Raw genomic sequence first — 115,343 nt, 5'->3', positions numbered from 1 at the left:
ACGAGCTCAATCAAAGGCGTGCCGCAGCGGTTGTAGTCGACGAGTGACTCGGCCGCGGCGGTAATGCGGCCCTCGGCGCCGCCCACGTGGACCATCTTGGCGGCGTCCTCCTCCATGTGGATGCGCAGGATGCGGATGGGCACCGTGTAGGAACCGTCCTCGCGACGCTCGGGCATCTGCAGGTTGGACGCGTCATAGCTGGCCAGGTGGCCGGCGCGTTGGTTGCCCTCGCGCATGGTCGACGTCATGGACGTAGACAGGCCCTCGGCGTTGGCCGAGGCGCTCGCCAGACTCTGAGCCTCGGCCTCACCAAACGCGCAGTCGGGGCGCTCGGCGGCACCGCGACCGGTCACGTCCAGGTCAAGGTGGCCGTACATGGCAAAGGCAACCGGACCCTGCGTGGTCTGGAAGTTCTTGGCCATATCGGGATAGAAGTAGTGCTTGCGGTAGAACATCGAGTGGCGCTGGATCTCGCAGTTGGTGGCGAGACCGGCCTTGACGATGCTCTCGATGGCGCGCTTGTTGGGCACCGGCAGGGCGCCGGGCAGGCCCAGGCACACCGGGCACACGTTGGCGTTGGGCTCGTCATCGTGGCTGAGCTTGCAGTTGCAGAACATCTTGGTATCGAGTGCGGTGAGCTCGGTGTGGATCTCCAGGCCAATCACGGCCTCCCAATCCTGCAGGACCTCGGAAAGCTCCTTCATTACAGCTCGCCTCCCTTCCCGGCAAAATCGGGCGCGACGGAAAGCGCGGGCGCACCCGTGGCGGCATCGGCAAAGCCGCGCTCCAGGGCGCGGGCAAACGTGAGCAGCTGACGGTCCTTAAAGGCAGGCCCCACAAGCTGGGCAGAAACGGGCAGCTGAGTGTCCTCGCCCAGGCCCAGCGGCACCGAGATACCGCCGTTGCCGCAGATGTTGAGCGAGATGGTGTACAGGTCGGAGAGGTACATCTGCGTGGGGTCGCTGAGCTCGCCAAACTTAAAGGCCGTGCGCGGCGAGGCGGGCATGAGGATGGTGTCCACCTTGGCATACGCGGCGTCGTAGTCCTGCGTGATGAGCGTGCGGGCCTTTTGCGCAGCGTAGTAGTACTTGTCGTACACACCCGAGCTCAGCAGGTAGGCGCCGAGCATCTGACGGCGCTTGGCCTCGGCGCCAAAGCCGTGGGCGCGCGACAGCGAGCTCTGGTCGGACAGGTTGGCGCAGCCCTCCTCCTGGTAGCCGTAGCGAATGCCGTCGAAACGGGCCAGGTTGGAGAACGCCTCGGCCGGGCCGATGACGTAGTAGGCGGCGATGGCGGCGTCCAGGTGCGGCAGGTCGACCTCGACCAGCTCGGCGCCCTGGTTCTGCAACTCCTGGGCGGCGCGCTGAACAGCGGCCTTGACCTCGGGCGTCAGGCCCTCGGCCTCCATAAACGCGGGGATGATGCCCACGCGCTTGCCCTCGATGCTGTCATTGAGATGCTCGGTAAAGTCGACGGCACAATCCTGGCTGGTGCAGTCGTACGGATCGTGGCCCGCGCCGGTAAGCGCGTTCATGGCCAGCGCGACATCCTCGACCGTGCGGCCAAAGGGGCCCACCTGGTCGAGCGACGAGCCAAAGGCAACCACGCCGTAACGGCTCACGGCGCCATACGTGGGCTTAAAGCCCACCACGCCGCACAGGCTCGCCGGCTGGCGAATGGAGCCGCCGGTATCCGAGCCCAGCGAGAGCGCTACCTCGCCGGCAGCAACGGCGGCAGCGGAGCCGCCCGAAGAGCCGCCGGGCACGCGCTCGGTATCCCAGGGGTTGTTGGTGCGGTGGAACGCGGAGGACTCGGTGGAGCTGCCAAAGGCAAACTCGTCCATGTTGACCTTGCCCATGGGCAGGCAGCCGGCGTCGAGCATGCGCTGGACGCAGGTGGCGGTGTAGACGCTCTGGTAGTCCTCGAGCATGCGGGAAGCGCAGGTGGTGCGCGTGCCCACAAGGTTCATGTTGTCCTTGATGGCCAGCGGCACGCCCGCGAGCGGGGGCAGGACCTCGCCGGCGGCGCGGCGGGCGTCGATTTTGGCGGCGGCCTCAAGTGCGAGCTCGGGCGCTATCTGCAAAAATGCCTGGACCCCGCCCTCGCGTGTCTCGATGGCGGCAAGGGATGCCTGGGCAACCTCGGTAGCGGTAAAGTCGCCGGCGGCAACGCCCGCAGCGATCTGGGCGGCGGTAAGGGAATCGAAACTCTGCGCCATTACTCGCTCTCCCCCTCTCCCAAAATGGACGGCACGCGGAAGTAACGCTCGCGCGCGCTGCCGGCGTTTTCGAGCGCGACGTCGAGCGGCAGGTCGCGCTTGGGCTCGCGCAGGTCGTCGCCCATCACGTTGGACAGGCTTCCGATGGGATGGAACGTGGGCTCCACGTCGGGCAAGTCATATTGCAAGACGGGCTCGAGCATCTGGACGGCATCGTTCAGGTAGGACGTCATCTGGGTGAGCTCGTCATCGGTCAGTGCGATCTTTGCGTACTCGGCGATGCCGCGCACGTCTTTCTCGCTGAGTGCCATAGGTGCTCCCTTCCGCATAACAGATAAACCGCTCTAGTATACAGGGCAGCGCCGGCTTGGAGCAGGCGCTTTACCCAAATGCAGCGAAAACGTAACGAGGGCGGCGGTTGACAGGCAGCGGGCTGACGGTTCTGCAGCGAAACCGCACCGTCCATAGCGAAAACCGTACCGTCCATAGCGAAAGCCATCCCGACCGCAACGAAAACCATCACAACATTCGACGCTTTTCGCCAAAATCGAGATTTTCATCGAATGTTGTGATGGTTTGGAAGCCCCGACCACCACAAAGGTGCCTGTCCCCATTGTGGTGGTTCTGGAGAATGTCTTATGCCGAGGCCTTGGCCTTGCGGCGCTTGCGGACCGCGTGGATCACGATATCCAGCAGCAACAGCACAATGGCTACGACCACGATGAGCACGGCAAACTCGCGCTTGCCCCAGTGACGGCCGGCCAGCGACTTTTGCTTGTCGACGTCCTTCTTGTTGTACTTGGTGCGCACGCAATGCACCAGCAGGCGATGGTCGTTCACGCCGTAGGGCGTGCAGGTGACGAGCGTCACCTTGTCGGCGCCGGGCTCGATAGTCAGCGACTCCATCTCCTCGGGCAGCACCACCTCGGAGTCCACCATCTTGTAGGCAAGCGTCTTGTTCATGGTGTGCAGCAGCACCAGGTCGCCGGGCTCCAGCGAGTGGATGTCGTCGAACATGCTCAGGTTGCGCATACCCGAGTGCGCGGTGAGCACGCAATGCGTCGAGGTGCCGCCCACCGGCAGGCTCGTGCCCTCCAAGTGGCCGACACCCGCCATGAGGACCTCCTCGCTCGTGCCATGGTAGATGGGCATGCTCACGTCGATGGAGGGGATCTCGACCCAGCTCATCATGGGGTCGCGGTCAAAGATGAGCTGCTGGGCGTAGGGCTCGATCTGGTCGGCGGGAAGCTCGGTGGCCTCGCCGGCAAGTTGCTCGTTATAGGAGCGCGCCTGGAGCAGGATGCGCTCGCGCTCCTCGGCAGACAGCGCGTCCACGGTGCTGGACACGGTGCTGATCTGGTTGAACACGCCCGAGGCCTCGAGCCGGTCCAAGATCCACGGCCAGGTCATAAGGCCCACGCCAATAAGAATGATGACGATGGTGATGAGCCGATCGGCCCAGCGCGGCAGCCGCTTGCGACGGCGCTTGGGCTTTGGTTGAGGTTTGGGCTGAGGGCTTGAGCCGCCGTTGTCCGCGGCGTTATTGCCCTTCATATGTTTGGCGCCCTGCACCATCGCCGGTCACTCCTCTACAACTCAAGTTGTCTAAACAAATAATAGCCGATTAGCGAGCTTCCGCGCCGAACAACGCAGCTAGACTGCACCGTCCAGTCGAGGATAAGCCAGCATTTGAGTTTTCAAAATGTCCCAGATCGGCTGGGCGATTCGGGATACAATGTCAATAGAAAACGACGCATCCCGCGTAAATGTTTGGGAGCGCGGGCGGCCTAGTTTTCTGGTTTTGTTAAATGCCCGGGATCCGACCTCCGGGCATTCTTATTTGCGCTTGCGGCGCAAATGCCGTCCACCGTCCGCACCGCGCGTGCGCCTACGGACCTTAAACCGAACCTCATACGAGTCAAGAAACGCGATGACGAACGTACCCGCATCGGACGGTGGAGGCTGGCTGCGTTATCCCAAAAAACGGGGCAGAATCCAGTGCGGAGTCTGCCCCGAAAAGAAAATGACAAAGCAAGAACGTGGATGGACGAGAAAAGTGTCCGCAAGTCTCATGGCCATCACATCCCACCTGCCAAAGGGATGGGTGAGCGAGCGTTACTCCTGCTCGGACTCCTCAGCCTGCTTACGGCTGCGGATGAGATGAGCCACGCCGATGCACAGCACCGCGCCACCAGCGATCCAAGTGAACGTCACGCCGTTAAGGCCGGTGAGCGGGAGGCCGGAACCCTGCTTGTTTTTGACGATCAAGGCAGCAGTACCGTTGTCCGTGTTAGTCGTGTCAACCTCGACCAAATTGGAACCCCTGGTGCTCGTCTTGACCGTAATCTTGTTTTCTCCCTCTCCCTCTGCTTGGTTGAATCCAATGGCTTTGATGGTGAAGGTGAACTCGGGGATGGTGTTATAGCCGGCGAGCGTATGGGTCTCCTTGACGGTGTAGGTGCCGGCATCGAGGCCCTTGACGTTAATCTCGCCGGAGTCGGTGGTCGTGAACTCAGAAGCCTCAGTACCGAGGGAGCCATTCTCCTGGACATACATGTCCTTGGATGCAATATCGTCGGGATCAGTGGCACGGATGGTGAACTTTACGCCCTTAAGTATCTTATTCTCATCCGTCGCGTCCTTCTTGACGAGCTTGAGCGCATAGGTGTAGTCGCGCACGGTGTCGGGCACAGACTCACCCCGGGAATCGTGGCCAGGGTTGTTGGAGTAGATGAGCTTGACGGTGTTGGAGTTGCCCGTGCCACCGACAACGACATGCTGGGACTTATTCGGGTCGAGCTTGGCGCTGTACGTGACAACGACCCTTGTATGCTCGCCGACAGTGACGCCGGCCGCCGTGGCGGCAGCCTTAAGATCGTCAAACTTTACGCTCAAGACCGTTCTGCCATTTGAATCGGGATCAGACATGGTCACAGAAGTAGGCGTGATCTGAGTCTCACCAATCACGGCCTTGACAGTGGACTTATCAACAGTCAAACCGGCAGACAGCTCATCGTGGAACTCATAATAGTAGGTGTTGAACGTGTCGACATTGCTTGCAACCGTGCCGGTCAGCTTGTACTGAACGGTCTGACCCATCTGGGAGTCCGCCTTGTACTTCCAGTCGTTGTCCGCACCATCGTCCTTGACCTGCTTCGTCACGGTCGGGATGCTCGTCTTCTCGGTAACGACCACTGCGTTGCCGCCCACGACTGCAAAGATCGGCGAGGTACCGGTCTGCTTCTCATTCGCACTGAGCGAGTCGGTATCGGTCATGAACAGGTAGTAGCCAGCGCTCGTAGTGGTGAAAGCGCGACCGGCGGCAAAGGAATCGCCCGTAGCGGTAACACTCTTCTCTACAGCCAAGGCAATCTTGTTAAGGATGCTGCTCTGCGGCAGACTCGTGGTATCAGTGGTATCAGTGATCTTGGAAAGGTAGTCGGCAACGTCAGAAGCGGTCGAGTCTAAGGTAATCCCTGGGACATTATTATCAACAAGCACCTTCAGGACCGCAGTCTCTGCGTCATCACTCGGCCACTCAATGTTGGACGCAACCTTACCGGACTTTCCGTCAATAACGTCAGCCTTAAAAATCTGATACGCCTTGAACGAAGTGGAGTCATTGTCCACGGACTTGTTAATCGTGAGCGAATAGCTGGGGGCAGCACCCTCCGCAGCAAACGCCATCGTGACTGTCGCCATAACGCCGCCGAAGCTCAGGGCTGCGGTGAGGCCGGCGGTTACTGCCAGGCGTGCGATGTTCTTGGTTGTTTTCATGTTGGGACCTCTTTCTTGGAGGTTGCTTTAATTCTCGTCATCACCAAAAGTCAGCAGGCTCATTTCCCTGCGCTCTAATCGCTACGGAGGCAGTACGCCATTGAGCAGGGGGGGGGGACAATTATTTATCATGGCGACCTCCTCCCCGCTTGATGACGAGCGCGACGACAATAGCCACTACTCCGATGACGGCCAAAGCCGTTACCAACACCAACGTTCTATCTCCCGTCGAGGGCATAAAGCCTCGACTCACTTCGTTACTTGGGGTGTTAAGCACCGACAACTCGACTAAACCCTTCCCGGCATCGGCGGCATCAACTCGCAGAGGGCTTTCGGCCGATACGGTCACCTTAGGCTTGGCGGCCGCCACCTGGTCGACGTCCAGGCCCTCGGCCTTGACCGTCACGGAGCGCGTGCCCTCAAAGGCGGTGTAGCCCTTGGGTGCCTTGAGCTCGCGGACCTCCAGTTTGCCCGAGCCCACGCCCGAGACGGTCACGCGGCCGTCCTCGCCCGTGGTGACGGTGGCCTTGCCTTGCGCATCCCACGTGCCGTCGGCCGCCAGTGTGCGACCGCGGTCGTCGGCGATGCTCAGGACCGCCCCGGCAAGCGGCTTGTCACCGTCGCTGCCGCGCTTGGTGAGCGCGAGATCCCAGGTGTAGGCACACGCATCGTCGCTCGGCGTGCGGGTGAAGCCGGCGTCGCCGGACTGGTCGGCAAAGGGAGAGCGCGGGTAGCGCAGGTAGACCTCGTTGGGGTTGCCCTTCGCGATGCCGTGGTTGCAAGCGCTGCTGAGCGGCGCATTGTACACGGCGACCACGCGGGCACCCGCGGTAAAGGCGTCGGCCCCGCCGAGCGCGGCGACCAGGTCGCCGGTGCGCACGGTGAAGGTCTTGCCGTCGGCCGCTACCTTGGTGGCGCACCGGGCCGTGATGTCGGTCCAGCCCTTCGCGGGGTCGGTGCCGGCGCGCCCGTCCTTGCCGGTCTGGACCGCGTCAAAGCCGCCGTCCGCGCCCGCCGCCACGTACACATGCATGCTCGCAGCGACTTTGGAGGAGTCGAGCCCCGCGCTCATGGTGTCGACGAACTGCACCACGTAGGTGTCGTAGGCGGTAAGACCCGCCGGGACCGTGGCCGAGAGGCGCCAGTACAGGTCGTCGGCGACCGTGGCGTCGGCGGCCTTCTGCCAGGCGGCGGCGCTGTCCTCCAGCACGTGCTTGGACACCTTGGGGGTCGCCGCCTTGGGCTTGACGGTGACGGCGCTGCCGCCCACCAGGGTCATGATCGGCGCGGTGCCGGCCTCGCCCTGGGCGATGGCATCGTCGTCGGCGACGATGAGCCAGTAGCCACAGGGCAGCTCAGCCGTCGTGCCCGCGTTAAGGGCCACAGACACGGCGCCAGAGCTCTGGAGGGAACGAGCGAGCTGTGCGCTCAGCGCGCTCGTAAGGTGAGAATCATTGTTGAGCCACTCGGCAGCTTCCTGCGCGGTGGTCTGGGAATTGGGCATGCCGGCGCTGTGCAGCACAGGCAGCGCGGCGTCGCGCACGGCGTCGCTTGCCCAGGCGAGGTCGGTGGCGATCTTAGCGTCGCTGTCGCCGTCGACGACGTTGGCGCTAAAGATCTGGTAGGCGTCGTAGCTGCTCGCCACGGTGCCGCTCACCGTGATGGAACCGGTCGAGGTCGGCGCGGCCTGCGCGGAAGCGGGGAACACAACCGCGCAGGTGCCGATCAGGAGGGCAAGCAGCGCAAACAAGATCGGGAAGGAGCAAACTTTCTTATTCACGACGCTTACCTCCCTTCGCATTCGCCTTGCGACGAATGTGCATCCAGGCCGCAGCAGCGCAAAGCACCGCCGCGCCGGCAAGGTACGTCAGAGTGACGCCCGACATACCAGAAAGGGGCAGAGTGGTGGAGTAGGTGTTGGTGAAGGTGGAGGCGGGAATGGCGTTGGGCGCGGCGTCCTTGCCGATGGTGTTACTCACGGTGTTGCCCATGTCGTCCTTCACCTGCGTGACCGTGGTGGAGGTGGTGAGGCCGGAGTACTTGCCAGTGGTCTCATCCATGACGGCCTTCACCGTGACGGCCACCTGGTACTCGGCCTTGGAGTAGCGAAGCTTGTCGATGGCACCGGTGGTAGGCGCGACCTCCTTCACCGTGTAGGTGTAGGTCTTGGCGCCAGTCGGGTTCGAATCGTCGATCTTGGCGAGGTACTTTTTGGAGAACGAGATACCGCCAAAGGATGCCACGATGTCGTTGACCTTGGTGGAGCCCGCTGCGGGAGCGACGGAAATAGTCGTCGGATCAAGCTTAGGTGCGCTATCCTTATTTGCCCCCGTAGCCTCGATGCTGAACTCGAACGGCACATATTTGTCTTTATCGCCCTTCGGCCAGTCCGTATTGCGAACAGATTTGGTCACCGGGATCTTCACGGACGTAGTGGTAAGGGCGTCGGAAATGTAGACGTTGTTCCCGTCAATCGTCGGGCTCTTTCCCTCGGTCCACGTGACGGAACCGTCCTCGTTGGACACCGTGAACTCATAAACCGTGGTGTTCAAGTTGTAGCCAAACGGAGCCTGGGTCTCAACAAGCGTGTACGTACCCGGCAGCAGACCCTCGAGCGTGAACTTGCCAGGCGCGGTGTCGATGTCTGCCCACGTGGTATCGCTCGAAGTCGACTGGTCGCTCTCCCGGTCGATCACGGTCCAGGACTGGTCGGCCGTACCATCGGCGTCCTTTTTCTTGGTGAGCTTCCACTCAGAACCAGGCAAAGGAGTGTGTTTTGTGTCGTCCTCCGCCACCTTGGTCCAAGACACCGTACCGGTGATCCTGGCGTTGGGAATGGCACCCGTGGGGTTATTCTCGAACGGAACATTTTTGCCGTTCTCATCCACGTAACCCTGAACGTAGTTCGGCTTCTCGCCAGTATTGTTCATAGTGGCATAGTAGATGGTGTCTGACTTCTGGTAGCCAGCCGGCGCCGTCTCCTCTTTGATGTAATACGTGAAGTAGTTGGTATCGTTGGAATTGCCGATGTTTGCCTTCTGGTTCAGATAGTTGAACTGAAGCTTGCCATCACCCGAAGCGTAATCATTTGCGCCACCGTCAGTCACCGTCACGATAGCGTCCTTGCCCGCGACAGCATTCTCGACAGAACCATAGATAGCCCACGAGGAACCAGGAAGCGACGTGTTGCCGTTCGCCGCATCGACCTTGCTCCACGCAACGGCGGAGCCGTCGGGCGTATACGACCCAGACCACGGGAAGTTGTGACGCTCCTGATCCATATCGATGACGGAAGCCGAGTTACCCTCACCAAATGCTGCGGCAACCTTCGGGCTGTTCATTGAGAAATCGACGCCCACATAAACGCGGCCGTTGGTAGTCACATGGTCGTCGAAACTTCCGTTGGGAACGAGAATCGATCCGATCATAGCCGCCGCAGGATCGTCGTCAGTCCACTTGGCACCGGTGGCTGTGCCGCCGTATCCCCAGTCCGCGCGGTTTTCTCCCGCGATGCCGCCTCGAATGGTAAGGCTTTGCGTATCGACAAAGTTCCACATGATGGACTGGGAAGCCGTCGCGTATGCCTCGCCCAGCTCCTTGCCGGAATATTGAGTTTCGTAACCACGCGAAATCTCGGTACCGTTCCACCAAAAGCGCCAGCCATTGTGAAACTCAATATTCGAAGATCCGGTAACGTTCACAACAACCGAGGCGCCCTTGGGAATGCCCTCGAATGCGAAATCAACGCCACGATAATACTCGTTGTTGTATGTATTGCTCAGCTGAGAAGCATCGATGGTGAACACCTGCTGCATAGAGGTGTTGTCGCCCTTAAACGTGATAAGACGCTCGCTATTCTTGAATTTCTTACCATTGAGCGACGTATCGGCGCAGTCCGAATATATGGTCTTATACGACTCATCAAACACCAGGCCATAATTACAATCCGTCTTGTCGTACTTGTTGATTACGTAGTTGTTGTGATTGCTCGCGAAACCAACCTCGAGCGTGCCGGTATTTGCAAACGAGTTGAGCTGTTTCGATAGCTTCGAGAGGTACCCATCTTCACCGTTGTAGCTCGAATAATCGTTATTGTTGACATTAGTCAAATCAACAGTTTGATTGAACAGGTTGCTTTCCTGAGAGTTCATGCCCTCGTACCAATTACCCTGCGTTGTCACCACGGATTGGCGTTCATTGTTATCGCGCCAGTATGTGATGGGGCCTGCGATCTGCGCAGTGTAGGCAAAGCCGGAAGGAGTCGCGCCCTCAGAAGATTTCTGCCGTCCGACCCAAGCGCCTTTCTTCCAAGCGCCAACGGTAGTCGTCTCCGGCGAGTCGCCGCTATAACCAACGCTCATCTTGGTGATCGCACTTTTAATTCCGGCCACCGCAAGCACGGTGCTGCCGGCGACAGGACGGAACTGGGAACCAAAACCAACGGTGCCAAAGCGGAAACCAGCACCAATTGATTGATAGGGCCAGCTCTCTTTGACTGGATTCATGGCAAGCTTGCCACGGACCAAGGTAAGGCCCTCCGCCTCAGCGGCATATGAGCCGGTGGGGGCGTTCTCCGCATCAAGATTACTAGTGTCGCTCGGCTTACCACCGATGTACATGTCGCGGCCGACGTAGGTGGCCACGCCGGGATCGGGGGTGGAGACATCGATATTCGTACCGATACCGATAGACGTGGGAACATAAATTCCCTTCTCCACGGTGGCCGTCGCTCTCGCTGAAGCCGCATTCGCACTCTGAGCCTGCTCAGCACTATTTGAAGAGCCAGCCTCGCCGCCATTGGTCTCGTCGCTATTCTGGTTTTCGGCATCCTCGCTGGTGTTATCTACAGCAGCGGACTCACTTGAGGAACCCCCCCCCATTACAGTTTCCTCGGTAGAAACCGTCTGGGCATCGTTGGCAATGGCCTGCGAGATCGGGGGCATGACGAGCGACAGTACCAGGCTCAAAACGGAGGCTCCGCACAAAACGCCTGCCAGTACACGGCGCGTCGCTTTATTACTCTGCTTAGATTTGTCCGAATTCGCTTTCATCGATGTCTCCTCCCCAAGAGACCGCGATCTTGCTCTTTCACCATCAAACGTATCTGCGCAATCTGTAATTGCGCTCGTTTAGTAATGCAATTATAACGATTGTTTAAACATCTGAGCAACAAAACCGACATTTTTGTAGCAAGTTCTCAATTCTCTTGACATTTGCTCGGATTTGCCTTCGTTTATTCGCTATCTTTTTTTATTTCTGCTGGTAATTTAGTTGCGTATTATTTTTTAATGGCATTAGATTTATTTGCACAACATTTTGCTCAAGAGCGAGCATCCTGTGAACGGTCGAAAATCGACCGTGAGTGGTAGGTCATTAACCGGGATGAATATCCTACCAAATTGATGAGAATATCTTTAACCCATCGGTGGTTAGAAGCATGATGTTCAGACAACTATATTTGAATTTTCGCGCAGATTTTAGGCATCATTTCGCCCAAATCGCCTGAGGCCGCCACAAAGGTGCCTATTGCCTTTGTGGTGGCTCTCCCCAGGCGCTACAGAAGATGTTCCTCGATAAAGATCGCAATGCCGTCTTTGTCGTTGCTGGCGGTTACAAAATCGGCGGCGGCACGAGTGGCGTCGCTGCCATTTGCCATGGCCACGCCCACGCCGGCGTCAGCCACCATGCAGGTGTCGTTATCGGCATCGCCAAACACGCAGATGTTCTGGAGCTCCATGTCGTTGAGCTCCGCCACGCGCACAAGGCCGCGCGTCTTGGACACGCGCGGATCCATGAACTCGTAGAGCCGCTGCGTGGTTTGCAGAGCCGCCGCCTTAACGGTGTTATCGGCAAACGTCGACGCCCGCTCAATCACCCGCGGCATTACCTCGGGCGCCATGGTAAACATCACCTTGGGCTGCGGCTCGCGCAAAAACTCGGCGAAATCGACCACCTGGTAGGGCACGCCGTCGACGCGTGACAGGTGCTCGACGCACGCGTTGCTCTCGGGCACGTAGAACACGCCGTCTCGGGGGCAGACGGGCGTTGCCGGAAGGTCCGCCATGTGCTTGCAGATGCGCGCGATAGTCTCGCCCGGCAGCGGATAGCTCAGCTCGTTGATGTCGTGCGCGCGGTCGATGACCTCGGCGCCACCGCAGCCCACGAGCACGTCCACCAGGCCTTCGATGCCCCAGAGCTCGTACATGGCCTCGGTCGCGTGGGCGTCGCGCCCGGTGCACAGGCCAAAGAGCACGCCACGCTCGCGCAGGGCGCGGATCGCCGCCACGGTGTGCGGGGACACCGTGTGCTGGCTCGTGAGCAGCGTACCGTCGATATCGCAGAACACGGCTTTGATGTGGCTGAAGGTGGTGTCCATGGGGGCCTTTCTGGGTTGTGCGGCGGTGTGGGGTGTATTCGTGAACGGCGTACATGGTATACCTAGGCGCAAGCGCGGCCCGTCAAAGCAAAAACCACCACAAAGGTGCCTGGCTCCTTTGTGGTGGCAGGATCCGGGGGTGGCCTGGCCCGGGGCGCAAACCATCACAACATTCGACGTTTTTCGGCAAAATCGCAATTTTCATCGAATGTTGTGATGGTTTCTTACCGCTTTACGGCACGTTCTAAATGCCTGCGACCAAACAGCAGCAACGCCGCGGGGACCGCCGTCACGACCATGCCTGCCCCCACGAGTGTCCGTTGTACGCCAAATGTTGCCGCCAGCCACGGGGCAATTGCCAGAGGGGCCACGCCAGCGAACATATTGCCAAAGCCCATGACCGAATTGACGCGACCAAGCTGCTCGAGCGGAGCCGTCGTTTGCACAATGGTGTTGTGGAGCGGGTTGACGACACCCCAAGCAATGCCCAGGGCGATCTGGCCGACGAGGGCCACGCCCACGTACGGCGTCCCCACATAGAGCAGACTTCCCAGGCCCACGGACATGAGCGCCACGAGCAGCGTTTTAAGGTTGACCAGGTGCGGCGGCAAGCGGAGCGCGAGCACGGCACCCAGCACCGCGCCCACGCCCGAGGCCGACGAGAGCCAGCCCATCCACTCAACGCCGACGCGTAGGACATCGCGATAGAAAAACGACTCGAGCGGATCGAAGGCTCCGTAGCCAAAGTTCGAAAGAAAAATGATGCAGAAAAGTAGCGCGAGGACGCTGTTGGTGAAGACTGTCTTGATGCTGGCTGCGAAGGTGGCGCGGGCGGACGTGCTGGGGTTGGAGCTTTGTCCCGCACGCTCCCCTTCCTCTGTCGAATCGGCATCCGCATGCCCGGCGACATGGCTGGTCTGCGGCCTAAAGCCCCAACCGGCGACGAACGCCAGCACGGTAAAGAGCATCATAAGCACGAACACCGCACGCGACGACGCAGCCGCCGCGACAAAGCCGCCCAGCGTGGGACCAACGATGATACTCACGTTTGAAAACATGGCGATGGCGGAGTTGATGTCTTTGAGCTCGACAGGATCGTCGGTGAGGTAAGCCGGATAGGATGTGGCGATGGGCTGGGCGAATCCCATCGTAAAGCCCAGAAACACCGCGCCGAGCAGGACGACGCCGGTCGCGCTACCAAAGGCGATGATTGCCGTGCCAGTTGCGAGCGTGCCGACGATGCTCAGCAAGAAATGGCGGCGCGGACCCCATGCGTCGAGCGCAGCGCCGCCCGCAAAGGATCCCAGGATCACGAAAACGTTCATGAACAGGACGGCCAGCGATGTCGCGACGACTGAGGCATCGTCTGCATAGGTGAGCGTTCCGATGACGCCGATAAAGTAGCTGGTCTGAAACCCGGTGTAGATGAGAAAGCGCATCGCTACCAGGCGCTTGGCCTGCATGGACAGCGAAGGTTGAGGTTTTGAGAGAAGAGATGCGAGCATGGAGACTCCTTGTTTCATACGAATACGGGCGGTGGGTATTCGCCACCGTCTGTCAAATCAATCTATCCGCATGATACATTAAGGACGCATCAGGACCCTTCTCTCCGTTTTTCGCTCAGTATGAACTACTTGGTAGATTGTAAGGCATGTCCCACACATCTACCAAAGTAAAAACCACCACAAAGGTGCCTGGCCCCTTTGTGGTGGAAATGACGTTTGCCCAGATAAAACCTGCCAAAACAAACCTGTCCCTTTTTGGCATGTTATGGCAACGCAGCGAGCCGGTTCCAAGTGCCCCAGGTCGCCCCGAAAGAGGAGCGACGCGTACTTTGGTACGCGAGCGACGGCTTGAGGGACGAGATGGGGTGCTTGGGGCCGGCGCAGCGTCGAGCCTTAAAGATGATCTTGGATAAGATCGCAGATGGCTCGGGCGTCGTTGATATTGATGGCTCGGGTCGCTAAGCCGGCGTCGAATGCCTGGCGTGCCAGGGCCTCGTTGCAGGCAAGGGCCAGCGTGTGACCGTCGACCAGGTCGAGCGAGCTCTTGCCGCGTAGACGGTCGACACCGGAGCGCGCGACGACGATGTTGTCGAAGCCCTCGGTCTTGTAGCCCTCGATGATCACCACGTCGACATCGTTGTAACGCGACAGCAGCTCGCGCGCGGGCATCTCGTCCTCCTCGCGCGTGTCGGCGTACTCCGCCCAGCGCGTGGCGCAGATGAGGCCCACGTGCTTGGATCCGGCCTGGTGATGGCGCCAGGTGTCCTTAGCGGGCACGTCGATATCAAAGCCGTGGTGCCCGTGATGCTTGAGCGAACCCACGCGCAGGCCGCGGCGGGTGAGCTCGGCAATGACCTTCTCGACGAGCGTGGTCTTGCCCGAGTTTTGGTAGCCGATAAACGCGATCGCGGGGACGGCCGGGGTCAGGGCCGCAGGCGCGACGGCGACGGGTGCGCTCGCGATCGCGGCACCGTCAGCGGCCACGGCCTCAGCAGCAGCGGCCTGACGCTCTGAACGATCCCACACGCCCGAGCGGCCACCTTCCTTGTGCAACAGGCGCACGTCGACAATCTCCATGCCGCGATCGACGGCCTTGCACATGTCATAGATGGTCAGGCACGCGGCGCTCGCGCCGGTCAGGGCCTCCATCTCAATACCGGTCTTGCCCGTCACGCCGGCTGTGACCAGCACATGAAAGCCGACCTGCCCGTCCGCGCGCGACGGCGCCCAGCCCTCGGGCACGTCCTCGACGGGCGTCCCCGCCGGCGCGATGGGCGCAATGTCGCACTTACTCTTGGTAATGAGCAACGGATGGCACATGGGGATGATGTCGCTCGTGCGCTTGATGGCCATGATGCCCGCCACGCGCGCGCAGGCAAGCACGTCGCCCTTTTTGGCGCGGTCCTGCAGCACCATGGCTTGCGTCTCGGGATGCATGAGGATGGTGCCCTCGGCGATGGCGATACGATGGGTCTCGGCCTTGTCGGACACGTCGACCATGCGTACCTCGCCCTTGGCGTCCACGTGCGTCAGCTCGTCGCGACGGGCATCACGGGTGGGCTCGGCTGCAGCGCTGGAAGTCGGCTGTGCGGCAGTGACAGCATCGCCAGCCGCAGCCGTGACTTTGCGGGCAGACATCGCGGCCCTGCGAGCGGCCTTGGTGGCATCGGCGTACCTGCTCTTGGCCATATGATCATCCTCCGATTTGGGACATAAATCGTTGCGTGCCCTCAATTATCGCGTGTTCCTGCGGTTTGTGGGCGACGGCATCGCGCCAAATCGAAAGTACCTGCATATCATCACCACGGCGCAGGGCGTCGCGCACCGAATACTCGGCATCGCTGAACAGGCACGGACGCACGTTGCCATCGGCCGTCAGGCGCAGACGGTTGCAATTCGCACAAAAATGGTTAGACATGGCGCTAATAAAGCCGACCGTTCCCACCGCGCCCGGAAAGTGCCAATAGCGCGCAGGGCCCGCACCGGCAGGAGCGTCGTTGATGTCGAGCGGCTCGAGCTCGCCCAGACCCACCGCGGCGGCCCCGGCATTGATGCGCGCCCGCAGCTCGTCGCTCGGCACGGTATCGCTCGCATCCCACAGCGCCGGATTGAGCGCGGGCGCATGCGGGTCCACAGCGCAATGCGAGCTCGTGTGCTCGTCGCCAATAGGCATGTATTCGATAAAGCGCAGGTGAATGGGACGGTCGATAGTCAGACGCGCGAGAGCCGCCACATCCTGGTTGAGTCGGCGCACCACAACGCAGTTGACCTTAACGGGCTCAAAGCCCCAAGCCAGCGCCGCGTCGATGCCAGCCACGGTCTGCTCGAGTCGACCCAGGCGCGTGATCTTTCCAAAAAGCGTAGGGTCGAGCGTGTCGAGCGAGATGTTGACGCGGTTAAGCCCCGCGTCTTTGAGCTGCGGCGCCAGCTTGGGCAGCAAGGCGCCGTTGGTGGTAAGCGAGATGTCCTCGATCTGCGGGATCGCGCGGATGTCGCGAATAAGCGGGATGATACGGCGGCTGACCAGCGGCTCGCCGCCCGTCAGGCGCACGCGGCGAATGCCCTCCCCCGCCACCAAGCGCACAAAGCGGGCAATCTCCTCGGCGCTGAGAAGCTCATCGTGTGCGCGGGGTGCCACGCCATCGGCCGGCATGCAGTAAATGCAACGGAAATTGCACTTGTCGGTAACGGCAATGCGCAGGTAGTTGATATCGCGGCCAAAGCCGTCATGTTGCACGTGCCCGTCCACGCAGCCCTCCCCTCACGCGGCGTTTTATTCTTCGGAAAACATAATACCCCACGGGAGAATCCTGCCGACACCCGTACGACAGGACAGGTCGCTTCGAGCAAGACCGGCTTCCCAAGCCCATCCTCAGCACGCAAACCATCACAACATTCGATGCTTTTCCCGATTTTGGCAAAAAACGTCGAATGTTGTGATGGTACGCCTACCCGCAGCGCCCCGCAGAAGGACCAAAGCGCCCCTAAAGACCGCTGTCCCAGTGCCGAATCACGAATTCTCGCAGGTCGTTCTGCCGCTTTTGGAACGCTTCGCTTCGGTCGCACTTAAGGCCTATCGCGAGTGCGATGGCGTTCATCGCCCGGTGCAATTGCAGCTGATGGGCAAACTGAGTCCCGGTGAGAACGATCATCCTAAAGCCCAGCGCGCTCAGCACGGTCATGCGCTCCGCATCCGACGCGCTGCGCTGTTTATCAAGATGGTCCGAACCGTTGTATTCAATCCCCGTACCGCTCGCAGGCGCATATACGTCGATCTCGAAAAACCCGGCCTTTGCGAGATACTTGAACTCGTTGGGAACATCGACCCGATGGTTGAGCTCAACCTTGACGTATCCTAGCCCGCCCTGGGAACGTTTTGCTACGACCATGATTGTGGTAGCCGTCTCCATGGGCGATCGCGCGCCATCGTGCACGCGCTTGAGCACGGCGGCCGCGCGTATGGCCCCCTGACGAGATCGGTTCTCATTGCAATAGGCAATCAAGTCGGCAACGGTATACCTCTGCCCCATCTCGATATAATCGCCTGTCGACAGATGATTCAGATGGTATCGGGCACAGATTTCGTAGCCATATTCCAACTGCTCGGGCTCGCTCATCCACGAACCCGCCTGGACAAAGCACATGACCTCATCAACCACCAGAAGGCCCTCTGCCACCTCGATAAGATGCCCTGGAGGTACCGGCGCCCCAAACACATGGCACCTAAATCCAGCCGGCGTCGAGCGCTCAAAATCGAAGTTGACGAGCGTATCGATATGATTGAGCTCTTCTCGTGGAATACCAAGCGAAACCAGATAGTCAGTAGCGATCCCAACTGCCGTCGAAGCCCTCAGCCCCTTGGCATCGAGTCCCAATTTGGGCAGGCTCGCGGTCGGCTCCGCCTCGTTAGCAAGCGAGTCCTCATCGTATAGACTGCTTGCTCGCGAGAGCGGCTCGGACGGGCGCGCCACGTTGTGGTACAGCCAGGCAGTCTTATGGGACAGGACGATCGGCAGGTCCATGAGCCCTCCAATGGAGTCGGATAACCAACCTTATTCCCCTGCCCACGGGTCCGCACACCTTCGTGCGCAAGAAAGCGATTCCACCCGGTCGAGTGGTAGAAAAACCATCACAACATTCGATGCTTTTCCCGTTTTTGGCAAAAAACGTCGAATGTTGTGATGGTTTGAGGCGAGGTGAGGGGCACGAAGAGGTCAAAGCATTGTGCTCGGAGCGTGACTTTTTCACCCCGATGCCAGCACAAACCTTGACTCTACAATCGTTGTAGGGTTTTCACTACACTGGTACGTAAACAAACCCAGCCAGAAAGCCCCGCCCATGGAACACGACCTCACACGCGGCAATGTCCTCAAGACCATCGCGGTCTTTGCCCTGCCCTATATGCTCTCGTACTTTTTGCAGATGCTCTACGGCATGGCCGATCTGTACATGATGGGGCAGTTTAGCGGCGCTGCCGGCATCACCGCCGTGGGCAATGGCGCGCAGACGCTCTATATCATTACCGTGGCGCTTGTGGGCCTGGCCATGGGAACGACGGTCATCGTCGGCCACGCCGTGGGTTCGCGCCGCTTTGACCGCGCCGAGGCTGCCATCGGCAACACCATCACGCTCTTTATGGGCGTCTCGGTGGTGCTGGCCGCTGTCCTGCTCGCACTGTGCCCGCAGATCGTGGCACTCATTGGCACGCCAGTCGAAGCGGTCGAAGGCACTGCCGCCTACCTGCGCATCTGCTTTGTCGGCATTCCGTTTATCGCCGCATACAACATCCTCTCGGCCATCTTTCGCGGCCTGGGCGATTCGCGCTCGCCCATGTACGTGATCGGCGTGGCATGCATCATCAACATCGCACTCGATTTTCTGTTTATCGGCCACATGGGACTCGGTCCCGTAGGCGCGGCACTCGGCACGGTAACCGCCCAGACGGCAAGCGTTGCCCTTGCGCTCGTGTGGCTCAAGAGCCGCCGCACGAACATTCACGTTAAGCGCAGCGACCTGCGTCCCCAGCCCGAGGTGCTCGGCAGCATTCTTAAGATCGGCGTGCCCGTGGCCGTACAGGACGGCTGCATCCAGGTGGCGTTTATGTTTATCACCGTCATCGCCAACCACCGAGGGCTCGTCGACGCCGCCGCCGTGGGCCTGGTCGAGAAGATGATCAGCTTTTTATTCATTGTGCCGAGTTCCATGGGCGCCACCGTCAGCGCACTCACGGCGCAAAACGCCGGCGCGGGCAAGGGCGACCGCGCGCGTCAGGTGCTCAAGGACGCCATGACGATCTCGGTAGTGTACGGCTGCCTGATCACGGTGCTGATGTGGCTGGTGGCGCCGGCGTTTATCGGCTTTTTTGCCAAGGACGCTGCAGTAGTCGCCGCCGGCACCGGCTATATGCGCAGCTACATTTTCGACGCGATTTTTGCCGGCATCCACATTTGCTTTAGCGGCTTTTTCGCTGCATACGGCAAGAGCTACATCGGCTTTGCGCACAACGTGCTGGCGGTGGCGCTCATTCGCGTGCCGGGCGCGTGGCTGCTGTCGAACGCCTATTCCGATACGTTGTTTCCCATGGGCATCGCTTCGCCGTGCGGGTCCATTCTGTCGGCGGTCATTTGCGTGATTGCATTTACCGTACTCAACCGCCGCGGGGCTTTTGACAAGTTGGTGGCGTAGCGGGGCAACGCGAGATTGCCCTGATCGATGACATCATCAGCGACGACCCGGCAACCTACGTGACGCAGATCACGGTGCCGGTTGCCCCAGCAAAGTAAGAACCGCCCGGAAGGCATCGTGCTTCCGGGCGGTTCTTCAATTTGGTTATCGACGCCTTAAGCCTCCGGCACCTGACCAGTCGCCAGGATCTGCTCGAGGGCGTCCTCGTCCAGCACGGGTACGCCCAGCTGCTCGGCTTTGGTGAGCTTGGAGCCCGCTTTGGGGCCGGCAACCAGATAGCTCGTCTTCTTGGACACGCTGCCCGAGACCTTGGCGCCGAGCACCTTGAGCGCCGCGCCTGCCTCGTCGCGGGTGCGGTTGACGAGCGTGCCGGTGAGCACGAAGGTCAGACCCGCGAGCGGTTGTGCATCGGCGAGCTCGCCCGCCACGCCCGCGTCGGCTGCGGCTTGTGCATGCGCGGCGCCCAAGTCGACCTCGAGCGACAGACCCGCCTGGCGCAAACGCTCCAGCACGGCAAGGTTTTCGGGCACGGCCAGGAACTGCTTGACGCTCGCCGCAATCTTGGGACCGATGCCCTCGCACTCGGCGATGTCCTCTTCACTCGCCAAGATGAGCTTATCAATCGACAGGAATCGCTCGGCGATGACCTCGCCCACGCTCTTGCCCACGTGGCGGATGCCCAGGGCAAACAGCACGCGACCGAGCGGCTGGCTCTTGGACTTGTTGAGCTCGGCGATGATTTTCTCGGCCGTCTTGAGGCCCACCGGGATGGGGTCGCCCTTCTTGACGCCCTTTTTGCTGTTGGAGCTAGCGTACACGCGCCCTGTGTCCAGGCCTGCGATGTCGTCGACCGTGAGCTGGTAGAAGTCCGCGACATCGTGGATCAGGCCGGCAGCGATCATCTTGTCGACGATCTCGTCGCCCAGGCCGTCGACGTCCATGCAGCCGCGGCTTACCCAGTGAAGCAGGCGCTCCTTGAGCTGTGCGGGACAGTCGATGGACACGCAGCGGTAGGCAACCTCGCCATCCTCGTGGACCACGGGGCTACCGCACACGGGGCAGACCTCGGGCATGTGCCAGTCGACCGAATCGGCCGGGCGTTTATCGAGCACCGGACCTACGACCTCGGGAATCACGTCGCCCGCCTTGTGCACGATGATAGTGTCGCCCTCGCGCACGTTTTTGCGACGGATCTCGTCGATGTTGTGCAGCGTGGCGCGCGCGATGGTGGAGCCGGCAACCGTCACCGGGTCGAACTCGGCGACCGGTGTGAGCACACCGGTGCGGCCCACCTGGATGCGAATCTCGCGCAGGACGGTCTGCTTTTCCTCGGGCGGGAACTTAAAGGCGATGGCCCAGCGCGGTGCGCGGGCGGTAAAGCCCAGGTCGAGCTGCTGCTGGAAGCTGTCGACCTTTACGACCACGCCGTCGATGTCGTAGTCCAGGTCACCGCGGTGTTCGAGCGCCTGGGCACAGAACTCGTGGACCTCGGCGGGTGTGGCACAGCGAGCCACGTTAGGGTTGACGCTAAAGCCGGCGCTACGCAGCCAATCGAGGAACTCGCGCTGGCTGTGGACGTGCAGCGGATCGGTATCGGCGATGGCATAGATAAAGGTAGCGAGATCGCGGCGCGCCGTGACCTTGGGGTCCTTTTGGCGCAGGCTGCCGGCGGCAGCGTTGCGCGGGTTGGCGAAGGGGTCGCGCCCCTCGGCATCGGCCTCGTCGTTCAGGCGCACAAAGCTGCCCTTGGGCATATAGACCTCGCCACGGACCTCGATGGTGCGCTCGCGGTCGGCGCCCATGTGGGCGAGCGCCGGCTCGGACAGGTGCATGGGCACATCCTTGATGGTACGGACGTTGAGCGACACGTCCTCGCCCGTGGTGCCATCGCCGCGTGTGGCTGCGCGTACGAAGGTGCCGTTTTGGTAGGTAAGCGCCACGCCCAGGCCGTCGATCTTAAGCTCGCAGGTATAGGTGACGCTGCCGGCACCGAGCGCATCCTCGGTGCGCTGGAGCCACGCGTCGAGTTCGTCCAGATCCATGGCATCGTCCATGGAATACATGCGCGCCATATGCGTGACCGGCGTAAACTGCTCGCTCACGTACCCGCCCACGCGCTGGGTATAGCTGTCGGGCGTCACCAGGTCGGGGTAGGTGGCCTCAATTTCCTGCAGCTCAACGAGCATCTTGTCAAAGGCGGCGTCCGTGATCTCGGGCGCATCGAGCATGTAGTAGCGATAGGCGTGGTAATCGAGCTCGTGGCGCAGCTCGGCCGCACGCGCTGCCGCCTGGGCACGGGCATCGGCCGGTACGGCGGTATCCGTGCTCGCGGGCGTTTCGGTATCGATGTCCACGCCGTCACCAAACAGGCTCGATTGCTCCATAGCGGCACTCCTTCGCTCGATTTCAAACGGATACTAGAGTACCACCGGTCGCAATGAGGCCGAATAGCGGTCTCGAACCGCACCGAATCGGCAGCCGCCAGACTGGGGTGGATCGCGCGATCAAACCATGCCCCTGTCAGTTCCAAATGATCCGTTTTCCTCCGTCCCCAACGGATCAATAAGAAAAAAGGGCTGTCCCACGTTGATGGGACAGCCCCCCCTGGCCTCGATATGTGCGAAACGGCTCGCTAGTAACCCTGACCGTAGCCTTGACCCTGGCCCTGCTGGCCCAGCAGCTCCTCCAGGTACTGGCGCAGCTGTTCGTCGGTAATACCGCCGTTGCCGGTGTCGGTCGCGCTGTCGTCCTGCTGCTGGTTCTGCAGCTCCTCGTCGGAGCCCAGCTCGACGGTAACCTTCTTCTCTTCCTTGCCGCGCATGAGCGTGATCTCGACCTTCTCGCCCACCTCGTGGCTGCGCAGCGCGATGATCAGGCCATCGGCGCTCGAAATCTCATCGTCGCCCAGCTTGGTAATGACATCGCCCTCTTGGATGCCGGCCTTGGCGGCAGGACCGTCCTCGACGACGCTTGCCACGTACGCGCCGCTATCGGTGCTCAGCTTGTTAGTGCGAGCATTGAGCGCGTTGACGCTCGAAAGCGTGGCGCCCAGGTACGGATGAACCGGCGTCTTGCCGTCGATGATCTGGTCGGCAATGTTCTTGGCATAGTTAACGGGAATGGCAAAGCCCACGCCCGAGCTGGAGCCCGAGTAGCTCTCGATGAGCGAGTTGATACCCACCAGCTCACCGTTGTCGTTAACGAGCGCGCCGCCGGAGTTGCCCGGGTTGATGGCGGCATCGGTCTGGATCATGTTGGCATAGATGGTGTTACCGTTGGTAGAGCTCATGGCCGTGGAGCGATACAGCGCCGACACGATACCCGTGGAGACAGACTGCTCGTTGCCGAACGGCGAGCCGATCGCCATGACCCACTCGCCCACGTTGAGCTTGGAAGAGTCGCCGATCTCGATCGGCGTGAGCTTAGAGGCGTCAGCATCCTTGAGCTTGATGACGGCTAGGTCGCTCGAAGCATCGTTGCCCACGAACTCGGCCTCGTAGGTGGTGCCGTCGTCCATGGTCACCACGTACTGGTCATAGCCATCGACCACGTGGTTGTTGGTGAGGATGTGGCCCTCGGTATCGAGCACAACGCCCGAACCGACGCTGCCCGAGCCGTCCGACTCGTCGGCAGACTGCGAAAGCGAGCCATTCTGGCCGCCGCTCGAAGTGGCGGTAATGGAAACCACGGAGGGCAGCGCCTTGGCAGAGACGGCCTCGGCCAGCGTGGTGTCCTCGGAGTCGATCGTAATCTTTTGCGTCGATGAACCCGAAGCACCCGCCGTCACGGCATTCTTTCCGCTGCCAATGTTGAGCGTGCCACTCATAATGAGCGCAATGACCAGCAGGGCGCCGCATGCACAGCCGGCGAGCGCCGTAATAAAGATCGGCAGCTTTTTGGTCTTAGTCTTGACCACGGTGTGCTTGTTTACAACCTGCTGGCTGCCCAGCGGCTTTCCGGTCTGCGTGTCGTAGGCCTGCACGTAAGGAATGTTACTGCCATCGGCAGGCGTCGACTCCACCTGCACGCGCGGCTGCTGCTGGGTCTCGCCGGCGTTGCCCGCATCCTGGGGACGCTGGGAATCGTACTCGCTCATAGCTGCGATCCTTTCGTCAAATAACCAAAGGCCCGCCAAACATGTGGCGGGCCATCATTGTTCACGTTGAGTTGTACCCCAAGCTGGGCAGTCCCGAGCACTAGATGCCAAGATTTCAGCTTTGCTTAAGTAATGACATGCTTATAGGCCAATTCGTTTTATGCCGTCATGTCTATTCGATATAACAGTCGATAGCAAAGCTATATGTTGAATCGTTAATGAAGTCCGTAATCGTCGCGCCCATGCCTGATCCGCACGTCCACTTATCCTTCTCCGCGTCGTATGGCGTTGGCCCCCACCCCGTTTCATATGATGCTTCGCCTTCTGCGAAGTAGTTCATCACATATTTATCTTTCTGCATGAGCGCATACCAAGCGTTTGCATACATCACAAGCGGATCGATTTGGACTATCGAGTACTTTCCGGAACGAATCTCAATTTCTGTTTTATCGTTATAATAAGCGACTGTGAGCTCAATCTTGGCAAGCAGCGGCAACGTTTCATCTGATTCCCTCTGGATTGTTATGACATCACCGGCCATAGCGTCGGCAGACACAGTTTTGCTCTCTGGCGTGAAAATAGTCTCTCTGCTTCTTGTTCGCGTTTTTTCATTGCCATTTTCATCTCTGACCACCGTGTCGACCACGAGCGTCAATCGCTTCTGAGCGTCCGGCAACTCCACGGCTTCTGCCATCCCGGCTCGCATCAAAATAGGAGCCCCCGCCATCAGACCTAAGAACTGCTTTCTATCAATCATTCTTCATTCCCCTTGTCTACTTGATTTGACTTTCTCAGCTGAATGGGGATACAGAACAGTCCCGTCAAGTTCCTTATCTTCCACAAAAACTAGAATCCATTTATCACCTGCTTTCAACCCTGAGACATATCCGGAACTTGACTTACGGCGCATATCGATTCTCTTACGGCAACCACTTGGCATAAGCGCCTCAAATTGCCCGTTATGAACATCCGATAGAGCGCGCACCTCGACTGCAACAACCGTGTCGTTTTCTCCCCCATTAGTCGCCCTTAACAGAAAGAAGCTCGCTGCGGTGAGCAAAGCAAAGGAAAGCACCAATAGGAGCATTGCCCTTCGAATGAACTTGTCGCCGTTCACGAGTACAATCAACCCTTGCAATATGTGCCATCGTGAGACGTGTAAATTGATACGTCATATGGAAGAAACTGTAGCTGGTTTGTCCATCCATTCCAAACAACAAGCAGGTACTTCTTGGCATTCGAGTATGTGTTATGCATTGCCACGTAGCCCACAACTGCCATTACGTGCCCGCTGCCATTTGACCGGAGCCTTCCAGAGAAAATACTCAGATTCCCCGAGTCGGTATTCACCCTAAAGGAATCCCATGACGGATACCAAACGAATGACGTCTCAAGCTCCTTGCCTCGTCTTGCACAAAACTCCTTTAAGGCCGGAGCGGGTTTGTCAGGAGAAGTCTTGCCTTGAGTAAAGTACAGACCAGTCGCTTGATCATATTTCTTTTCTTCTTCTTCCCATGTCCCCGACAGCCTCCAAAGCTCCGAGTATAAATCGGACAATTTAAGGCGGTTCAAAGTCACATAGTGACTGCTAACTGCAAACATTGCCGAAACAGCGCAAGCATAAGTCCCCGTTTCTTTGATAACTTCTGTTTGCGTTGGCGTTATTATTCCCGAAACCGTTTTGCTCGCATCAACAACATATCCCTGTTTATACAAATCCTTGGCAGATACAAAAACGTCATCGAAATGTTCCGGCGATCCGCTGCGATTGCCTCCCGAGGACAATTTATTTGGTACTTTTTTTCCACTTGCGTCTAAAACAATGTTTTTATCTAAGTCGGCAACGCCAACAGTTAGCTCGTCAATCTTTAACGCAACGACGTTATCCGAGGATGCGAGGAGTGCAATTTCTTCGCTTGCACTCTCGATAGGTAAAAGAGCGTTCGGAGCCAAGCAGTATTCGCTGATCCACCAAGATCGCTCTGAATCAAATACGACGTAGCCATAGTTAACGTCATCCCGCTTCGCACGAACGATATACCCGATTGATTCCCCATCGGAATTCACCATTTTTACTGGGTCACAAGCGGTCACCGGCTCATCCGATACATCATCAAAGAAAGCCTGCGCTTGCTCCACAGCTATTTGCGGTGTGACACGGACCAAGTCGTCGTCTCCAAAAACCAACCTTGGAGACATCAGGGCGGCAAGCAACACTATGAATCCGACAATCACCTTTCTCGAATAACGCATTTCTTCCTCCATCCGTGTAGTAGGGAGATACGGTAACTAGATGATATTTGCTAGATAGTGTTATACGTTTGATATTGTTTTTACTGACACACTTTTAATCGGTGAAAGGTCTTCTTTTCGCCCTAAACGAGAAAAGGGTACTGGTGAAATCTCCGGTACCCTCACATTGCCCTCTATTTACTTGCTAGTCCTTAAACAGATAACCCACGCCACGGACGGTGGTGATGTGTGCCGCAATCTGCGGGCCCACCTTGGAGCGGATGCGTCGAATGTGCACGTCGACGGTGCGCGTGCCGCCGCAGTACTCAAAGCCCCACACGCGGTGCAGCAGCACCTCGCGGCTGTAGGCACGGTTGGGGTGCGTGGCCAAAAAGCTCAGCAGCGAGTACTCCATCAGCGTCAGGTCGATGGGCTCGTTATCGAGCGTCACCTGGTAGGTAGCCAGGTTGATCTCGAGGTTATCGATGTTGAGTACATCGTCGGCGGTGACGGTCTCCTCCTCGCCCATCAGGCGCTGCGCACGAGCCTTGAGCTCGTTGGGCGTCGCCGTGGGGCATACAAAGTCGGCATGCGCGTGATTGGGCAGGCGCAGGGTGCCGAGCGCCTCGTCGTCGACGATCACCAGCATGGGAACGCCGCCGCGATCGTCAAGCCACTTGGCGATCTGATCGATGCGGTCGCTACGGATGCCATCGGAATCGAGAATCAGCAGGTCAAAGTCGTGCGCCGCAGTTGGCGAATCGGGGGTGGCCAGACTCACCTCGACACCCAGGGTGGTCGTCAAGCTGCGGGCAAACTCGTGGAAGCGCGTCGTGCGCGCCATGAACAGGGCACTCTTTTCGGACATATCGGCCTCCAAAGAAATGAGCTCAATCGTACTGGGACAAGCCAGCGCGATTAGGAGTTCGCCAGGTAGTGCTTGATCTCCCATTCGGTGATCGTGGACTCAAACTTATGCCACTCGTCGCGCTTCTTTTTGAGGAAGAAGCTATGGATGTGCTCGCCGAGGGCATCCTTCATAAACTGCGAGTCCTCAAACACGTCGAGCGCCTCTTTGAGCGAGCGCGGCAGCGGCGCGTAACCGGCCTCGAGCATCTGACGGCCGGTGAGCTTGAGCGTCTCGGCCGTTGCCTCGGGCGGGAGCTCCAGCTTGCGCTCGATGCCGTCGAGACCAGCCGCCAGCGTGACGGCGTTGACCAGATACGGGTTAGCCATGGGATCGGGGCTGCGAAGCTCAATGCGTGTGGAAAGCTGCTTGCCGGGCTTGTAGACCGGGATGCGGATCATGCTTGCGCGGTTGCGCAGGCCCCACGTGGCGTACTGCGGCACGGAGTCGCCGCCCGTGGTGATGCGCTTGTACGAATTGACCGTGGGGTTGGTGATGGCGCTAATCTCGCGCGCGTGCGCCAAGATACCGGCCATATAGTGCTTGGCGACGTCGGAGAGATGGTACTTCTCGTCGCCCTCGCCCCAAAAGACGTTGTTGCCGTCATGGTCGAACAGCGACTGATGCAAAAACATGGCGCTGCCGTCCTCGCCCGCCAGCGGCTTGGGCATAAAGGAGGCGTGGCAGCCGCTCTCGTAAGCCTGCTGCTTAATGATGAGCTTGGCCGTGGTAATGGCGTCGGACATGCTCAGGGCCTCGGCGTGGCGCAGGCTCATGCCGTGCTGTGAGCGACCGGCGGCGTGGAAGGTGTACTCCACGGGCACGGACATCTTCTCGAGCGTGAGGACCGTGTTACGACGCAGGTCGCGAGCGGCATCGCTCACCGAAAGATCGAAGTAGCCCACGTTGTCGAGCGGCTCGGGCGTGTGCTCGTCGGGGAAGTAGTAATACTCCAGCTCAGCGCCCACGTTGAGCAGATAGCCAGCCTTCTCGGCCTTGCGGAACATGCGGCGCAGGGCATCGCGCGGGTCGCCGGCAAACGGCTTGCGATCGGGAGTGCACACGTCGCAGAACACGCGGGCGACGCCGTTGTGGCTCGGGCGCCACGGCAGAATCTGGAAGGTCGAGGCATCGGGGAACGCCAGCATATCGGCTTCCTCGGGCGTGGCAAAGCCCTCGATGGCCGAGCCGTCAAAGCCAATGCCCTCCTCAAATGCGACCTCGAGGTCCTCGGGGCTAATAGCAAAGTTTTTGAGGCGGCCGAGAATGTCGACAAACCACAGACGCACAAAGCGGATATCACGCTGCTCTACGGAGCGGAGTACGTAATCGATGTTCTGCTGGTTCATGTCGCTCCCCTTTCTTTCGGGCGGGTTTCGACTGGTCTATATCGCAGATACTATCGCAGAAAAATGTTTCCGCAGGGTTAAAGCGTATCAAGCGCTCAAAAAACGTGTGTGAACAGGCTGGTATGACAAGTGATTATCGCTCGGATTCGGAAACAATTTGCCTACACGCTCGTTCCAGCGCCGGAAACTCCATCGTCACCGCATCCCAAACAACCGATCGGTCGACATTGCCGTAATCATGCGCGAGGTAATTTCTCATGCCGATAATTCCACGCCACTCAATTTCGGGATGAAGCCGCTGCGAGCGTTCCGACAACTTGCCCGCTTCTTCCGTCACCCTAAGCGAGCACATCAAAAGGGAGTCCGCCAACGCCCTCGTCCGCACGTCATTCGCATGCAGAAACTGGTCCTCGGTGATATCAAAAGCCTTGATGCGCTCGTTCGTTTCAGCGATGGCCTCCAAGACCTCTTGGGCGCGGAGGCCGTCTGACTTACGCGCGATCATAAAGGATCACTCCTTCGCGCTCGATTACCGCGGCAAGATCGTCATCAAGATAATCGCTCGAGACAAGGTCCACCTGCCTTCCGGTTTCCTTGCGCACTGCCTCGCCAAACGCCGACAACGCAAAAAGACCAAAGCCCTGCTCGCGATCGACTTCGAGGCGCAAGTCGATATCACTATCTGCACGCGCCTCGCCACGGGCATACGATCCAAATAGGATCACGGTTTTGATGGCGGGAATCGGGCTGGCTGCCTCGCGGACGGCGGACTCAATCTGAGCGGTATCCAAAATGCCCGCTGCGGCGCTTTCGCTCGCAGAGCTTTTACCGAGTGAAGGCACAAACGGCAGCGAGCGCTCGCGCAACATCTGCCTCATGAACATATTGACCGCAACGGACGAAGTCATGCCGAGTTCTTCGCACAGCTCGGCAAATGAATCTTTAATTGACGAGTCCACTCGAACACTCAGCACAGACGCAGCCATGGATACCTCCTGTATGACATTGTCTATATAATATCACACAGACTAGCGCGAGGTCGAAGCGCGGTGTTCGATGTGACCGGGGATCTCGATGCGCTTGGGGGCGAGCTTTGCGGCGTCGCCCACCGTAGTGGTAACGACGTCGATGCGCTCGGACAGACGCTCGATTACGCGCTCGGCGATGGTGTGGGTGTCTTGCGCGGCCGTGGTCACACCGCCAAAGAGCACGTGGTTCCAGGGGTAATCGTCAAACGTTGCGATCTTAAGGCCCGCCGGCAGCGAGGGACCCAGCTGCGCCAGTGCCTCGGTCAGGCGCAGGAAGACCAGGCCGTTGACGGCAATGAGGCCGAGCTTTTTACCCGCATAGCCGCGGATGGTCTCGTCCAGGCGACTGACACCCTCGGCACCACCATCCGCCAAGGTGACGACCTCGCCGGCCAGGCCGCGGCGCGAGAGCTCGTCGGCAAACGCCTCAGCGCGCTCACGACGCACGGGGCTGTCATCGCTTGCCTCGGTAAGCAGGCACAGACGCTCGCTGCCCGCAGCAGCCAAGGCGTCTACCAGGCCGGCGACCAGCTCACGGTTGTTAGATGTCACCAGATCGATGCCGCCATCGGCAACATCGCGGTCGAGCAGCACAACGGGTAGGCGTCCCGCTGCCGCGGCGATCGCCTCGTCATTGCCTCCGCAGGTGTTGACGACCAGGCCGTCCACGCCGGCATCGATAAGTCTGGTGAGCGACTCCGCTTCCTTGGCGGGGTCGTTGCCGCTAATGGCCGTCATGAGCGAGCAGCCGCGCGCGGCGGCGCTGGCGGAAAGCCCTTCGAGCATGGCGCTGGAGAACGGGTTGGCGATGTCGGCCAAGATTACGCCGATGAGGTTGGCGCGCGAGCTGCGCAGATTGCGTGCGGCGGCACGTGGGCGATAGCCGGTGCGCTCGATAACCGCCGCGATGCGGGCGCGGGTCTCCTCGGTCATCTGCCCGGGGCGGTTATTGAGATAGCGCGAGACCGTGGCCGGGCTCACGCCCGCCTCGGCGGCAATGTCCTTAATCCTCATCTGCGCCATAGCGCACCCCGTTTCCCAATTGTCAGCAATCTGAGCCATTTTAGGCATTTTTTAAAAATCTCGGTTGCAAAACGCTGTAGGTGAGCAGCATCGTTTTTGTGTCTCGAGCAGATGCGGCGATGGGCTAGATTGACGAGTCTTTCGACAGCTCAAAGTAGTCGGGATGCAAGGCGATAACCGGGCCCTGTTCCTCGGGCATCAGATGCAGGTGCGTCTCTGCCAGGTAGCTCGCCGCGTCGGTATCGCCCTTCTTAATGGCCTCGAGAATTCGGCGATGCTGCCGACGAATCGGCTCCCAATCCAGATCCTGCGACACCATACGCAACCAGTTGTATCGCTCAAAATGTGTGTTGACGCTCTTCATCCAATCCCACAACATGTGGCGGCCGGCAATCTCAAAACACGTCTCATGGAACAGGTTGTCCAGATCGAAAAAGCGACGCGTTTCGCTATGGTCGAGCGACTCGGACTCGGCAAGAATCCGCTCGAGCCGCTGCTTTTGCTCGGGCGTGACGGCAGAGCAGCATTTAATGAGCACGCTTCTCTCGAGTTTCTCGCGCAAGAAACAGGCGTTCTCGGCGCGCTCCATGCTGATTTTTGAGACATAGGTGCCGCTTTTGGGACGCGTTTCCACCAGCTCCTGCTCACGCAAGCGCACAAAAGACTCGCGAATGGGCGTGCGCCCGATTCCCGTCTCCTTTTCCAGACCAATCGCCGAAAGGCGCGTGCCGGGCTTGAGCTCGGCATAGATGATCTTGGAGCGCAATGCGTTGTATGCCTGATCTTGCAGGCTCTGATTATGCTGGTGTTGTTCCATAAAGCCCTCGGATGAAGCTCACGGTTTGTCGAATTTCACCACGTAATACTATCGCATCGACACGCCCCAGCTCCCAATCAGTCTTTTTGGGACGGGGCTCTTTTAGCTACCCTGGCCCGCAGATCGGCCCCCCTTGCCACAAAAGTGGCCCATCTATTACGTTAACACGGATAGCCTCGGCCATACCGAAAACCGTGAAAACAAAACCGCAGGTAGACAGCTTGTCGATTTTCGAAAAAACCGACTATGGTTGACCCCTGCGGCTTAAACGTAGTAGATAGGCCCTTTTCGTGGCGCAGCACTACTGCACCCCAAATCGGCACCCCGAGCCTGTTATAAGTTGCTGTGAAATACGGACGGTTGATAATCAAGGGTTGAAAATCAAGGCGCGCTATACGGCTTGCTATATCTCACTATACTTTGCTGTACGTCGCTGTACTTTGCTATAACTTGACAATAATCGGCCCATTACCATCCGGGATATAACGGACCCCAAGCCAACGCTGGCTTGGGGTCCGTCTTGTACCATGGCTCTTTTGGACTATGAGCGCTCGTATTTCGTGGCCCGCCCGGTTCCCTGCCTTACGATTGCATTCCGTTCAAGCAGAGATTCGAGTGCCGCCAACGTCCGCATGCGGCTCAGCCCCGTCTGTTTTTCAATCTCGCTTCGCGACATAATTCGCCCGCCCGACAAGGCCTTGAGAACCTGGACCTCTTCCTCGGACCCTTCAAAGGCATCGGTAACGGGCAATGTGACGGCCACCATGCCGCCGCGAACATCAAAAATTGGTTGATTGATCGAATCGCGATAGGCACGTCTAATGCGCGCAATTCCCGTACCAAATTTCTCGATGTAATCCAGCTTTAAGAAGGCCTCTGCAACGATGGGGTTTCTGAGCACGGATATCTGCCCATACAGGTATTGTTCCGTCGTCAAACCGGCGGGCAGCGATCCGGGGGAGGTCACAACGACGCGATCATCGTACAGGGCAATTTGAACGTTCGCTCGAACGTCCCACGTCCGATGCACTAAAGCGTTTGCAACAGCTTCGCGGAATGCCTCAAGAGGAATTCGATCGGTTTGGACGCGCTCCATCCCTTCGATACGCTCATAACGGTAGTAGCGTGCAAACATAGCCACCGCCCTGTCCGCCTGCTCAATTGCGGATACATTTGTCGCCGCCTCGCGATCCAAGATCACATCCTCGGTATCGCCAAAACGGACGCAGTCGATGCCTGGAAAATCATTCTTATCCGCTAAAATCGCCGCGGCATTGGTATAGCCATCCTTGCCGAGCAAGCGGAGCGTACGCAAGATATCCGACGTTAGCTCGGAAATGCCGAGGTGTTCAACACACTTATGCTCGAGCGTATGAAAGCTCAAGTCCTGGCGAGCCGACGTGAGCGCGTCGAACGTTACGTTGCTGCCTTCGAGCGTCAGCCTGCCATACTCAAACCGGTCGACCTCCACCGTTGCCGAATCGTTTCGCCTGTAGGCCTTTCCCTTGCTTCGATAGGGTTTGTCCTGTCCCTCATAAACCGTAAGGATTACGGTCCCGTGTTTCTCATCGGGCTCGAGCGTGTAACGGGGAGCGGGGTCCAAGCTGTCATTAATCATGTTCTCGATGCGGAGACACTCTGCGACCGGATCTGCAAGGCCGACAACCACGCCCTCGTCATCAACGCCAAACTCAATCTTGCCCGTCCCATAGTTTGCATAGGCGCTCACCGTTTTAAGAAACGTCGGCGTAACGCTTTCCTTGTATTCGACTGTAGGGCTCTCTCTAACAACCATATGCACAACCCCCTCGTTTCGTACCATTCATAACCGTATTATAAGACGAAAACCGTTTGCGTACTGATTTATATAAGACGCAAACTGTTTTCGTCTTGATTTGCGTACGGAATTAAGACGCATAATTTCGCTTTCGTATGGCTCAATACCGGACGCAGACTGTTTTCGTCTGTCAATACGTCTGAAATCCAAACGAAAAGAGCCCCGAGCTCGTATGAACTCGGGGCTCTTTGTGCCGCACATCTATGAGAGGAAAAATTCGATGCGTACGGGCGCTACCCCATGAAGCCGCCCTGGGATGGCGGCAACCTCGCCGTTACCCGTCTGATGGGTGTGCTCAAGGCATCCGTTCCCCTCTTTATCGACGTAACGGGCAAAAAAGTTCGTCGAGGAGACCATCCGCACGCACCACGGTGTGGCCGACGCCATTGAGACGCGCAACCCCACCGCCGCTCACGATGCGATGTATCTGCACCTGGTCTACAACCGCAATATGATTGCGGAAGGCACACAAACAAAAGGCATTTAAGGCTCGACAATAATCTTTCTTTGATAAAACGCAGGCAGCGAGCGCTTGCGTTTTATCAAATGGTGCAATGGGGTCAGGTTTACATGCATCAACTTAGCGCAAAGTAACCTGGCCCCCACGCAACAAAGGGTTAACTAGAGCTCGCAGGCAACCTTGTAGCCATCGCCGATGGCGTCGCGAATGTTACCGCACTTGTTGGCATCGCCCAGCACGTGGGTGGCAACACCGGCTGCAGCCAGGTCGTCTGCCAGCTTGGTATTGGGACGATAGCCCATGGCAAGCACCAGCGTATCGGCACCGGTGATGGTGTGGACCTCGCCGTCCTTCTCGTAGCTGATAGCATCCTCGGTAATCTCGGTCACCTTGGCCTCAGTCAGCACGTGGACACCCTTGGAGAGCATGCGCGTGATGAGCACCGCGCGGCCGGCACCGCCCTCGTTGGCGGCGAGCGTCTTGGTCATCTCGATGACGGTGACATCGCGATTGGCCGGCGACAGGTCGTTGACCAACGGGGCCAGGTAATCGGCCGTCTCGCAGCCGACGGTGCCGCCGCCCACGATGACGATCTTCTTGCCCGGAAAAGCCTTGCCGCCCAACAGGTCGTCAGCCGTCATAACCTGCTTAAAGCCCTGCATGAAGGCCGGAGCGATGGGCTCGGCGCCATAAGCTAGGACGACCTCGTAGCCGGCGTAGTCACGCTGAATGTCCTCGGCAGTAAGCTCAGTGCCAAATACGCACGTGACGCCGGCCTCGGCCAGGCGACGGTACTGGTACTTGATCACACGAGTGAGCTCCTGCTTTGCCGGCGGAACGGCCGCGATGCGCATCTCGCCGCCCGGTTCGTCCTGCTTATCCACGAGCACCACGTTATGGCCGCGCTTGGCGGCAATGTAGGCCGCCTCCATGCCAGCGGGACCGGCGCCCACGACGAGCACGTTCTTGGCCTCGGCGGCAGGCTCGTAGCCGGCCTCGTCGCGCTCGACGTCCGGGTTGACGGTGCAGGAGATGCGCTTGCCAAACATGATGCCGTTCAGGCAGCGCAGGCAGCCGATGCAGGGACGGATCTCGTCGGCGTTGCCGGCAGCCGCCTTATTGCAGAACTCGGCATCGCACAGATTGGCGCGGCCCATCATGCAGATGTCGGCGGCGCCGTCCTCGATCAGCTCCTCGGCGATCCAGGCCTCGTTGATGCGGCCGACCGTGGCAACGGGAATGTTGACGTGCTTCTTAATCTCGCGCGAGCAGGCGGCATGCGAGGCCTGCTGCGTACCGGCGGCGGGAATTGCGGAGCCACGCTTGATGGTGGTGCCGCCCGACACATGAATCATGTCGACGCCGGCCTTCTCCAGGCGACGCGAGACGTAGATCATGTCGTTGAGGGTCAGGCCGCCATCGGTGTACTCGTCGCCCGAGATACGGACGTCGATAATGAAGTCCTTGCCGCAGCGCTCGCGAATCTCGGCGATGACCTCGAGCAGGAAGCGCATGCGGGCGTCGAGCGAGCCGCCGTACTCGTCGGTACGCTTGTTGTAGAGCGGAGTCAAAAAGCCGCCGAGCATACCGTGGGCGTGCGCCGCATGGACCTCGACGCCATCGACGCCGGCCTTCTGCATACGCACGGCAGCGTCGCCGAACTGATGCGTGAGCTCGTGGATCTCGTCAACCGTGATGGGACGCGGTGCCTCGCGGGCATAGGACGGGCCCACAAAGGACGGGGCGATCAGGCGCGGCGTGCCTGGAATGTTAAAGGCCATGTAGGCGGGGTGGAAGAGCTGCGGCATGATCTTGCAGCCGTACTCGTGGACGGCCGCGGCGAGCTTTTCCCAGCCGGGGATAAACGTGTCGTCGTAGCAGCACATGTCACCCGGCAGATAGGTATAGGTGGGCTCGACCGTCACGACCTCGGTGATGATGAGGCCCACGCCGCCCTTGGCGCGGGCGCGGTAATGATCGACCAAGTCGTCGGTCACATAGCCATGATCGGCCAGGTTGGTTGACACTGGCGGCATAAAGACGCGGTTCTTGACCTCGGTCGTACCGACCTTGATCGGGCTAAAGAGCATTGGATAGGCAGAAGACTCCATGCAGGCTTCCTTTCGTTTGAGCCGCTCGGCGGCAGTTACTAACGTACTTATCGTATCAGTATCCGCCGCATTCGCACTCGCTCGCACTCCCCACCTTCAATCCCGACCCTCACAAAAAAGTTGCGGTGGAATACGGAGTAGATGAGACTTTTGACAGCCAAAACAGTCCGTATTTCACCGCAACCGATGGGCGGGGTGGAATTGAGGGCTCAGATAGTCAGTCATGCCCTCATCCGCCACTCCCTCACTTACAGCGCGCCGTCCAGCATAAGGTTCACCTTGAGCACGTTAACCGTGGGCTCGCCGAACACGCCGAGGAAACGGCCCTTGGTGCACTGGGCGATGATCTCGCGCACCTCGTCTTCGCTCTTGCCCGTGGCCTTGGCAAGGCGCGGGACCTGGTACTCGGCGGCATCCGGAGAGATCTCCGGGTCGAGGCCGGACCCCGAACACGTCACCAGGTCGACGGGCACAGCGTCCATATCGGCATCGGAGTTGGCGGCGCGAATCTTCTTCACGCGCGCATCCACAAGCTGCCGATACTTCTCACTCGCCGGGGACAGGTTGGACGGGGCACCATACGCCATGAGCTCGCCGTCTTCGCCTTCGACAATTGACACGTTCTGGATACGACCCCACATGTGGGCTTCGTCATCGAAGTTCTGGCCGATGAGCTCGGAACCCACAACCTTGCCGTCGACCGTAATAAGCGATCCGTTCGCCTGGTACGGAAACGCAAGCTGCACGACGCCGGTCACCACGAGCGTGTATCCCAGGCCGCAGACGATGGTAAACAGCGCGAACACGCCAAGTGCGCGCGATGCGATACCTTTGAACATACAAACCTCCGTCTACATCATGCCAATGCCGAACAAGGCCAGCAGCATGTCGATAATCTTGATGAATACGAACGGCGCCACGATGCCGCCCAGACCCCACACCAGCAGGTTATGGGTCAACAGCTGGCCGGATGGAACCTCGCGGTACTTGACGCCCTTGAGAGCCGCCGGAATTAGCGCGACGATGACCAGCGCGTTGTAGATGATGGCGGACAGCACGGCCGTCAACGGGTTGGTGAGGCTCAGGATGTTGAGGGCGCCCAGTCCCGAATAGATCGGCGAGAACAGGGCCGGGATGATAGCGAAGTACTTCGCCACGTCGTTGGCCACCGAGAAGGTCGTGAGCGAGCCGCGGGTCATGAGCAGCTGCTTGCCAATACGCACGACCTCGATGAGCTTGGTGGGGCTGGAGTCGAGGTCGACCATGTTGCCGGCCTCCTTGGCAGCCTGGGTGCCCGTGTTCATGGCCACGGCGACGTCGGCCTGGGCCAGAGCGGGCGCGTCGTTGGTGCCGTCGCCGGTCATGGCGACCAGGTGACCCTCACGCTGGAACTCGCGGATCTTCTCGAGTTTGCCTTCAGGGGTGGCCTCGGCCAGGAAGTCGTCAACGCCGGCCTCGGCGGCGATTGCCGCGGCGGTGAGCGGATTGTCGCCCGTCACCATGATGGTCTTGATGCCCATCTTGCGCAGGTCGGCGAACTTCTCCTTAACGCCGGACTTGATGATGTCCTTGAGGTACACAACGCCCAGCACGCGGCAGTTCTTGGTCACGACCAGCGGGGTGCCGCCGGCCTTGGCGATGCGTTCGACGGCCTCTTCGCACTCCTGGGAGAACACGCCGCCGGCTGCCTCCAGATAGGTGCGCACGGAATCGGCAGCGCCCTTGCGGATCTCATTGCCCTCGTAGTTCACGCCGGACATACGCGTTGCCGCGGTGAACGGGATGAACTCCATGCCCTTATCCTCGAGCGTGCGGCCGCGCAGACCGAACTGCTCCTTGGCGAGCACGACGATGGAACGGCCCTCGGGGGTCTCGTCGGCCAGCGAGGAAAGCTGGGCGGCATCGGCCAGCTCCGCGGGATCGACGCCGTCGACCGGGATGAACTCGGCGGCTTGGCGGTTACCCAGGGTGATGGTGCCGGTCTTGTCGAGCATGAGGATGTCGACGTCGCCGGCGGCCTCGATGGCGCGGCCAGACATGGCCAGCACGTTGGCCTCGTTCAGACGGCTCATGCCGGCGATGCCGATGGCGGACAGAAGGGCGCCGATGGTAGTGGGAGCCAGGCACACGAGCAGCGCCACGAGCGTGGTCACGGCCGTGGGGTTGACCATGTCGTTAAGACCGACCGAGAAGCAGGAGTAACAATACAGGGCCAGCGTGACCAGAATAAAGACGATGGAAAGGGCCACCAGGAAGATCTCCAGAGCGATCTCGTTAGGGGTCTTCTTGCGCGCGGCACCCTCGACCATCGCGATCATCTTGTCCAGGAAGCTCTGGCCGGGCTCACTGGAGATCTTGACGATGATCCAGTCGGACAGCACCGTGGTACCGCCGGTAACGGCAGAGCGGTCGCCGCCGGCCTCGCGGACCACGGGGGCGGACTCGCCGGTGATGGCGGACTCGTCAACGGAGGCAGCGCCCTCGATGACGTCGCCGTCGCCGGGAATCTGCTCGCCGGCGCGTACGATCACCAGGTCGCCGCGCGTGAGCTCGGTGCCGGGAACGACGGTGAAGTGCTCCTTGTCCTCAACGGACTCGATGCGATGGGCCTCGACATCCTTCTTGGCCGCACGCAGAGAATCAGCCTGAGCCTTACCGCGGCCCTCGGCAAACGCCTCGGCGAAGTTCGAGAACAGGTCGGTGAGCCACAGGATGACCGCGATGGCGACCACATAGTAGGTGGGCACACCCGCGTCCCGCACACCGAAGATGGAAGCGACGACCAGGACGGAGGTCATGACGGCTAAAAGCCACACCAGGAACATGACCGGGTTTTGAATCTGGACGCGAGGGTCCAGCTTGGCAAACGAGTCGCGGACCGCGCGGCCCATCATGTCTTTTTGCATAGTCATAAATCTGCGCCCTCCTTTACGCAATCATCTGGAAGAACTCGGCAACGGGGCCAAGCGCCAGGGCCGGGAAGAAGCTCAGGGCACCGATCAGCAGAACGATGAACACGAGCAGGAATACGAACATGCCGTTGGTGGTAGACAGGGTACCGGCGCTCTCGGCGACCTTACCCTTCTTGGCCAGCGAGCCGGCGATAGCCAGCGTACCGATGATGGGCATGAAGCGGGCGAACAGCATCTCGAGGCCGAGCATGACGTTGATCCAGGGAATGTTGCAGTTCATACCTGCAAACGCCGAGCCGTTGTTGCCGCCGCATGAGGTGAAGGCATACAGCACCTCGGAGAAGCCGTGCGCGCCACCATTGTTGAGCTGGTCGGCAAGACCGGGCACCATGCAGGCGATGGCCGAGCACACCAGAATGGCAAACGGAGTTGCCAGGCACAGGACAACTGCCCAGCGCATCTCGCCCGGCTCGATCTTCTTGCCCAGGAACTCGGGCGTGCGGCCGACCATAAGGCCGGCGATGAACACTGTGAGGATGGCGAAGCCGATCATGCCGTACAGGCCGCAGCCCACGCCGCCGAAGACAACCTCGCCCAGAGCCATCTGGAGCATCTGGACAAAACCGCCCAGCGGGGTGTAGGAGTCGTGCATGGAGTTAACCGAGCCGTTGGAAGCGGCGGTGGTGTAAGCCGACCACGTGGAGGAGGTGACGATACCGAAGCGGCTCTCCTTGCCCTCCATGTTGCCGCCGGCTTGGCCGTCGGTCATCTCGATATTGACCGCTCCGCCATCGGCCAGCTGCGGGGTGCCCGCATGCTCGTTGACGGCGATGATGCCGGTGAAGATCACCAGCAGGATGAACATGGCGGCAAAGATGGCCTTGCCCTGCTTGGTGTTCTTGACGCCGATACCGAAGGTGAAGCAGCAGGCAGCCGGGATCAGCAGCAGGCTGGTCATCTCGATGATGTTGGTGAAGGCACTGGGGTTCTCATACGGATGGGCGGAGTTCACGCCGAAGAAGCCGCCGCCGTTGGTTCCGGACTGCTTGATGGCGACCTGAGGAGCCGCAGGACCCTGGGGCAGGAACTGCTCGGTGACCACGCGTGCGCCCTCGACAACCTTGCCGTCGACCTTGACCGTGTCGCCCTCGATCTGGGCGCCGTCGAGGACGCTCCAGCCGCCGTCTGCATTAGGCTGGACGGCGACGGGCTCTACGAGCTCAGCCTTCTGAGCCGGCTGGAAGTTGGAGATGACGCCACCGGCAGCCAGGCAGATGCCGAACACGAGGTTCAGCGGGATGAGCACATACAGGACGGTGCGGGTGAGGTCGACCCAGAAGGAACCCAAGCTCTGCTCCTTGACCTGACGGAAGCCACGAATCAGCGCGAACATGACCGCGATACCGGTGCCAGCGGAAACGAAGTTCTGCACGGTGAGACCCATGAACTGCACAAGGTAGGACAGGGTGGTCTCGCCGGAGTAGGACTGCCAGTTGGTGTTGGTTATGAAGGAAGCAGCCGTATTGAACGACAGGTCCCATGGCACACCCGGCAGGTGCTGGGGATTGCCTGGCAAGAAGGACTGAAGCGCTTGAAGTGCCACAAGGACCACGAGGCCGATCCCCGAAAAGACCAGCACGCTCGCCAGGTAGCGCCTACACCCCATCTGCTCTGCCGCGTCGATGCGAAGCAGACGATAGACGCCACGCTCCACAGGAGCAATCACAGGCGACAGGAACGTATGCTCACCATCCATGATATGGGCCATGAACCGACCGAGCGGAACGGCCAGGACGACGAGCACGGCAAAGTACAAGATGTACTGAATCGCAGCGTCCATAGTTTACGAATCACTCCTCATCAGAATGTAGATGTAATAGATAAGGAGTCCAATGCAGACGACTCCGATGATGGGAATGAGGATGTTCATTTACCGCCCCTTTCACGCGCGGTCCGATGTCTCGGACGCCTGCTCTCGCAAGCGCCTGGGGACAGTAAACGCTTCTAGAGATTAAAGAGGCGTGAGGGCCGGGGCTCACGACCTTAAGATGCCGTAAAGATGCAGGTAGAAAGCACTATTGCGGCTGCAGTGCGCCTATACTCGACCTCGCGAGCATACAGTGGCGTCCTCACCGCGTATGCACGCATGGGCAACGTTTCAGAAAGGCTACGCTATGCAGCGCGACGCATCGGACACTCGCGTCAATCCAGACCTCATCCTCAAGGCAATTGAGAAAGACGAGGCCGCCGATGACGCTCGAACCAGCCGGGGACACCTCAAGATTTTCTTTGGCTACGCTGCTGGTGCAGGCAAAACCTATGCGATGCTTCAAGCCGCCCACGCCGCCAAGCGGCGAGGTGTCGACGTCGTCGCGGGATACATCGAGCCGCACGAACGTCCGGCAACTGCCCATCTTGCACAAGGGCTTGAGAACGTGCCCTGTAAACTCGCTGAGCACAACGGCATTGCGCTCAGCGAGTTCGATCTAGATGCGGCTATCGAACGCGCCCCTCAGCTCATCCTTGTCGACGAGCTCGCCCATACGAATGCGCCGGGGTCTCGCCACGACAAACGTTATCAAGACGTCGAGGAACTTCTACATGCAGGCATCGACGTCTATACGACTGTGAACGTTCAGCATATCGAGAGCCTAAACGACATGGTTGCATCCATCACCGGCGTTGTCGTGAGCGAACGAATCCCCGACCGCATCTTCGATGATGCCGACCAGGTCGAGCTCGTTGACATAGAGCCCGAAGACCTACTTGAGCGCCTTCGCGCCGGCCTCGTCTACCGTCCCGCACAAGCCGAGCGAGCGCAACAGCATTTTTTTACCGTCGAGAACCTCACCGCACTCCGAGAAATCGCGCTGCGCCGCTGCGCCGATCGCACCGGCCACCTCACAGACGCCGCACGCGTGCTGGGAAACCGTGACTACTACACCAGGGAGCGTATCTTAGTCTGTGTCTCCCCGGCGCCGACCAATCCCCGCATCGTCCGTGCCGCCGCACGCATGGCGAAAGCGTTTCGCAGCGAGCTCGTCGCCCTGTTCGTAGAGAGCCCGCGCACGCAAGCCATGAGCGATGATGAGCGCGCCAAGCTTGCAGACAATATCGCCCTAGCCGAGCAGCTCGGAGCACATATGGAAACCGTCTATGGCGACGACGTCGCGTTTCAGATCTCCGAGTTCGCACGCCTGTCGGGTATTTCGAAGATCGTCATGGGGCGCACGGGCGAGCACAGCAGCGTCCGTCAGGCCCTCTTTGGCCGCAAATCTCTCGTAGAACAGCTCATAACATTCGCCCCGAACCTCGACATTTACATCATTCCAGACCAGTCGACTCCGCCCTCCCGACCCAAAGGACGCCGCCATGCGCTCGCCCTGCAGCCGCCCAGCAGCCGAAACGTGCTTCGCACGCTGGCCCTCTCTCTTGTCGCCACAGCGATCGGCACGGCTTTCCGCCATCTGGGATTTGCCGATTCCAGCATCATATCCCTCTATATCCTCACGGCCCTGCTGACCGCCGTCACCACGACGGGGCGTATCTGCACGATCGTATCGAGCGTGCTCTCTGTAGTGCTTTACAACTTCTGCTTCGTAACGCCTCTGTTTTCGCTCGCCAGCTACGACCGAAGCTATCTGGTCACGTTCGGCATCATGTTCGCTACCGCTATGGTCGCCGGCGAGTTAACTGCGCGCATCGCCGACAACGCCCGTACCTCCGCCGAGAACGCATTCAAAACGCGCGTACTCCTCGAAACGAACCAGCTCTTGCAGCAAGCCCATAGCGCGGAGGAGTGTGCCCGCGTCGCCATGAACCAACTCATCAAACTGCTAAAACTCGACGTGGTCTTCTACACCGCCGAACACGGCACGCTCGGCAAGACGCTCTATGAGTCCGCTGGCACCGAAAACCGATCCGCGTCGCTGCTCACCGACTACGAGCGCGCTGTTGCAACCTGGACCTACACCAACAACAAACGCGCGGGCGCAAGCACGCGGACCCTGCCCGAGGCGCGCTGCCTCTACCTCGCGGTTCGCACCGGCGACAAGGTATTCGGTGTCATCGGCATCGACCTGGAGGGGCGCGAGATCGAAGCCTTCGAGCATTCGATCGTCCTATCTATCGTAGGCGAATGCGCCTTGGCGCTCGAAAGCGACCGGGCGGCGCAAGAGCGCGAAGAGGCTGCGGTCTTGGCGAAAAACGAGCAGCTGCGCGCCAACCTTTTGCGCTCCATCGGCCACGATTTGAGGACACCACTCACGGCTATATCCGGATCTGCGGCAATCCTTCGGAAGAGCGACGAGAAGCTCAGCCTCGAACAACGCTGCGATCTTGCCGATGCCATCTACGACGACTCCCTCTGGCTTATCGATACCGTGGAGAACCTCCTCGCCATCACACGCGTCGAGGATGGCACCATTTGCCTCAACTTCACATCCGAGCTCATCGACGAGGTCATCGAGGCCGCCCTCAGCCATGTCGCCCAAGCATCGCATGGACGTACCGTCACCATCGAGCACACTGACGACATCCTGCTGGTACGCATCGACGTCCATCTCATCATGCAGGTGCTTACGAATCTCATCATGAACGCCTTCAAATACACGCCCGAGGACTCGACTGTCACCATCAGCGCACGTCGCGAGGGTGCGTTCGTCGTGGTGGACGTCGCAGACGATGGGCCGGGTGTGGCAGACTGCGACAAGCCTCATATCTTTGAGCGCTTCTTCACCTCACGCAATACGCGGCCCGTGGATTCGCGTCGAAGCATCGGCCTTGGGCTGTCGCTCTGCCGCTCCATCGTGGAGGCGCATGGCGGCGTCATCGAAGCTCGCGACAACCACCCCCATGGGGCCGTCTTCCGTTTTACCCTGCCCGCCGAGGAGATCGAGATTCATGAATAATGCCGCTAAGCCACGCATCCTCCTGGTCGAAGATGACCTGACCGTTCAAAACCTCGTTTCGACCGCGCTTGACCTCCACGGCTATGTCGTGAGCAAGGTTTGCAACGGCCAGGCCGCCATCATGGATGCGGTGTCGCACGGCCCCAGCCTCATCATGCTCGACCTCGGCCTTCCCGACATTGACGGTATCGAGGTCATCACGAAGATCCGAAGCTGGTCGGCAGTCCCCATTATCGTCATTTCGGCGCGCACCGAAGATTCCGACAAGATTGCAGCACTTGACGCAGGGGCAGACGACTACCTCACCAAGCCCTTTTCTGTGGATGAGTTGCTCGCGCGCGTCCGTGCGAATTTGAGGCGCTCCTCGATGGCGTCAAGCGAATCGACAGAAGCGAGCACGTTCGACAACGGTCCGCTGCATATCGACTACGCCGCGGGATACGCGACGAAAGACGGACGCGAGCTCTCGCTCACCCCAACCGAGTACAAATTGCTCGTCCTTCTGGCGAAAAACGTCGACAAGGTGCTCACCCACACCTTCATCACCCGCGAGATATGGGGCACGAGCTGGGACAGCGATCTGGCGAGCCTGCGCGTGTTCATGCGCACCCTGCGCAAGAAGATCGAGGCAGACCCCTCTCACCCCAAGATGATTCAGACGCACATGGGTGTCGGGTACCGCATGCAGCGTCTCTAGCCCACCCCACAAAAAAGTTGCGGTGGAATACGGAGTAGATAAGGCCTTTGACGGCCAAAACAGTCTGTATTTCACCGCAACTGATGGGCGGGATGGAGTTAGAGGCCCAGGTAGTTGGTCATGCCTTCGACGGCGAGATTGGCGCTCGCTACGGCATGGACCACGGTGAGCGGGCCGTTGACCACATAGTTAGCGATACCCAAAAATACTCTTCAACTCGCCACACTCTCCCCCAAATGTGCAAAGCGCCCCGCGAACGGATGCTCGCGAGGCGCTTGGGTGCCTGGACCTTTATTTGATACCGCGGCCCAAGTCTTCGGCGATTTTGTCCACGCCCTTAAGTGCGGCGCAGGTCTTTTTGTTGGAGCAATGTCCCGTGCAAACGCCACCCTGAGCGCAATCGGCGCAGGTGCCTTTGCGGTAGATGCGCACGCACACGGCGACAAACGCAATGCCGATAACAGCCAACACAACAATATCGATAGGTGCCATAGCAAGCCTCCTCTAGTTAACCACCACTTACTTTACCCCATCTTCCACCTGCCAAAAAGGGACAGGTATATTTTGGTCGGTTTTATCTGCGGAAACGCCACATCTTAACTTCTGGTGCAAGGGGGTCAGGTTACTTTGCACCAACCTGGTGCAGATAAACCTGACACCTTTGCACCAAAAAGCCCGGGGTCACTGGGACACCCGGGCTCGTGAAAAGGGGCTAATCCTTATTCGGACTTAAGCGGAAACTGCGGCGGAAGCAGTGTTGGTCTCGTCCTCGTCGGTCCATGCATGCTTGGGCATGGGACGGAAGATCTGGAAGAGCATCGCAACCAGCAGCACGATGGCCACAACCGTCCAGATACCAAACTGCCCAAGAACAAGCAGGTTATAGAACTGGTTGATGAACAGGCCGATGACCCAAGCAAAGGCACACTCGTAGCCGATGGCAATCGCGGTCCACTTACCGGAGTTCATCTGGTTACGGATGGTGCCGATAGCGGCAAAGCACGGAGCGCACAGCAGGTTGAAGGCACCAAAGGCGACGCAAGCGCCCATGGTCGGGAACATAGCCGCAAACGCGGTCCACAGGCTCGGGTCGGTCTCGCCGGCGTCGGCGACAGAGAGCAGCGAGCCGGCGGTGGCGACAACGTTCTCCTTGGCGACGAGGCCAGAGACGGTCAGCGCGGTTGCCTGCCAGGTGCTAAAGCCGAGCGGGGCGAAGATCCAAGCGACCAGGTTGCCGAACATGGCAAGCACGGAGTAATCCATGAACTCCTCGGGGATGCCCTCCATGGAAGGCAGGTAGCCAAAGGCGCCGTTGTAGCTACCAAAGTTGGAGAGGAACCAAACGACGACGGTGGACGCAAAGATGACCGTGCCGGCCTTCTTGATAAAGGCGAAGCAGCGCTCCCACACGTGCAGCGCCCAAGAGCGGATCGCCGGGAAGTGGTAGGCAGGAAGCTCCATAACAAACGGCGTCGGGCGGCCGGCGAAGAGCTTGGTCTTCTTGAGCATGAGGCCCGAGGCAATGACGGCAAAGACGCCCAGGAAGTAGAAGAGCGGGCTGATCCACGCAGCGGTGGTAGAAGAGTCGCCAATGATGGAACCCATGAGCAGGGCGATGATCGGCAGCTTGGCGCCGCAGGGGATGAACGTGGTGGTCATGACCGTCATGCGGCGGTCCTTCTCGTTCTCGATGGTCTTGGTGGCCATGACGCCGGGGACGCCGCAGCCCGAGGACACGAGCATGGGGATAAAGGACTTACCGGACAGGCCAAAGCGGCGGAACACGCGGTCCATGATGAAGGCGACGCGGGCCATGTAACCGCAGTCCTCCAAGAAAGACAGCATCACAAAGAGCAGGAACATCTGCGGGACGAAGCCCATGATGGCGCCGATGCCAGCCACGATGCCGTCGCAGACGAGCGAATCGACCAGACCACCGTCCTCGGTACCGCCCGCCACGAGAGCGTCATGCACCGCGGTGGTGATACCCGGGACATAGGGGCCGTACTCCGCCGGGTCAATCGAATCGGCGTCGTCGCCCGCGGCCTCGACAGCCTCATCGTAGGCGTCGCGACCCTGGCCGAGCACATACCAGCCGTCGGTGCCGAAGAGCTGGTCGTTGGTGAAGTCGGTCACCGTGCCGCCCAAGGTAGAGACGGCAATGTAGTACACGCAGAACATGATGACCACAAAGATCGGCAGGCCCAGGATACGGTTGGTAACCACGCGGTCGATCTTCTCGGAGGTGCTCATCTTGGCAGGGGCCTTGGTGAGGCACTCGTCAATGATGTGGGCGATCACGCCGTAGCGCTCGCCGGTGATGATGGACTCGGCATCGTCGTCGCAATCCTGCTCGCACTGGGCGACCAGCTGCTCAACGCGATCGGCCTTCTCCTTGGTGAGGTTGATGAGCTTGCAGGCGTCCGCATCGCGCTCAAACAGCTTGACGGCGTAGTAGCGACGCTTGTTGGCGGGAACGCTCGCCGGCAGGTTGTTCTCGATGTGGGTCAGAACGTCCTCGATAGAAGAATCGAACTTGTGCTCCGGCACCTGGCCCTTGGAAGCAGCGGACTTCTTGACCTGCTCGAACAGCTCATTGATACCCTTGTTCTTAAGGGCCGAGATCATCATGACCGGGCAGCCGAGCTTCTTGGAAAGCTTGTCCGTGTCGATCTTATCGCCGTTCTTCTCCACGAGGTCGGCCATGTTGAGGGCAACGACCACGGGCAGACCGGTCTCGATGACCTGAAGTGCCAGGTACAGGTTGCGCTCCAGGTTGGTGGCGTCGACGACCTGGACGACCACATCGGGCTCGCCGCTCATGAGGTAGTCGCGCGAGCACTGCTCCTCGGGGCTGTAGGGGGAAAGCGAGTAGATGCCGGGGAGGTCCGTAATCGTGACGTTCTTGTCACTCAGGAGCTTGGCTTCCTTTTTCTCAACCGTGACGCCGGGCCAGTTGCCAACGTAGCCGTTGGCGCCGGTGATCAGGTTGAAAAGCGTGGTCTTGCCGCAGTTGGGGTTACCCGCCAGCGCGACATGGATCTGAGAATCCGCCATTCAATCCTTCTTCCTTGTGTGCCCGCGCTGCTTTCTCCGCACGGGTTGGATAATGTGCTTCAACATTGCAAATTTAAGTTAGAAAAACCTAACTTTATCTGCATAAATAGTTGCCGCGGGCCCTTACTGGACCTCGACGACGGCAGCCTCCTCCTTGCGGATGGAAAGCTCGTAGCCGCGCACGTTGATCTCGACCGGATCTCCGAGCGGTGCAACCTTAACGACCTTGAACGAAGTGCCCTTGATGAGGCCCAGGTCCATAAGGTGACGGCGAAGCGCGCCCTCGCCGTGAAGCTTGACGATGGTAGAGCTCTCGCCCACCTTAACGTCACCCAACGTCTTCATATTCTTTTCCCCCTTTCAGCTTTAATGAAATGCTGCGAACTAACCGACGGTCATGATGTGCATGGCGACCTTGGTATCGATACCAAAGCGTGCGCCCAGCACGGTGACGATGATATTGGCGCCACTCGAGCTCACCACGTGAACCTCACTGCCCTCGACAAAGCCGAGGTCCTTGAGGTGGTGCTTCATGTCCTCATTGCCCTTTACACGAGACACGCGCACGGTTTCGCCCGCTTTCACCATCGAAAGCGGCATGGCCGGCATCTGCGGTCCGCAAGACATGAGTGTGCTCCTAACGTCAGTTCGTCCTCAACATCGACGCAGCAAAAGTTAACCACGTCTATGTTCGCTACAGTAAACTAGCACGTGGTTAACTTTTTGGAAAGGGTTCCTATTCAGTTTTCGAAAAAGTTTCCCATATGAAACAGGTGTGACAAGGGGACAGCCCCTTTGTCACATTGTTGCGTTTAGAGGGAGAGGTTTCTGATCGACGTGACGCACGAGGCCTCGTCTACGCCCGAAATGCGGAAGATGATGTCCTCGCCGCACTCGCCGTAGAGAGCCATGAGCCCCATTACATCGCGGCCGTCGGTATGGCGATCGCCGATGCTGACCGATACGTTGCTACGATGCTTGGCAATAATGTCATAGAGCAGTGCAACCGGGCGGGCATGCAGTCCCAACGGATCTTTAATCGTCTTTGTAAACTCGACCATGTCCCCTCCCACGGCATCGCACATTCGGCCGGCAAACCCAGCCACGTGGTAGTTATTGTAGCGTTAGATGCTTGTCGAGAGCTCCTCTGAACACCTCGTGGGCAAAAAGTGGCAAATATGAGTACTGTCACCAATTTAGTAGCAGCAAAATCGAGAGCAAATTGCCTCCTTTGAGCGATTCGAAGAGGTTGAAAGCCGTCAAACGCCCTTTAAAGGGGGTTATATAAATTGATTTTGAGCCCATTTTTGCTCAGAACAGGCCGAAAAATATGACACCTCTTTTGCAACAGTACTCATATTTGGCATTTTTTGACCACGGGGTCCAAAACCATGCCCCAAAACACAAAAGGAGGGGCCTCGTAAGGCCCCTCCTTAGGAAAGGGAATCGATTTATTCCACAGCCGTAGATTAATCCTAGCCACTACTCCATCATGTCGAGGACGGAGGGGCGCAGCTCGCTCTCGGCGGCCTCGGGATCGGTCTCGCGCAGGCGGTTGATATAGCGGTTGTACCACATCACGGCAAGGCCCAGGAAGACAACTACACCGCCAACGTTGTAGACCAGCGTCAGCCACAGCGGCTGATCGAGCGGGATGGTGCCGCAGACAAGCACAAAGCAGAAGACCACAAGCAGGAATGCGGCAACGACCAGACCAAAGCTGCGCGAGCCCATGCGGAAGCCACGGGGAGCAGCATCGAAGTTCTTGCGCAGCATAAAGTAGGCAAGCAGGATCAGCAGCGGCGGGAGCAGAGCGGTGGCAGCCGTCATGTTGGTGACGATCATGAGCAGGTCGTCTAGGTTGCCGGAGCCCAGGGCCGGGATGATCAGGATGGGGACGACGATGGCAAACTGCAGCCAGGCAGCGCGGGCAGGAATGCCGTGCTCGTTGAGCTCGACGATCTTGCTACCAAAGACGCCCTTGGGGATCTCGGTGAAGAAGACCTTGATGGGAGCAGAGGTCCACATCATGAGGGAGCCCAGCGTGGCAGCGAGAAGGATCAGGCCAATGACGCGCGTGGACACTTCCATGGGAATGCCAAAGTGGGCAAAGACAGCGCCGAATACGTCGAAGATACCGGTGGAGATGGCAACGCCGCCCTCGGGAATGAACAGGTTGACCAGCAGCGAAGCGCCTGCGTACAGAAGGCCGATGGTCAGGCCGGCGATAACGACGGTGCGCACGAAGGCCTTGACGCCGCCCTTAAGGTCGTTAAGGAACACGCCGACAGACTCAGCGCCGCCAACGCCCTGGATGATCCAGGCAAGCGTACCGAAGAAGCCCCACATAGTTGCGAAGTTGCTCATGTCGGGAGCCATGTTAGCGGGGGTAGGAGCCGTAGCGAACTCGACGCCGCCAAAGGCAGCAGCCAGGGACAGCAAGATGAACACGGCAGTCAGGCCGAGAGCCGCGGTCGAGCCGAAGGAGGAAATGGAGCCGATCCACTTAGCGCCCTTGGTCGAAACTCACGTGGCGATAGCAAAGACGACGATCTCGATAATGGTGATCCACAGCTGCGAAAGCTCGGCATTGGCACCAAAGAACACGTAGCTCGCGTAGATGATGACGTTGGGCAGGACGGACGCAAAGTAGAACAGGTTAACGAACCAGTAGCTAAATGCCGTCAGGAATGCCCAGCGACCGCCCATCGAGGTCTTGACCCAGGCGTACACGCCCGACTCGGAGTCCTTGTTAAGGCCGACGAATTCGGCGGTAACCAGGGTATAGGGGACAAAGTACAAAAGCGTAGCGAAAAAGAACGACGGCGCAGCTGCCAAGCCGATGGCCGCGTTGTTGTTGATGATGTTCTTGATACCGAACACGGCGGCGACCGTCATGCCCAGCAGAGCGAACGAACCAATCGTTCCTCGTTTTTCAGAGCTCATAAGCCCTCCCAATCATCCGTTATATCTCATCTAAAACCGTCCGGACTGCAAGCGCAATCGTGGACGGCGCACCTGCTAAGGGGAATGGGGAAAAGGGAGTCAACAAAGCCATCCCCCTTAACGGCGCGAAGCAAACGCCCAAACGGACGAATACTACTTGTTGGGGAAGGAATAACCTTCAACCGTCACGTGCAGTACCACGACGCGGGGATCCGCGACATCGGCCACGACACGGTAGGCCTCGTCGATCTCGACGACGGCAACGCCGCCGGCGGGAATCGTCACGGTCTCCCCCGTACCCTCAAAGCGCTCGCGATCGTCGATATCGCTGTAGGCGCGCGTGCAGGTAAGATCCGTCTTGGAAGCCACCTCGACGGTCAGGTCGCCATCGAGCGGGGCGAGCACGGCATGGTAGCGACGGTGACCGACCAGATCGGCGGTAGCTGCCTCGTGGGCGTTCACCCACCAGTACACCAACGAGTCGCCGATGGAGTACGCCACGTCGTGCTGCAGGTCGGCAACACCATCGAGCGCCTGGCCGGTGCGCATCCACTTCTTGACAGACTTCATCTGAGCGTCGAAGTCGGCGCGCGAGTTAAAGACATGCATGACTTATGCCTCCTTAATGGGTGCCAGCGCCTGAGCCAGATCGGCAGACGTCAGCGGTCGCAGGGACACCTCAAAGCTGAAGCTCTCAAAACGGGTGCGGTAGGAATCGAGTACCTCGGAACCCCAAGAGTTCGAGCCAAGGCCGAGCAGCTGGTCATTGATGTTGACCGTGACCGTATCACCCTTGACAAGGTCGTAGACGTGCTTGGCGTTATCGATGGCCTCGCAGCTATAGGGCCATGCCGAGAACGAGAACGGGTTGGAGGCGGCGTCAGCCGGACGAGTCACCAACACGCCGTCACCGTGACTGGAGCGCAGGGCAACCCAGCGGGTACCCTCGCGGTTGGCGCAGTCCTGAGGCATAACGTAGGGCGTGAACATGTCGTCGACCGTAGTGCGGTAATGGCCGACCGGGTTGGCGCGCAGCGAGTCCGGATAGTTCTCGCCCGGGCCGTGGCCGTACCACTCAACGGCACGATCGCAACCGGGAACCTCGAAGGAGATGCCGATGCGCGGGATGATATCCGAGTAATCGCCGTAGGGCTCGCCGGAAACCTTGAGGTCGACGCGGCCGCTCGGAAGCACGGTGTAGACGAGCTCGACGCGCATGCCGAACGCGCGGACGGGAGGAGCGATACGCTGGCTCACGGTAACGACGACCGCATTGCCATCCTGCTTCCAAGAAACCTTGCGGGTAGACGTCTGCATCACATCGATGAAGTTGTCCTTCCACAGGGAGTCATACTCCTGGGCGTGGTTATCGACGAGCGGATGCCAAAAACCAACCTGGGGACCAGAGGCCATTACGTCGCGGCCGGATGCCTTCCACTCGCTCACGGTACCGTTGACTTTGCTGAAGGTCAGCTCGCCGTTGAGGGAGTGAATGCGGATCTCTTGCTCGGTCTCCTCGACCGTAAGCTCAGGACGAGCGGGGGCGGCGATGGCCGGCGCCGGATGGTTTGCGATGGCAAACTGGCTTGCGCCCAGCTGGAACATCGGCTCGCACCAGGCGTGAGCCGCCATGGTGTAGGCGCGCACGGTCAGCAGGGTCTCGCCTACCGCGGCCTCGCGAATCACCAGTGGCAGCTGGACGGATTCGCTGGGAGCCACCGCGCCGGGCATAAGCGTCTTGCGGCACACTACATCGCCGTCTACCAGGGTCTCCGCCGACAGGCAGACATCCTCGAGGGTAGTAAACCAGCGCTTGTTCGTGACGGTCAGCTCGCCCGCCTCGGTGTCATAAGCCATGCGAACCGGGCAGATGACCTGGCCATACTCGGTAAGGCCCGGGCTCGGCTGCTGCCAAGGGAACACCATACCGTCGATGCAGAAATTGCTGTTGTTGGGGTAATCGCCATTGTCGCCGCCATACATGTCGTAGGCAACGCCGTCCTCGGTCACAGCAGCCAGACCGTGGTCGCACCATTCCCAGATAAACTGGCCTTGGATGCAATCCCAGCGATCGAAGACCTCCTGGTACTCGGACAGACCTCCGGGACCGTTGCCCATGGAGTGGCCGTACTCGCAGTTGATGCGCGGCTTGGGGAAGGGATGCTCACCAAAGTCGTTCATCTGCGACACACGGGAGTACATCGTGGAAATGACATCGACGGTATCGGCGTTGCGGTCCTCCTCGTAGTGGACCGGACGACCGTCGAGCTCGTGAGCCTTGGCGTACATCGCGCGGATGTTGCAGCCATAGCCGCTCTCATTGCCCATCGACCACATAATGATGCAGGCGTGGTTGCGCTCCTGCATCACCAGGCGCTCGACGCGGTCGACGTAGGCCGGCTCCCATGCCGGGTCGTCGGTGACCAGAGCGATGTTGCCGATATTCTCGAAGCCGTGGCTCTCCATATCGGTCTCGGCGACCAGCATAATGCCGTACTCATCGCACAGCTCGTAGAAGCGCGGGTCATTGGCATAGTGAGAGGTGCGCACCGCGTTGATGTTGTGTCGCTTCATGAGCTCCAGGTCGCGGCGCATGCGATCGAGGCCCACGGCGCGGCCCTTGTGATCGTCGTGATCGTGACGGTTGACGCCATGCATCTTAAAGTAGGTGCCGTTGAGGTAGATATGGTTGCCCTCGACCGTCACCTCGGCAAGGCCCTGGCGATGCGGAACGTACTCGCTGACCTCGTCACCGTCGTAGACCTCAAACGTAAGGTCATAGAGGAAGGGGTCCTCGGGGTTCCAGAAGTGGGCATCGGCAACGCTGCACTCGGCATGGCCGTCGACGCACTCGCCCGTAGTGACCACGTTCTCGCCATCGCTGAGCGTAAACACGACGCGGGTAGCGCCCTCGGCCACCGTCTCGAGCGTGATCAGAGCGGCATCGCCCTCGCGGTGCGTGCGGAACCTAAAGTCGACCAGGTGCGCGGCGGGACGCTGCATAAGGTACACATCGCGGAAGATGCCCGAGGCCCACCACATATCCTGGTCCTCGATATAGCTGCCATCGCTGTACTGCAGGACCTTGACCGCAAACAGGTTGTCGCCCTCGACGAGCGCGTTGGTCACGTCGAACTCGGCAGACAGGCGCGAACCCTTGGTCATGCCGATAAACTGGCCGTTGACGTACAGCTCGCCATAGCTCTCGATGCCGTCGAAGCGAATGATCTCGCGAGCGCCGGCGGGGATGGCGGGAAGGTTGACGATGCGCTGGTAAACGCCCGTGGGGTCATCGGAGGGAACAAACGGCTGGTCCACCGGGAACGGGAAGCCCTCGTCGGTATAGGCAAGATTGCCATAGCCGTCTACCTGCCACAGGTGCGGAACCTCAACGTGATCCCACTCGGGCTTATACGTGGAGAGCTCCTCGTCGGAAACGGCCGCGGGGCCCTCAAAGAGGCGGAACTGCCACGAGCCAGACAGCTGGACAAACCCGCGCGACAGCTCGCGGCTGTACGTAGCGGCGAGATCGGCGGTCTCATAACCCATAAAGTACGCATGGGGTGCCAGGCGGTTCCTGTGGGTGAGCGCTTGGTTTTCCCAATCGTTAATGGCGTCCATGGTGATGCTCCTTCGTCATCGTAGTGATTCTTGTGCAACCGGTTGTCCTTATCTTACGGGCGATGCAAAAAACCGTGCAACCGGTTGTCCGCTGAACGGTCGATTTGGCCGGATTAACGGTGCAACCGGTTGTACAACCGCGACACTTATGTCACCCTGAATATCGAAACCCAACGCAAAACATCGTTCTTAAGCTCGTAGGCAACCGCCACGCCCGCTGATATCTCACCCACACGAGACGTATTCGATTGCGGCTTGGTTGCAAAACGACACCTGTCACCGGATATCATGAACGCTGTTCAGGTGCACTATAGTAAGCTGTATCCGCACCAGCCCGTATCAGTGACAACATCGACCGCATTTTCCAGGAGACGCCATGACCCAACCAGTTCGCACCGCACCTACGCTTGCCGAGGTTGCCGCAGCTGCCGGCGTGTCGCGCTCCACGGCATCGCGCGCCCTCAACGATTCGCCCCGCATTAGCGAGGAAACCAAAAAGCGCGTCCGTGCGGCGGCCAAGAAAGTCAATTTTGTCCCCAACGCTCGCGGCCGAGCGCTCGCTGTCGGGCGCACGGAAATCATCGCCGTGCTCGTGACCGAGCCCCTGAGTGAGCTCTTCAGCGACCCCACCTATAGCGAATTTTTGAGCGGCATTACCGAGGAACTGTCGGAGTCGTCCTATCTGCCCGTTATCTTGCAGGCGTCTTCTACGCATGAGCGCAACCGCGCACGCGAGCACTTTGAGCGCCGCTCGTTCGACGCCGTGATCGACGTCTCCCCTTACAAGGGCAGCGAGCTGCTCGAGGTGCTGCGCGAGCTGGGCGTACCCACCGTGTTGTGCGGCCAGCTCGAGGGCCACCCCTATCGCGATGTGTTCTCGACAGTCTACTCTGACGACGAAGAGGGTGGACGCTTTGCGGCACTCGCTATGAAAGAGCGCGGGCGCAAAGATATCGTCGCCGTGTTGGGACCGCAAGACAACCCCGCTGTTGTCGACCGCCTGCGCGGCTACCGCACCGTCCTGGGCGAAGACCTCCCAGGCGCAAACGTTATCTATACCGGCTGGAACAGCGGAGACGGCTATCAGGCCATGCACCAGATCCTCGCGCGCGAGATTGCTTTCGATGGCGTGCTCTGCGGATCGGACCGTATCGCGGCTGGCGTCATCACCGCACTCAACGAGGCAGGCCTATCTGTTCCGGCGGACGTTTCCGTCGTCGGCTTCGACGATCACGAGATTGCGGCGCGCTGCGTCCCCGCGCTCACGACCGTCCGCCAGCCCCTGCGCGAAGAAGGCCACATGGCCGCCAACATTGCGCTCGACATGATCAAGGGCGCCGAGCCCACCACCTCCGTGATGCACATGCAGCTCGTTCAGAGAGACTCGCTGTAGGAAACTGGGCCGGGCTTTTCGCCAGACAGTTGTTGCGGAAAGCCTGCCCCGTTTTGAGCGCTCATTCTGGGGCACAGTTTCCGTTAGACCGCTCAAGCGGAAACTGTGTCCCATTATTTTGCCGAATTCTGGGTCGCGCTTTCCCAGAGGACCCCCTTTGGGAAAGCGCGACCCGTTCTGGACGCAGATTCCGGGACGCACTTTCCGCAACGCCCGGTCATCCCATGCCCTCACAATCTCGGCGTATAAAAAACGAGGGAAGGCACGCGTCCTTCCCTCGTTGCGGGCAATATGTAGCCGCTCGCCTACATCAGGCGCAGGCTGACGTCCTTGAGCTGGGCGCCGGAAACGGCACTCGGAGCGCCCGACATAAGGTCGGAGCCGCTGGCCGTCTTGGGGAACGCCATGACGTCGCGGATGGAGTCGGAACCGGTAAGCAGCATGCACACGCGGTCCAGGCCCAGAGCAAAACCGCCCATCGGAGGTGCACCAAACTTGAGCGCCTCCATGAGGAAGCCGAACTGCGACTCGGCGCGCTCCTCGGTAAAGCCCAGGAGCTTGAGCATGGACATCTGCATCTCGGCGTTGTGGATACGCATACCGCCGCCGCCGGCCTCAAAGCCGTCCATGACAAAGTCGTAGGTGCACGAACCGGCTGCCAGTGGATCGGCCTCGATCTTGGCGATGTCGGTCTCGGTCGGCAGGGTGAAGGGCTGGTGCTCGGCAGCATAGGCCTTGCGATCCTCGTCCCAGTGGAACAGCGGGAAGTTGACGACCCACAGGAAGTCGTGGCCCTCGCGCTTGATCTCGAGCGCATTGGCCATGTGGGAACGCATGCCGCCCAGGATCTCGTCGGAGAGCAGGCGCGGACCGGCGGCGAACATCACAAGGTCGCCGGGCTCGACGTCCATGCGCTCGCGCAGAGCGGCCATCTCCTCGTCCGAGAAGAACTTGACGATGGGGCTGTTGATGGAGCCGTCCTCGCGGAAGGCGATCCAGGCAAGGCCCTTGGCGCCAAACGTGGAGGCCACGCCGGCGAGCTTGTCGATCTTGGCACGTGCCCAGGCACCGGCGCCCTTGGCGTTGATGGCCTTGACGACGGAGCCCTCCTCGTTTGCAGCAGTCGCAAAGACCTTGAACTTGGAGTTGGCAAAGATGTCGGTCAGGTCGACCAGGTGCATGCCGTAGCGAGTATCGGGCTTGTCGGAGCCATAGGTGTCCATGGCCTCCCAATAGTCCATGCGACGCAGCGGTGTGGGCATCTCGACACCCATGCGGCCGAAGGCATCGGCAAGAACCTCTTCGAGCGCGCTCATAACGTCGTTCTGGTCCACGAAGGACATCTCGATATCGACCTGGGTGAACTCGGGCTGACGGTCGGCACGCAAGTCCTCGTCGCGGAAGCACTTGGCAACCTGATAGTAGCGCTCGACGCCACCGACCATAAGCAGCTGCTTCAGGAGCTGCGGGGACTGCGGCAGGGCGTAGAAGTTGCCCGGCTGGATGCGGCTGGGGACGATGAAGTCGCGGGCGCCCTCGGGCGTAGACTTGAACAGGGAGGGCGTCTCGACCTCCATGAACTCACGGTTGTGCAGCGCCTCGCGAATGGCAAAGGTAAAGTCGGAGCGCAGCTTGAGGTTGGCCATCATCTCGGGACGACGAAGGTCCAGATAGCGATAGCGCAGGCGGGTGTCCTCGCTGGTCTCGATGCCGTCCTCGATTTGGAACGGCGGGGTGACGGACGTGTTGAGCACCTCGGCGTGGTCGGTCAGGACCTCGATCTCGCCGGTCGCGAGCTTGGTGTTGGTGGTCTCCTCGCCACGGGCGCGCACGACGCCGTGAATCTTGATGGGCCACTCGGGACGCATGGTCTCGGCGATCTTAAAGGCATCGCCGTCGGAGTGCTCGGGGTCGAAGGTGAGCTGCGTGATGCCCTCGCGGTCGCGAAGGTCGCAGAAGATAAGGCCGCCGTGGTCGCGGCGACGGCTCACCCAACCGGTGAGGGTGACCTCTTCGCCCACGTTCTCGAAGCGAAGCTCGCCGCAGGTACGGGTGTGCATGGAATGCTCATCGATGGGACGGGTCTGGCTCATACCAGTGATCCTCCTTTATGGATCTGTGCCGCCCCGTGTCGTTCCGGGCGGCGTCGTACAGATTTGCCCAGCCTGCGTAAACCGCGCAGCCAGACATGGCGTTCTATCTTATCGCACTCGCGTCGATGTGCCGCTAAAAAGTGGCTCCTGCCCAAAGACTTGACGGAGACGAAACAATTGACGCGCCGCGGCACCCGCCCGCGCTCGTCACGTGCGACAATATGCCCCAATAAAGCAGCACTCGGAAAGGCCCGCCATGACTGCACGCCTCATCGTTATGGATATCGACTCCACGCTCATCAACCAGGAGGTCATCGACCTGTTGGGCGAAGAGGCCGGCGTGGGCGAGCAGGTGGCACAGATCACCGAACGCGCCATGCGCGGCGAGCTCGACTTTAAGCAGGCGCTCGAGGAGCGCGTGGGGCTGCTCGCCGGCCTGGACGAGAGCGTGTTCGAGCGCACCTTTGAGCGCGTGACATTTACCCCCGGCGCGTTGGAGCTTGTGCGCTCGGCGCACAGCAAGGGCTGGAAGGTCGGCGTGGTGAGCGGCGGTTTCCACGAGGTCGCTGACAAGATCGTGGCTGCCGCGGGTATCGACTTCTGCCTGGCCAATCGTCTGGAGGTCGTGGACGGCAAGCTCACCGGTAAGTTGGCTGCCGACATTGTGACCAAGGAGTCCAAGCTCATCCAGCTGCTGGACTGGGCAGTTGAGTGCGGCGTCGATATGGCCCACACCGTCGCGATTGGCGACGGTGCCAACGACATCCCCATGATTCAGGCCGCGGGCACGGGCATCGCGTTTTGTGCCAAGCCCAAGACGCGCGAGGCCGCCCCGTTTGCCATCGACGAGCGCAATCTGATGCTCGCCATGGACATCATCCTGCGCGACTAGCCAATCCGTCTAACAATTGATTCAGTCTGTCCTATAGTTTCCGAACAATTTTGTCCTAGTGTTCGGAAACATACCCTTTGAGTGCTAGACTTTGCGCCGTCGAAGGGAACATATATGGATAAGCGAGATCTTGAGCAATTGCTGAGCGATGTTGCCGGCGGAGCAGTCACCCCTGCCGACGCCCTCACGCGCATCCAGACGGCTCCGACCGCCGATTTGGGCTTTGCGCAGCTCGACCTTTCGCGCGGGGTGCGCCAGGGAGCCGGCGAAGTTGTCTACGGTGCCGGTAAAACCGCCGAGCAAATTGCCGCCATTATCAAAGCATTACTCGATGCCGGCCAGGAGCGCATCCTGGTCACGCGCCTGGACGACGAAAAGGCAGCCTGCACCTCGGAGCTCCTCGGCAACGGCATCGACCTGGGATATGTCCCGGACGCCCAGCTCGCCCTGGTGGGTGGCAAGCCCTCCCCCAACGGCAACGGACGCATCGTCGTCGCCTGCGCCGGCACGAGCGACCTGCCCGTTGCCGAGGAAGCCGCGTTGACGGCCGAGTTCTACGGCAACGAGGTCGATCGCCTCTACGACGTGGGTGTCGCCGGCCTGCACCGCCTGCTCGCTCATGCTGAGGAACTTGCCCAGGCGCAGGTGGTCATCGCCATCGCCGGCATGGAAGGCGCCCTGGCGAGCGTCATCGGAGGCCTTGTGAGCTGTCCGGTCATCGCCGTCCCCACCAGCGTGGGCTATGGCGCGAACTTTGGCGGCGTTGCCGCGCTGCTCGCCATGCTCAACTCCTGTGCCAGCGGCGTTTCGGTCGTCAATATCGATAACGGCTTTGGTGCCGCCTACCAGGCAAGTCTTATCAATCATCTGAGCGCCGGCACGTCCTGCGCCCGCTAAGGAGCATTTCATGTCCAACCATCACCACACGCTTATCATCGACGGCACCTCGGGCATCAGCGGCGATATGACCGTCGCGGCCCTGCTCGACCTGGGCGCCAGCGAGAAGCATCTGCGCGAGCAGCTCGCCACGCTGCCGGTCGACGGCTTTGAGATTGCCGTTACACGCGCAAACAAGCATGGCATCGACGCCTGCGACTTTGACGTTCAGCTGGCAGAGGAGCTCGAGAACCACGACCACGACATGGCCTGGCTCTACGGCAACGAAGCGCCTGCCGAGCACATGCACGAGCATGAGCACCACCATCATGATCATGGCGAGCATGAACACGAGCACTGCCACGAGCATGACCATGAGGCCCACGGTCATGGCCACGAGGGTCACCATCACGCCCACCACCATCACCACCGTTCTTTGGCGGATGTCACCGCCATCATCGATGGCTCGCAGCTAAGCGATGGCGCCAAGCGTCGCGCGCTCGCCATCTTTACCGCGCTCGCCGCCGCCGAGGCCAAGGCTCACGGCAAAACGCCCGAGACCGTCATGTTCCACGAGGTGGGCGCCGTCGACTCCATCGTCGACGTCTGCTCTGTCGCCATCTGCCTCGATGACCTGGGCATCGAGGACATCGTGGTTGAGTCGCTTTCCGAGGGCCACGGCACCATCCGCTGTGCCCACGGCCTTATGCCCATTCCCGTCCCCGCTGTCGTCAACCTGTGCCAGGCGGGCAATATCGCCCTCACGCCCGCACCGGTCGCCGGCGAGCTCGTGACGCCCACGGGCGCCGCCATCGTTGCCGCACTGCGCACGTCCGAGCACCTGCCGGCCCGCTACCGCATCGAGGCCGTCGGCTACGGCGCCGGTAAGCGCCCCTACGAGGGTTGCTCCGGTACGCTCCGCTGCCTGCTCGTTCACGCGGACGCATAGCCATGGATGCCCGCAAGGCAAAAAGCCGCGCCGCCATCGTTGCAGCATTCTCCGAGCTCCTTCGCGAGGAAGACTACGGCAAGATCACCGTCGGCGACATCATCGCTCGCGCCCATGTGGGTCGGGCCACGTTCTATGGCCTCTTCAAGAGCAAAGATGACCTACTGTCCGAACTCGTGAGCGACATCTGCACCCACGCTCTCGATGATGACGGTACGCCCCTCGATGACCCACTCGTACAGGTCGAACATATCCTCAACAACCTCTGGGAGCGCCGTCAGGGTGTACGCGCCCTCGTAGCCGGCGCCGGCTCACGCGTCTTCGCCGACTGCTTACGCAAGACCATCATGTCACGAGCAGCCGAAACCGTCCCCAACGGCCCCCAAGGGCCCGCCGGCACCATGGACCGCAGCTTCCTCCTCCACCACATAGCCTCAAGCTTCGTAGGAATGGTCCAATGGTGGGCCTGGCACAACTTCGAAGCCAACAAAGCCGACGTAGCCAAAAACTACCTCTCAGCCATAGCGCCCCTCTTCAACTAAGTACCCGCTCAGCCCCAAAGCGCAACCCCCATCTCAAGGCACCGCCCCACCCCAAGGCGCCACGCATCCCAAAGTGTCAACAACAGCCCAGCGCCCCTATCAGCAACAAGCCCCTCCCATCCAAATTCAGATTAATATGTTGGGTTGCTTGTTCCAACGCGACTAAATTCCCGCAGCTGGTCGCATGGGGTAACTTCCCAGCGCATTCCGCAGGACGCAAAAAGGCTCGCCGCACGAAGTGCGCAGCGAGCCTTTTTGCATGTCCGAGGACGCGCTGGGAAGTTACCCCATGCGACCAGCGGACAACTATGTAGCCTCAGACTAGAACATGCCCAAGAAACCATGCACAAACAGTGCGGCCAGAGCGGCACCGACAAACGGAGCGATGCCAGGAACAAGCAGGCCGTACTTCCAGTTGTTGTCAGCCTTGTTCTTGATCGGCAGCACCTGATAGGCCATGCGAGGACCAAGGTCACGTGCCTGGTTCATGGCGAAGCCGGTGATGCCGCCCATGCCCATGCCAACAGCCCAAACGATCAAGCCGACGCAGATAGCGAGCATCAGAACGTTCTCGCCGGCGCGGTTAGCGGCAGCAAGGATGGCGCTGATGAACACAAAGGTGCAGATAGCCTCGCAGAAGAAGTTACGAGCATAGTTCGTGCCCTCGGTGGTGGGGTTGGTCGAGAAGATGTTGCGCTGGGCAATGGGGTCGACGACACCATCGGAAGCCTTGAACTCATCGGCATACATAAGCCAAGCGATTACGGCGCCCACAAAGCCGCCGAGCATATCGGCAATCATGAAGGGGATGCAGCTGCTCCACGGCACCAGGCCGACGATGCACTGGGCAAGCACCATGGCGGGGTTCATGCACACGGCACCGCCAAAGACAAACAGGCAGACCGAGATGCCAAAAGACCAAGTGGTGATGGCAAACATGTGGCCGGAGCCCTGATACTTGGTGCCCTTGAGCACCGTATCGCAGTGCACGCCCACGCCAAAGATGATCATGAGTGCAGTTGCGCCGAATTCGCAGAGGAGTTTGGTAAGCATAAAACCTTATCTTTCTTGTCGGTTAAAAACGATTCGTTTAGGCCGCGTGCTAGTGCTGCGCGACGACAACGCCCAGGCCATCGGGAATAACGGCAACCTTGGCATCGGCACCCTTCATCTCAAAGGCGAGCTTGAGCGCCTCATCGAGGGTGTTGACCGGCGTCATGTGCATATCCTTGATCATCCGGTGATCGCACAGGTCGGTAACCATGATCACAGGGTGATGCGCCAGGATGCGGGCAAAGATCTGGCTCGTCCACTGGTCGGGCAGGGCCTCGTCCTTAGGACGGTCGATGCAGGCGCGCTCAAACTCCGCAGGATCGTTGTCGGCGATGTTGTGATAGAAGCCCTCGCCACCGTGACCGTCGGCACAACCGGCGACATCGATAATCACGCCGCCCTCGGGAAGCGTGGCCTCGGCAGAGCACATGCCCTTCACAGCCTGGTAGATGTTCTGGTCGAGCGGGTAGCCGCCGTTGGTGGTGATGGCAATCTCGCACTCGACGGGCTCAACGCCGGCAAGGCTCTTCACGAACTCGCAGCCGGCCTCGTGCGCCTTGTGGATATCGCCGGCAAAGGAGCCGATGACCTCGTGCTTGCCGTTGAGCACCACGTTAAGCACAAAGGCAAGGTGAGCCATCTCGGCGGCAGCAAACATGTCCTCGCTCACGTGGTTGTGGCACAGGTTGCCGGCACGCGAGTGGGAATCATTCACAAACTGGCCGTTGTGGTTGTACATGATGGTCTTGTAGCTGGCGATGCCAGGCAGGACGGACTTGCGGCTACCAGAGAAACCGGCAAAGAAGTGCGGCTCAATAAAGCCCTCGGCAAGCAGCAGATCGCAATCGGCGGCAATCTTGTTGATGATGCACTCGCCACCGGAAGGCAGGGTGCCAATCTTTTTCATCATGCTGTCGTCAGTCGCGACGTGCATAACGATTTCCTCGTTGGCAACAATCTCCTCGCCATACTTGTTGACGAGTTCCTCGTGCGTCGACGGACGGTGCATACCCGTAGCAACCAAAATACGCACGCGAGCCTCGGGTGCAGCGGAATGGATGTGATGCAGCAGAATAGGCATCGTCACACGCGAGGGAACGGGGCGCGTATGATCGGAGCTAATAATGACGATATCTCTCTTGCCAGCACAAAGCTCCTCGAGCGAAGGCGAGCCATAAGGGTTGGCAAGTGACTCCTCTACCAGCTCTTCCTGCGATTTCGTGGTCTTAAACTCGTTTTGATGACCTTCCATCACACCCGCGAAGTTCTTATCCTCGAGCTCCAGATGCAACGTCTTGTGGTCAAACGGCAGTTCACATTCAAACAATGACGAGCGCCCTCTTCCTTTTCAACTGACACACTAGATAAACCGTTGGAAGGATACGCCGCTCACCGAAAAACACCACCGTCCACCGACTCATTAACACAACGTTCATATTTGACCCACAACAAAACGGCCGCGACCCCAAACGGGACCGCGGCCGCCTGTCAAAGACACTATAGACAGGATGATTTACACAGCGCCGAGGCAAACATCTAGCCCGAGACGTGCGCACGTAAGCCATTTTGCATAAATGCGTTAATTAATTGCATAAAATGGCGCATGGATTTCTAGCCGTAACAGGGTAGTGCCCTCCGGAGCGTGCATTTTTGCGAGTATTCAGCATCGCGGGATAAGATTTTGGTGCCAAAAGTCTTTCAAAAGGTAGATAGTCCTCATGGCTCGTCCCATCTGGATGGCATGCGGCGAGAAACCAGCCATATATGAACATCGACAAAGCCCAATCGTCATGCAAAAGCATCAACAGGAGCCGCGAACGTCACCCATAGCCTTATGCACCAATCTTTGGCTGCTGAAAACTCCGTTTTTTGCACGTCGCCCCAAGCACCACCCTCACCCAGCGGCTGATCCGCCGAAGACCGGACATCGCAGGGCCCGCCATTAGTTTACTTTTAGGCACACTCCGCAGGACGCAAGAAGCCCTCGCCGCACTCCACGCTATGCGCGAAGCGCGCCTTATTCCCTTCAGCTTTAATCCCAGAAGACCGAGGACGAAGGGGCCCGATGGGTTTCCCTCTGAATGCATTCCGCAGCACGAAGCCCCCCTATCCACAGCTCCGAAGGAGCAGGATAAGGGGGCTTCAAGTGCGAGGACGCATTCAGAGGGAAACCCTTCGGGTCCCGGTGAGAGCCACAGGGCTATCGATTACCCCGTGTTTTGCAATCCTGCCGAGACGCCGGTCACAGTCGAAAGAATCAGGCTCATGTACTCGGCCTTCTTCTCCTCGGCCATCTCGTCCTGGTTCATACGCACCTCGCGAAGGGCGCGAACCTGGGCGATGGACAGGGCGTCGACGTAGGGATTACGCACACGGACGGCGCAGCCGAGCACACGGCGGCGCTGCAGCGGCCATTCGTCACCGACGATGGCAAGAACCCACTTACGCGTGAGCTGCATCTCGGTAAAGACCTTCTCGGACAGATCCTGGCGATCGCCCAGGTGCAGATACATCTTGGCGATGCGCTGGTCGGTCTTGGCGATCGACATCTCGATGTTGTCGATAAAGGTGCGGAAGAACGGCCACTCCTGGTAGGCAGCCTTGAGCTGGTCAAGATCGCCCAACTGCTCGCAGGCGGTGCCCAGGCCGTACCAAGCGGCCAGATTGATGCGCGCCTGGCTCCAGCTGAAGATCCACGGAATGGTACGCAGGTCGTCGAGCGACTTGGCACCCAGACCGCGCTTGGCCGGGCGCGAGCCGATCGGCAGCAGACCGACCTCGGTCAGCGGCGTCACGGTCGAGAACCACGGTGTAAAGTCCTCGGTGTTCAGCAGGTCCAGATAGCGCTCATGGCTTACTGCGTTGAGCTTCTCCGCCATATCCCAGAACTTCTGCGTGGTCTCGGTGTTGGTTTTCTCGACACTCGGGGCCGACTGCAAAAGCGTTGCGGCGGCAACGGACTCAACATGGCGCTGAGCCAGCGTGCGGTTGCCGTAACGGGCAAAGATGACCTCGCCCTGCTCGGTGAGCTTGAAGAAGCAGTTGACCGAACCCTTGGGCTGCGCCAGCACGGCCTTGTTGGCCGGGCCGCCACCACGGCCCACGGCACCGCCGCGACCGTGCATGAGCACCAGATCGATATCGTTCTTCTCGGCCCACTTGGCAATACGCTCCTGTGCGGAGTGCAGCGCGAGCATAGCCGTGGTAGGACCGGCATCCTTGGAGGAGTCGGAATAGCCCAGCATGACCTCCATGCGACGGTTGGTCTGGGCAAGGCGCTTTTGCACCACGGGCAGCGTAAGCATCTGGTCGAGCACGTCGACGCAGCCCTCGAGGTCCTCGAGCTGCTCGAACAGCGGGATCACGTCGAGCTCGGGGACATCCTCCTCATGCGCAAAGGACAGGTGGGCAAGCTCAAAGACGTCGGCCACATGCTGGGCGCTCTTGGTGAACGAGATGATGTAGCGGTGCGCCATCTTCTTGCCGTAGCGCTTTTGGATGGAACCGATAGCGCGGAAGGTGTCGATGACCTCGCGCGTCATAGGCTGCAGGTCGCCATGGATACCGTTCTCGTGGATATCCTTGAGGGCGCGGGCGTGCACCACGGAGTGCTGACGGAACTCCATCTCGACCATATGGAAGCCGAAGGACTCGACCTGCCAGATGATGGTCTGGACCGGGCCGTAGGCAGCACGGACGGCACCGCAAGCGGCCAGCGAGCGCTGGACGACACGCAGGTCCTCCAGGAACTCATCGGCGCTGTGGTACATGGTATCGGTGATACGGCGCACGGTGGCGTTCAGACGGTCGGCCATGACGAGCATGACGGCGCGATGCGGCTCGTGCTCGGAAATCAGCTCGGCGCGGGCCGTGTAACGAGGGCTCATCTCGACCTGATGGTTCCACAGGTTCATGAGCTCTGCCGACGGCTTGCTGTAGGCGGCCTCGAGCGTAAGGTTGCGGCCGATGCGGCGGCACTTGTCCTCGAGCTTGAGCACCATGTGCGTGAAGTACTTGGCGGCGACCTCGCGGCTCACCTTGGCGGTAACGTTGGGGTTGCCGTCGCGGTCGGAACCGATCCAGCTGCCGGGATGGAAGAACGCCGGGCACAGCGGCGGCACGGTACCGGCCTTGTCGCCCAGCACCCAGTCGTCAAAACGACGGTAGATGACGGGGATCACATCGAACAGTGTGTTATCGAAGATGTCGATGATGGTATCGGCTTCCTCGACCGGCGTGGGCTTCTTGAGCGCGATGGGGCTCGTACGCACCAGAGCGTCGATCTCCTGCAGCATATGGCGCTCGTTCTCCACCAGGTCGGAGCCGCCCAGGCGCGGACGCTCCTCCAGCAGGTTGGAGATACGGCGAATCTTGCCCTCGACGGCCTTACGACGGGCCTCGGTGGGATGTGCGGTAAAGACAGGGTGGAACTCGAGCTTGCCGAGCAGCTCGTTGGCGCCCTCGACACCCATCTCGTTTACCAACTGGTGATAGGCGACGGTGAGCTCGTTGGCGGGATCGACCTCGGTATCGGTCGATGCGCCGGCCTCGCGCTCGCGCAGCTGCGCCACACGGTAGTTCTCCTCCGACAGGTTTGCCAGGTGGAAGAAGCTCGTAAAGGCGCGAACGATGACCTGCTGCTTATCGAGCGGCAGACTGTCGATCAGATCGACGACCTCACGGAATGCCACGGCGGTGGGCTCGTCGGCGGTGGGCACGCCCTGCTCGTCGACGGCCTCGTCGGCAGCACGGGCGCCGGGGTTTCCGGCATTGGCCACAATCTCGGCCGTCAGGATCTTGTCGAACAGGTCCGCGATCTCGGGATCATACTCGCTAAGCACACGGCGCTCCAGGCGCAGGAACAGCGCCAAGTTGTCGCGCAGCTCCTCGGGGATCTCGATCTCGGCGAGACGCTCCCTGGACTCGGCATTCGAGCCGATTCGGTTAACGAGGCGGTTGACCACGGCAGCGACGCGCGCCGCGGCTTCGGGTACAGACTGGTTGCTTAGGTTCTCAGCCACGTTTCCTCCCATTCCTCCTTCTATGCACGTAACATGCGGTATTCATTATAGGCACTCGGCAAAAACTTTCGGCGCTGATTGCGCTTTACCACACAAAAGTATTTTCTGCATTGCAAGGGTTTTTGCCCTAAATGGTCGTATTTCTCGGTGGGCGGCATACGTAAATGGGGGCATTCCGCATAAAAGCGAAACACCCCCGTAACAATCGCTCGCAATGAGCTGGGCACCTCAGCGGCACTACAGCTCAAAAATCATGCGCTACAGGCGCTCGCGAACCGCCTCGACCACGTTGGCCAAATCGACGAGAACCTCGTCGTGACTCTGCATGTCGCGCACCTTGACCTTGCCGGCGGCAAGCTCGTCGCCACCCAGGACCAGGATGAGCTTGGCGCCCACCTTGTCGGCCTGCTTAAACTGGGCCTTGAGCGAACGGCCCTGGTAGTCGGCCTCGGTCACGATACCTGCGGCGCGAAGCTCCTGCGTAATGGTAAAGACGTTCTGGCGCAGCTCCTTGCCGGCGTTGGCGACATAGACGCACGGGGCCTCATCGGCACCCAAGTCGTTACCAAAGGCCTGAAGGGCCAGCAGCGCACGCTCAAAACCGACAGCGAAGCCGACGCCCGCCGTGGGCTTGCCACCCTCGAGCTCGACCAGGCCATCGTAGCGGCCGCCGCCGCCGATGGAGCCGACACCGGCACCGGGAGCCTCGACCTCAAAGACGGTACGGGTGTAGTAGTCCAGGCCGCGCACCAAGGTGGGATCCTCGACATACTCGATACCGGCGGCATCCAGATAGCGCTTGACCTGCTCGTAGTGCTCGCGGCACTCGTCGCACAGGTTGTCACCCACCAGCGGGGCCTCGGCCATGATCTCGCGGCAATGGTCGTTCTTGCAGTCGAAGGCACGCAGCGGGTTGAGCTCGGCGCGCTCACGGCACTCGTCGCACATCTCATCGGCATGGTCGAGAATGAACTGCTTAACCTGCTCGCGATAGGCCGGACGGCATTGGGCATCGCCCATCGAGTTGATAAGCAGACGAAGCTTGGAAAGATCGAAGCCCAAGCGCTTGTAGAACTCCATGAGCATGATGATGCACTCGGCGTCTGCCGCCGGATCGGGAGCGCCGAGCCACTCTATGCCCACCTGGTGGAACTGGCGCAGGCGGCCCTTCTGGGGACGCTCGCCACGGAACATGGCCTCGGCGTAGTACGCCTTAAACGGCGTGGAGCCCTGGGGCACCAGATTGTTCTCGACGACGGCGCGCACCACGCCGGCCGTGCCCTCGGGGCGAAGTGCCAGGCGCTGCTTGGGCTTGAGTTTGGTGTCGGTGCCCTCGGTAAAGACGCGCTCCAGGTTGGCACCGCTGAACACGCGGAACATTTCCTTGCGCACGACGTCGGTCGACTGGCCGATACCGTGGACAAACACGTCCACCTGCTCGATCGCGGGCGTCTCGATGGGTTTAAAACCAAACGGCTCGAACACGCCGGCCGCAATCTGCTGCATCTTTTGCCAGGCGCGCATCTCGGCGCCGATAAGGTCGCGGGTTCCCTCCGCCTTCTGTGCCTGCATGGGCAAACACCTTTCTTTTGTATCGCGTCATAGGTAATGGTCATTATACGGCACAAACGCAAACAGCGGCGGCGCGTCTGACCGAACGAGGGTATGGGGACTCGTTCGGCCAGACGCGCCGCCGCGACAGCCGATCCGCTTTCCTCCGACCCCTTCGGGTCACATGATCTGTTAGGGACGGAGGAAAACGGATCATTCGTAGGCCCGTGGCCGCCTTGAAAACCGAATGATGGTACGAGCATCCATTCGGCTTCCAGGGCAACCACGGACAGAACGGGGCGAACAGAAAAGAGCGACGGACGTCTACTCCCCCGCCACGCTCGCGCGCAGCTTAGCCGCGATGGGCTCGGACGCCAACAGGAACACAAGCATAACCACGGAGCACATCAGGCACACGATCCAGGTGCTCGCAAAGGAGCCCGTGACATCGAACAACACACCCGAGACAATGGCGCCTACGGTGCCGCCGACCATCTCAAGCGAGGTGATGGTGCCCGTGACCTTACCCAGGTCGGCCATGCCCGCAGGCTTGAAAGGCAAGGTTGGGTGCTACCGGTGGTCGGCGATATAGCCCAAAGCGACGGCGGTATAGGCCGCGGCACCGAGCGGCAGCTCGGCATCGTTAAAACGTGCCTTGGGATGGTGCTGGGCAAAGTGTTCGTCCGTGTCGGTTACGGCCGCGCCCACGGTAAAGTACGCACTTGGGATCTTGCTCGAGATAAGCGCGAAGTCCTCACTCGCCATGGCATGGAAAAGCGGCAAGAAAGCCGTCTTGGGCAGCACTGCGCCCACGTAGCCAAGCGACGCCTGAGTCATATCGCTGTCGAGTACAAGCGGCGGAACATCCGAAAGCGTCTCGATGGTCGCCGGCGTACGATAGGTCGTAGCAACGCCGTTAACGACCTCCGCGATGCGGGTCTTTAGGTGAGCCATGAGCTCAACATCAAAGCCGCGCAGCGTTCCCTCGAGCACGCAGGTGTCGGGGATGACGTTGGCCGCCAAGCCGCCGGCGAACTTACCAACGGTAAGTGCGACTTCCTTGGCCGCCGGCACCTCGCGGGAGATAAGCTCCTGGAGCGCCAGGTGCACGTGGACGCCGGCCGTGATGGGGTCGATGCAGATCTCGGGGCTGGAACCGTGGCCGCCCTTGCCCTGGAGCGTGATGCGGAAACCGTACACACCCGAGAGCGCCGGGCTGCCGTAGAGCACCAGGCCAAGCGGCGACTGGCTGTTGACATGCATGGCAAAGGCCGCCTGAGGGCGCGGGTTCTCGAGCAAGCCGTCGGCGATGGCAGCGCGTGCTCCCTCAAAGGTCTCCTCGCCCGGCTGGAACAGCAACTTGACGGTAGCGTTGGCCTCCACAAGCTCGGCCTCGCGGGCCTTGAGCAGGCGCGCCGCACCAAGCAGGGCCGTCGCGTGCATATCGTGACCGCAAGCATGCATGCAGCCATTGGTGGATGCAAAGGGCTCGCCGGATTCCTCGACAACGGGAAGGGCATCCATATCGCCTCGGAGCATGACGACCGTTCCGGCCTGCTCGTCCTTGCACGTGCCATTGCCCTGAGCGGCCGCACCGGCACCGATCAGGCCAACGACGCAGGAACCGTCGACTAGCGTGGTATGGGGGATGTCCATCTCGTCCAGACGTGCCTGGATATAGGCAGACGTCTGCGGAAGATTGTTACCCAGCTCGGGCATCTGGTGTAGATCGTGTCGCCATGCAGCGAGCTCGTCTGCAAAAGCCTGAGCTTCTGCGACAAGACCGTCACCGATAGCGGCCTGCGCCGCCGCGGTGGCCTGGGGCGCTGGTTGCGGTTGAAAATCGGACAGAGCTGATGCCATAGAAGCCCTCCAGTAACGTTTTTGCAGCACGCACTTTGATAGCGTAAAGTGCAAGGTACAACTGTAAGGGCATGACATAAAAATGCCGCCCTGGGAGGGCGGCGCAACAAGTTGTTTACAATTGCGGGTGTGATTTTCGGCGCAAGAAATCGAAATGCGTCTCGCTCAAGATAATCGAAAGAAAGATGAGCGCGAAGCCGGCGAGCAGGCGCGAGGTGAGCGCCTCCCCCATCAGCAGCACCGAGAACAGCACGCCCGAAGGCGACTCCATCGAAAGGAGCAGTGAGCCCGTCGAGGCCGAGACATGCGCCAAGCCGACGTTTTGGATGAGCAGAGCCGCGCATGTGCAACCAACCGAGAGAAACACCATCGCGCTGATAAAGCTCGGCGTCCACACGGACAGAGGCGCTTGGGTCTCGAATAGCAGCGACGTTGCCAGGCTCAGCACGCCGTTGCCCACAAACATCCAAAACGTGATGACGTTGATGTCCATTTTGCGACCGTACTTGGCAGTCACCGCCATCTGGATGGCGAAAAAGACCGCACCCGCCAGCGTAATGACATCACCGATGTTGAATTCAACGCTATCGAGCGCCACCAAGCCAATGCCCGCCAAGCACAGCAGCGCCGCGCCCAGGTTATAGCGGGTGAGTTTTTCGCCGCTCAGAAAATAGCTCGCGAACGGCACAACGATGCAATACGTGCCCGTCAAAAAAGCATTCTTGCCCGCCGTGGTGTGCGCCAGACCGACTGTCTGCAGGGCGTAGGCGGCCCACATAAGTGCGCCCATGCCAAGTCCGACGATAAGGTTGCGGGCGTTGAGGTGCGCGATGATGCGCTTGTGGAAGATGAAAAACATGACCAACGCCGCAGGCAGAAAGCGCACGTAGAGCAGTTCGAACACCGGAATGGTGTCGAGCGCGTCCTTCATGGTCGTAAAGGAGTAGCCCCAGACGACTGCCACCGAAAGCAGCAGGACTTTCCAGAACAGCGGCGAGCGAGCGCCGGCGCCGCGGGAGGTGCCGCCCGCGCCCAGGTCCTCGCGAGCAACAGGGCTATCGGGCATCATTTCGATATTGTCAGTGGCATGCTGGGCCATAGGGCATCCTCGCGCTCAATCTGGGCGTGGTGTCCGCACGCGCATGGCTGCGTGCCGCCTCATGGTCAAATAAAAGCAGGGCGCACCGGACCCCCGGCACGCCCCGCTACTGTAGCAACAACCAAGCAGCCCGTGCAATTCACTACGCTAAAGCATCGGGTTGGAAGATCTCGATGTTCCGACGGCGTTTACGTTGCTGAACTAAATCAATTTGGTTGACTCCAGTTTTTCGATGATCCAGTCGTTGGCTTTGATGACCGGGCGGCGGAAGACGACGCCCAGTGCCAGCGACGGAATCAGATAGCTCGCCAGAATGCCTAGCTCAATCCAGTACTCCATGTGGTACGCACCGGCCATGGCGGCATGCATGGCGTTGATGCCGTGGGTGAACGGCAGGAACGGATAGATCGCCTGGAACACGGGGCCGGTCATCTCGATGGGGAACGTGCCGCCCGAACCGCCGACCTGCATGACCAGCAGCACGACGGCGAGCGCCTTGCCGATATCGCCAAACGAAACCGTAAGCGTGTAGACGATATTGGAGAACACGAGACTCGCGACCCAGCCCGCCAGCACAAACTGCAGCGGGTCGTCGCACTGGATGCCAAAGAACAGGATGTCGCCCGCACACACGAGCGTTGCCTGCAGCAGGGCCAGACCGCCAAAGAACAGGTAGCGGCCCAGGTAGATCTCGTGCAGGCGCACGGGGATGAGCTCGTTGATGAGCTCGTCGTCGACCGAGACCTTCATCATGGCCGCCAGCACAATCGAGCCCACCCAGAGCGACAGAATCGTGTAGAACGGTGCCATGGCCGAACCGTAGTTGCGGATCGGATAGACCGGCTTGCGATCGAGCGCGACGGGGCCGGAAAGCGACACGGCCAGACCCTCGGGATCATTGCCGATCATCGTCTTGATCGTAGCGAGGTCATCCGACATCAAGGCGCCGTCGAGCTCGTCCTTAAACGCACTGATCTTGTCCGACGCCTCGCCCAGCTGATCAGAAGCCTTGTTGACCAGCTTTGCAGCCTTGGAGAGGCCCTTTGCCAGCGAACCGGATGCGTCGGTCAGGCCAGCAACAGCACTATCCAGATCGTTCGAAATACCGTTCAGCGAATCCAAAACGCCCGAGATGGTCTTCTTGAGCTCCTTTGCCTTGGCCGAAAACGTAGAGTCGTAGTCAGTCTTGGCGCCCGAGATACCAGCCTTGGCATCCGCGATTGCCTGATCGACCTCGGCACGCGACTTATTAACCTCTGCCATGCTGTCAGAGAGAGACTTCGCGGTGGCCGTCAAGTCCTTGGCGTTGTTGCGATACTCCACAGCAATCCTGCTCAGCGATGTTGCCACAGACTTGAGGCTGTCCTGGAGTTTTTCGTCAGTCACCTGATCGGCAAAGCTGCGGAGCTGGTCGGCCGTGGCGTCGATATCGTCGGCACGCGTGTTGAGCGCCGCCGCGGCATCGTTGAGCTGGGACACTGTAAGGTCGACATGTTGATTCGCGGCATCAAATGCCTTCGCAAGCTCGGCGGACACGTTGTCAAACGAGCCCGCGCTTCCGTCAATCGCGGCATTGATGGCGTCGTTGGCGTCCTTCAGCGCTTCCTTGGAATCGCTAATACCGCTCTTGACATGCTCCATCAGCTGCTTCGTTGACTCATCGACCGTGCCCGTCTGCTTGAGCATGCCGCTCGCCGACGTCAGCGAATCGGACGTGGAGCTCAAAATGCCCGCCAGCGACGAAGCATTTGCCCGAACGTCTCGCAGGTCCTCAATCGAATCGCCGAGCGTCGAGGACAGGTTGGCGATAAAGTTACCCACCTGGTCGGTGCTCATGTAATCGAGCAGGCTGGACACCGTCTTAAGACCGATCGTCGTAATGGTCTCGGTAAAAGTTTTGTTAACCTGGCTCTGGACGGCGCTCGAACCCTTCTCGGTCACGATCTGCGCAATGGCGTTGGCCTTCTGATTCTCGTAGAACTCGATATCGGCATGCTTCACGTCGGTCGAGAAAAGCGTCATCATGTCAGCGCTAAACGTTTTGGGGATAACGACGGCAGCATAGTACGCGCCCGACTTAACGCCCTCGATAGCCTTTTCGCGATTGTTGAGCACAACCCAATCGAAGCTCTCGTTGCCGCGTAGGGTGGCGGTCACGTTTTCGCCCACGTTAACCTCGACGGGGATCAAATCGCTCTCGTAACCCTCATCGGTGTTGACCACGGCGATCTTAAGATTGCCGGTGTTGCCGTACGGATCCCAGCTGCCGGCGATGTTAAACCACGCGTACAGACACGGTACGATAATGAGGCCCATCACGACAACCAAGCCGATCACGGAGCGAGACACGTTTTGGACATCGCGCTTAAACAGATGCAGGATGTTCTTCATTTATGCCTCACCTCCTTTGGAGTGCTTGCCAAGCGCGGTGGTATCTCCATCATTTGTGGCTGTGCTGTCGCTGCCCTGAGATTTATGGTGCGAGCCAATATGCGGCAAGCGGCCCGTGGACTGATCGCCGCCCTTGGCACCACGCTCGCTGGCGTTGAGGCCAAACATGTGGCGGGCGGCAGGAATGGCGGCCGTGTGTTCGCGCATCTCGCGACGCAGGTCCTCATCCGAAAGCGCCGAGATGCGCATCTGGGTATTGAGGCTCGCTCGGATATATTCGATATTGATAAGCCAGCCGCAGATGGCAATAACCGAGATGATCCAAATGACAAGCAGGATGATCTTGCCGTTATTGTCGATATCGAGAACCGTCGACAGGACAAAGAGCAGGACCTGAACGCCCACCACGGCGGCAAAACCGCCCTTGATGTAGTACGGGTAGCGATGTTCAAAGGCGACCGCATGATCGAGCAGTTCGCGACGGTACGAATCGGAATCGAGCATGACGCGCATGGCCGTGCGCAGCGAGTAGCGCTGGCGCGGCAGGTCGTTGGACTCGCAAATCATCATACCGGTCGTGGAGAGCTGTTTATCAAAGAGCAGGTTAAGGTTGAGCAGCAGCGGACGCAGCTGCAGGCCGATAAAGAGCGCCACGATCAAGAACACGCCCAGAATGCACAGGTTAAACAGGTAGTTGAACGAATACATGCCGCCGACCGTCTCGCGCAGCAGATTGATGCCGTAGGTAAAGGGCAGCAGCGGGTGCAGCCACTGGAAGAAGCCGGGCATCATCTCGATGGGGTACATGCCCGACGAACCCGGGATCTGCACGATGACGAGAATGACGCCGATAGCCTTGCCGATATGCTTAAACGTGGTGGACAGCGCATAGATGATATTGACGTAGGTGAACGAAATGGCGATGCCGCCCAGCACGAACAGCAGCGGGCTGACGCACTGCACGCCAATCACCAGATCGCCTACCGTAACGATGATGGCCTGCAACGCGCCCAGGATCACCATGAGCAACCAGCGGCCAAAGTAGCCTTGGCGCGCCGTAAAGCTGCCAACACCTTCACGGTCGACCTCGAGCTTGTAAATGGCGATGAGCACATAGCCGCCCACCCAAAGCGCCAGATTGGTGTAGAAGGGAGCGATGCCCGAGCCAAAGCTCTTGACCGGATAGATTGACTTGGACGTCAACTCAACCGGAGACGCCATGAAATCTGCCACGTCATTGACATCGACGCCCATCAGATCGGCCAGCTCGCCCATGGACTCGGAGGTCTGCAGCGCCGCGATGTCATTGGCGGCGGTTGCAAGCTTGTCCTGGACCTTGGCAAGCGAGGAATCGGTCTGGGACAGCGTGGTCTTGGCCTGGCCGAGCGTAGCGCTAAGCTGCGCCAACGTGCCGCGCGCATTTGCAAGTGTAGGTGTCATACCCGAGACGATACCGGTCAGGTCGCCCGAAACGGCAGCAAAAGAGTCGAGCGCGCTCGAGGCCTTCGGCAGCGCGTTTTGGCCCAAGTCCGTCTGGGCTTGGCCAAGGTTGGTCGCACCGGTATGAATTGCGTTATTGATAGCGTCACTGGCACCCGAAACAGCCGCTGCGTCATTCGCCATGGCGCTCGACTGCGCGGACAGACCGTCCTTGATGCTCTGAAGCTTTTCATTCTGCTCTCGAAGCAAATCGATGGTCGATACAATGCGCGCGTCAATTTCCTCGGAACCTGTCGACGTGTCATTGGCGAGAATCTCCAAGTGCCCGATAACGGCCTTATTGTGGTCGATCGTCGCTTGAAGAGACTCGAGCGAGTTGTCGATACGGGTGGTCGTAGATGTGACCGCGCCCGTCAGCTTGCCGATGGCAGCGTTCGCAGAGGCCGACGTCTTGGTGAGCGCAAGGCTGCCTTCCGAGAGCGCCTTGGAGAGCGAGGTGATGGAGTTGCCCGCCGTGGTGCGAGCTTCGCTCAGCAGGTCGTTGCCCTGGGAGATCGCCTGCGTCAGCGACGGTGCCTGGCCTTGCAAGCCGGCAAGTGCCGCATCAGCCGAGGCGATAGCGCCACTCGTCTTATCGATGGCGGCATTCATATCGCCAATCGAATCGCGCACCTCGCCCAAGGTGTCGGACGCCTCGGACACCGAACTTGCCAGCGAGTCCTGAGTCTGGGTTGCCTTGTCCTTTAAATCGACACCGGCATCCTTGGCGATACCGGCAACAGTCTTGCCTACCGTAGAGACAAATTCCGAGTTGATCTGCTCCTCGATGGTGTTTGCACCGGTATCGGTAACCTTGGGCGCAATGGCGCTCTTCTTCTCATTGACGTAGTACGTGAGCTTGGGCTGATGGTAGTTGCCGTCGAGCATCGAAACCAGGTTATCCGAGAAGTTCTTGGGAATCACGATAGCGGCATAGTACTCGCCGCTCTCGACGCCCTCCTTGGCATCGGCCGTCGAGTCGACGAACGTCCAGCCCAACTGATGATTCTCCTTGAGCTGGTCGACCACTTTGTCGCCAGCGTTGAGCTCACCCACCAAGTCGTTTTGGGTGCCTCGATCGTTGTTGGCGATAGCAATCTTGATGCCTTGGGTGTTTCCATACGGATCCCAGTTTGCCACGATGTTATACCAGGCATACAGCGAGGGAATAACGCACACGCCTAGGGTAACCACCAGGGCGACGGGGTTCACAAGCAGTCGCTTAATGTCGCGCTTAAATATCGCAAAGGACACCTTTGCATTGGATAGTTTGCTGCCGAGACTCACGCTTGGACCATCCATCCTGTCGTTAAATCGAATCGTACTATCGACAACCATTGTAGTAGGCGCTTTAACGTCTCAAAGCACAATGGTGTTGAGTTTTGCGGGTAGCAATATACTACGAAGATGAGTTAACGTACAGATGTACAGTATCCTAAATTTCAGCAGGTCACAAAACCACAACCCGCACAAATTAGCAGTCCGGATAAATAGTCATTGGGGACGTTCTTAAACGGACTAGTCAAACAAGAACGTCCCCAACGACTAAGGAGTGTCCCCAGGTGTCGGTAGAAAAGGAACGTCCCTAACTGCCGCATCGCCAACGGCTACCAACAACAAAAACGCCGATGTTTTGGCGCAGACAGCGAAAGCCCGCCAGAGCGAGCAAGGTGCCTTGAAACGAGGCGGCATTGACCTTCTGGTCATGCCGCCGAAGCTGAAAGGCAGATTGCCGCCCTGGCGGGCTTGCAGCGTCGAGTAGTTACGCGGTTCGTAGAACCGCGTAACTACCAAACTACATAAGTTCGCAGACAGCCGCCGCGAAGGCAACGGGGTCCTCGGGGAGGATGCCCTCGACCAGCAGGGCCTGATCGTAGAGCAGGCCGGAGTACTGCTTGATCTTGTCGGCGTCGCCCGCCTTCTGAGCGGCGACGAGCTTGGAAAAGACCGGGTGCTTGGCGTTGAGCTCGAGCACGCGCTGGCTCTTGGGCATGCCGTCGGGCGCGCCCTCGGGTCCCTTCTGGAGCACCTTCTCCATCTCGAGCGAAAGTGGGCCCTCGGTGGTGATACAAGCGGGGGCATCGGTCAGGCGCGCGGAGACGGCGACTTTCTCGACCTTGTCACCGAGCGCCTCCTTCATAGCGCTAAAGAGGTCCTCGTTCTCCTTGGTGGCGTCCTCGGCCTCCTTCTTCTCGTCCTCGGTCGCCAGGTCAAGATCACCGGTCGCAACGTTCTTGAGCTCTAGATGACGATCCTCGACCTCGGGCTCGGCACCGTCGGCCACAGCCTTCTCGGCAGCCTCGCGGGCAGCATCGTCCTCGTAGATCTTGGGCATATCGGCGGCAACGTACTCACGCATAGCCTGGAACGTGAACTCATCCACATCCTGCGTCAGCAGCAGCACGTCATAGCCGCGGTCGAGCACGCCCTTTACCACGGGCATCTTGGCCAAGCGCTCACGCGAGTCGCCGGCGGCGTAGTAGATGGCCTTCTGATCCTCAGGCATGCCCTTGGCATACTCGGCCAGGGTAATCATCTTCTGTTCCTTGGCAGACCAGAACAGCAACAGGTCGGCGAGCTCATCGGCCTTCATGCCATAGCTCGAGTAGATGCCGTACTTAAGACCGCGGCCAAAGTTCTCAAAGAACTTCTCGTAGGCCTCGCGGTCGTTGTCACGCATATCCTCAAGGTCGGCGGTAATCTTCTTTTCCACACGCTTGGCGATGGCCTTGAGCTGACGGTTCTGCTGCAGCGTCTCGCGCGAGATGTTGAGCGACACGTCGGCGGAATCCACGACGCCGCGGACAAAGTTGTAGTAGTCGGGCAGCAGGTCGTCGCACTTCTCCATGATCAGGACGTTGGAGCTGTAGAGCGCCAGACCCTTCTCGTAGTCCTTGCTGTACAGATCGAACGGCGCGCGTCCCGGCACAAACAGCAGGGCATCGTACTCGAGCGTGCCCTCGGCGTGGAAGCTGATGGTGCGCGCAGGATCGTCAAAGTCGTGGAACGTGGACTTGTAGAACTCGTCGTAGTCCTTCTGCTCAACGTCGGAGCTGTGCTTCTTCCAGATCGGTGTCATGGAATTGACGGTCTCGAGCTCCTGGTAGTCCTCGTACTCGGGCTTGTAATCGTCGCCGGCGTCCTCGGGCTTGGGTTTCTGGCGGCTCTTGGACACCATCATCTGGATCGGGTAACGCACATAGTTACTGTACTGCTGAATCAGGCTCTTGAGACCCCACTCGGTCAGGAAGCGATCGTAGGTCTCGGCCTCGCCGTCGGCATCGAGCTTCTCGTTCTCGCGCAGCGTCAGGATGACATCGGTACCGTGCTCGGCGCGCTCGCCGTCCTCGATGGTGTAGCCCTCAAGACCGTCGGATTCCCACACATGGGCGACATCCTCGCCGTAGGCGCGGCTGACGACCTTCACATGGCTGGCGACCATAAAAGCCGAGTAGAAGCCCACGCCAAACTGACCGATGATGTCGACATCGGAGCCCTGCTGCTCGGCGTTCTCGGTCTTAAACTCCTCGGAGCCGGAATGGGCGATGGTGCCCAGATTGCGCTCCAGCTCCTCGGCGGTCATGCCAATGCCGTTATCCGAGATGGTAATGGTGCGGGCGTCTTTATCAAAGGAGACGCGAATGGCCAGGTCGCCCTGGTCGATCTTGACGCTCGGGTCCTGCAGGCTCTTAAAGTTGAGCTTGTCGACGGCGTCGCTCGCGTTAGAGATAAGCTCGCGCAGGAAGATTTCCTTATTGGTGTAGATGGAGTTGATCATGAGGTCGAGCAGTTTTTTGCTCTCGGTCTTAAATTGACGCATGTGCAGTCCTTTCGCGCTACCCCCGTCCGCAAAAACGGCCCGGTTGCCCGAGCCGCATTGCAGACCTGCTATGTTCAGACTTAGATTTTATAACCCATTAGCGCGCATATATACATACGGAATCGAAAAACTGTATGTCCAAACGCTCTGATGCACCAATTGCCAAGGAGTGTCCCCGACTGCCGGCAGGAAAGGAACGTCCCTATCTGCCATCTACGCGCTTGGCCATCCAAACATGGGGCTGGCCCTCGTCTTCGTAGTCCACCGGGGCAATCTGCGTGTAACCCGCCTTGGCATAGAGTGGTAGCACGTATTCCTGCGCGTGCAGCTTAATGAGCTTGGAGCCGGCATCACGCGCGCACGTATCACTGGCCTCGACAATCTTGCTCGCCAAACCGCGACGGCGCATGCTCGGCAGCACGGCCACGCGCCCCATAATGTAGGTCTCCCCCGCCGCGACGCCTTCGTCCAAGTCGCACGCCGGCAAAACTGGGGCTTCGGCATCTGCCGCGTACTCCAGTTCCTCGGGAAACACGCGCGAGCAGCCGGCAAGCTCGCCGTCTACATAGAGTGTCACATGAATGCAGTTCGGATCCTCGTCGATAGCGTCGAACTCATTCTCGTAGCCCTGCTCGTCCATAAAAACGACGCGGCGCACCAACGCCGCGTCGTCAAAGCATCCCGTCTTAAGTTGGATATCCATAGCTGCCCTTTCATTCAACGCGAACGTTAGGGACAGATTTTAGCGAAAATGAGCTCCGCGCACGCTAAACTTCGCGCGAGCCTTCGCCAGACAGTCGTAATGACCCACGTTATGGGCATCGCTCGCGATGAAGCTGTACAGGTTCTGATCGAACAGGCGCTGTGCCGGCTTTTTCTCGCGACCAAAGCGACCGCCGGCAATAAAGTCCGCCGAAGCCTGCAGCTTGCAGCCCATATCGACCAGGCGCTCCGCCACGCTTACATCCTTTTGAACCGCACGATAGCGCTCAGGATGAGCGATGATCACCTGATAGCCACGGCACTGCAAATCGTAAATCGTGTTCTCGTACTCTCTAAACGCATACGCATCGGCATGCGTCGAAAGCTCGAGCAGAAACTCGTTGGTCCCATCGAAATGCAAGTGATCCGCGGCATCGATACCAAGCTCAACGAGCTTTCGATGGTTGACCTCGAAGCCCATCTGGAGCGGAAAACCGTCAGCGTTATCGCGCAGCAGCTCAAAGGCATCCCACATCTTGTCGTAATCAAAATAGGGATCACGGCAGTGAGGAGTGCAAACGATTCTGGTTACACCGGCCCGCTTGGCAGCCTCGAGCATCGCCAAGCTCTCTTCGAGATCGGCGGCGCCGTCGTCTACACCCGGCAAGATATGGCAATGAATGTCACGCATAGGTCAGCCTTAATCAACTAAACGTTTGCTCGGTTGGTGAAGATGCCCTTTTTGGAAGTGCCCTGATCGTCGGAGCCCTTCTTAACCTTCTTACCGTCCTTGGTGTAGTAAGAATAATAGTACTCGCTGGTCTCGGTCTCACAGTAATTCATGACGGTACCGATGAGCTTGACCTTCTCGGACTTCTTAAGCTGGGCGATAGCGTTGAGCGCCTCTTCGCGCTTGGTAAAGTCCTCGCGCACCACGAACAGCGCGCCGTCGGTCAGGCTGGCAATCTCGGCAGCATCGATGAAGGTGCCGACCGGAGGAGCATCGAAGATGACGTACTGGAACTTAGCAGACAGTGCCTTGACCAGCTTGGCAAAGCGATGGGAGACGATGATGTCGGCAGGATTGGGAATATGCGGCTCGGCATCGAGGAAGTAGAAATTCTTCTGACCTGTCTCGACAATCGCCTGGTCGATAGAAACCTGCTCGGACAGGACTGCATAGAGTCCGCCGCGGGAGCGGACGCCGAGCATATCGGCAAGGGACCTGCGACGCATATCAGCCTCGACCAGCAGGACACTCTTGCCGCTCGTGGCGATTGCCTGAGCAAGATTAATGGAAACCGTAGACTTGCCCTCGTTGGGAATCGAGGAGGTAACGGTGATGGTGCGAATGGGGTCGTCCACGCTCGCAAAGCGGATGTTGGCCAGAAGGGTCTTGGCGGCATTCTGCACAACGAGCTTATCGGTGTTCTTTGCCTTAGCCATGCCTATTTACCACCTTTCATAGCCGGAATTCGGCCAACAACGGGAATACCCAGGAGCTCTTCTGCCTCTTCGGCACCGCGGATGCGGGTATTGAGCATGTCTGCCAAAACGACATAGGCAACTGCGATAAAGATACCGGCGAGGAACGCGACGGCAATATACAGCGTGCGCTTGGGGCCGCTGGGGGCTTCGGGGGTCTTAGCCTCGTCGATAACGTTGATGCTCTGGGCAGCGCCGACGTTCTGAGCGACCGTACTCACCGAGCTGGCAATGGCCTTTGCGACCTCAGCCGTCTCCTTGGCATCGGTGCCGGTAACCGAAAGCGTAATGACACGCGTGGTGGTCTCGGAGGAAACAGACACCTTGTAGTCATCCAAATCGGTGAGGCCCAGTTCTTTGGCGGCGCCGCTCTTAACGCTATCGCTATCCAGCAGCGTGGCGATATCGTTGGAAAGCATCTGGCTCGCCGAGAGATCGTTGTAGCTCATCTGACCGCTATCGTCGGTCTTGGCGAGAATGTACATGCTCGTCGTCGCGGTATAGGTGTTGTCCATCGCAACGAAGGACACGATGCCCATGGCGATCGCGCAGACCACCGGAAGGGTGATGACCAGCTTGAGGTGCTTCTTCAGCAGCTGGAACAGTTCGAGAAGGGTCATGCAGCTTGCCTTTCATTTCCCCAGTTTGGATTGACAAAACTGTCCGTATGTTATCGCATCTTTTTACCGAGACCAAACTCTATACATAAGAAACAGGCTCTCCTGTAAAAATGTCGGAAGCAATCATAAAATTGCACAACAACGCCGCACCCGAAAGTCAAATGCGGCGTCTACATCAATATCTGTGTTGTATCGCTATGCGAATGGCTCGTCCTGCTGTATGGGAAACGTCACCGTAATGGTGGTTCCCACGCCCAACTCGCTCGACAGATCAAGCGTGGCGTGATGATACAGGGCCGCATGCTTGACAATGGCAAGCCCCAGGCCGGTTCCGCCGCGTGCCTTGGACCTACTCTTGTCCACGCGATAGAACCGCTCAAATACCTTGCCCTGTTCTTCAGGCGCGATACCGATTCCCGTGTCGGCGACAGCGAGGAACGGATGGCCTTCGTCGTTGGTGCCGCACTGCAGCGTAACCGTACCGCCGGGCCGATTGTAGCGGATGGCGTTGCTTGCCAGATTATAGATGAGCTCGTCGACCAAGCGCGACACGCCTTCGATGACCACAGGCTTGGTCTCATGACTTATCGTCACATTCACTTGACGGGCGACCTGTTCAAGACGCTGCTCAACCGCGTAGATCGCACGCGAGAGCTCAATAGGCTCCGTGGACCCAATGGGCACTGCCTCGCCTTCAGTTGCACGTTCGGCCTCGTCCAAGTTAGACAGCGTAAGGATGTCGTTGACAAGCGCTGCCAAGCGGCCCGCCTCACGATAGATGCGACCGCCAAAGTTGCGCAGGTCGTCCTCGCCCTCGACCATGCCATTTGCGATGAGCTCGGCATAGCCCGAAATCGCCGTAAGCGGCGTCTTGAGCTCATGGGTGATATTCGCCGTGAACTCGCGGCGCATACGGTCGTTGTCCGCTAGCACCGCCATTTGGCGCTTGAGTTCCTGGCGCTGCGACTCGATGCGCTCAAGCATGGGGACCATCTCGGCATAGGCGTGCTCATAGCTACGGCGTGGGTGATCCAAATCCACCTCTTGCAACGGCGCGATGATGGCACGGGACTCACGGCGCGCCATAAAAAACGAGAGTACTGCACCCGCTGCTGCGATAAGCAGCATCGGCGCCAGCATCGACAGCAAAATCGCCGCAACGCCAGGCTGGGCCTGCGCCAAGCGAACGACCTGGCCGTTATCAAGGGTGACGGCGCGATACAGCATAATCTCGTCGAGTGTAGAGCTTGCGCGCTCCGCGGAACCCGAACCACTCTCAAAGGCCTCGATGACCTCGGGGCGATCGCCATGGTTGGGCAGTGTGGAAGGCGACGCCTCGTTGTCGTAGGCAACAGATCCGTCCTTATTGATCAGCGTGATACGAAGATCCTCGCGATCGAAGCTTCGCAAGAACGGAATGGGCTCCTGCTGCTCGTCGAGAGCGGCAGCAATGAGCTCGGTTTCCTGCGCCAGATTGGCACTCGTGGCATCCGCCAAAGTGTTTTGCACAAAGAACGCACCCAGCACCGTAAACGCCACGATAACCGCCATGGCGCAGACAAAGATCGTCACAAAAACGCGGTGCGACAGCGTATGTTTTCCCTGGGGGGCGAAGACCACGGGTTACTCCTCCGATGCGGTGGCCGCGGTGTCGTCGCCTTCGGCACCATCACCGGCAGAAGGCTCGGCCAGGCGATAACCCACGCCGCGCACGGTCTCGATGGCGCTGGCATGCTCGCCCAGTTTTTGGCGAAGCGTCTGCACGTGCACGTCAACGGTGCGCGAACCGCCGTCGAAGTCCCAGCCCCACACGCTCTGCAGCAACGACTCGCGGGTAAAGACCACGCCGGGCTTGCGCATGAGGTACTCGAGCAGGTCGAACTCGCGCAGGGTGAGCTTAAGCGGCTCGCCGGCAACGGTCACCTCGCGATGGCTGGGCGAGAGCACGATGTCGCCCACGCTGAGCACATCGCTCGCCTGCTTGACCATGCCGCCGCGACGCAGCAGTGCGCGGCAGCGGCTCGCAAGCTCCATGAGCGAAAACGGCTTAGTCAGGTAATCGTCGGCACCGCCATCGAGCGCCATCACCTTGTCGAGCTCGGTGTCCTTGGCGGTAAGCATCATGATGGGCACCGTCGCCGTCAGGCGATCGGCACGCAGACGACGCATAATCGCCAAGCCATCGGTGTCGGGCAGCATGATATCGAGCAGCACAGCATCGGGCACCCGTCGCGCCACGGCAGCTTTAAACTCGCCATCACACGAAAAGCCCTCGGCCTCGATTCCCTGCTTGCGCAGCGCGTAGACTGTCAAATCCCTGATGTTGTCATCGTCCTCGACGTAATAGATCATGTTGAACCCCTTTGCGGCCGATATGACCGCATCTTAACCCTAAAGGCACCTGTAAAAGACAGCGTCAGCCAAAACGCCCCGTCAAATAATCCGCGGTGCGCGGATCGGACGGATTCTTGAAGAGTTGCGCGGTGGGCGCGTGCTCCACCAGCTCACCCAGCAAAAAGAACGCAACCGAATCGGAAATACGCGCGGCCTGCTGCATGTTGTGCGTCACGACCACCAGCGTGCAGGTCTCCTTGAGCTCGCAGGCCAGCTGCTCCACCACCAACGTCGACACAGGGTCGAGTGCCGAGGTCGGCTCGTCCATCAGCAGAATGTCGGGCTGCACGGCAAGTGCGCGGGCGATGCACAGGCGCTGCTGCTGTCCACCCGAAAGACCCAGGCCCGACTCTTTGAGCTTGTCCTTGACCTCGTCCCACAGGGCAGCGCGACGCAGGGAGTCCTCGACCAGCTCATCGAGCACGGCGCGGTCGCGCACACCCATACCGCGAGGACCGTAGGCGACGTTGTCGTAGATGCTCATGGGAAATGGGTTGGGGCGTTGGAACACCATGCCCACGCGCTGGCGCAAACGGCAGATGTCGCAATCGCCCAGGATATCTTGACCATCGAGCGCAATCTTGCCCTCGATGCGGCAATCCTTGATGCCGTCGTTCATGCGGTTAAAGCAGCGCAGCAACGTGGACTTTCCGCAGCCCGAAGGCCCGATGAACGAGGTGATCTGCTTATCGCGGATCTTGATATTCACGTCCTTGAGCGCATGGTGGTCGCCATAGAACAGGTCGAGGCCCTCGACGTCGATGCGCGTCGGCGAGGCGGCAAGATCCTCTGCCGTGGGGCGAGTCGCATCCCCAACCTCGCGCTCATGCGCGGCCTCGGCCTGCGCTTCCATGAGTTCTTCAAGCTCCGTGGGCTCCACAGCCGCAGCAGCCGTCATACCGCACACCTCCATATCGATATCAATTCAGCAGTATCGATAGTAGGAATCGCGGCTCATACGCACGTGAGCACATTGTCAAGTGTTTGTAAGGGCACGCTAGCTATGCGGCGGGCAGCTCGATGGTGAATATCGTGTGTTCGGGCGTCGATTCACATGCAACGGTACCGCCGTGTGCCGCGATGATCTCCTTGGCAATAGCAAGGCCCAAACCGGCACCACCGCGATTGGTCGCACGCGCCGCATCCAGGCGATAGAACTTCTCAAAGATCACCTTGAGCTTAGCCGCAGGGATAGGATCGCCCTGATTGATAAAGCGCACGCGCACGCCGCCATCGTCTTGGCGCCTGGCCTCAATCGTGATAGTCGAGCCCTCATAGCTATAGGCGACGGCGTTTTTCATGATGTTGTTAAACACGCGGGCCATCTTATCGCCATCCACGAGCACCGTCAGGTCCTCGCGAATATCAACCTGGGCTTCCTTATGTTGCTCGTTGAGGATGGGATAGAACTCGTCAGCCACCTGAGCCAGCAGCAACCCCAGATCAACATAGCCGCGCGTGAGCACGATATCGTGGAAGTCAAAGCGCGTGATATCGAAGAACTCTTCGATGAGTGCATCGAGCCGGTGCGCCTTGTCGAGCGCCACGCCCGTAAAGTGCGCACGTTGCTCAACCGGCAGCTCAGGAGCCTCTTGCAGCAGCGAAAGATAGCCCACCACACTGGCAAGCGGGGTGCGTAGGTCATGTGCCAAGTACGTGACCAGATCGTCCTTGCGATGAGACTCGTCACGCAAGGCCTGTTGCACCTTGCGCTCGCGATCGCGCACACGGTTGAGTGCGCCCTCGACCTCCAGGAAGTCGCCGTCGATGTTGTCCCAGGTGTCGGGGTGATCGATCAGGCGATCTTGAATACGAGCGGCCAGCACACAATCGGCATGCTGCTCGCCCTGCTCATAGCCCTGGTAGTACAGGGCGCGGCCGCAAAAGAACAGCACGCACACGGCAAGCGCCAGCACAAAGCCAAGCATGTTGAATACAAAGCCGGCATCGAACAGCACCGGCCCTTCGATGCCGCCGAGTGCCATGGCGCCAATCGCCAACGTCATGGCCCACGCGGCACCGCCAATCACCACGCAGCGGCGTACGATTTCAAATCGATCGATCAGCAAAAAGCCGACAAGCAGCACCGCCAAGATTCCAGCGATGTTATCGATGCCAATCAGCAGCAGGCTCAGCAAAAAGAGCAGCACCGTTGCAAGCGCGCGGTTGTCGACGACCGACCTCACGTATTCAAAGAGTCGATCGGGCACCTCGAATGCCTGCCTATCGTCTTTTGTCATATCCACTTCCCCACCATCAAAGGCGTTATTCGATTATGTAGCCGACGCCCCAGACGTTTTTGATAAAGCGCGGCTTTTGAGCGTCGTCACCGATCTTTTCGCGCAGGTGGCGAATGTGCACCATCACCGTATTGTTGGAGCCGGGCATAAAATCCTCGTTCCACACCGCGCGGAACAGATCCTCCACGGCCACCACACTGCCGCGATGCTCGACCAGATACAGCAAGATGGAATACTCGATGGGCGTGAGGCGCACCGGCGCACCGTCCACCATTACGGAACGAGCATCGCGGTTGATCTCCAGGCCGTCGAGCTGGATGGTCGGCGACTCGGCCGCCTGCGAGCGGCTACCGTAGCTGGTGTAGCGGCGAAGCTGAGCGTGCACGCGCGCGATGAGCTCCAGCGGACGGAACGGCTTAACCACGTAATCGTCCGCGCCAAGCGAAAGGCCCTCGATCTTGTCTTGCTGGGCATCGCGCGCCGTCAGCATGATCACAGGATAGGTATGGCCGGAACGGATCGTACGCAGTAGCTCAAAGCCATCGATATCGGGCAGCATGACATCCAACAGTGCCAGATCGAACTCCTGCTCCAGGATTGCCTTGGCAGCATCGGCCCCGCTATAGGCAATCTGGACATCAAAGCCCTCTTTTGTAAGGTAGATACCAACCAAGTCGGCGATGGCCTTCTCGTCATCAACTACCAAAATGCGCTCGTTCATGCGTGCTCCTCTCGCGCTCCATTATGCCCGAGGCAGCGCGCGCCACACACAACAAGCGTGGGCGATTAAGTCTACCTTAAGCTCCTATGTGTCCGTTCGGGCGCAGACATGGGCCGCGCACGCCCGCGCGCTGATTGTCCGCGCCAGCAAACGATATACTTTGAACTCTGAAGAGACCATCCCGTCGAAAGCGAAATCTGTGAAGACCCTTAGTTCTCTTGCAAAGCGCTCCGCGCAACTGACCGCCGGCATTGCCTGCGCTCTCGCCCTTGCTGCCGGTATGCCGTCTATCGCCGACGCCCAGGTGCTCACGACTGATATCGTTTGCGGTAAGACCGCCGACGCCCGCGGCATCACGGCCGATAATCTGCCCGATATCGATGCGACCAACGCCATCGTCATGAGCAAGGACGGTTCCGTCTATTACGCCCGAAGTGCCGACGAGCAGGTCAAGATCGCCTCAATTACCAAGGTCATGACCGCAATCCTGGCCATCGAGAACTGCAAGATGGACGAGAAGGTCACGGTGAGCAACGCCGCGGCAACCGTGGGCAATTCGACCGCCGGTCTGCTCGAAGGCGACGAGCTCACGGTGGAGCAGGCCCTGCGCGGCCTGATGATTCCCTCGGGTAACGATGCCGCCATCGTACTTGCCGAGCACGTGGGCAAAAAGATCGACCCCAAGACCAAGGACGCCGTGGCCACCTTTGTAAAGGTCATGAACGAGCGCGCTAAAAAGCTCGGCTGCACCGGCACGGTCTTTGAGAATCCGCACGGCCTGGATTTTGACGAGTGGGCCGGCGATATGCACTCGACTGCGCACGATGTGGCCCTGATGATGCAGGAGGCAATGAAGAACGACACGTTCCGCGAGATCGTGGCGAGCGATGATTCCTGGATTGAGGTCACAGGCGCCGACGGTTCCGACCATTCGCATTCCATGGATACGCACAACGAGCTGTTGGGTCAGGACGGCAATATCGGCGGCAAGACCGGCACTACCGACGATGCCGGCTACTGCTTTACGGGAGCCTACAACCGCGATGGAGACGAGACCTACACCGTCGTCTTGAACTCCAGCACCACCGATCAGCGCTTTGCCGACACGGCCGCCCTTGCCAACTGGTACTACGGCCACAAGGTGACGGTTGCAATCGCCAACACGCAGGAAAAGACCGCCAACGGCAACCCACTTATGGCGCGCATTGGCCAAACCGACTGGACGGATAAGACGATCGACGCCACGCTCGCCGATCCTACGGCGCAAGCGACCGTGTTTTCCCTTGCCGGCGAGGTGACCGAAAAGGTTAGCTACGACGATCTTTCGGGCACGGTGCATGTGGGCGACAAGGTGGGCAGCGTTACGCTCAAGCAGGATGGCACCAAGATCGCCGTCATGGACCTGGTTGCCGACGAGGAAGGCGCAGGGCCGAATCCCATTGAGTGGCTACTCGTGAAGCTCGATCGCTTGGGCCGCCGCATCGACAACCGCCCGCTCACGACAGAAAGCGAGACCGTCGCCAAGGCGCCCGAGGTGTAGTGCGCAAGAATAATAAGCCCACTGAAGGGAGGCGTCCGAAAGGATGCCTCTTTTTTTGAGGTTCGAATCCCCAGCTAACGTGGTTCAACTAAAAAAGGGTCCCTTTCGGAACCCTTCTTTAAAGTCTTACTGGCGGAGAGCTGGGGATGTCCGGGCATGCTGCGCATGCCCTCCGGCTTCAAAGCCTGGCGGCTTTTCGCCCACGGGCTACAAACGCTTTCGCGTTTGCTTAACGCCCGTGCCCTCTCGGGTTCGAATCCCCAGCCGCCATTCTTGATAATAAAAAGGGCCCCAAATGGGACCCTTCTTCAAATTCGTACTGGCGGAGAGCTGGGGATTCGAACCCCAGATGCCCTTTTGGGGCATACTCGCTTAGCAGGCGAGCACCTTCGGCCTCTCGGTCAGCTCTCCGTAACAGCCGTTCTATAGTAACCAAATAGTCGAAGTTGGGCAAGAGGGAATTTTCTAATTGCCTAGCAGCCTTTCCTTCTTGAAAGCTTCGCCTACCCCAGCGAGCGGTTGAGGGAGCCGAGCTCGTCGTTGCCCATGGTGCGCCACATTTGGAAGATACAACCGCGCGCCAGGAAAAAGAAACCGTTGTCGACCAGTTGCACAGCGGCATCTGCCAGCTGATTCGTCACGGCGGACACTGGCGGCAGCTCTAGTCCAGCCCTGTGGATGGTCTCGACCGCTTCCTCGAACGTCGGAGGCTCGCTGACGCCCATCTCGTTCATAAGGCCCTGCATTTCTTCCAGCGCGCTGCTGCCCGACTCCTCGCCGCGCGGCACCAGACGGTAACAAGCCAGCGCCAGGTCGAGCTGATCGCAATTCCAATAGGCAAACGCCAAGCGATAGAACAGGTAGCCGATTGCAGAACGATCGCTGGCAATACGTAGGCCGTGGCGCGCCACCTCGATAATCTCGTCAAAGCGCTCCAGACGCGCAAGCACGTTGATGAGCGCAAAGTGCGACTGCATGGACGAGCGCGCCAGATCGTAAAGATGGCGCACCTCGGGCAGTGCTCGTTCAAAGTCCTCTTGCTCGGCGTAAAAGCTGCAGATCTCGTGCTGGGCAAAGTACAGCGCATCGGGCGCACGAAGGATTCGCACAGAGCGGTCTTCTTCCAACACCGGTAGCACCATGCGCACCAGCTGGTTATCGCAAAACTGCGTTTGAGCCGGACCTGTCGCCAAAAGCTCGGCGACGGCGCACTTAGCCTCCAACTCCTCAACAAGACGAGAAAAGCCTTCAAAAGCACCTGTACGGTCGACTTTTGCCTGCTCGCGCAATTCAACAACACGGGCCACGTATGGGTCGTCGTCCTCTTCCATGACCTCCAGCTCGTCAGCCGTATCGGCAAGCAGTAGATCGCGCAGCGCCCGCGGCAGCATGCGATGGTCATCACGCGGACGAGCATGAACCTCCGCAGGTTCAATCGTCTCCGGAGCGGTTGACTCATATGCCTCAAGCACACGCTTGCACGGCATATCGTCCATGTCCATGCTCTCAAGATCCTTGGCGACAGGCACGCAATCGGCCAGATAGGCCGCGCGCCCAAAGAAATACGTTGCGACAACGCACTCGCCCTGCTCACTGTCGGGAGCAGCAATCTGCACATAGCAGCGCGTGATGCAGGTGCCCGCGGCAAAACACGCTGCCGCAAGCGTGAGCGCCACGCGCGCATCGTGCTCCGCAGCCCAGATCGCGCGCGTGTCCTCGTCCAACTCGCGCCAGGCGTCATCTTGAGCGTCGTATTCACGTTGTGGCATAGCATCAACGACAGACTGCCCAAACCGAACGAGCATGATCCCCTCGGCAACGTTTGCCCGATAGGTATAGTCGAGCCGCGTGACCACGTTAAGTGCCTCGACAATACGCGCGAAGCGGGTACGCACATCCCACTCACCGCCCGGCTGGCAAGCCACCGTACCCGGTTTGCCCCACGGGTTATCGCTCGAGGCCGTATCGAGCAGTCGGGGAACATCGTTGGTCGTCTTGGCGATATGCCACGCATCAAAGAGCGCGCAGCCCTCAAGGCTCGGCGAGGATGCCGCAGGGACCAATCCGGCCCCGATGTGCTCAAGGATGGCGGAGAGACGGTTAAGACGGCACTCGATGGCAAGCAGCATGTCAATCTCGTCCTGGTCCAGCAGGCTGCGATCAAAATTGAGATAGAAAAGCTTTGAGCGATCGATGCGAGCCAGGCTCATCTCGGACTTAGCGGCGATGGTGCGCAAGCGGGGCAAGTCAATTTCACTCATAAGGGCGGCGGCATAGCGCTCGATACCGCTCGGATTCTCGGCATGGTCAATGCGGTAAAGCAGCGTCTCGATAGCATCAGGGAGCGGTGCCGTGTTAAAGCCCAAAAACACCTCGACCGGCTCGGGCAACTTTACGAGCTTGATCTTGTCGACAACGTTTTGCATACCCTCGTCGAGTCCGTCGGCGTCCGCCGTGCTCGCAATGGTATTTTCGGAGTCAGCGAATATCACGTAGCGCAGGAACATCGATGCCATGAACTCACCGTAAGGAAGGGAGCGGGTCGAATTCCATGTCTCGTGGTCGGACTGCTCGCGCATGGGGCCTTCGGGAGAGCCGACGGTTCGCGCGCACGCGCGCATTGTGCCGTTGGCTCCCCGAACCACAATCTCACCAATACCGGAGTCCGACTCGTCAAGGACCAGTTCCATGTCGGGATCGTTGGGCAGCGGAGTCTCGCTAACGGGGCGGTCCACCTTGTACACCTCGCCCGAAACGCTTACGTAGCCCAAAAGCGACACATGACTTTTGCCAACGAATTCGACGACATAGCAAGATTCATGCTGATCCTCGCCAAAGAGTTTCCAGACTACGCCATATGAGCGTCCCGCAGGCTGCTCGGGCATCGCCGGAAAGCGCTTCTTGGGATCGAGAAACCTGAGCTTGTATGTCGGACGCTCTGCCACGAAATATCACCCTGATCGGTCGCTTGAAGAAGGAGTGGTCGCGAATAAGTCGCGACATCTACTCGGAATCTTACACGAGTCGACAGGAAATCGTCCCTTTGGACGAAAGCACTCAAGCTGACGCAAAAGAAAAGCCCCCGTTGCCGGGAGCTTTAATCTCAAATGGTGCGGCGTATAGGATTCCGCGCATCCGCTGCGCGGATCCGCACCGGCTTCGCCCGCCTGCCGGCGTGCTCGCCCGCGGGCTAAAAACGCTCCGCGTTTTCTTTACGCCCGCGCCTCGACCGAGGTTCGAATCCATGCGGTGTTTACGTAAAAGAAAAGCCCCCGTTGCCGGGAGCTTTAATCTCAAATGGTGCGGCGTATAGGATTCGAACCTATGACGTTCTGATTCGTAGTCAGACCCTCTATCCAGCTGAGGTAACGCCGCGACTTGTTGATTATTATGCACATGGACTGAATAATGGTCAAGCATTTTTTCAAAAAAAGTTATCGAATTTGATTTTTACTCATTTGATGCAGTCGATCGAATCGATACTTTCAAACACGGCGAAAGCAACTCCTCAAGTATGTCGACATATAAGAAAAGCCTCCGTTACCGGAGGCTTTAAAGTTCAGTTGGTGCGGCGTATAGGATTCGAACCTATGACGTTCTGATTCGTAGTCAGACCCTCTATCCAGCTGAGGTAACGCCGCAACGCACGGATTATTATGCACGCGAGCCCCCGATGGGTCAAGCGACAATTAGAAAAAATTTTACGGAGTGATAATTAAGTTGTTCGTGCCTCGACCGAGGTTCGAATCCATGCGGTGTTGCCATAAAAGAAAAGCCCCCGTTGCCGGAGGCTTCAAGTTCGATTGGTGCGGCGTATAGGATTCCGCGCATCCGCTGCGCGGATCCGCGCCGGCTTCGCCCGCCTGCCGGCGCGCTCGCCCGCTCGCTACGGACGCTCCGCGTCCGCTTTACGCTCGCGCCTCGACCGAGGTTCGAATCCATGCGGCGTTGCCATAAAAGAAAAGCCCCCGTCGCCGGAGGCTTTAAGTTCAAATGGTGCGGCGTATAGGATTCGAACCTATGACGTTCTGATTCGTAGTCAGACCCTCTATCCAGCTGAGGTAACGCCGCAGCGCAAGACATATAAAACCACTTTAGCTTATTGGAGTCAAGCATAATTTCAAACTTTTTTGTGGAACGCAGTCTTGTCATGCTGCTCCGCATATACCGCCATTCCCCGTACGATCGATTGGCTTTTCGATCACGTCAAACTTAGCATCAAGTTCCCTCAGGAGCGATCTCACCCGCTGGGCACAATCATAATCGGCAAACGAGATGCTCAACATGCGAGCAACCTGATTAGATGTCTGGACCCCATAGAAATGCTCTAGGGCCACAAGCCCCTCGTGCGCCACAAACGTCTCAACCACATGAGGCGACTCCTCGTAGCACCATTGCGTCAACGGCCCCTCGCTCGTCTGTCGAACCACCAGGCCACCCATGCCAGACGGCTCACACGTCACAAGCAGGTACTCCCCGCCCTCGTCGCTCTCAAACAAAACCACCCGATCATCAAACAGCTCCATCGCGTCCCCTTTCTCTCGCTCTTATTTAGCAAAAGCATAGCAGGTAGATGGCTGCATACAGAACAGTTGTTCGTGTGTTTTCTATTGAGCTGTCCGCACAGCATGGTATGGACCTGCGCACGAAATAGGGCGCCCCCGAAGGAGCGCCCTTGCTTATCGCCTATGCAGCCAAGTTACGCGACCGGCTCGATCTTCTCGAGGCCGCCCATGTAGGGACGCAGGACCTCGGGGATCGTGATGGTGCCGTCGGCGTTCTGGTAGTTCTCCAGAATGGCAGCCATGGTACGGCCAGCCGGCAGGCCGGAACCGTTGAGGGTGTGCAGGTAGCGCGAACCCTTGAAGTTCTCGGGGTCGCGATACTTGATGTTGGCGCGGCGAGCCTGGAAGTCACCGCAGTTGGAGCAGGAGCTGATCTCCTTGTAGGCGTTGTAGCTCGGCAGCCAGACCTCGATGTCGTAGGTCTGACGGGCAGAGAAGCCCAAGTCGCCGGTGCACAGGCTAATCACGCGATACGGAAGGCCCAGCTGCTGCAGCAGGTACTCGGCCTCGGCGGTCATGCTCTCGAGCTCCTCGTCGGACTCCTCCGGCTTAGCGAACTTGACCATCTCGACCTTGTCGAACTCGTGCTGACGGATGATGCCACGGGTATCGCGACCGGCGGAACCGGCCTCCTCGCGGAAGCAGGGGGTGAAGGCGGTGTAGCGGCGCGGCAGGGTGTCGGCGTCGAGGACCTCACCGGCGTGCAGGTTGGTGAGCACGACCTCGGCGGTGGGGATCAGGAAGTTGTCGCCCGAGACGTGATAGGCGTCGTCCTCGAACTTGGGCAGCTGGCCCGTGCCGAACATGGTCTGACGCTTGACGACGATGGGCGGCCACCACTCCTTAAAACCACGGCTGGTGTGCGTATCGAGGAAGAAGTTGATGAGGGCGCGCTCAAGACGGGCGCCGGCGCCACCGAGAACGGTGAAGCGGCTGCCGGAGAGCTTGTTGCCGCGCTCGAAGTCAAGGATGTCGAGGTCGGTGCCCAGATCCCAGTGCGGCTTAAAGTCGAAGTCGAACTCGCGCGGGGTGCCCCAACGACGGCGCTCGATGTTCTCGTCCTCGTCCTTGCCGTACGGCGTGGCCTCGCAGGGAATGTTGGGCAGGTGAGCCATGAAGTCGTACTGCTCCTGCTCGAGGGCGGTGCGGCGCTCGGCCAGACCGTCAATCTTCTCGTTGACGGCGCGCACGGCCTCCTTGGCGGCCTCGGCCTCGTCCTTCTTGCCCTCCTTCATCAGGGCGCCGATCTTCTTGGACTCGGCATTGCGCGTGGCTTGAAGTTCCTCAACCTCGGTGATGACGGCACGACGCTCGTCGTCGAGCTCAAAGAACTTCTCGCGATCCCAAGACGTCTGGCGGTTAGCCATGGCGACATCGATGACATCGGGGTTCTCGCGAACAAACTTGATATCAAGCATTAGATCCTCCGGCGATATACATTCCATTTAGGTTGCAACCTTGTACATGTATGGGCAAGTATATACTTATGAGCGTTTACGACCCAACTCAACTACGCAAGAAGGCACCCAATGGACGCAGTTTTTTCCTTTTTGTTTGGCACCCGCACCGGTTTTGCCATCCTTTTCGCCGGCGGCATCCTGCTGTTTGCGATTATTGCCTTTGTGATGGAGAAGCGCACCCATAAGATGTATGTCGACCGCGGCCCCAAGTCCGAGGACGAAGAAGACAGCTTCTGGGACTAACCTGCCAAAAAGGGGCAGGTTTATTTTGGTCGGTTTTATCTGGGCAAACGCAAGCGCCTCGCAACTGGAATTGAGCCAGTTGCGAGGCGCTTTTCGCTAAAAGGACAAAACCGCAGGAAAAACCTGCCAAAATAAACTGTCCCTTTTTTGGTCGGTTTTACTGGAGGGTTGCGTCGATTGCCTTGACCAGGGCGCTGCGCATGCCGGCGTCCTCGAGTGCAACGACGCCCTTGATGGTGGCACCGCCGGGCGAGCATACGGCATCCTTCATCGCCGCAGGATGCTGGCCAGTTGCAAGCTGCAGCTTTGCCGTACCCAGCACCATCTGGCTCACAATGCGATAAGCATCCGCACGCGGGATACCGTGCTTGACCGCCGCATCGCCCAGGGCCTCGATTGCCATGGCGACAAACGCCGGAGCGCAACCACCCACCGTGCCGCCCACAAACAGCAGGCTTGTGTCGAGCTCGACGACAGCGCCAAGCTTACCGAGCAGGTCGAGCACCACAGCACGCTGCTCGTCGTTAAGCGTCGAAGCCTTCTCGCAGGCGATGACGCCCTCGCCCACCGAAACCGGCGTGTTGGGCACCGTCGAGATATGCGCGACGCCCGGCAGGACCTGCTCCCACTTGGCACTGTCCCAGGTCCAGGCAACCGACAGAACGACCTTTTTGGCAAGAGCATCCTTGAGCGGGGCGAATACCTTCTCGATCATGTACGGTTTGACCGCAGCGACCACGATATCGGATGCGGCGACAACCTCGGCGGCATCGTGGCAGGCGACCATGCCGCGCACCTCGCAACGCTCGACCAAAGCATCGTAGCGGCCTGCGCAGGCGCACATGTCGCCCGCGGCCACGCCGGCGGCAATCCAGCCATCGGCCATAGCACTCGCCATATTGCCAAAACCGACAAATCCGATCTTCATATCACACAGTCCTCTCAGATGCGTTCCTCAAAAACGAAAGTCATTGTCCCACGCTATTGTTTCGTATTGCCGACCTACTTGTGATACGGCTCGCCACGGCTAATCTTGCAGGCGCGGTAGATCTGCTCCAGCAGCACCACGCGCGCCAGGTTGTGCGGCAAGGTAATGCGCCCAAAGCTGAGCATCTCGTCGGCGCGGGCGCGCACCTCATCACTCACGCCGTCCGAACCGCCGATTACAAAGGCAATGTCGCTACTACCTCGCAGCATAAGATCGTCGAGCCTCGCCGAGAGCTCCTCACTCGAACGCTCCTTGCCCTCAATGGCCAGCAAGATCACATGCGCTCGAGACGGCAAGGCAGCAAGAATCGCCGCCCCCTCCTTGTCACGCGCAGCATCCACACCGCCCGCCTTAGCCGGGTCGATATCGGCCACCTCGCGGATATCCACCTTGGCATAGGCACCCAGACGCTTGGTGTACTCAGCGCACGCGTCCTTCCAAAAGCGCTCCTTGAGCTTACCAACACAAACGACGGTGTATTTCACGCGCGCCTACTCCTTCGAATCGTTTTGAACTTTGCCGGCAGCCAGCATCTGCTCGAACATAGAGGCCGACTGCGAGAAGTCGCTCGGCAACACGACCGTCGAGTTTTTGCCCGTACGTGCGAACTCCGTCATCATCTCGGTCCACTGCGTAAACATGAACAGCTGGTTGGCCTCATCGTTGCCAACGCCTGTCTCCTGGATAATCTCGAGCGAATCCTTGATGCCCAACGCGATAGCTTTGCGCTGGTTGGCGATGCCTTCGCCTGCCTTTTCCATCGCCTCAGCCTCGGCGGTCGCCTCGGTGACGCGCTTGATGCGGTCTGCCTCGGCGAGCTCCTGTGCCGCAGCGCGCTTGCGCTGGGCGGCGTTGATGTCGTTCATGGAGTTCTCAACCTCGGTCGGCAGTGCGATTTTGGTGATGAGCGTCGACACGAGGGTGAAGCCGTAGGCGGCCATCTGCTCGGAAACGGTAGCGTTGACATCCTTGGCGATGTCATCCTTCTTGGCAAAGACCTCATCGAGTGTGTAGACAGGAATCGAAGAGCGCAGGGCGTCGGTGATGAAGTCACGCATCTGGTCGACGGGCTCCTGCAGCATGTAGTAGCTCTTGTAGATGCCCGAATCTGCCGGGCCGGCGCCCATGTCGTAGCTCACGTGGTACTGAGCGGAGACCTCAAGGCCGATGGTCACGTTGTCCTGGGTCTTAACGTCGATGCCAAAACCATTTTTCATGGTGCGCAGACTCACCGTGGCGGCCTTGCGGTCAATCACGGGCACCTTCACGTGGAAGCCCGCGTTGACGATACGATTGAACTTACCCAAGCGCTCGATGATCACAGCGTGCTGCTGCTCAACGACGTAGCAGGCGTTGGGGAGCAGCAACAACAGGATGATGATGGGAATCAAAAGGCTGGTAAGGGCGGCGATGATACCGGAAAACAGCATGGTCTCTCCTCTGATAGGCACACGTTGGCATTAGGATACCCGTCCAAGGAGATCGTGCATAACAAAAAAGCTCCCATTGCTGGGAGCTCTTTCAATCCATGGTGCGGGCGAAAGGACGTCCGCGTATCCGCTTCGCGGATCCGCACCGGCATCGGCCGCCTGCCGGCGTCCTCGCCAGCTCGCTAAAAACGCTCCGCGTTTTCTTTACGCTCGCTCCTTCACAGGTTCAAGTCCCTGCGACGGGCCCATAACAAAAAAGCTCCCATTGCTGGGAGCTCTTTCAATCAATGGTGCGGGCGAAAGGACTTGAACCTTCATGGGGTTGCCCCCATACGGACCTGAACCGTACGCGTCTGCCAATTCCGCCACGCCCGCGTGCAGGAATTAGAATAACGGAGCGCCACCGCGAACGCAAGAACTATTTTTGAAAAAGTTTGCAGGCATTTTCCCAAGCGGCATGCGCGATTGTTTCGGCGTCCTCACCAATGCGATCGACACGGTCGTTAACCAGCGCGTTTGCCGTAATGGAGATCATTGCTGGCTCGCATTCAAGACCGCGAATGGGCTCCGGCGCCATATACGGGCAATCCGTCTCGAACAAAATGCGGTCGAGCGGGGTCGCCGCAAATGCCTCGCGCACGTCGTCGTTGCGCTTAAAGGTGGCCGCACCACCATAGGCGATATAGCAGCCCAGTTCCACAAAGCGCTCCATCGTGGCGCGGTCCTCGCCAAAGCAGTGCAGCACGCAACCGGCCTGAGGCACACCCACCTCGCGCAGCACGTTGTACGCATCCATATGCGAGGTGCGCTCCCCATCCGAGTCCTCGTGCCGCAGGTGCAGCTCCACCGGCACATTGCGGCGCACGGCAACTTCGAGCTGACGCGCCATGCAATCAATCTGCACACTGTGGGGCGCCGGCGCGATGTCGTCGTCGTAATCCATGTGGTAGTCCAGACCGATCTCGCCGATACCGGCGCACAAAGGGTCATCGAGCGCAGCAACAACCTGCGCGTGAATGTCATCGGTATAATCCGGCGCGCCATAGGGGTGAACGCCAGCGAGATACTTGATCTGCGGAATATCCCGCATCGGCAGAATTTCGCGCACGAGCCAGTCGCTATAGTCCGTCACGCTGCGCTTGTCGGCGATGGGGTCGAGCATCGTCACCAACAGGTCGACGCCCGCGGCTTTGGCGCGCACGAGCGTCTCGGGCACTTCTTTCCCCCAAAACGAAAGCAGATGCGCATGCGTGTCAGCAAGCGGTGCCAAGGGCACGGGACAAGCAACCGTCTTCTTTTTCTTGGTAAACGTCACGCGTTCGGCATTAGGCATCATGGATGAGCTCCTGAGCCAGGCGGATAAAGTCGGCAACATCAAGCGTTTCTGCGCGCGTGGTGGGTGCGATACCGCAAGCCTCAAAGGCGGCGTCGAGCACGTCCTTGGCAAAGCCGTTGGCGCTCATGGAATTGCGGATGGTCTTGCGGCGCTGAGCAAATGCAGCATCAATCACGCGGGCCACAAACTCGCGATCGAGTCCTTCGGGCGCCACGCCGTCAACACGGTCGATACGCACGACGGCCGAGTCCACGTGCGGTGCCGGCATAAAGCAACGTGGCGGCACCTCAAAGCGACCCGTAACCTGCGCATACAGGCCGAGCTTTGCCGTGTAGCCGCCATAGGTCTTGTTACCCGGCACCGCGGCAATGCGATCGGCAACCTCCTTTTGAACCATGACCACGGCACGCTTGAGCGCGGGCATCGTCTGGAAGAACTGCAGGATGATCGTCGCCGCCACGTTATAGGGCAGGTTCGCGACAAATACCGTCGGCTCACCGCCTGCAGTCTGCTCAATCTGCCCCGTCGTCACCTTGAGCGCGTCGCCCATGATAAAGCGGAAGTTGGCATAGTCGGCGGCATGGGCATCGAGCACCGGTTCGAGTTCGGGATCGGCCTCGATCGACGTGACGCACGCCGCCTCCTGCAGCAGCGCGAGCGTGAGCGTACCAACGCCCGGGCCAACCTCGAGCACGCGCTCATCGCCCGTGAGCTCGGAAAGCTCGCAAATGCGCTCAATTACATGGTTGTCGATCAGGAAGTTCTGGCCCAGGCGATGCTTGGTCGCAAGGCCAAACTCCTCCAGCAGCTCCCTTGTTGCCGTGGGGTTTGCCAAAGGCGAAGTTGTCATAGTTGCCTCCTTAGCATGATGGCGGCGTCTTGAAACAAAAGGGCATGGACCGTTGCGGCCATGCCCTTACATCTAAACAGCAAATTGCCGATATGGCGCGCGGCGTCTTAGCCCAGACGCGGGAACAGCGGCTCACCCTTCTCGACGGGCTGACCACCGGCAAGCAGGCCCCAAGCGCAAATGCCCTTGAGGTCGTCGCTCGCGGCCTCGTCCTCGCAGGACAGGCGGCGCAGGGCTTCGGCAGAGGTCTGAGGCATGAGCGGCATCAGCAGGTGAGCGGCAATGCGGATGGCCTCGAGCAGGTTGTAGATCACAAATGCCAGCTCGTCAGCCTTAGCCTCATCCTTGGCAAGCGCCCAAGGCTCGGAGTCCTCGATGTAGTGGTTGGCGGCGTGGATGAGCTCCATAACCTCGTCCTTGGCTCCGCCGTAATCGAGCACGTCCATCTTGGCCATGTAGCGCTCGACCAGGCCGTCGGCGATCTTTGCCAGCGGGTTGTCGAACGCATCGAACGATGCGGGCTTGGCGGGCGCGCAGCCGTCAAAGTACTTGCCGCTCATGTTGAGCGAACGCGAGATGAGGTTGCCCCAGCTGTTGGCCAGGTCGGCGTTGTAGACCTGCTCCATGCGATCGAAGCTGATGGCGCCGTCGGTGCCGGGGACGACGTCGGTCATAAAGTAGTAGCGATAGCCCTCGACGCCCAGCATGTCGATAACGTCCTGCGGAGCGATAGCGTTGCCGCGGCTCTTGGACATCTTCTCGGCCTTGCCGGTCTCGGCATTGCGCACGGTCAGGAAGCCGTGGGCAAAAACGTGCTCGGGCAGGGCCTCGCCGATGGCCATGAGCATGGCGGGCCAAATGACGCAGTGGAAGCGGATGATGTCCTTACCCACGATGTGGAACTGCGCGGGCCAGCGATAGGCCAGCTCGGCACGCGCCTCGTCGGTATCGACACCGTAGCCGACGGCCGTCATATAGTTGAGCAGCGCATCGAACCACACGTAGGTCACGTGGCCCTCGTCAAACGGGACCTGAATGCCCCAGTCAAAGCTCGTGCGGCTCACGGAAAGGTCGTTAAGGCCGCCCTCGACAAAGCTGCGCACCTCGTTCATGCGGAACGCAGGCTCGACAAAGTCAGGATGCTCGTCATAGAGCTTGAGCAGCTTGTCCTGGAAGGCGGAAAGCTTAAAGAAGTAGGACTCCTCCTGCACGCGCTCAAGCGGACGGTGGCAGTCGGGGCACAGGTGCTGGCCGACGCTGCCGTACTCCTCGTCGCCCTTCTGGACCTGCGTATCGGTGAAGTAGGTCTCGTCAGGCACGCAATACCAGCCGTCGTAGCTGCCCTTATACAGGTAACCGGACTCCTTCATGCGCTCCCACAGGTACTGCACGGCATGATGCTGGCGCGGCTCGGTGGTGCGGATGAAGTCGTCGTTGGAAATCTCGAGCTTGCTCCAAAGCTCCTTGAAGTGCGGGGCCTGGCTGTCGGTCCACTCCTGCGGCGTCATACCATGCTTGGCTGCGGCCTCGGCGACCTTCTCGCCGTGCTCGTCCATGCCGGTCAGGAACTTGACGTTATAGCCGGCGGAGCGGCGATAGCGAGCCTGAACGTCGGCGATGATGGTGGAATAAGCCGTGCCCAGGTGCGGATCGGCGTTGACGTAGTAGATGGGCGTCGTGATAAAGAACGAAGGCTTGCTTTGATCCATGGGGTTTGTCCTCCAGAAAAACGTTGCATACAGGGGATGATTCTAGCGCAAGGGCTGGATATCCTCCATCTATTGCATATCGAGCACCATGGCATAGACATCGCGCTTGCGGCGCGAATACTTCTGAGACAGGCGCTTGGCCACCGCAGAGGCGGGCTCCCCCTCCTCGAGCGCGGCGCGGATATCCTCGCGCAGGGCCTCATCGGGATCCGCTGCCGCGGCGCCAACCGGCACGATGCCGACATCCTCGTCCTCGCTCGGCGGCGCGATGACCAGCGCAATCTCGCCCTTTACCTCGCCGCGAGCACGCAGCTCTTCGGCGAGCTGGGCGGCGGGCCCGCGCAAGACCTCCTCGTGCAGCTTGGTGAGTTCGCGGCAGACGGCAACCTCACGCTGGGGAAAGACCTCCGCCACGGCCTCGAGCGTCGCCACGATGCGATGTGGAGACTCGTAGAAGATGAGTGCGCCGGGCACCACGGCAAGGCGCTGCAAACGACGCACGCGGTCGCCGTGCTTTCGGCCCAAAAAGCCCTCGAAGAAAAAATGCTCACAGGGAATGCCGGACGAAACGAGCGCCGTGACGCAAGCAGAGGGCCCGGGGATAACTTCGACGGGCACATCGGCCTCACGTGCCGCCTCGACCAGCGCCTGGCCGGGATCGGACACGCTCGGCATGCCGGCGTCCGAGGCAAAGGCGAGGGTCTCCCCCGCCAGCAGACGGTCGACCAGGCCGGCGGCGCGGCTGGCGATCACATTCTCGTCGCAACGGACAAGCGGCTTGGAAATTCCCAGGTGCATCAGCAGCTTTGACGTCACACGCGTGTCTTCGCAGCAAATGGCATCGGCGGCGGCAAACGCCTCGCCAACGCGCGGGGACAGGTCGCCCAGGTTACCGATGGGCGTGCCGACCACATAGAGTTTGCCCGTGTGGGCGCTGTTTTGCGTCATATCAACCTATTCAATCATGCCGCGTTCGAGCGTACCGAGCGCCGCGCGAGCGTCCCATGCTGCAATGCGCTTCTCGGTCTTCCACGTTTGGAAGAACCAACCGGCAGCCGGCGCAAACGAAGCCAGCTGGTTGGCGATAAACACGCGCTCGTAGGCATTGCGGCCCTCGGGCGTAACCGACGAGTTGGCAAAGATCGCCGCACCCGACCATTCGCCCACCAGCACGGGGAACCCAGTCGAAATCGCTTCTTTAAGCTCGCGCTTGTTACGCGAAATCGCCGTCGTCAGCCCGCGAGGGCTCGTGATGTCGAGCGCATACTCGTCGCGGTAATGGTACAGGTGAAGATCCATGTAGACGTTCTTGTACTTGGCGCCGCGCATAAAATGCTTCCACTCGCTGGGATGCCCCGACGACGAGAAGACGACGATCTTATCCTCGGGCATATACGAACGGACGAGCTCGTAGGCATCGCGATAGAAATTGCGCAGGTAGTGAGCAGGAATGCCATCCGTCATGGTGAAGAGGCTCTTGCGAACGCTCATCTGCGGCGTGTCCAGCAGCTCAATGCCCAGCAGGCTCTCGGCCTCGCCATAGCGATCGGCCAAGCGCTCGAGCACGTCGAGTGCGACATGACGGCCGTTGGTGGACGAATGCCACTCGGCAACAGCCTCCGGCGTGGTGGGCGAATCGTTGGAATCGCCCTGGCCACCGGGCACGGTTGCCAGATCGAGCAGCACGCGGATGTCGTACTTGGCAGCCCACTCAATTGCGCGGTCGATGTAATCGACAACCGATATGTAGGAGGCATCGGACTCCTGTGAGCCAAAGGCATACCAGGGCACCGGCAGACGCACGGCATTGAGACCGATCTGCGCCATGCGGCGAAAATCGTCCTCGCTCACAAACGTCTCGTAATGGCGGCGCATGCGCTCGTTATAGGCGGCGGTACCCATGGCCTCCTGTAGCTCAGCCGCGTTGGATGCACCGGTCGCCGCGTACAGCGACGGGGTCACCCAAGGCTCGGGAATAAACCAGCCAGAGAGATTAACGCCGAGTATCCTCTCCATCACTGCCCCCTTCGGATCATGCAGGTCGAACCCGCATCGTATTGCGTAGGATAAGTATCGTTTTGAGTATACCCGCGTGTGCGGACAGGCGACCGAACGGTCTGCAAAGTGACGCGAAAGTGGGAGGAATGTCTGGGAGCAGACGGACTCGGAATGGTGCGACGAGGTGTGTACGCGCGCCGGAGGCAGGCACCGGAAAGTGTGTCCCGTTCTATCGCTCAATAATGGGGCGCATTTTCCGTTAGCAGGCCCAACCGGAAAATGCATCCCGTTCTGAGCGCAGGATCTGGGACGCAGTTTCCGCAGAACCCTACATAAAAGAAAAGGACCCCTTTACAGAGGTCCTAGTCAATTCAAGGTGGCGGGGAAGGGAATCGCGTCCGCGCGCTGCGCGGACGGACCGCTGCGGCGCTTACGCGCCTTGCGAGCTGCGCTGGCAAACGCTTACGCGTTTACTCAGCTCCGCGCCCTCACGGGGTTCGATTCCGTGCGAGGGCTACATAAAAGAAAAGGACCCCTTTGCAGAGGTCCTAGTCAATTCAAGGTGGCGGGGAAGGGAATCGAACCCCTGACACGAGGATTTTCAGTCCTCTGCTCTACCAACTGAGCTACCCAGCCATTTGAGGTGTGCCTTGTTTCAAGGCTTGATTAGTATAACCAAGGACGCGTTCCGGTCAACCGAGAATTTCAAAAAAGTTTTTGAGCACAGCCTCGGTTCTTTAAATCGGCACGTCAGAGGCATCAGCCGGCAGCAAGAAGTTTTTCGCTCAGAGCCGCACGGGCAAACTCACTTGGCGTCATCCCCTCGGCAGCCGCCCGTCGACGAATGGCCTCCTTCATTCCCAGAGGAATCTTGACCGACAGCGTTGCCGTCCCCTCACCTGAGAGTGGGGGCCGTCCATGCACGATCCCACCAACGGTGTGTTCGCCATCCGGAAACTCTCCGCGCTCGTACGACTCGCACCACGCGTCAATCATTTCATCCGTTACAACCTGACCATTAGCGGCCGTATACGTCTTGCCCATCATCGACCCCTTTGCCGAGCCCGTTCAATCTCCTGCCAAAATTTCTTCTGGACTGGAGACAAGGCATGAATGATAAGCCCCCACGGACAAGCTCGACCGCGACAAGCTCCACGCTTCGTCCGTCTGGGAGCCATCCAATCGCAAGCCATCTCGGCGGCTCGTCCTTCGGCTCGCGACGAATGCACTCAGTAACCGCAAGCCAAGCGCTAAGCACCTGCTTTTCCGTCAGGTGCTTTTTAGCGTTGGGATGGATCTCAACATCCATGCATCTTCTCCTCCATCTTACCCAATTTCGTATGACGAAAGTCCGCTGTCGCCAATTCTTAAGCCGGCACGCGTTGGAGAGCAGGGGTCGAAACAATGATTGAAGGACGCTCTAGTACGGCCCAGGCGCCGGGGCAGGAGCACATACGCCAGGGACGTACGTTTTCGTAGCATACGAGGACATAGCCACGTGCATCGATAAAGGCGATATCGATGGGATAGGCCATAAAACACGTATGGACCGAAGAGCAGCGTGGAAATGCCATGACGAGCGGCAGACCGTTGGCGGCAACCGGACACCGTCCCAGCATGCCGCGCAGGCGCACGGCAAACGACTCCGCCACCGCAAACTCGGCCGGCGTCCAGCCCAGCCTATTGAGTGCCCGCGCGTAGGCGATGTAGGACGAGACCGCGGTCACATGACCACCCCCGGACGCCATGGATCGACCGTCACCGCGCGCTCGTGCGACAACGTTGTCGGCGCCCCCAGCGGAACGCCAGCGATGCTGAGAGAAGTCGGCCACGGCTCATAGTGCATGGTGCAGGTGTAGGTCCTAAACGTACCGGATAGGGAGAGCAGGCCACCATCCGATGCCTCCGCGCCTTGCTCGCTCGACACTTCGATCTGCAAGTCATAGCCCTCCATGGCATTCAGAATTTGAGTCCGGACCGTCGCCGAGGCATCGACAGAGCTTTCGTCGCCCTCCCCGCTCGGCGCCACGGCGTGCGCCAACACGATGTCGGGCACCACGCGGTCGAAGCGCGCGACAGCGCTGGCATAGATCATGACGTTGTATACGATGAGTGCCAGCACCAGCAAAACGGGCGTAACCACTGCTATCTCCACCGTCGCTTGGGCGCGCTCCTCGCGCAGACGCATGCGGATACTCATTACGACCCACCGCCCAGAGCGCCAACCAGCGTGGCGACATCGACGGTGAGCGGGATGGAGCCGCCGCCGGGCAGAGGAATCTCCGCAAGCGTGAACACCGTACCGCTGATGGTGCGTTCGACTTGATATTCCAACGCCTCGCAAAGCGCCTTGGGATCGGTCACGCCCAACGGAATACTTCGCAGTTTGTCTTGCGCTTGAGAGAGACCAGCAATGTCAGACCCCGGGCTCTTAATGACGTTGGCGGAATCAGTCAGCACCGGCTTTCGCAGGCGCAAGTCGCACGGTTCCAAACCCAGCGCCGCCACGGACGCCGAAACGGTATCGCCGAGCCACGATGCGATGGAGCCCAACGCGCCGCTGCCCCCTCCTAGGCCTTTAATCATCTCGTCCATAAGTTCGTCGGCCGAACCTTGGATGTCTCCGTATCCCACAAGCAGCCGTCCCCAGACATCCATGACGCCATCGAGTACGCCGGCAACGCCACCCGAGCGTTCCTTCAATGTCGAGAAAAATCGCGAAAGCACGTTGTTTTGCGCCGTCGCCTCATCGGGCGCCAGCACCGCGGCAGAGATGGCACCGCGATCGCCAAGCCTGACTGCCGTGTTAAACGAAGAGTTGAGCTCATCGGGGCTCGAGATGGCACCCGAAACCGCAAAGGCAACCACGCCGTTGCGACCGGGCGGAGCGATACGCGGACGCTCGCCCGAAAGCGCTTTAATGGCCTGGTCAAACGCATTGCTCGCACGGTCGGCCTCATCCTCGGTCTGACGCATGAGCTCAAGCTCTTTGTTCCGACATTTGACGTATTCCTCCAAGGCCTTTTTGAACTCGTCGAAGTGATATTCGAAGCCGTTTTCGATAGAGGTTGAAGGCGCCGCAACAGCACCAAGCGACAAAACGCCAAAATGGCATTTGCTGCATTTATCCTGTCCATCGTAATCGGCAACCGAAGCAAATCCGCTCGGCGTCCCTTTCTTATAGTTAGGGCAGGTCGTCCCGTAATGCAGATACGCCTTGTCATCGTTCACGCTAGTCGGCCACACCGCATCGGTATAGAGTTCCGTCGCCCGAACCTCATCAGAGTTGCGCGGCAGCAGCGGAATATAGGAGGAAACCCTGTCTCCGTTCTCGGTTATATGTGCCCGATCGACCTCCGCGCTCGCATAGGTATAAAACGCCTTACGCGCCGCAGACTCTGCCTTCATCTCGACACTCGAGCCGTGGGGCTTCTCATTTGTCAGACGCCAATGGTAGTAGTCCTTCGCGCGATCAAGGGCAACTTGGGGCTCCCACGTAACGCTCGATGAGTAATGCGGATTTTGAACACCGGAGAGATCCGTTAGGCTTTTCGCACGCTCCCACATGCAAGAACAGCTGCCGACCGAGCCCTTGTCAGACCCACCACAATCCGCCAGCCAAGCACGCTCTTTAGCCTTCGCCGTGTCCTCAGAAGCCTTCCGCAGCTCCTCGGCCGCACACTCTAAATCATCTGATGTGTCTTTAATGGCATCGGTCGAGATCTCGGACCCCTCGAGCGCAGCGAAGTCAGACTCGGATGTCCTGGGCACGGCAAGCGCCGTACCGGTATAGGTCACACTATCGGTATCCTGCGCCGACACCGCCTGCGTGGCACGCGCGGCGATCAGATACGGCAGAGCCGTCTCGATTTTCTGTAAGCCTTCCGATGCGCTTTTGGCAAACTTGTTGCGCGTTTTAATGATCTCGATCCCGGTGTCGACCATATTGCCGGCAACCGGCTCGGCACCCGGGATGAGGATGGCGACCAGGCCCGTCCCGATCGTGGCAAACCCCGCCAGCCCCAGACTCAAGATACTCGCATCAACCACCGTGGCAGCCGTGTGATAGGACGACACTACGTTGGCACCCGCCAGCGCGCCGCTATCGGCCGCCACCTGGGCGTCCCCGGCACGCGACATGCTCCATATCGCCGCGGTCGACGAAAACAACAATGTGAGCACCACCAAGATGACCACCGCAGAGGAGAGCGTGGTGTAGGCACCGTCTTCGATAAACAGGTCGATACCGGCTCGACCCATAAAGCCGCCTCGTTTGCGGAGAGCGCCTGGTCGACGGCGGGCCGCAAACCCTTGCGTCACCCGCAACAGGCAGCGCCTAATCCCATGCAGCAATCCACGAATCATAATCTCCCTCCAGCCATTCGGGACGCGATTGATACGAGACATCGACCTTGAGCTCAACGTAGCCGCCCTCGGCGGTACCACCCATAGCCTGCGCAAACGCACCGATCACAGGCAACGGCTTGACCTCGCCGGAAACGGACACGGACGAGACGCCACCCGCACCGGCCCGGCCAAGCTCGATATCCCACGACAACGGCCCGCCGGCATGAAAGATCGAAACGTTGGGCACTGCGGCAAGTCGGCGGCGGGTGAACTCCTTAAGATCGTCGTCCTCCGCCGTCGTCGTGGTCATGAGCCGCGCGGTCTCGGCGGCGGCAGACTCCATGACCGCGCGCGTATAGAGCAGGCACACCGGTTGCAGCGCGAGAAGGATGAGTGTCAGAAACGTCGGCAGCAAAAAAGCGGCCTCGACCGTAGACTGCGCCCGGTCCTCGCGCGCGGCATCAATACAACGCGATGTCCTTAGCGGCCGCAGCGGCGTCGATAACCGACGTCGAGGCAACGCCATGGGATGCCGCCCGCTCAACCAGCGCCGCCAAGCGCCCATCGGTGCCGGCACGCCAAAGCCCCGCGATCGCCAGCACGATCGATAACAGCGCCACCGTGACGATGGCGTATTCGACCGTCGCCTGGGCAGATTCCTCACGCAGGACATCATGCATTTCACGATCCCTCCTTTGGGTCCGTTGCCTGCGGGCTCAGGCGCACGGCGCGCAGACGACACGAAGCATCGCCAGCATCCGCGGCAATTGTCACCATATCGACCCAGCCGCGTCCGTCGCGTACGATGGCGCCCCACACGTTTCCCTTGATGTCGAGATAGCCGCTCAGAGCAAGTTGCGCCGTGGGTACCTCGCGATAGGCACGCAGCATATCCGCCGCCGCTTCGGTCATCGGTCGGTCCTCGGACCATGCAAGTCGGACCGCAATCGCGTTGCCCTCAGGCGAATCCGTCGCAGTGCCAGACCGCTTGTCGAGCGTCCGCAGAAAGGTTTGCGCCGTGACAGCGACATCCGAATCGTCCGCATCTCGCATCTCATCTTTTTGAGACGCCACCGCCGAATCTGAGCCCAAATCGGAGGCGGTCCCAGGACGCTGCTGCCGCGCGGCGTTAAGCCCCCAAAGCACCGCCGCTATCGCCACGGTCAGGCAAGCAAACACCAGCAGCACCCCGACGGGGCGTTCGCCCTCTACAGGCTGTTGATGCCCTCGCTGATAGCGTTCCATAGATCTTGGACCTTGCCCTTAAATGCGACGATGGCGATAATCGCGATCACCACGAGCACGCCGACCAAGATGGCATACTCGGTGGTACCCTGTGCACTCTCCTCCTGCAATAGTTCCTTGGCGCGCTGACGAACATGTGCCGCCCGGCAAAACGCCCAGCCCTGGACCTTGCCAGCAGCGTCAGTCATCGTGTTCATGTATTCCTCCCTACGTCATCCCGCCTGCTCCCAGCAGCGGGCCCAATATGGACAGAAGCAACGCCGGCAAGATGAGCGTGCCGGTGGGAATCAGCAGCTTGACGGGCGCACGCTCGATCTCGCGCTCGACCGCGGCGCGATGAGCCGCACGGATCTCGCGACTTTGAGCGGCCAGTGTCTCGGCAAGTGGGGCACCCAGGGCGAGCGCCTGCCCCACCGTGATGGCAAAGGTCTCGAGCGCTCGCACGTCCAGGTCGCGCGCGGCGGCCAACAACTCGTCCTCACGCGTGCCCACGCCCACCTGCCACGCCATGCAGGCGCGCTCAAGGCGAAGAGCCAGCATTGACCGGCGGTTGGCGCAGAAAATCTCAAGCGCCGCATCAAACGAAAGACCGGCCGAAAGACCCAAGCGCACAACATCGATCATCTCGGACACTTCGCCGAGCGACACTCGCGCCGGGCCGCCCGCTCCAACCGCGCCCTTCACTCGCGCGGTCAGAGCATCGACCACCGAGCGACCCGCGGCAGCGACCAGCACCGCCTCGCGCTTGCAGGCCCCTGCGATCTTGCGTGCATCCGCCCGATCCAAACCCGTCGCGACAAATACACTCAGGGCGCACAGGCAAGCCGCAACTGCAACCGGGGCGCTCATAGCTCCACCCGCATAATGCGCCGGATAACCACCAGGGCAACGGCGTTGAGGGCAAGACCCAGCACCACAGCGCCCGCGCCGGCAGGCGTCGCAAGACCGCGACGAAAATCTGCCGAAAGCAGCGCCAACACCGCGCACATGCCCGCCGGCATCGCCGCGACCATATGCGCAGACATGCGGGCCTGCGACGTCTTAACATCCAGGCGGCGCTTGAGCTCAATGCGCTCCCCCACCATGCTCGACGCCTCGGACAGTAAGTCGGCAAGCGGAGCGCCGGTGCGCTGAGACACCTTAAGCGCCAAGGTCGCAAGCGAAAGACCGGGGGCGTCGATACGCACGAGCAAGTCATCGAGCGCGTCGGTCGCCGAGATGCCGCAATCGATCGCCGCCGCCACCCGCAAAAACTCGGTATGCACTGGCTCTTGCGCATGAGCGCCCACAAAGCGCATGCCCTGGGCCAGCGAATGTCCCGAGGCAAGCGACATGGAAAGTGCGGTAAACGCCTCGGGCATTGCCTCTTCTGCATCGTGTTGCTCGCGCCGGCTCTCAAAGCCATCCCGAGCGGCACCAACGGCAAACGGAGCAACAAGTCCCAAGGCAAATCCGAGGGGCGATAACGACACCATCGTTAGTAAAACGCAGCAGACACCGCTCGATAGCAGCAGAAACGCCAAACGTCCCGAAGCATCTTCGATCACGAGGCCAAGGCGATGCGCCGGAGCCAGCGATGCCCACGAACGGGCGATCTTTTTCAGCAGATCGTTTTCCACCAGCTCACGCGGCAGCTTCTCTGCCACCGTCTCGAGCGCCTGACGTGCCAGCTCCGCCGGCGGTACCTGCGGCACACGAGGTTCCGCCCCGCACGCCGTCGCGACAGAAAGCCCTGCCAAGCCCCCTACGACGAGGGGCACAGTGATCTCCATTCGTCCACCTCCTCTTGTGTGAGCGTCCCCGACCGCAGGCCTTCTGCGATAAACGGCGGCTCGCGGTCAAGCGTCCAGGTGCGCTCGGCGGCATCGAACGTCACATAGCGCTCGAGCTCTACGCCGCCCGATGCGGCGCGTCGCACCCCCGAATACGAGGAGACGAAGCGCCTGCCATCGGCGTGGCGCTCGGACATCACGATACCGTCGAGTGCCATGGCAATCTGCTCCTCGATGAGCTCGCTCGGCAGATCGATGCCATAACGTGCAAGCAACGTCAGACGCACCACGGTCTCCTGTTCTGAACCCGCATGAAGCGTGGTGAGCGACCCGTCGTGGCCCGTGTTCATGGCCTGCAACATGTCGCAGCACTCGGCACCGCGCACCTCGCCCACCACGATGCGGTCGGGGCGCATGCGCAGGGCATTAGTCACCAGGTCGCGGATCGTCACCGCGCCCTCGCCCTCAATTGAAGCCTCGCGCGCCTCTAGGCGCACCACGTGCGGATGATGCGCAAACTTGAGCTCGGCAGAGTCCTCGATCGTCACGATGCGCTCGCCGGTGGAAATCTCACATGACAACGCGTTGAGCAGGGTGGTCTTACCAGATCCCGTGCCTCCCGCAACCGCCAGGTCCTGTCGCAGCGACACCGCACACGACAGCAGCTGCGCATACCAAAGCGGCAGCGATCCCAACCCCACGAGCTCGTCCAGCGAGCAGATACGGTCCGAGAACTTTCGGATGGTGAGAATCGGTCCGTCAATCGCCACAGGCGGAATCACCGCGTTGACGCGATAGCCCGTTTTGAGGCGGGCGTTGACGATGGGGCTGCGCTCGTCGATACGGCGGCCAAGTGGCGAGATAATGCGGTCGATAAGCACACGGATCTGCTCATCATCCTCAAACGCATGCTCGATGGGGTACAAGACGCCGCCGCGTTCAAAGAAAGCCGAGCGGCAGCCGTTGATCATGATCTCGGTAACGGTGTCGTCCTCGATGAGCGGCTGCAACGGCCCCAAGCCCACCACGTCATCCAAAATCTCGTCGATGATAGTCTCGCGCTCGGGCGTCGCGAGATCGGTCGGCTCCTCAACATTGAGCGCCGCCTCCACCGCAGGACGCAATTCCGAGCGGGCAAGTGCCGGGTCGATATAGGCGCTGATACGCGCCACTTCGTCGTAACCCATGCGGTCCATCACGGCGCGCTTGGCGCGTCGTTTCACGGCGCGGCGACGCCCCGCATCTACAGGCGCTGCCGCCGCCGCAGCGCCGGCAGCCTTAATCCTCGTTTGCAGGCTCATCGCTGATCACCCTCGCGCGACCAGGGAAGGCGGATACGCGGGCGTTCGGTGCGCGTTGCACGGTCGGCGACCATATCGCTCCAAGGGCCGACGGCGCACCCCAGTTCCACGAGCATCTCGCGCGTGGCCTCGCGCACGCTAGTCGCAAAAGCGCTGGTCTGCCCCACTGCCTCGTCAGCGCGCCCAAACGCCATGAGCGCGGCGAGATCCTGCCCGCCATCGGCGATACGAATCTTGGAGCTTAACGCACAGGCAATCTCAAAGCGCATGGCGACGTCCTCGTCTGCCCCGCGCGCACCGAACCGGTTGAACACGGCGCTCATGCGCGTGCGCGGCACACCTACTCGACCTGCCAGTTCAATGACGCGCGATGCCGATGCCGCGGACGACACCGCCGCATCGCCAACGACCAGGCAACGGTCGCTCGCCGCCACCGCAGCCGCCACGGCGTCGCCCCAAAAGACCGAGGTATCGATAAAGACCACGTCGGATTCGCGACGCAGAACATCAAGCAGTAGCTCCACCGGACGTGCCATGAGCTCGGCTTGCTCGGGCGCCGCGACGGGACCCCAGAGCGTAACGCCCGGCGCCACGCGCATCGAAGCGGCTACGATATCCGGCTCGGTGAGCATGCCCGCCGCCGACGGCTCGATAAGTGCCGCCATATCGCGCGGAGCATCGACGCCTAACAAGTCGTAAAGGTTTCCAAACATCAGGTCCAGGTCGAGCACGGCGGCACGCAAGCCCAACAGCGACGATGTGTGTGCCATGGTGGCAACGATCGTCGACTTGCCGCAACCGCCCGAACCCGAAATAGCGCAGATGACTGGAGCTCGATGCGGCGGAGCGGTAGCGTCTGCCGGCGGCATCGGAGGCGGCGGGGCGGGCGTCGGTGACAGCGTCCCCGTCTCCCCCGCCGCAACCACGTGCTGCGTCCAAGCCGGCATGGCTGCTTGTTCGGTCTGCGAGGCAGGCTCGTTCTGCGCAATCTGCTCATGCTGCATCAGCGACAACTCGCCGCACCCGGCAAGGCCCTCAACTTCGTCGAGTTCATCCGCCAGATTCACGCCGTGCACGTATCCCATATCTACTGCCGGGGAGTCGCCAGCATGCTGCGCCGGCCCTCCAGCGTCATCGTATACAAGGGGGTTCCGGGGGCGCCGACCATGCTCGGCTTCCGCTTTTCCATAATCATCAACACGCGGGCCTCTTGTAGCGCGAGGCGCCCCGGGTTCCCTATCAACAAAAGCATCGGGCTCAATCGTCATGCGCCGATCGGAATCAACCGCTCCCTCGCCCGCGCGCCCGTTGCCGCATATACTGTGTGCAGCGATGACCTCGGTCGCCCCCGCGCGAAACAGCCCCTCGATATCCGACGGATCGAGCGCTTCTATCAACACGACCACGCGACTCACGCGGCCTTCGGCCGTCAGGCGCGCAACAGTCTTGCGCACATCTTCGGTATCAAACAGAGACGCCGCGATGATGGCAGCCCCGCGGCGCGACGGAAACGCCCGCGCCATGGAAACCAGCCCGTCCAGGTCACCCACGCGAAGCACCTGTGCACCCACATCACGGCCCTCGACTTCCCGCTGCAACAGTCCGTAATCGCCGCACGCGCAGCACGCAAGCCAGATTGCCTTCATCACTCGTCGCCTCCGCTCTTTTTGCCGCGCGCCGTGGCGGGAATCGTCAAGCTGACCGTTCCCTTGCCCGAGGCTCCCAGCAGTTCCTTGACGTCTTCGGGGTCAGCCGCCAGCGTCACCCATTCGATCTTGCCCTCGCGCGTGGCACCGGAATCCTCACTGGTATCGATCACGTGCGCGCCGCACAGCCGATCGGTTACGCCGTCTTTTTGCACATACACATCCACGTAGCTGCCCACGCCCGTAGCACCGCCGACCGAGTGCTCGGCATCGACCGCCACCGAAACGGCGACCTTGCCCTTAGGCACCTCGAGCTTGCGGCTCTCGGCCTTGGTGTAGACATTGCAGATCACGGCGTTTTTGGGAATACGCGAAGTCGTCACGTCGCCGCGCACCTGGCGCAGCTCGGTCGCCGCGTCACGCGGCAGCAGACTCGTCAGCCATTCCTGGGTTATGACATTGGTCTCATCGAGGGTCTCGCCCACATCGATATCGCGCGCCGCGACGCATACCTCGACGCGATCGCCACCGTACTTGGCCAAGGTCTCAGCCTGGACCTGTTCGGCTTGCGAGCGGATCGACGAGCCGTAAACCATGCAAAGCAGAGCAGCGAGCACGCCCGTGACCAGACTGATGGCGATGCGCTTGCTCTTGTTCACGGCCGCTCCTCTCATGGCAGTGCCGGGCGAATGCCCGTACCACCATTGTCTGGGCGGTCAGAGCGCAAAGCGGCGCAATCGCGATCTTGGTTTTCGATGTCAAACCAATCGCTGACCAAAAGCTGACCAGCCCGTCAAGCTCGTGGCAAGGTTTTGGTCGGCACATCAGCAAACTGCATGTTTCGAGGCTTTTCCGCAGCAAAAAAGCCGTCTCCCGAACAGTTGGGAGACGGCTGTCATAGGAAAAATCAATTACAGATGGACATCGGGATCGAGCATTTGAGCGCTCACGCGCATGGATGACGCCAGGTTTTGGAACGTTTCCAGACGCAGGCTATCGATCTGCCCGGCGTCCTCGGCCTCGCGAACGGCGCAGCCCGGCTCATGGACATGCGTGCAATCGCCAAACCGGCACGCGCGCGATGCCTCGACAATCTCGGGGAAAGCGCGCGCCAGACCCCGCTCGTGACCCACGAGCGGCAGGCTGCGCAGGCCCGGGGCATCGGCGATCACACCGGCGTCGCCCGGCAGCGTCACCATCACGCGCGCGACGGTAGTGTGACGGCCCTGGTCGTCGCGTTCGCGCACACCGCCGGTCGCCAACGTATCGTGGCCCAGCAGCGCATTGAGCAGCGTCGACTTGCCGGCACCCGACTCGCCCAGAATCATGGCGCAGCTCCCGGCAGGCACGCAGGCACGGACCTCGTCCAGGCCGCGGCCCTCGGCAGAGGACGTCACGATCACGCGCACGTCCGGACCCACCAGGCGGCGCACGCGGTCCAGATCGCGCTCGAGCTCCTCGGCATCGCAGCGGTCGGCCTTGGTGAGCACCACCACCGGCTCGGCATCGCAATCGAGCGCCAACACCAGTGAGCGCGCCACGCGATCGAGCAGCACCTCGCCGGCGCCGAGCGCCTGCACGATCAGCACGCTGTCAACGTTGGAGCAGAGCACTTGGCGCTCACCGCGGGCACGGCCACGCCAACGCTCAAAGCTCGTACGGCGCGGCAGCACGCACTCAATCACGCCCATATCGTGCCCGGGAGCGCGGCGCACCGCCACACGGTCGCCCACGGCAGGCAGCAGGACCTCGTCCTCGCCGCGCGACTTGGCAAACCCCACGGCATGCTCGGCACGAAACGTGTCATCGGCAGTCGCCACCAGCGGAAACCCGCGGTCCAGGCGCACCACGGCGCCCAACTGCATCTGCTCGGGTTCCTCGGCTTGCGCGCAAAAATCATCGAAGGCTGCCCGTTGGGCGGCATCAACCGGCAGATCGTCAAACGCCGGAACATCCTGCAACGCATCGAGCCCCGGTACGCTCGTCAACAACTCCTCGGCAGACGCGGGGGCTTCGGTCGCAAGCTTCCGACGACGGTCACGCTTAGCCCGCGCCCCCGTCGTCTTTTTCTTCGCTTTAGCCTTAGCCTTGCCCACAAGCGCCTCCCAGCACCATAAATCACAACTGAGCAGGTATTTTCCCACAAAAAAGAGTCGGTCGAGCAA

Annotated in this window: 91 protein-coding genes, 6 tRNA genes and 1 pseudogene (1 of these 98 only partly in view); 10 read left to right on the top strand and 88 right to left on the bottom strand. The window is 59.9% G+C overall.

What is annotated here, in order from left to right:
• The 12 genes from gatB to DW925_RS01600 all read right to left on the bottom strand — a co-directional run.
• On the bottom strand, positions 1-704 hold the 5' end (the start) of the coding sequence (gene gatB, locus DW925_RS01655) for an Asp-tRNA(Asn)/Glu-tRNA(Gln) amidotransferase subunit GatB (protein WP_117790231.1). 973 nt of this gene lie to the left of the window's left edge; the window shows 704 of its 1,677 coding nt (coding positions 1-704); its start codon is at positions 702-704; its stop codon lies off the left edge, out of view.
• A complete protein-coding gene (gene gatA / locus DW925_RS01650) occupies positions 704-2,218 on the bottom strand; it encodes an Asp-tRNA(Asn)/Glu-tRNA(Gln) amidotransferase subunit GatA (RefSeq protein WP_117790230.1) in 1,515 nt (504 codons plus the stop codon). Before gatA ends, gatB begins: the two co-directional genes overlap by 1 nt.
• Positions 2,218-2,529: an Asp-tRNA(Asn)/Glu-tRNA(Gln) amidotransferase subunit GatC gene (gene gatC, locus DW925_RS01645; protein WP_117790229.1), complete on the bottom strand. Its 312-nt coding sequence runs from the start codon at positions 2,527-2,529 to the stop codon at positions 2,218-2,220. Before gatC ends, gatA begins: the two co-directional genes overlap by 1 nt.
• 325 nt (positions 2,530-2,854) lie before the next feature.
• A complete protein-coding gene (locus tag DW925_RS01640) occupies positions 2,855-3,772 on the bottom strand; it encodes a class C sortase (RefSeq protein ID WP_158556484.1) in 918 nt (305 codons plus the stop codon).
• 561 nt (positions 3,773-4,333) lie between these two features.
• A complete protein-coding gene (locus DW925_RS01635) occupies positions 4,334-5,995 on the bottom strand; it encodes an isopeptide-forming domain-containing fimbrial protein (protein WP_117583348.1) in 1,662 nt (553 codons plus the stop codon).
• Between the two features lie 121 nt (positions 5,996-6,116).
• Entirely contained in the window at positions 6,117-7,775 is a 1,659-nt protein-coding gene (locus tag DW925_RS01630; RefSeq protein ID WP_158565722.1) for a SpaA isopeptide-forming pilin-related protein, read from the bottom strand.
• Positions 7,768-11,046, bottom strand: a complete 3,279-nt coding sequence (locus tag DW925_RS01625) for a SpaA isopeptide-forming pilin-related protein (protein WP_117790227.1) — start codon at positions 11,044-11,046, stop codon at positions 7,768-7,770. The genes DW925_RS01630 and DW925_RS01625 overlap by 8 nt, the downstream gene beginning before the upstream one ends.
• Positions 11,047-11,549: 503 nt before the next feature.
• Positions 11,550-12,371: an HAD family hydrolase gene (locus tag DW925_RS01620; RefSeq protein ID WP_117790226.1), complete on the bottom strand. Its 822-nt coding sequence runs from the start codon at positions 12,369-12,371 to the stop codon at positions 11,550-11,552.
• A gap of 224 nt (positions 12,372-12,595) precedes the next feature.
• Entirely contained in the window at positions 12,596-13,876 is a 1,281-nt protein-coding gene (locus DW925_RS01615) for an MFS transporter (protein WP_158565721.1), read from the bottom strand.
• A 393-nt stretch (positions 13,877-14,269) separates the two neighbouring features.
• Positions 14,270-15,565: a molybdopterin-guanine dinucleotide biosynthesis protein B gene (gene mobB, locus DW925_RS10335; protein WP_117790224.1), complete on the bottom strand. Its 1,296-nt coding sequence runs from the start codon at positions 15,563-15,565 to the stop codon at positions 14,270-14,272.
• Positions 15,566-15,569: 4 nt separating this feature from the next.
• A complete protein-coding gene (gene moaA / locus DW925_RS01605) occupies positions 15,570-16,625 on the bottom strand; it encodes a GTP 3',8-cyclase MoaA (RefSeq protein ID WP_233503793.1) in 1,056 nt (351 codons plus the stop codon).
• 235 nt (positions 16,626-16,860) lie between these two features.
• On the bottom strand, positions 16,861-17,898 hold the full coding sequence (locus tag DW925_RS01600) for a hypothetical protein (RefSeq protein WP_117583355.1): 1,038 nt from the start codon (positions 17,896-17,898) through the stop codon (positions 16,861-16,863).
• A 316-nt stretch (positions 17,899-18,214) separates the two neighbouring features.
• Between DW925_RS01600 and DW925_RS01595 the strand changes: the two genes are divergently transcribed.
• The gene (locus DW925_RS01595) at positions 18,215-19,561 is read left to right on the top strand and encodes an MATE family efflux transporter (RefSeq protein WP_117583356.1); all 1,347 of its coding nucleotides are present in this window, start codon (positions 18,215-18,217) and stop codon (positions 19,559-19,561) included.
• A gap of 155 nt (positions 19,562-19,716) precedes the next feature.
• Here the strand turns inward: DW925_RS01595 and ligA are convergent, their stop codons facing one another.
• The 16 genes from ligA to kdpA all read right to left on the bottom strand — a co-directional run bounded on the left by ligA (position 19,717) and on the right by kdpA (position 40,173).
• Positions 19,717-21,945 (bottom strand): NAD-dependent DNA ligase LigA, encoded by a 2,229-nt coding sequence (ligA, locus tag DW925_RS01590; protein WP_117583357.1) that lies wholly within the window; start codon positions 21,943-21,945, stop codon positions 19,717-19,719.
• Between the two features lie 248 nt (positions 21,946-22,193).
• A complete protein-coding gene (locus DW925_RS01585; protein ID WP_117628959.1) occupies positions 22,194-23,657 on the bottom strand; it encodes a S1C family serine protease in 1,464 nt (487 codons plus the stop codon).
• A gap of 172 nt (positions 23,658-23,829) precedes the next feature.
• On the bottom strand, positions 23,830-24,414 hold the full coding sequence (locus tag DW925_RS01580; protein ID WP_117628960.1) for a hypothetical protein: 585 nt from the start codon (positions 24,412-24,414) through the stop codon (positions 23,830-23,832).
• Between the two features lie 3 nt (positions 24,415-24,417).
• Positions 24,418-24,774 carry a hypothetical protein gene (locus DW925_RS01575; protein ID WP_117648531.1) on the bottom strand — a complete coding sequence of 119 codons (357 nt, stop codon included), beginning with the start codon at positions 24,772-24,774 and terminating at the stop codon, positions 24,418-24,420.
• 8 nt (positions 24,775-24,782) lie between these two features.
• Entirely contained in the window at positions 24,783-25,910 is a 1,128-nt protein-coding gene (locus DW925_RS01570) for a hypothetical protein (RefSeq protein ID WP_117790223.1), read from the bottom strand.
• Between the two features lie 184 nt (positions 25,911-26,094).
• Entirely contained in the window at positions 26,095-26,757 is a 663-nt protein-coding gene (locus tag DW925_RS01565; protein WP_006234733.1) for a response regulator transcription factor, read from the bottom strand.
• A 50-nt stretch (positions 26,758-26,807) separates the two neighbouring features.
• Positions 26,808-28,145 carry a glutamine synthetase family protein gene (locus tag DW925_RS01560; protein WP_117583362.1) on the bottom strand — a complete coding sequence of 446 codons (1,338 nt, stop codon included), beginning with the start codon at positions 28,143-28,145 and terminating at the stop codon, positions 26,808-26,810.
• 133 nt (positions 28,146-28,278) lie between these two features.
• Positions 28,279-28,650 (bottom strand): DUF86 domain-containing protein, encoded by a 372-nt coding sequence (locus tag DW925_RS01555; RefSeq protein WP_117790222.1) that lies wholly within the window; start codon positions 28,648-28,650, stop codon positions 28,279-28,281.
• Positions 28,637-29,131, bottom strand: coding sequence for a type II toxin-antitoxin system RelB/DinJ family antitoxin (locus tag DW925_RS01550; protein WP_117583364.1), 495 nt, complete (start codon positions 29,129-29,131; stop codon positions 28,637-28,639). The genes DW925_RS01555 and DW925_RS01550 overlap by 14 nt, the downstream gene beginning before the upstream one ends.
• A 42-nt stretch (positions 29,132-29,173) precedes the next feature.
• A complete protein-coding gene (locus tag DW925_RS01545) occupies positions 29,174-30,196 on the bottom strand; it encodes a LacI family DNA-binding transcriptional regulator (RefSeq protein ID WP_158549297.1) in 1,023 nt (340 codons plus the stop codon).
• Between the two features lie 124 nt (positions 30,197-30,320).
• Positions 30,321-31,013 (bottom strand): GntR family transcriptional regulator, encoded by a 693-nt coding sequence (locus DW925_RS01540; protein WP_117583366.1) that lies wholly within the window; start codon positions 31,011-31,013, stop codon positions 30,321-30,323.
• 541 nt (positions 31,014-31,554) lie between these two features.
• Positions 31,555-32,808 carry an ATP-binding protein gene (locus DW925_RS01535; RefSeq protein ID WP_117583367.1) on the bottom strand — a complete coding sequence of 418 codons (1,254 nt, stop codon included), beginning with the start codon at positions 32,806-32,808 and terminating at the stop codon, positions 31,555-31,557.
• Positions 32,809-33,471: 663 nt separating this feature from the next.
• Positions 33,472-35,421, bottom strand: a complete 1,950-nt coding sequence (locus DW925_RS01530; RefSeq protein WP_117583368.1) for an NAD(P)/FAD-dependent oxidoreductase — start codon at positions 35,419-35,421, stop codon at positions 33,472-33,474.
• A 248-nt stretch (positions 35,422-35,669) separates the two neighbouring features.
• Positions 35,670-36,260: a potassium-transporting ATPase subunit KdpC gene (kdpC, locus tag DW925_RS01525; RefSeq protein ID WP_117583369.1), complete on the bottom strand. Its 591-nt coding sequence runs from the start codon at positions 36,258-36,260 to the stop codon at positions 35,670-35,672.
• Positions 36,261-36,272: 12 nt separating this feature from the next.
• Positions 36,273-38,333 (bottom strand): potassium-transporting ATPase subunit KdpB, encoded by a 2,061-nt coding sequence (gene kdpB / locus DW925_RS01520; protein WP_117790221.1) that lies wholly within the window; start codon positions 38,331-38,333, stop codon positions 36,273-36,275.
• A 16-nt stretch (positions 38,334-38,349) separates the two neighbouring features.
• The gene (gene kdpA / locus DW925_RS01515) at positions 38,350-40,173 is read right to left on the bottom strand and encodes a potassium-transporting ATPase subunit KdpA (protein ID WP_117628962.1); all 1,824 of its coding nucleotides are present in this window, start codon (positions 40,171-40,173) and stop codon (positions 38,350-38,352) included.
• 334 nt (positions 40,174-40,507) lie between these two features.
• Here kdpA and DW925_RS01510 point away from each other — a divergent pair, with 334 nt between their 5' ends.
• Both DW925_RS01510 and DW925_RS01505 read left to right on the top strand, forming a co-directional pair.
• Positions 40,508-43,243 carry a sensor histidine kinase KdpD gene (locus tag DW925_RS01510; protein ID WP_117583372.1) on the top strand — a complete coding sequence of 912 codons (2,736 nt, stop codon included), beginning with the start codon at positions 40,508-40,510 and terminating at the stop codon, positions 43,241-43,243.
• Positions 43,236-43,940 carry a response regulator gene (locus tag DW925_RS01505; protein ID WP_117583373.1) on the top strand — a complete coding sequence of 235 codons (705 nt, stop codon included), beginning with the start codon at positions 43,236-43,238 and terminating at the stop codon, positions 43,938-43,940. Before DW925_RS01510 ends, DW925_RS01505 begins: the two co-directional genes overlap by 8 nt.
• Before the next feature lie 291 nt (positions 43,941-44,231).
• On the opposite strand, the gene DW925_RS01500 is transcribed toward DW925_RS01505, so the two are convergent.
• From DW925_RS01500 to DW925_RS01465, 8 genes and pseudogenes are all read right to left on the bottom strand, one after another.
• Positions 44,232-44,432 carry a hypothetical protein gene (locus tag DW925_RS01500; protein ID WP_035136858.1) on the bottom strand — a complete coding sequence of 67 codons (201 nt, stop codon included), beginning with the start codon at positions 44,430-44,432 and terminating at the stop codon, positions 44,232-44,234.
• A 237-nt stretch (positions 44,433-44,669) separates the two neighbouring features.
• Positions 44,670-46,997 carry a ferrous iron transporter B gene (locus DW925_RS01495; protein ID WP_117790220.1) on the bottom strand — a complete coding sequence of 776 codons (2,328 nt, stop codon included), beginning with the start codon at positions 46,995-46,997 and terminating at the stop codon, positions 44,670-44,672.
• A 123-nt stretch (positions 46,998-47,120) separates the two neighbouring features.
• Positions 47,121-47,342, bottom strand: a complete 222-nt coding sequence (locus tag DW925_RS01490; RefSeq protein WP_006234774.1) for a FeoA family protein — start codon at positions 47,340-47,342, stop codon at positions 47,121-47,123.
• Positions 47,343-47,381: 39 nt separating this feature from the next.
• Positions 47,382-47,624: a FeoA family protein gene (locus DW925_RS01485; protein WP_233502896.1), complete on the bottom strand. Its 243-nt coding sequence runs from the start codon at positions 47,622-47,624 to the stop codon at positions 47,382-47,384.
• Positions 47,625-47,809: 185 nt separating this feature from the next.
• Positions 47,810-48,058 carry an HPr family phosphocarrier protein gene (locus tag DW925_RS01480; protein ID WP_117634215.1) on the bottom strand — a complete coding sequence of 83 codons (249 nt, stop codon included), beginning with the start codon at positions 48,056-48,058 and terminating at the stop codon, positions 47,810-47,812.
• A 421-nt stretch (positions 48,059-48,479) separates the two neighbouring features.
• Positions 48,480-49,943, bottom strand: a pseudogene (locus DW925_RS01475) (amino acid permease).
• Positions 49,944-50,096: 153 nt separating this feature from the next.
• Entirely contained in the window at positions 50,097-50,552 is a 456-nt protein-coding gene (locus DW925_RS01470; protein WP_117790219.1) for a hypothetical protein, read from the bottom strand.
• A gap of 3 nt (positions 50,553-50,555) precedes the next feature.
• Positions 50,556-53,564 (bottom strand): glycoside hydrolase family 2 TIM barrel-domain containing protein, encoded by a 3,009-nt coding sequence (locus DW925_RS01465; RefSeq protein WP_117790218.1) that lies wholly within the window; start codon positions 53,562-53,564, stop codon positions 50,556-50,558.
• Positions 53,565-53,940: 376 nt separating this feature from the next.
• Between DW925_RS01465 and DW925_RS01460 the strand changes: the two genes are divergently transcribed.
• On the top strand, positions 53,941-54,957 hold the full coding sequence (locus tag DW925_RS01460) for a LacI family DNA-binding transcriptional regulator (protein WP_117736199.1): 1,017 nt from the start codon (positions 53,941-53,943) through the stop codon (positions 54,955-54,957).
• Between the two features lie 305 nt (positions 54,958-55,262).
• Here DW925_RS01460 and aspS read toward each other — a convergent pair whose 3' ends face one another.
• A complete protein-coding gene (aspS, locus tag DW925_RS01455) occupies positions 55,263-57,050 on the bottom strand; it encodes an aspartate--tRNA ligase (RefSeq protein WP_117770446.1) in 1,788 nt (595 codons plus the stop codon).
• A 256-nt stretch (positions 57,051-57,306) separates the two neighbouring features.
• On the opposite strand from aspS, the gene serB reads away from it, so the two are divergent.
• The 4 genes from serB to DW925_RS01435 all read left to right on the top strand — a co-directional run bounded on the left by serB (position 57,307) and on the right by DW925_RS01435 (position 60,309).
• Complete coding sequence (serB, locus tag DW925_RS01450) at positions 57,307-57,942, top strand: phosphoserine phosphatase SerB (RefSeq protein WP_117563673.1); 636 nt, start codon at positions 57,307-57,309, stop codon at positions 57,940-57,942.
• A gap of 114 nt (positions 57,943-58,056) precedes the next feature.
• Complete coding sequence (gene larB, locus DW925_RS01445; protein WP_117790217.1) at positions 58,057-58,839, top strand: nickel pincer cofactor biosynthesis protein LarB; 783 nt, start codon at positions 58,057-58,059, stop codon at positions 58,837-58,839.
• A gap of 10 nt (positions 58,840-58,849) precedes the next feature.
• Positions 58,850-59,767 (top strand): LarC family nickel insertion protein, encoded by a 918-nt coding sequence (locus DW925_RS01440; RefSeq protein ID WP_117790216.1) that lies wholly within the window; start codon positions 58,850-58,852, stop codon positions 59,765-59,767.
• Between the two features lie 2 nt (positions 59,768-59,769).
• Positions 59,770-60,309: a TetR/AcrR family transcriptional regulator gene (locus tag DW925_RS01435; RefSeq protein ID WP_117790215.1), complete on the top strand. Its 540-nt coding sequence runs from the start codon at positions 59,770-59,772 to the stop codon at positions 60,307-60,309.
• 321 nt (positions 60,310-60,630) lie between these two features.
• Here DW925_RS01435 and larD read toward each other — a convergent pair whose 3' ends face one another.
• The 19 genes from larD to DW925_RS01340 all read right to left on the bottom strand — a co-directional run bounded on the left by larD (position 60,631) and on the right by DW925_RS01340 (position 86,748).
• A complete protein-coding gene (gene larD / locus DW925_RS01430) occupies positions 60,631-61,362 on the bottom strand; it encodes a D/L-lactic acid transporter LarD (protein ID WP_117790214.1) in 732 nt (243 codons plus the stop codon).
• Positions 61,363-61,411: 49 nt separating this feature from the next.
• Positions 61,412-62,689 (bottom strand): nickel-dependent lactate racemase, encoded by a 1,278-nt coding sequence (gene larA, locus DW925_RS01425; protein WP_117790213.1) that lies wholly within the window; start codon positions 62,687-62,689, stop codon positions 61,412-61,414.
• An 880-nt stretch (positions 62,690-63,569) separates the two neighbouring features.
• On the bottom strand, positions 63,570-66,383 hold the full coding sequence (locus DW925_RS01420; protein WP_369831893.1) for a phosphoenolpyruvate carboxylase: 2,814 nt from the start codon (positions 66,381-66,383) through the stop codon (positions 63,570-63,572).
• A gap of 258 nt (positions 66,384-66,641) precedes the next feature.
• Complete coding sequence (gene hisS / locus DW925_RS01415) at positions 66,642-67,955, bottom strand: histidine--tRNA ligase (protein WP_117790211.1); 1,314 nt, start codon at positions 67,953-67,955, stop codon at positions 66,642-66,644.
• Between the two features lie 303 nt (positions 67,956-68,258).
• Entirely contained in the window at positions 68,259-68,495 is a 237-nt protein-coding gene (locus DW925_RS01410) for a hypothetical protein (protein WP_199577017.1), read from the bottom strand.
• Positions 68,496-68,504: 9 nt separating this feature from the next.
• A complete protein-coding gene (locus DW925_RS01405) occupies positions 68,505-69,797 on the bottom strand; it encodes a M20 family metallopeptidase (protein WP_117790210.1) in 1,293 nt (430 codons plus the stop codon).
• Positions 69,798-69,912: 115 nt separating this feature from the next.
• Positions 69,913-70,896, bottom strand: coding sequence for a DMT family transporter (locus tag DW925_RS01400; protein WP_117790209.1), 984 nt, complete (start codon positions 70,894-70,896; stop codon positions 69,913-69,915).
• Between the two features lie 201 nt (positions 70,897-71,097).
• On the bottom strand, positions 71,098-73,287 hold the full coding sequence (locus DW925_RS01395) for a YhgE/Pip domain-containing protein (protein ID WP_117790208.1): 2,190 nt from the start codon (positions 73,285-73,287) through the stop codon (positions 71,098-71,100).
• The gene (locus tag DW925_RS01390; RefSeq protein WP_233540206.1) at positions 73,288-76,053 is read right to left on the bottom strand and encodes a YhgE/Pip domain-containing protein; all 2,766 of its coding nucleotides are present in this window, start codon (positions 76,051-76,053) and stop codon (positions 73,288-73,290) included.
• Between the two features lie 508 nt (positions 76,054-76,561).
• On the bottom strand, positions 76,562-78,586 hold the full coding sequence (gene htpG / locus DW925_RS01385; RefSeq protein WP_117790206.1) for a molecular chaperone HtpG: 2,025 nt from the start codon (positions 78,584-78,586) through the stop codon (positions 76,562-76,564).
• 202 nt (positions 78,587-78,788) lie between these two features.
• Positions 78,789-79,289, bottom strand: a complete 501-nt coding sequence (locus DW925_RS01380; RefSeq protein WP_117790205.1) for a GNAT family N-acetyltransferase — start codon at positions 79,287-79,289, stop codon at positions 78,789-78,791.
• Positions 79,290-79,328: 39 nt separating this feature from the next.
• A complete protein-coding gene (locus tag DW925_RS01375; RefSeq protein ID WP_055250497.1) occupies positions 79,329-79,979 on the bottom strand; it encodes a tyrosine-protein phosphatase in 651 nt (216 codons plus the stop codon).
• Between the two features lie 17 nt (positions 79,980-79,996).
• Entirely contained in the window at positions 79,997-80,734 is a 738-nt protein-coding gene (locus DW925_RS01370; RefSeq protein WP_117736214.1) for a CpsD/CapB family tyrosine-protein kinase, read from the bottom strand.
• Between the two features lie 2 nt (positions 80,735-80,736).
• The gene (locus tag DW925_RS01365) at positions 80,737-81,393 is read right to left on the bottom strand and encodes a YveK family protein (RefSeq protein ID WP_055250503.1); all 657 of its coding nucleotides are present in this window, start codon (positions 81,391-81,393) and stop codon (positions 80,737-80,739) included.
• A 195-nt stretch (positions 81,394-81,588) separates the two neighbouring features.
• Entirely contained in the window at positions 81,589-83,013 is a 1,425-nt protein-coding gene (locus DW925_RS01360) for a cell wall metabolism sensor histidine kinase WalK (protein WP_117790204.1), read from the bottom strand.
• A 3-nt stretch (positions 83,014-83,016) separates the two neighbouring features.
• The gene (locus DW925_RS01355) at positions 83,017-83,745 is read right to left on the bottom strand and encodes a response regulator transcription factor (protein WP_089572665.1); all 729 of its coding nucleotides are present in this window, start codon (positions 83,743-83,745) and stop codon (positions 83,017-83,019) included.
• 64 nt (positions 83,746-83,809) lie between these two features.
• The gene (gene pstB, locus DW925_RS01350; protein ID WP_192934545.1) at positions 83,810-84,685 is read right to left on the bottom strand and encodes a phosphate ABC transporter ATP-binding protein PstB; all 876 of its coding nucleotides are present in this window, start codon (positions 84,683-84,685) and stop codon (positions 83,810-83,812) included.
• 103 nt (positions 84,686-84,788) lie between these two features.
• Positions 84,789-86,027, bottom strand: coding sequence for a sensor histidine kinase KdpD (locus DW925_RS01345; RefSeq protein WP_117647938.1), 1,239 nt, complete (start codon positions 86,025-86,027; stop codon positions 84,789-84,791).
• Positions 86,028-86,052: 25 nt separating this feature from the next.
• Positions 86,053-86,748: a response regulator transcription factor gene (locus DW925_RS01340; RefSeq protein ID WP_117790243.1), complete on the bottom strand. Its 696-nt coding sequence runs from the start codon at positions 86,746-86,748 to the stop codon at positions 86,053-86,055.
• Between the two features lie 199 nt (positions 86,749-86,947).
• On the opposite strand from DW925_RS01340, the gene DW925_RS01335 reads away from it, so the two are divergent.
• Complete coding sequence (locus DW925_RS01335) at positions 86,948-88,288, top strand: D-alanyl-D-alanine carboxypeptidase family protein (protein WP_158565720.1); 1,341 nt, start codon at positions 86,948-86,950, stop codon at positions 88,286-88,288.
• 320 nt (positions 88,289-88,608) lie between these two features.
• On the opposite strand, the gene DW925_RS01330 is transcribed toward DW925_RS01335, so the two are convergent.
• The 7 genes from DW925_RS01330 to serS form a co-directional block, all read right to left on the bottom strand.
• A tRNA-Ser gene (locus DW925_RS01330) sits at positions 88,609-88,699 on the bottom strand.
• 92 nt (positions 88,700-88,791) lie between these two features.
• Entirely contained in the window at positions 88,792-91,233 is a 2,442-nt protein-coding gene (locus DW925_RS01325) for a lipopolysaccharide assembly protein LapB (RefSeq protein WP_117790202.1), read from the bottom strand.
• 353 nt (positions 91,234-91,586) lie between these two features.
• Positions 91,587-91,663 (bottom strand) — tRNA-Arg (locus DW925_RS01320).
• Positions 91,664-91,852: 189 nt separating this feature from the next.
• Positions 91,853-91,929, bottom strand: a tRNA-Arg gene (locus DW925_RS01315).
• A 353-nt stretch (positions 91,930-92,282) separates the two neighbouring features.
• A tRNA-Arg gene (locus DW925_RS01310) sits at positions 92,283-92,359 on the bottom strand.
• Between the two features lie 77 nt (positions 92,360-92,436).
• Entirely contained in the window at positions 92,437-92,814 is a 378-nt protein-coding gene (locus tag DW925_RS01305) for a hypothetical protein (RefSeq protein WP_117645937.1), read from the bottom strand.
• 173 nt (positions 92,815-92,987) lie between these two features.
• Complete coding sequence (serS, locus tag DW925_RS01300; protein WP_117790201.1) at positions 92,988-94,271, bottom strand: serine--tRNA ligase; 1,284 nt, start codon at positions 94,269-94,271, stop codon at positions 92,988-92,990.
• A gap of 111 nt (positions 94,272-94,382) precedes the next feature.
• On the opposite strand from serS, the gene DW925_RS10160 reads away from it, so the two are divergent.
• Positions 94,383-94,556, top strand: a complete 174-nt coding sequence (locus DW925_RS10160) for a DUF6724 family protein (RefSeq protein ID WP_168170424.1) — start codon at positions 94,383-94,385, stop codon at positions 94,554-94,556.
• Between the two features lie 157 nt (positions 94,557-94,713).
• Here the strand turns inward: DW925_RS10160 and proC are convergent, their stop codons facing one another.
• The 25 genes from proC to rsgA form a co-directional block, all read right to left on the bottom strand.
• Complete coding sequence (proC, locus tag DW925_RS01295; RefSeq protein ID WP_117655499.1) at positions 94,714-95,484, bottom strand: pyrroline-5-carboxylate reductase; 771 nt, start codon at positions 95,482-95,484, stop codon at positions 94,714-94,716.
• A 74-nt stretch (positions 95,485-95,558) separates the two neighbouring features.
• Positions 95,559-96,029 (bottom strand): 23S rRNA (pseudouridine(1915)-N(3))-methyltransferase RlmH, encoded by a 471-nt coding sequence (gene rlmH, locus DW925_RS01290; RefSeq protein WP_035136824.1) that lies wholly within the window; start codon positions 96,027-96,029, stop codon positions 95,559-95,561.
• A gap of 6 nt (positions 96,030-96,035) precedes the next feature.
• Positions 96,036-96,974, bottom strand: a complete 939-nt coding sequence (locus DW925_RS01285) for an SPFH domain-containing protein (protein WP_117757556.1) — start codon at positions 96,972-96,974, stop codon at positions 96,036-96,038.
• A gap of 288 nt (positions 96,975-97,262) precedes the next feature.
• A tRNA-Leu gene (locus tag DW925_RS01280) sits at positions 97,263-97,349 on the bottom strand.
• 43 nt (positions 97,350-97,392) lie between these two features.
• Positions 97,393-98,310 carry a TatD family hydrolase gene (locus tag DW925_RS01275; RefSeq protein WP_117790200.1) on the bottom strand — a complete coding sequence of 306 codons (918 nt, stop codon included), beginning with the start codon at positions 98,308-98,310 and terminating at the stop codon, positions 97,393-97,395.
• Complete coding sequence (rsmA, locus tag DW925_RS01270) at positions 98,300-99,160, bottom strand: 16S rRNA (adenine(1518)-N(6)/adenine(1519)-N(6))-dimethyltransferase RsmA (protein WP_117790199.1); 861 nt, start codon at positions 99,158-99,160, stop codon at positions 98,300-98,302. The genes DW925_RS01275 and rsmA overlap by 11 nt, the downstream gene beginning before the upstream one ends.
• Positions 99,161-99,267: 107 nt before the next feature.
• A complete protein-coding gene (gene metG, locus DW925_RS01265; RefSeq protein WP_117790198.1) occupies positions 99,268-100,869 on the bottom strand; it encodes a methionine--tRNA ligase in 1,602 nt (533 codons plus the stop codon).
• Positions 100,870-100,938: 69 nt separating this feature from the next.
• Complete coding sequence (rsmI, locus tag DW925_RS01260; RefSeq protein ID WP_117790197.1) at positions 100,939-101,817, bottom strand: 16S rRNA (cytidine(1402)-2'-O)-methyltransferase; 879 nt, start codon at positions 101,815-101,817, stop codon at positions 100,939-100,941.
• A gap of 6 nt (positions 101,818-101,823) precedes the next feature.
• The gene (locus DW925_RS01255; protein ID WP_055309641.1) at positions 101,824-102,885 is read right to left on the bottom strand and encodes a glycoside hydrolase family 5 protein; all 1,062 of its coding nucleotides are present in this window, start codon (positions 102,883-102,885) and stop codon (positions 101,824-101,826) included.
• Positions 102,886-103,430: 545 nt separating this feature from the next.
• Positions 103,431-103,503, bottom strand: a tRNA-Phe gene (locus tag DW925_RS01250).
• Positions 103,504-103,626: 123 nt separating this feature from the next.
• Positions 103,627-103,911, bottom strand: a complete 285-nt coding sequence (locus DW925_RS01245) for a ribbon-helix-helix domain-containing protein (RefSeq protein ID WP_035137167.1) — start codon at positions 103,909-103,911, stop codon at positions 103,627-103,629.
• Positions 103,886-104,176 carry a hypothetical protein gene (locus DW925_RS01240; RefSeq protein ID WP_117583813.1) on the bottom strand — a complete coding sequence of 97 codons (291 nt, stop codon included), beginning with the start codon at positions 104,174-104,176 and terminating at the stop codon, positions 103,886-103,888. Before DW925_RS01240 ends, DW925_RS01245 begins: the two co-directional genes overlap by 26 nt.
• Positions 104,177-104,234: 58 nt before the next feature.
• Entirely contained in the window at positions 104,235-104,594 is a 360-nt protein-coding gene (locus DW925_RS01235) for a DUF192 domain-containing protein (RefSeq protein ID WP_226790440.1), read from the bottom strand.
• A complete protein-coding gene (locus tag DW925_RS01230) occupies positions 104,591-105,067 on the bottom strand; it encodes a TadE/TadG family type IV pilus assembly protein (protein WP_117563701.1) in 477 nt (158 codons plus the stop codon). The genes DW925_RS01235 and DW925_RS01230 overlap by 4 nt, the downstream gene beginning before the upstream one ends.
• A complete protein-coding gene (locus tag DW925_RS01225; protein ID WP_117790196.1) occupies positions 105,067-107,127 on the bottom strand; it encodes a hypothetical protein in 2,061 nt (686 codons plus the stop codon). Before DW925_RS01225 ends, DW925_RS01230 begins: the two co-directional genes overlap by 1 nt.
• Positions 107,128-107,203: 76 nt before the next feature.
• A complete protein-coding gene (locus tag DW925_RS01220) occupies positions 107,204-107,740 on the bottom strand; it encodes a TadE/TadG family type IV pilus assembly protein (RefSeq protein WP_117563703.1) in 537 nt (178 codons plus the stop codon).
• Positions 107,676-107,894 (bottom strand): hypothetical protein, encoded by a 219-nt coding sequence (locus DW925_RS01215; RefSeq protein ID WP_117563704.1) that lies wholly within the window; start codon positions 107,892-107,894, stop codon positions 107,676-107,678. Before DW925_RS01215 ends, DW925_RS01220 begins: the two co-directional genes overlap by 65 nt.
• Position 107,895: 1 nt before the next feature.
• On the bottom strand, positions 107,896-108,459 hold the full coding sequence (locus DW925_RS01210; RefSeq protein WP_147349506.1) for a hypothetical protein: 564 nt from the start codon (positions 108,457-108,459) through the stop codon (positions 107,896-107,898).
• Positions 108,423-108,656, bottom strand: coding sequence for a hypothetical protein (locus DW925_RS01205; RefSeq protein ID WP_089572694.1), 234 nt, complete (start codon positions 108,654-108,656; stop codon positions 108,423-108,425). The genes DW925_RS01210 and DW925_RS01205 overlap by 37 nt, the downstream gene beginning before the upstream one ends.
• A 10-nt stretch (positions 108,657-108,666) precedes the next feature.
• Positions 108,667-109,308, bottom strand: a complete 642-nt coding sequence (locus tag DW925_RS01200) for a type II secretion system F family protein (RefSeq protein ID WP_117790194.1) — start codon at positions 109,306-109,308, stop codon at positions 108,667-108,669.
• Entirely contained in the window at positions 109,305-110,231 is a 927-nt protein-coding gene (locus DW925_RS01195) for a type II secretion system F family protein (RefSeq protein WP_117790193.1), read from the bottom strand. Before DW925_RS01195 ends, DW925_RS01200 begins: the two co-directional genes overlap by 4 nt.
• Complete coding sequence (locus DW925_RS01190; protein ID WP_117790192.1) at positions 110,204-111,532, bottom strand: CpaF family protein; 1,329 nt, start codon at positions 111,530-111,532, stop codon at positions 110,204-110,206. Before DW925_RS01190 ends, DW925_RS01195 begins: the two co-directional genes overlap by 28 nt.
• Positions 111,529-113,178 (bottom strand): P-loop NTPase, encoded by a 1,650-nt coding sequence (locus DW925_RS01185; protein ID WP_117790191.1) that lies wholly within the window; start codon positions 113,176-113,178, stop codon positions 111,529-111,531. Before DW925_RS01185 ends, DW925_RS01190 begins: the two co-directional genes overlap by 4 nt.
• The gene (cpaB, locus tag DW925_RS01180; protein ID WP_233540205.1) at positions 113,178-113,837 is read right to left on the bottom strand and encodes a Flp pilus assembly protein CpaB; all 660 of its coding nucleotides are present in this window, start codon (positions 113,835-113,837) and stop codon (positions 113,178-113,180) included. The genes DW925_RS01185 and cpaB overlap by 1 nt, the downstream gene beginning before the upstream one ends.
• Positions 113,838-114,089: 252 nt before the next feature.
• The gene (gene rsgA / locus DW925_RS01175; protein ID WP_199575496.1) at positions 114,090-115,043 is read right to left on the bottom strand and encodes a ribosome small subunit-dependent GTPase A; all 954 of its coding nucleotides are present in this window, start codon (positions 115,041-115,043) and stop codon (positions 114,090-114,092) included.
• Between the last annotated feature and the right edge of the window lie 300 nt (positions 115,044-115,343).

Origin of the sequence: Collinsella sp. AM43-1 (genome assembly GCF_003467925.1) — a bacterium.
Lineage (GTDB): Bacteria > Actinomycetota > Coriobacteriia > Coriobacteriales > Coriobacteriaceae > Collinsella.
This window is presented reverse-complemented; position numbering and strand designations above follow the sequence as displayed.

Excerpts from the sequence above, each read along its gene's own strand:
- DW925_RS01340 (WP_117790243.1), bottom strand. The coding sequence starts at position 86,748 with ATGAACGAGCGCATTTTGGTAGTTGATGACGAGAAGGCCATCGCCGAC.
- DW925_RS01210 (WP_147349506.1), bottom strand. The coding sequence starts at position 108,459 with ATGGAACGCTATCAGCGAGGGCATCAACAGCCTGTAGAGGGCGAACGC.
- rsmA (WP_117790199.1), bottom strand. The coding sequence starts at position 99,160 with ATGACAACTTCGCCTTTGGCAAACCCCACGGCAACAAGGGAGCTGCTG.
- DW925_RS01285 (WP_117757556.1), bottom strand. The coding sequence starts at position 96,974 with ATGCTGTTTTCCGGTATCATCGCCGCCCTTACCAGCCTTTTGATTCCC.
- DW925_RS01375 (WP_055250497.1), bottom strand. The coding sequence starts at position 79,979 with ATGCGTGACATTCATTGCCATATCTTGCCGGGTGTAGACGACGGCGCC.
- DW925_RS01640 (WP_158556484.1), bottom strand. The coding sequence starts at position 3,772 with ATGAAGGGCAATAACGCCGCGGACAACGGCGGCTCAAGCCCTCAGCCC.
- DW925_RS01220 (WP_117563703.1), bottom strand. The coding sequence starts at position 107,740 with ATGGCGTTGCCTCGACGTCGGTTATCGACGCCGCTGCGGCCGCTAAGG.
- DW925_RS01230 (WP_117563701.1), bottom strand. The coding sequence starts at position 105,067 with ATGAGTATCCGCATGCGTCTGCGCGAGGAGCGCGCCCAAGCGACGGTG.
- DW925_RS01570 (WP_117790223.1), bottom strand. The coding sequence starts at position 25,910 with ATGCGTTATTCGAGAAAGGTGATTGTCGGATTCATAGTGTTGCTTGCC.
- DW925_RS01345 (WP_117647938.1), bottom strand. The coding sequence starts at position 86,027 with ATGACAAAAGACGATAGGCAGGCATTCGAGGTGCCCGATCGACTCTTT.
- kdpA (WP_117628962.1), bottom strand. The coding sequence starts at position 40,173 with ATGGACGCTGCGATTCAGTACATCTTGTACTTTGCCGTGCTCGTCGTC.
- DW925_RS01495 (WP_117790220.1), bottom strand. The coding sequence starts at position 46,997 with ATGGCGGATTCTCAGATCCATGTCGCGCTGGCGGGTAACCCCAACTGC.
- DW925_RS01240 (WP_117583813.1), bottom strand. The coding sequence starts at position 104,176 with ATGGATGTTGAGATCCATCCCAACGCTAAAAAGCACCTGACGGAAAAG.
- DW925_RS01405 (WP_117790210.1), bottom strand. The coding sequence starts at position 69,797 with ATGGCATCAGCTCTGTCCGATTTTCAACCGCAACCAGCGCCCCAGGCC.
- rsmI (WP_117790197.1), bottom strand. The coding sequence starts at position 101,817 with ATGACGCAAAACAGCGCCCACACGGGCAAACTCTATGTGGTCGGCACG.
- DW925_RS01205 (WP_089572694.1), bottom strand. The coding sequence starts at position 108,656 with ATGAACACGATGACTGACGCTGCTGGCAAGGTCCAGGGCTGGGCGTTT.
- htpG (WP_117790206.1), bottom strand. The coding sequence starts at position 78,586 with ATGCGTCAATTTAAGACCGAGAGCAAAAAACTGCTCGACCTCATGATC.
- DW925_RS01380 (WP_117790205.1), bottom strand. The coding sequence starts at position 79,289 with ATGGATATCCAACTTAAGACGGGATGCTTTGACGACGCGGCGTTGGTG.
- DW925_RS01190 (WP_117790192.1), bottom strand. The coding sequence starts at position 111,532 with ATGAGCCTGCAAACGAGGATTAAGGCTGCCGGCGCTGCGGCGGCGGCA.
- serB (WP_117563673.1), top strand. The coding sequence starts at position 57,307 with ATGACTGCACGCCTCATCGTTATGGATATCGACTCCACGCTCATCAAC.
- DW925_RS01400 (WP_117790209.1), bottom strand. The coding sequence starts at position 70,896 with ATGGCCCAGCATGCCACTGACAATATCGAAATGATGCCCGATAGCCCT.
- DW925_RS01505 (WP_117583373.1), top strand. The coding sequence starts at position 43,236 with ATGAATAATGCCGCTAAGCCACGCATCCTCCTGGTCGAAGATGACCTG.
- DW925_RS01500 (WP_035136858.1), bottom strand. The coding sequence starts at position 44,432 with ATGGCACCTATCGATATTGTTGTGTTGGCTGTTATCGGCATTGCGTTT.
- kdpB (WP_117790221.1), bottom strand. The coding sequence starts at position 38,333 with ATGACTATGCAAAAAGACATGATGGGCCGCGCGGTCCGCGACTCGTTT.
- DW925_RS01625 (WP_117790227.1), bottom strand. The coding sequence starts at position 11,046 with ATGAAAGCGAATTCGGACAAATCTAAGCAGAGTAATAAAGCGACGCGC.
- DW925_RS10160 (WP_168170424.1), top strand. The coding sequence starts at position 94,383 with ATGGACGCAGTTTTTTCCTTTTTGTTTGGCACCCGCACCGGTTTTGCC.
- mobB (WP_117790224.1), bottom strand. The coding sequence starts at position 15,565 with ATGGCCAAGAGCAGGTACGCCGATGCCACCAAGGCCGCTCGCAGGGCC.
- larD (WP_117790214.1), bottom strand. The coding sequence starts at position 61,362 with ATGCTTACCAAACTCCTCTGCGAATTCGGCGCAACTGCACTCATGATC.
- DW925_RS01355 (WP_089572665.1), bottom strand. The coding sequence starts at position 83,745 with ATGATCTATTACGTCGAGGACGATGACAACATCAGGGATTTGACAGTC.
- DW925_RS01545 (WP_158549297.1), bottom strand. The coding sequence starts at position 30,196 with ATGGCGCAGATGAGGATTAAGGACATTGCCGCCGAGGCGGGCGTGAGC.
- proC (WP_117655499.1), bottom strand. The coding sequence starts at position 95,484 with ATGAAGATCGGATTTGTCGGTTTTGGCAATATGGCGAGTGCTATGGCC.
- DW925_RS01580 (WP_117628960.1), bottom strand. The coding sequence starts at position 24,414 with ATGATTGATAGAAAGCAGTTCTTAGGTCTGATGGCGGGGGCTCCTATT.
- DW925_RS01485 (WP_233502896.1), bottom strand. The coding sequence starts at position 47,624 with ATGTCTTGCGGACCGCAGATGCCGGCCATGCCGCTTTCGATGGTGAAA.
- DW925_RS01440 (WP_117790216.1), top strand. The coding sequence starts at position 58,850 with ATGTCCAACCATCACCACACGCTTATCATCGACGGCACCTCGGGCATC.
- DW925_RS01535 (WP_117583367.1), bottom strand. The coding sequence starts at position 32,808 with ATGGTTGTTAGAGAGAGCCCTACAGTCGAATACAAGGAAAGCGTTACG.
- DW925_RS01215 (WP_117563704.1), bottom strand. The coding sequence starts at position 107,894 with ATGCATGATGTCCTGCGTGAGGAATCTGCCCAGGCGACGGTCGAATAC.
- DW925_RS01470 (WP_117790219.1), bottom strand. The coding sequence starts at position 50,552 with ATGCATGTCTTTAACTCGCGCGCCGACTTCGACGCTCAGATGAAGTCT.
- gatC (WP_117790229.1), bottom strand. The coding sequence starts at position 2,529 with ATGGCACTCAGCGAGAAAGACGTGCGCGGCATCGCCGAGTACGCAAAG.
- DW925_RS01395 (WP_117790208.1), bottom strand. The coding sequence starts at position 73,287 with ATGAAGAACATCCTGCATCTGTTTAAGCGCGATGTCCAAAACGTGTCT.
- DW925_RS01585 (WP_117628959.1), bottom strand. The coding sequence starts at position 23,657 with ATGAGCGAGTACGATTCCCAGCGTCCCCAGGATGCGGGCAACGCCGGC.
- DW925_RS01245 (WP_035137167.1), bottom strand. The coding sequence starts at position 103,911 with ATGGGCAAGACGTATACGGCCGCTAATGGTCAGGTTGTAACGGATGAA.
- larB (WP_117790217.1), top strand. The coding sequence starts at position 58,057 with ATGGATAAGCGAGATCTTGAGCAATTGCTGAGCGATGTTGCCGGCGGA.
- DW925_RS01435 (WP_117790215.1), top strand. The coding sequence starts at position 59,770 with ATGGATGCCCGCAAGGCAAAAAGCCGCGCCGCCATCGTTGCAGCATTC.
- pstB (WP_192934545.1), bottom strand. The coding sequence starts at position 84,685 with ATGACGGCTGCTGCGGCTGTGGAGCCCACGGAGCTTGAAGAACTCATG.
- aspS (WP_117770446.1), bottom strand. The coding sequence starts at position 57,050 with ATGAGCCAGACCCGTCCCATCGATGAGCATTCCATGCACACCCGTACC.
- DW925_RS01595 (WP_117583356.1), top strand. The coding sequence starts at position 18,215 with ATGGAACACGACCTCACACGCGGCAATGTCCTCAAGACCATCGCGGTC.
- DW925_RS01615 (WP_158565721.1), bottom strand. The coding sequence starts at position 13,876 with ATGCTCGCATCTCTTCTCTCAAAACCTCAACCTTCGCTGTCCATGCAG.
- DW925_RS01555 (WP_117790222.1), bottom strand. The coding sequence starts at position 28,650 with ATGATCGCGCGTAAGTCAGACGGCCTCCGCGCCCAAGAGGTCTTGGAG.
- kdpC (WP_117583369.1), bottom strand. The coding sequence starts at position 36,260 with ATGTTCAAAGGTATCGCATCGCGCGCACTTGGCGTGTTCGCGCTGTTT.
- rsgA (WP_199575496.1), bottom strand. The coding sequence starts at position 115,043 with ATGCAGTTGGGCGCCGTGGTGCGCCTGGACCGCGGGTTTCCGCTGGTG.
- DW925_RS01275 (WP_117790200.1), bottom strand. The coding sequence starts at position 98,310 with ATGATGCCTAATGCCGAACGCGTGACGTTTACCAAGAAAAAGAAGACG.
- serS (WP_117790201.1), bottom strand. The coding sequence starts at position 94,271 with ATGCTTGATATCAAGTTTGTTCGCGAGAACCCCGATGTCATCGATGTC.
- DW925_RS01490 (WP_006234774.1), bottom strand. The coding sequence starts at position 47,342 with ATGAAGACGTTGGGTGACGTTAAGGTGGGCGAGAGCTCTACCATCGTC.
- DW925_RS01540 (WP_117583366.1), bottom strand. The coding sequence starts at position 31,013 with ATGGAACAACACCAGCATAATCAGAGCCTGCAAGATCAGGCATACAAC.
- DW925_RS01550 (WP_117583364.1), bottom strand. The coding sequence starts at position 29,131 with ATGGCTGCGTCTGTGCTGAGTGTTCGAGTGGACTCGTCAATTAAAGAT.
- DW925_RS01530 (WP_117583368.1), bottom strand. The coding sequence starts at position 35,421 with ATGGAGTCTTCTGCCTATCCAATGCTCTTTAGCCCGATCAAGGTCGGT.
- DW925_RS01225 (WP_117790196.1), bottom strand. The coding sequence starts at position 107,127 with ATGGGTCGAGCCGGTATCGACCTGTTTATCGAAGACGGTGCCTACACC.
- hisS (WP_117790211.1), bottom strand. The coding sequence starts at position 67,955 with ATGCAGGCACAGAAGGCGGAGGGAACCCGCGACCTTATCGGCGCCGAG.
- DW925_RS01255 (WP_055309641.1), bottom strand. The coding sequence starts at position 102,885 with ATGGAGAGGATACTCGGCGTTAATCTCTCTGGCTGGTTTATTCCCGAG.
- DW925_RS01365 (WP_055250503.1), bottom strand. The coding sequence starts at position 81,393 with ATGACCCTTCTCGAACTGTTCCAGCTGCTGAAGAAGCACCTCAAGCTG.
- DW925_RS01635 (WP_117583348.1), bottom strand. The coding sequence starts at position 5,995 with ATGAAAACAACCAAGAACATCGCACGCCTGGCAGTAACCGCCGGCCTC.
- DW925_RS01465 (WP_117790218.1), bottom strand. The coding sequence starts at position 53,564 with ATGGACGCCATTAACGATTGGGAAAACCAAGCGCTCACCCACAGGAAC.
- DW925_RS01305 (WP_117645937.1), bottom strand. The coding sequence starts at position 92,814 with ATGGAGCTGTTTGATGATCGGGTGGTTTTGTTTGAGAGCGACGAGGGC.
- DW925_RS01370 (WP_117736214.1), bottom strand. The coding sequence starts at position 80,734 with ATGGCTAAGGCAAAGAACACCGATAAGCTCGTTGTGCAGAATGCCGCC.
- DW925_RS01195 (WP_117790193.1), bottom strand. The coding sequence starts at position 110,231 with ATGGAGATCACTGTGCCCCTCGTCGTAGGGGGCTTGGCAGGGCTTTCT.
- ligA (WP_117583357.1), bottom strand. The coding sequence starts at position 21,945 with ATGGAGCAATCGAGCCTGTTTGGTGACGGCGTGGACATCGATACCGAA.
- DW925_RS01200 (WP_117790194.1), bottom strand. The coding sequence starts at position 109,308 with ATGAGCGCCCCGGTTGCAGTTGCGGCTTGCCTGTGCGCCCTGAGTGTA.
- DW925_RS01460 (WP_117736199.1), top strand. The coding sequence starts at position 53,941 with ATGACCCAACCAGTTCGCACCGCACCTACGCTTGCCGAGGTTGCCGCA.
- DW925_RS01565 (WP_006234733.1), bottom strand. The coding sequence starts at position 26,757 with ATGTCCGAAAAGAGTGCCCTGTTCATGGCGCGCACGACGCGCTTCCAC.
- DW925_RS01185 (WP_117790191.1), bottom strand. The coding sequence starts at position 113,178 with ATGAAGGCAATCTGGCTTGCGTGCTGCGCGTGCGGCGATTACGGACTG.
- DW925_RS01510 (WP_117583372.1), top strand. The coding sequence starts at position 40,508 with ATGCAGCGCGACGCATCGGACACTCGCGTCAATCCAGACCTCATCCTC.
- DW925_RS01620 (WP_117790226.1), bottom strand. The coding sequence starts at position 12,371 with ATGGACACCACCTTCAGCCACATCAAAGCCGTGTTCTGCGATATCGAC.
- gatA (WP_117790230.1), bottom strand. The coding sequence starts at position 2,218 with ATGGCGCAGAGTTTCGATTCCCTTACCGCCGCCCAGATCGCTGCGGGC.
- metG (WP_117790198.1), bottom strand. The coding sequence starts at position 100,869 with ATGGATCAAAGCAAGCCTTCGTTCTTTATCACGACGCCCATCTACTAC.
- DW925_RS01560 (WP_117583362.1), bottom strand. The coding sequence starts at position 28,145 with ATGAACCAGCAGAACATCGATTACGTACTCCGCTCCGTAGAGCAGCGT.
- DW925_RS01600 (WP_117583355.1), bottom strand. The coding sequence starts at position 17,898 with ATGGACCTGCCGATCGTCCTGTCCCATAAGACTGCCTGGCTGTACCAC.
- DW925_RS01480 (WP_117634215.1), bottom strand. The coding sequence starts at position 48,058 with ATGGTCGAGTTTACAAAGACGATTAAAGATCCGTTGGGACTGCATGCC.